The sequence below is a fragment of the Streptomyces sp. NPDC016845 genome (genome assembly GCF_044332585.1).
Taxonomy (GTDB): Bacteria; Actinomycetota; Actinomycetes; order Streptomycetales; family Streptomycetaceae; genus Streptomyces.
On the sequence record NZ_JBIRPI010000018.1, the window covers coordinates 55,762 to 165,445 of the forward strand.

Sequence of the window (109,684 nt, forward strand, 5' to 3'; positions counted from 1 at the left end):
GACGCCGAGGACGGCGACCTTCTCCGCGTCGAGCGGCCAGGTCCTGGGCACGTCCGGGTGGCCGTCGTACCAGGACACGAAGTCCGCGGCGCCGTACGAACCGTCGAGGTCGAGGCCCGGGATGTCCAGGTGGCGGTCGGCGGTGGCGCCGGTCGAGAAGACGACCGCGTCGTAGAAGCTGCGCAGGTCGTCGAGGTCGATGTCGCGCGGGTAGTCCACGTTGCCGAAGAGGCGGATCTGCGGCTTGTCGAGGACCTGGTGCAGGGCGGTGACGATGCCCTTGATGCGCGGGTGGTCGGGCGCCACGCCGTAACGGATCAGGCCGAAGGGGGCGGGCATGCGCTCGAACAGGTCGATGGACACGCCGGGCTCGGTGGCCACTGCGGACTTCAGCAGAGCGTCGGCGGCGTAGATGCCGGCGGGGCCCGCTCCGACAATGGCGACCCGCAGAGGGCGAGGCATGTTCAGGTTCCCTTCGAAGGACAGAGTCGTACTCCCCCTGATCTTAAAGTAAGGCAAGCCTTAGTTGGCAGGCGGGTCCGGTCTATGGGCTCATAAGCAAGGTTTATGACATGTCATAGGTCGGCTTCAGGTCGTTTCCCAGGGGCCCGCAACCCGCTTGTGAGGGACCTGTCCGGCGCTTAGCGTGCCCCCGTGGATCCCTTCACGCAGTCATGGGCCGCCCTGCGCGCGGCCGTCGCCGGCCTCGCCGACGAGGACTACGAGCAGCCGTCGGGCTGTACCGGGTGGCTCGTCCGGGACCTGGTGTGCCACCTGGTCATCGACGCCCAGGACGTGCTCATCACGCTGGTCACTCCGGCCGGCGGGGAGCCGACTGCCGACGCCGCGGGGTACTGGGAACTCCGCGCCGGGCCCCCGTCCGGTGACGATCCGCTGGACGCGCTGGTCCCGCGCCTCGCCGCGGCCTACGGCGCACCGCACCTGCTCGCGTTCCACCTCGACGACGTCGGCTCCGCCGCCGGACGCGCCGCCCGGCTCGCGGACCCCGTCGCCCGGGTCGCCACCCAGGGCAAGGCGCTGACGGCCGGCGACTACCTGTCGGCGTACGTCCTGGAGTGGACCCTGCACCATCTGGACCTGGTCGCCCACCTGCCCTCGGCCCCGCGGCCGCCCGCCGGGACGCTCGCGGTGGCGCGCACCGGGCTGGAGGAGATCGCCGGGGCCGCGTTCCCGGCCTCGTACACGGACGCGGACGCGCTGCTCATCGGAACGGGGCGCCGGACGCCGACCGCCGCCGAGGCGGCCGCGCTGGGCGACTTCGCCGCGCGCCTTCCCCTGATTCTCGGCTGACCCGTACGTTGACGCCATGACACATGCAACAACCCCTGGTACAGCCTTGATCACCGGTTCGTCGCGCGGCCTCGGAGCCGTCATCGCCCAACGCCTCGCGGACGACGGGCATCCGGTCGCCGTCGTCTACCGGTCCGGTGCGCAGGCGGCGGAGGCGGTGGTGGCAGGCATCCGCGCGAAGGGCGGGACCGCCGAGGCGTTCGCCGCCGACGTGACGGACGAGGCCGCGGTGACGGCGCTCGTGGCCGAGGTCGCCGACCGGCTCGGCCCCGTCACCACGCTCGTCGTCAACGCCACCGGGCCGCAGCCCGAGGTCGATCCGACCGAGGTGACCTGGCAGGACCACCTCGACCAGCTCACCTTCTTCGTCAAGAGCCCCACCCTGCTCATGCAGGCCGCGCTGCCCGCGATGCGGGAGCGCGGCGGCGGCCGCATCGTCCAGATCGGCTCCGACGTCATCGAGCGCGTGCTGCCCGACATGTCCGCGTACACGGCCGCGAAGGCCGCCCAGCACAGCCTCACCGAGATCTGGGCCCGCGCGCTCGGCCCGGACGGGATCACCGTGAACACCGTGGCCCCGGGCTGGATCCCGGTCGAGCGGCACGCCGACGTGCCCGCCGACGCGATGACGGCCTACGCCGCCGACGTACCGCTGCGCCGCATGGGCGTCCCCGACGACGTGGCCGCCGCCGTCTCCTATCTGGTCTCCCCGCAGGCGGCCTTCGTCACGGGGGAGCGCATACGGGTCAACGGCGGCCACGCACTCGGCTAGGCGCCCACCGGTACCGGCGCCCGGTGCGCGACGATCCCGCGCTCGCGCAGCGACTTCCAGAAGGCGTACGGGACCTCCTCGGCGAGCGCGGCCAGGTCCTCGGCGATGCGGGCGGGCCGCGTAGCGCCGGGGATGACGGCCGCGACCGCCGGGTGGGCGAGGACGAACTGGAGCGCGGCGGACTTGATGCCGATGCCGTGCTCCTGCGCGAGGGACTTGATCCGGCCCACCTTCTCGACGATGTGGGCCGGGGCCTCGCCGTACTCGAAGTGGCTGCCGCCCGCCAGGATGCCGGAGCTGTAGGGCCCGCCGACGACGATGTCGACGTCCCGCTCGGCCGCCGCGGGCAGCAGGCGCTGCAGGGCGCGCTCGTGGTCGAGGAGGGTGTAGCGACCGGCGAGCAGGAAGGCGTCGGGGCTCGGCTCGTCCAGGTCGAGGGTCATCTCCAGCGGCTCGACCTTGTTGACGCCGATGCCCCACGCCTTGATGACGCCCTCGTCGCGCAGGCGGGTCAGCGCGCGGAACGCGCCGGTGCGGGCCGACTCGTACATCGCGACCCAGTCGTCGCCGTAGAAGTCCTGGGCGATGTCGTGCACCCAGACGATGTCGAGGCGGTCCGTGCGCAGGCGCTTCAGGCTGTCCTCGACGGAGCGGAGTGTCGCGTCGGCGCTGTAGTCGTTGACGATCTTGTTGGGGCGGCCGTGCTCGAACAGGGCGCCTTTCTCGCCGAGTTCACGGCCGGCGGGGTTCTCGGCCTCGTCGAGGACGACCCGGCCGACCTTGGTCGACAGGACGTACTCCTCGCGCGGCTGCCGGGCCAGGACCTCGCCGAGGCGCAGCTCCGCGAGGCCCGCGCCGTACAGGGGCGCGGTGTCGAAGTAGCGGATGCCCTGGTCCCAGGCCGCCTGCACGGTGGCGGCGGCCTCCTCGTCGGGGATGGCGCGGAACATGTTGCCGAGCGGTGCGGTGCCGAAGCCGATGCGGCCCGGCAGCAGGGTGCGGATGCTCATGAAGGTGCCTCAATCGGTGCTGCGTGGGGGGTGTGCGAGGTCAGTTCAGGGTGTCGGGGTCCGGGCCCGTGCGCAGGCCGCGGTCGGCGGCGGCGAGCGCGTCCAGCTCGTCGGCGGACAGCTCGAAGCCGAACACGTCGAGGTTCTCGCGGATCCGGGTCTCGGTGACCGACTTCGGGATCACCACGTTGCCGGTCTGCAGGTGCCAGCGCAGGACGACCTGGGCCGGGCTCTTGCCGTGGCGCGCGGCGATCGTGGTGACGGCCTCGTCCTCGAGGACGGCGCCCTGGGCGAGCGGGCTCCAGGCCTCGGTGACGATGCCGTGCTCGGCGTGGAAGTCACGCAGCTCGCGCTGCTGGAGGCCCGGGTGCAGCTCGATCTGGTTGACGGCCGGGACGACCGAGCCCTCGGCGAGGAGGCGCTCCAGGTGGGCCGGCTGGAAGTTGGAGACGCCGATGGCGCGCGTGCGGCCGTCGGCGTACAGCTTCTCCAGGGCGCGCCAGGTCTCGGCGTACAGGTCGCGGGCCGGGGCCGGCCAGTGGATCAGGTACAGGTCGACGTGGTCGAGGCCGAGCTTGTCGAGGGAGGCGTCGAAGGCGGCGAGGGTGGCGTCGTACCCCTGGTCGGCGTTCCACAGCTTGGTGGTGACGAACAGCTCGTCGCGGGCGATGCCGGAGTCGGCGAGCGCCCGGCCGACGCCGCGCTCGTTGCCGTAGATCGCCGCGGTGTCGACGGAGCGGTAGCCGGCGTCGAGGGCGGTGGCCACGGCGGCGGTGGTCTCCTCGTCGGGCACCTGGAAGACGCCGAAGCCGAGGCGCGGCATGGTGACGCCGTTGTTGAGGGTGACGGTGGGGATGGTGGACATGTGCGCGTCCCTTGCCTTACGTGCCGTGCGGTCGCGCCGCGCGGGGATGATGCGCGAGCGCCTTACGAGCGGAAACAATAGTTGCATACGCGGGTTAAATGCAAGCGCGGGTAGTGGCATGCGGGTGTGGTCCGTGTGGGTGGTGGCCGAGACGCGCCCACCGGAGCAAATGCCGTGAAATGCGCGTTGCGGAGTCCCCGCATCACCGCAAGGCTGGGCGCGTCGCTCAGGGGCAGTCGGAACCGGTCGGTACCGGTCGGGGCCGGTCGGTACCAAATGAGAATGGACGCCGCGAGGAGGACGCTGCCGATGCTAGTTGTCGCTCTTTTGCTCTTGCCGGCCATGGGGCTCCTGATGATCGCCATGGACCGCATCGAGGACCTGCTGAACGAGGAGACGCGCCCGCCGGCCGGCCGGCGCGTACGCCATCTGCGCCTCGTCCCCGCCGGGCGGCGCGCGGGCCGCCACCGGACGCCGCCGTCCGAACATCACGTCACGGCGGCCTGACCACCCGTTGCTCCTGACGGGTACTCTCGCGGACTGAGCACGGCGAGCCGGGGAAGACGTGCGGGCATGACCGTACTGAGGAAAGCCGCACGTCCGATGCTCGCGTCGGTCTTCGTGACCGGCGGGGTGAGCACGCTGCGCGACCCGGCACGGGTCGCGCCCGCCGCCGAACCGGTGGCGATGCCCGTCGCGGAGCGCGTCCCGCGGCTGCCGGAGGATTCCGAGCAGCTCGTCCGGATCAACGCCGCGGTGCAGGTCGGAGCGGGGCTCCTGCTCGCGACCGGGAGGCTGCCGCGCGTCGCGTCGCTCGCGCTCGCCGGTTCGCTCGTGCCGACGACGCTCGCGGGACACGCCTGGTGGAAGGAGAAGGACCCCGAGCGGCGCGCCCAGCAGCGGACGCAGTTCATGAAGAACCTCTCCCTGCTCGGCGGGCTGCTCATCGCCGCGGCCGACACGCACGGGAAGCCGTCCGTCGCCTACCGCACGCGCGGCGCCGTGGCGAGCGGCCGCAAGAGCGCGCGCCGCGCGGGGCGGGACGCCGCGGGCACCCTGCGAGGAGCCTCCGACGCCGTGCGCGTGCTGCCGTCCAACGCCAGGAAGGCCGTCACCGAGCACATGTGAGGCGAGCCGCCGAGATGAGGGAGGACCTCTCGTGACCACATTTGTCATCACCATCCCGGGGACGTTCCTGCGGGACGCGGACGCCCGCGCGCGGGCCGACATCGCCGAACGGCTGCGGCCCGTCGACCCGAACCAGACGGAGCTGGGCCGCGAGGAGGACCTCGACCTGCTCACCGTCAACGACGACAACACCTTCAGCATGCGCCTGGAGGTGACCGCGGGCGCCGGCGAGGAGGCCCAGCACAAGGCCGAGCGGACCGCGGCGGAGGCGCTGCGCGCCGCGGGCTTCTCCCCGGAGGACGCCCCGCTCGGCCCACCGGCCGTCACGGGGATCGACAACCCCGCCTGATGGCGCCGCACAAGCGAGGCGCCCGCCCCCCGAGGGGGCGGGCGCCTTCGCCGTGAGCGGTCGGCCCCGGGGTCGGGCTCTCAGGCCCGCCCGCGCTCGCGGGCGGCCGTCTCGGCGAGTTTCTGGAACTCGCCGAGGTCGTAGTTGGCCAGCGTCGAGTCGAGGTTGGTGAGGGCGCCCAGGCGCTCGACGAAACCCTTCGGGTCGTACTCGATCTGCAGGGTCACCCGGCTCGTGGTGTCGCTCAGCCGGTGGAAGGTCACCACTCCGGCATGGTCCACACCCTCGACGGTGTGCCAGGCGATCCGGTCCTCGGGGATCACCTCGGTGAGTTCGGCGACGAAGTTCTTCTCCGCCCCGGGCAGCTCCAGCTGCCACGCGAAACGCCGCTCGTCCATCGGTTCGACGAGGCGTACGTGGCTGAGGAAGGCGGGCCACCGGGACACGTCGCTCCACAGCTCCCAGGCGACGGAGACGGGGGCGTCGAGGTCGACGGACTCGAGCAAGGACGCGGACATGGGCACCTCTTTCTGGTCGTTCGCCGGGTCAGGTCGTTCGCCGGGTCAGGCCTTCTGCTCCGACGCGGCCAGTTCCTTCAGGTCGACGGTCTCCCCGGCGTCGGGCGCCTGCGGGCGGACCGGCTTGTCGTAATCGCTGAACGTGGCCGTATTGGGCGCCTTGCCGCCGCTCGTCGTCGTACGCAGGATGTACGGCTTTCCCTCGGTGGCCACGTACAGGGTGAGGGTCTCGCCGCCCGACGCCTTCTTCGTCAGCTTGATCGCCTCGGCGCCGTCGACGGTGGTCGTGCCGCCCTTCTCCATCCCCTGGCGCTCCGACTTGTTCTCGTCCATGGAGGCGACGAGCCCCTGCTTGTCGCACAGACCCTGCGTCATCGAGTCGTCGGCGGGCGCCTTCACCCACTTGTCGGCGACCTTCGGCACGACCTTGTCGCCGCCCGGCTGGCTCTTGAGCGCGTTCTGCCAGTACTTCTCGTCGCCGCGCAGGTACAGCGTCGCGTCCGTGTGGCGCACGTCCGCGTTCGCGCCGCCGCTGCGGATGGTGCCCTCGCAGTTCTTCTCCTGGTCCACCGACAGGTCGACGGTGACCGCGGCGCCCGACGAGGACCCGGCCTGACGCACGGTGCCCTTCATGTGCAGCGAGTCGGCCTGCTTGGTGGCCTCGACCGCGTCCGCCGCGATGTCGTCGGCGCTCTTGCCCGCGAAGGGCTTGTCGTCGCCGCTGTCGCTCCCGCACCCGGCCAGCGCGGCCAGGGCCGCCCCGGCGACCGCCGCCGTCATCGCTCTGCCGGCCTTCGTGCCGATCCTCATGAGGTGCGCTCCCTTCGCAAGGACATCCGAGGACGCCCACGGCCCCCGTCCGCTCCACGGCCGTCGGGGCCGCGGAACGCCCCCATTACCCCAAGTGCCCGGAGGATCACCGGAACGTCGCTTTCCACTTCTGGTGCACCGTGCCCGCGCGCATCGCCCGCCGGGCGTTTACGGTGAACGAGCGGCAGACCGGAGACAGCGATGACGTCAGCCAGGAAGTCACGGAAGCCGGGGAAGACCCCCATCGGTCTGGAACAGCGGATGTCCCTGACCGGCACAGGAACCTTCGACTGGGACCTGGACAGCGGCGCGGTGAGCCTCGACGCGAGCTCCCACGACCTGCTCGACCTGACCCCGGACGAATTCGGCGGCACCGTGGCCTCCCTGCGGGAGCGGGTGTCCTCGGAGGAGATCGTCCGGATGACGTTCGCGGTCACCGAGGCGATCGCCTCGGGCGCCGACTGCTACGGGGTCTACTTCCGCGCCCACCGCCGGGGCGGGGCGCTGCACCTCGTCCACGCGCGCGGGCGCATCCTGCGCGACGAGGACGGCCGCCCCGTGCGCGTCGTCGGCGTGATCCGTCCGGCCGCCGGGGACGGGACGGAGCTCGCGGCCGTCGACCCCAGGGAGGAGCACCGCCAGGGCATCGCCCTCATGGTGCAGGGCACCACCGACGCCCTCTCCCGGGCCGTCACCGTGGACGACGTGGTGGCCGTCCTGTCCGGCGCGAGCGGCCTGGACCGGTTCGCCGCCGACGGCCTCGTCCTCGGCCTCGTCGAGGGCGACCACCTGAAGCTGATCGCTCTTGTGGGCCAGACGATGCAGGCCCTCGACGAACTCAAGCTCCACAAGGTCGACGAGTCGCTGCCGCTCGCCCAGGCCGTCACCACCCGCCGGCCCCGCTTCATGGGCTCCCTGTCGAGCCCCGCCCGCGAGTACACCCGCCTCGGGCCCTACATCGAGGAGATGCGGCTCGACTCGGCGGCGTTCCTGCCGCTCGTCGCGCAGGACCGCGCGATCGGCGGACTCGCCCTGTTCTACCGGGGCCGCAAGGAGTTCACCGACGCGGACCGCAACCTGTGCATCGGCCTGTCCGGCATCGTCGCCCAGTCGCTGCAGCGCGCCATGCTCTTCGACGAGGAACGCGACATCGCCAAGAGCCTCCAGGCCACCATGCTGCCGCGCGGCGTCCCCGAGGTCGCGGACACCGAGGTCGCCGTGCGCTACCACGCCGCCTGGGGCGGCCGGGACGTCGGCGGCGACTTCTACGACGTCATCGCCCTGCCCCGGGGCCGCATCGGCGTGGTCGTCGGCGACGTCCAGGGCCACGACACCCACGCGGCGGCCATCATGGGCCAGCTGCGCATCGCCCTGCGCGCCTTCGCCGGAGAGGGCCACTCGCCCGCGACCGTCCTCTCCCGCACCTCACGGTTCCTGGCCGAGCTGGACACCGACCGCTTCGCGACCTGCACCTACGCCCAGTTCGACCCCGCCACCGGCATCGTGCGCGCCGTCCGGGCCGGACATCTGCCGCCGCTGGTCCGGCACGTCGACGGCCAGGTCGGCGTACCCCGCGTGCGGGGCGGACTGCCGCTCGGCCTCGCCAGCGAGTTCGGCATGGAGGACTACCCCGAGGTACGGCTCGACCTCGTGCCCGGCGAGACGCTGGTGCTCTGCACGGACGGGCTCGTGGAGGACTCGGGGCTCGACCTCGACACCGGCATCGAGAACCTCGCGGAGGTGCTGCGCACCGGCCCCGAACCCGCCGAGGAACTCGCGGACCACCTCTCGCGCGCGCTGTGGGAGCGCTGGGGCAGCAGCGACGACGTGGCGCTCCTCGTGCTGCGCCGCCTCCCCGACCCCGGCACCCTCCAGGAGCCGCGCATCCACCGCTACGTCCACCAGGCCGACCCCGAGGGGCTCGCGGACACCCGGGCGGCGCTGCGCGACCACCTCGCCTCGTGGGGCCTGCGCTCGGTCGCCGACGACGTCGAACTGGCGGCGGGCGAACTTCTCGTCAACGCGCTGGTCCACACCGAGGGCGGCGCCATCCTCACCCTGGAGGTGCTGACCGGGCCGCCCCGCCGCGTCCGCCTCTGGGTGAAGGACCGCTCCAGCTCCCGCCCCCGCCGCAGATCTCCCGGCGAGACCGCCACCAGCGGGCGCGGCCTGCTCCTGGTGGAGGCGGTCGCGTCGTCCTGGGGCGTCGAGCCGCGCGGTGAGGGCAAGGCGGTGTGGTGCGACTTCAGCGCGGGGGAGGACTGACCGCCGCTGCGGCTCAGCCGGCCGGGGCCAGATCCGTGATCTTCCGGGTCCGCAGATCCGACCGGACCTTGATCTTCGTGACGTCCGGGTTCTTCCCGTCGTTCCACGTGAGCGTCACCAGCGCCGTGGAATGCCCGGCCCCGGACCCGGTGTACGACACCGCCCACTTCACCGGAACGTTCTGCGCGAAAAGAATTCCGTCCGCGTGTTCCTTCTCCTCATAAGCGGCCACCTTCTTCTGCAGAGCCGGGGAGAGATAGAAAGCGCGCAGCGCCTTCGCGTCGGCGGCGGACCCCGGGTCCTCGTTGTCCCAGATGGCGTCGATGTAGGCGCCGTAGAAATTGGCCACGCGCGCGGTGGTGTTGCGGGGGTCGCCCTGCGAGGCGGGGGCCGCGGCGGTGGTGCGGGTCCCGCTGCCGGAGTCCGGGCCCGCCAGGGCGGGTGTGACGGCGGCCAGCGTCAGAACGGCGGCGACGCCGCCCGCGGCGATGAAGCGGGTGCGAATGGTCTTGCGCATCGGTGGTGCCTTCCCCGTGTACGTGCTCTGGTTCGAGCTAGGTCACAAGAGAAGATGTCGAATTCCTGGCGGCAGTTCCAGGAGCTCGAAGAATTCCCGCCGGAATCGCTGCCGAGTGGCGCAGTAAAATGGTTGTACGCCGAAAAGAAAAGAACCGGTAAAGACGCGTCCGGGGGCCGGGCGAAGAAAAGGAGGGGCGGCACGCGCGGTGCCGCCCCTCCTCGTGTGCTCCAGCGCGCCCTCAGGACTGGGGGCGGCTGCCGTGGTTGGCGCCGTTCCTGCGGCGGGCCTTCTTCTTACGGCGTCGCTTCGAGGACATCGCTACCTCCCAGGGTCGGTGTTTCTTGTGGATCTCCCTGGAACTGTCCAGGCGAGCACGTGCCCGCCTACCCGGTCACACCCGCCTCATGGTGTGACCCCCGTCACTATTCGCTCGCGTCGTCACCCTCGTCGCCCTCGAAGAAGTCCCCGACCTCGTCGACGACCTCGGCGGCGACCATGCCCCCGACGACGCCGACGGCGAGCCCCGCCGCGCCCACGGCGACCGCGGTGCCGACGCCGGGACCGGAGCGGTGGCCGTCCTCGTGAAAGCCGCCGTGGTCGTGGAAGCCGCTGCGCCGCTGCCCGTACCCGGCGTGGCTGCCGTACGCGGACCGGTGCTCGATCACCTGCCGCACCCAGCCGTCGACGAGCGTGTTCCAGTCCTGGTGGTGGACGTCGTCGTGGCCGACCGTGAACCGGGTGACGGCGTCGTGGCCGGACGAGAAGAGCCCGCCGCGCTTGTCCGCCTCCAGGACGACCTCCATGGCGCCGGGCGTGGCGAGGAAGGTCACCTCGATCTCGTCGACCTCGTGCGCGTACCGCGGCGCCGGGGTCAGCTCGATCTCCTGGTGGAACGGCAGGCTCTGCCCGGTGCCGCCGATGCGCCCGTACTCGAGGTCCGCGGAGCGGAAGCCGAAGCCGAGCTGCCCGAACGCCTCCAGGATCGCCTCCTGCGCGGGGAGCGGCCCGACGGCGAGCTGGTCCAGGTCGCCCCGGTCCTTGGCGCCGGCGACGGACAGCTCCGTGCGCACCCCGAGGACGATGCCGAGCCGCTGCCCGTACAACTCGGTGACCGGCGTCTCCCACGGCAGGGCCACGCTGAACGGCACGCTGTGCTCGGCGCCTTCGGTGAGCCGGAACCCGCCGCCCACCACGAACCGGTCGAAGACGACCACGCCTTCGCTCTCGCCCTGCTCGTGCTCGGCCTCGACGCGTGCGACGAGCTCGAGCGTGATCTGCTCGACGGTGAAGTCGCCGCCGCCGCCCTTGAGATGGACCCGGCCGGAGAGGCTGCCGCCGGGGACCGAGGCCCCCGGGGCGAGGACGGTGTCGACAGTGGGGCCGCCCACGCCGAGCGAGCCGAGCAGTCGTTTGAACACCATCGAAGCGTTCACTTCCTTGTCTGCGGGGTGGTGCGAGGGGGATCGGGAACACGGGTGGCGTTCCCTTCGTTCTGCAAGTCCTGCAACTATTTCTACAGGCACGTAGAAGTTACAGCGCGTGGACATTGCAGCGCGTGAAAGTTACCCCACATCCCCCGAACGAGAAGGAGTCACAGCCCGCGATGGGTTCGCCTCTCCTTGGCCAATTCCTGTTCCTGGCGCTCGCCTTGGCCCTCACACTCGCCTGCGCCCTCTTCGTGGCGGCCGAGTTCTCCCTGACGACCGTCGAACGCGCCGACCTGGAGCGCGCGGCGCAGGCGGGGGAACGGGGAGCGAGCGGCGCTCTGAAGGCAGTGCGCCGCCTGACGTTCCAGCTCTCCGGCGCGCAACTGGGCATCACCGTCACCTCCTTGGTGATCGGCATGCTCGCCGAGCCCTCCCTCGCCGCGCTGCTGCGCGGCCCGCTCGAGGCGGCCGGACTGGGCGGCGCCGCCTCCACGGTCGCCTCCGTGCTCGGCGTCGCCCTGTCCACCGTGCTCCTCATGGTCGTCGGTGAACTGGTGCCGAAGAACTGGGCGATCTCGCGCCCGGTCGCCGTCGCCAAGGTCGTCGCCGGGCCGCAGCGCGGCTTCACGGCGGCGTTCGGCCCGTTCATCCGGCACCTGAACAACACGGCCAACGGGTTCGTGCGCCGCTTCGGTCTCGAGCCCGCCGAGGAGCTGGCCTCGGCCCGCACCCCGCAGGAACTGGTCGCGCTCGCCCGGCACTCCGCCGCGGCAGGCGCCCTGGAGGCGGACTCGGCCGAACTCTTCGTGCGCACCCTGCACCTGGGCGAGCTGAGCGCGGAGAACGTGATGACGCCGCGCGTCGACGTGCAGGCCCTGGAGGCGCACGCCACCGCGGCCGACGCCGCGAACCTCGCGCACGCCACAGGGCTTTCCCGCTTCCCGGTCTACCGCGACAGCCTCGACGACGTCATCGGCACCGTCCACATCCGCGACGCCCTCGCCCTGGAACCGGAGAAGCGGCAGCTCACCCCCGTCACCCAGCTCGCCACGCCGCCGCTGCTCGTCCCCGACAGCCTCCCCGCCGACCGGCTGCTCCAGCGGCTGCGGGAGAGCCGCACCATGGCCGTCGTCATCGACGAGTACGGGGGCACGGCCGGGGTCGCCACGGTCGAGGACATCGTCGAGGAGGTCGTCGGCGAGGTGCGCGACGAGCACGACCCGGCGGAGGCGCCCGGGCTGCGGCCCGCCGCACGCACGGACGGCCGCGCCGTCTGGGAGGCCGACGGCGGCGTCCGCATCGACGAACTCGCCGCGATCGGCTTCGCCGCGCCCGAAGGACCGTACGAGACCGTGGCCGGCCTCGTCGCGACGCGGCTCGCCCGTATCCCCGTCGAGGGCGACACGGTCACCGTCGACGCCTGGGAGCTGACCGTGCTCGACGTCGACCACCACCGGGCCGACCGCATCCGGATCACCGGGCCCGGCCCGGCCACCGCCGACGACACGGCCGCCCAGCTGACGGGAGAGGCCCGATGAGCACGATGTCCGTTCTCCAGCTCGCCATCGGCGCGCTCACCCTGCTCACCAACGCGTTCTTCGTCGGCGCCGAGTTCTCGCTCATCTCCGTACGGCGCGACCAGATCGAACCCCGCGCCCAGGAGGGCGACAAGCGGGCCCGCTCCACGCTGTGGGCACTGGAGCACATCTCCGCGATGCTGGCGACGGCCCAGCTCGGCATCACCGTCTCGTCGCTGGTCCTCGGCGCGGTCGCCGAGCCCGCCATCGCCCACCTTCTCGAACCCGCCTTCGAGGCCGTGCACGTACCGCACGCCGCCGTGCACCCGATCTCGTTCGTCATCGCCCTGACCGTGGCGACGTACGCGCACATGCTCTTCGGCGAGATGGTCCCCAAGAACATCGCGCTCGCCGCGCCCGTGCGCACCGCGCTGCTCCTGGCACCGGCCCTGGTCGCCGTCACCCGCCTGGTCAAGCCGGTCGTGTTCGGCATCAACTCCTTCGCCAACAGCCTCCTGCGGCTGTTGAGGGTCGAGCCGAAGGACGAGGTCGACGCCGTCTTCACCGACGACCAGCTGGCGCGGATGGTGCTCGACTCCAGCGAGGCCGGGCTGCTGTCCTCGGCCGACGGCGAGCGGCTGCGCGATGCCCTGGAGCTGGGGACGCGGCCGGTCGGCGAGATCGTCGTACCCGCGCAGCGCATGCGGACCGTGCCCGCGGACATCACGCCCGCCGGGCTCGAACGGGTCGCGGCGGGCGCCGGCTTCTCCCGCTTCCCGGTCACCGGCCAGGACGGCACGGCGCTCCTCGGCTACCTGCACATCAAGGACACCCTCGGCCGCGCCGACCGTGACCTGCCCTTCCCGCGCGCGGCCCTGCACCCGCTGACCCGGGTCCGCATCGACACACCGCTCGACGACACGCTCACCGCGCTGCGCGGCCAGGGCGGCCACCTCGCCGCCGTCACCGGCGACAAGGGGACGGTCATCGGCTTCGTGACGATGGAGGACGTCCTGTCGGAACTGGTGGGCCCCGCGTCACCGGCCGGCGCCTGAAGGTATGCTTCAGCTATTGCGCAAGTAAGTAAGTAACCAGGCAAGTGAAGCATTGGAGGCAGTTTCCGTGGGTCTTTCCCTGGCCAAGGGTGGCAACGTTTCCCTCAGCAAGCAGGCGCCCGGCCTGACCGCGGTCCTCGTCGGCCTCGGCTGGGACGTGCGCACCACGACCGGATCCGACTACGACCTCGACGCCTCGGCGCTGCTGTGCGGCGCGGACGGCCGGGTCCTGTCCGACAGCGACTTCGTCTTCTACAACAACCTCAAGAGCCCCGACGGCTCGGTCGAGCACACCGGTGACAACCTCACCGGTGAGGGCGAGGGTGACGACGAGTCGGTCAAGGTGAACCTGGCGGCCGTGCCCGCCCAGGTCGACAAGATCGTCTTCCCCGTCTCGATCCACGACGCGGAGTCCCGCGGCCAGAGCTTCGGCCAGGTGCGCAACGCCTTCATCCGCGTCGTGAACCAGGCCGACAACCAGGAGATCGCCCGCTACGACCTCTCCGAGGACGCCTCGACCGAGACCGCCATGGTCTTCGGTGAGCTGTACCGGCACGGCGCCGAGTGGAAGTTCCGCGCCGTCGGCCAGGGCTACGCGTCCGGGCTGCGCGGCATCGCCCTCGACTACGGCGTCAACGTCTAGGGCGGATGCCGGGGGCGGCACAAATCATGGGCGGTCCGGGCGGCACCGCGTTACCGTGGTCGGCATGAACGTCAAGGGCCTGTGCATCACCGCGGCAACCGCGCGAGCGACCAGCTCGCCGGTTGCCGCCGCCTGACGTTCACCTCGACCATCGGCGACCGGAGACGGCCCGCCGATGGTTCTCCGGTCTCAGGACCGGTTCCCGCTCGATCGTGCGGACTCGTGTCCGGTGCCTCCCGCTCACCCGAGAAGGAGCCACCCCATGAACACCCGGAGCATCCAGGGCGACCGGCCCACCCTCACCACCGACGGCGTCGTCCGGACATTCGTCGAGTACTACGAGGACCGCGGCCACCAGCGCATCACCGGCTCCACCCTGCTCCCGCCGCCCGGCGACCCCGTGCTCTTCACCACCTCGGGCATGCACCCCCTCACCCCGTACCTGGAGGGGCGGCCCCATCCGCGGGGGCGGCGCCTGGTCGACGTACAGCGGTGCCTGCGCATCACCGACGTGGACGAGATCGGCGACCCCACCCACCTCACGGTCTTCGAGATGCTCGGCACCTGGTCGCTCGGCGACTACGCGGGCCCGCAGAGCCTCGCCTGGGGATACGACCTGCTCACCGAAGGGCTCGGCGTCGATCCGGGCCTGCTGCATGCCACCGTCTTCGGCGGTGACGAACAGGTGGGACAGGACACCGACTCCCTGCGGGTCTGGCAGGAGCGCGGGGTCCCGGTGGAGTTCACCGTCGAGGACAACTGGTGGTCCAACGGGCCGACAGGACCCTGCGGACCCGACTCGGAGATCTTCCTGTGGACCGGTGACACCCCGCCGCGCTCGACGCCCGGCCGGGACGAGCGCTGGGTCGAGGTGTGGAACCACGTGATGATGCGCCACCGCCGCCTGCCCGACGGCTCCCTCGTCCCGCTGCCGCAGCGCAACGTCGACACCGGCCTCGGCCTGGAACGCCTCGTCTCCCTCCTCCAGGGCAAGGACTCGGTCTACGAGTGCGACGTGTTCGACCCCTGGCGCCGTGAACTGCCCCGCGTGTGGCAGCTGGACGAACCCTCCTGGCGCCTGGTCAGCGACCACCTGCGCTCGGCCGTCGTGGTCATCGGGGACGGCGTGCGGCCGAGCAGCACCGGGCGCGGCTACGTGCTCCGCCGCCTGCTGCGCCGCGCCCTCACCGTGCTGTGGCGCGACGACTCCACGCGCCAACTCGGCGCTCTCCCGCAGGAGTTGGTGCACCACACCCTGGACCACTTCCGGCAGACGACGGACCCGGACGAGGTGCGGCGGGTGCTCCTCGACGAGGAGCGCCGCTTCGGGCGGCTCCTGACCCGCGGCCGCCAGGTGCTCGCTCGGCCACGCTTCCAGGGTCCGCTCGACGAGGAGGACCTGCACTATCTGCACGACACGCACGGTCTGCCACGCGACCTCGTGCTGAGCCTGCGGCCGAAGGAGATCCAGGGCGGCGGAGATCTAGAGGCGGTCGGCCCGTACGTCGCCGTTGACGGTCGCCAGCGTCATCGTGCGTGAAGAACCGCCCGCGGCGTCGGGGAGGGTGATCGCGGGACGCCCGTTGTCCGTCGTGGCGTCCACCCGGTAGCCGGGGGCGTCGTGCGGCACGGCGACGTCCACCGAGCCGTTCACGGTCCGCGCCGACACCCGGCGCGGGGCCGTGGCGCAGTCGAGCGTGACATCGCCGTTGACCGTCCGCACGCCGAGCGCCGAGGCGCGTACGGACGTGGTGTGCACCGAGCCGTTGCGGGTCACGAGGCGCAGTGACGCGTCGTCCGCGCCGGAATCGGCCACCGTGACATCACCGTTGACGGTGGTCAGGTCGAGAGGGCCGCTCAGGCCCGCGGCGTCGATACCGGCGTTGCGGGCGGTGACGGTCACGGCGATGCCCGCGGGAACGTCGATCTCCGGCATGCGCGGACACGGCCGGCCGGACCCCTCCTGGTCGCGGCAGTTCAGGTCGAGGACGCGGGCGCCGTCGTGGCGCGACCAGTGGTGGGCGACGGCCTGGTCGACGCCGACCTCGTCGCCGTCGGTGGGCCGCAGCCGCACCCCGTTGTCCGTGGTGATCGTCAGCCGGAGGCCGGACGCGGCCGACGCGGCACCGGGTGCCGTCCCCCGACCGTCCCCGTCGTCTCCACCGCACCCCATGAGGGCGGGAACCATCGCAAGGCCGATCGCCGCGGCCGCCAGGCGCCGGACGGAGGGATTCGTCGCTGCTCTCATTCCGGCCGCTTGCCCCGCACCGGGCACGGCAAGCGCCTGTCCCGGAGCTTCCGGTGCGCCGCATGATGGGGGGCGTGCGGTGTGCGGGCCGGGGTAGGCGCCCCGCACACGAGCCGCCGCCGATGCGCGGCCCGAGGACCGAGGGACCGAGATGGAGCGAGCGCGGGTGACCTTCCCGGCGCGGTGGGCCGCCGGTGACGTCCTGGTCGTCGACGTCGCCGGGGCGTTCGACGTCGCCGGGGCGTTCGACGACGCCGGGACGTTCGACGACGCGGTGGCGGCCGGGCTGTGCGGTCTGCTCGCGCGCATGGCACGCACCGGGCAGCGGCTCTTCGCGGTGGACTTCCTGGGCGTCGAGCGCTGCACGGCCGGCGCGGTGCGGCAGTTCGTCAAGACGGGCCTGGAGGCGGAGAGGGCGCCGGACGGCGGCTCCGTCGCGCTCGTGGCGACCGCCGCCGCGCGCTCCGCGCTGCGCGCCGCCGGAGCGGACCGGCTCACGGGCGGCGTCCACGCCACCGTCACCAACGCCGTCGAGGCTCTCCACCCGGCGGCCCCGGAGGAGCTGGGAGAACCGGCGCCCTGAGCCGGAGAGCTCAGGACATACCGTCGCGCAGCGCCTCCCGCACGGCCGCCTCCGCGTGCAGCCGCGCCGTCGGGAAGACGGGGACCGGGCTGTCCTCCGCGCCGATCAGCAGCTCGATCTCCGTACAGCCCAGGACGACACCCTCCGCGCCCGCGGCCACGAGCCCGGCGATGACCTCCTGGTACGCGGCGCGAGAGGCGTCACGGACGACGCCGAGGCACAGCTCCTCGTAGATCACGCGGTGCACGAGCGCCCGGCCCGCCTCGTCCGGGACGAGCACGTCGAGGCCGTGGCCCGCGAGGCGGCCGCGGTAGAAGTCCTGCTCCATCGTGAACGCGGTGCCGAGCAGCCCGATCCGCTTCGCGCCCGCCGCGCGCACCGCGTCCGCCGTCGCGTCGGCGAGGTGCAGCAGCGGAACGGAGGTGACCGCCTGCACCTCGTCGGCGACCTTGTGCATCGTGTTGGTGCAGATGAGCAGCAGGTCGGCGCCGGCCGCCTCCAGGCTCCGGGCCGCCGCGCCCAGGACGCGGCCGGCCTCCGCCCAGTCGCCCGCGACCTGCAACCGCTCGATCTCCGCGAAGTCCACGGAGTACAGCACGATCCGCGCCGAGTGCAGTCCGCCGAGCCGCTCCCGCGTCAGCTCGTTGAGCAGCCGGTAGTACTCGGCCGTGGACTCCCAGCTCATGCCGCCGATCAGGCCGATGGTCCTCATGGGCGACAGGGTATTGTGCGCTCCGGTACTGCCCGACACGGGGTGCCCCGCGCCATGACGGGGCTGAGATCACACCCGTAGAACCTGAACCAGTTAGCACTGGCGGAGGGATGTCAGCGATGTCGATGCCGCATGTTTCCAAGGATGCGCACGCTCCCACGGACGCGCACGCTTCCGCACCGCCGCACGCGTCCGCCTTCGACGGGCGGATGCCCGCCGCGCCCGGGGACTGGCGGCCCGAGTCGCGGGGCATCGCCCCCGTCCCCGAGAGCCACCGGTACGGCGGCGCCGGACGGCTGTTCACCGTGTGGTTCGCGCCCAACCTGACGATGAGCGGCGTCTTCACCGGCACCGTGGGCATCGCGCTCGGCCTCGACTTCGCCACCGCGCTCGCCGCCGTCGTCCTCGGCACCGTGCTCGGCGCCGTGCCGACCGCGTACCTGGGTACGTGGGGGAGCGCCACCGGCGCCGGTCAACTGCCGCTCGCCAGGCTCGCGTTCGGCCGGAGCGTCGTCGTCCCCGGCGCCCTGCAGTGGCTGTCCTCCATCGCCTGGGACGCGCTCATCGGACTGTTCGGCGGCGACGCGCTCGCCCGGCTCTGCGGCTGGCCGTTCTGGCTCGGGGCGCTCGTGATGATGGCCGCGCAGGGCGCGTTCGGCGCGCTCGGCTACGAGGCGATCCACCGCCTGCAACAGTGGATGACGGCCGTTCTCGCGGTCGCCTTCTGCGCCCTGGCGCTGCGTCTCGCGGACGCCGGCGTCACCCCGGCGGGCCACGGCAGCGCGCACGGGGCCGACCGCGCGGGCGCGTTCGCGCTGACCACCACCATCGCGCTGAGCCTCGCCATCTCCTGGGCGCCGTACGCCGGCGACTTCAGCCGCTACCTGCCGCGCACCACCTCTCCGGTCCGTATGTTCTGGTCCACGCTCGCCGGCGTCGTCGTCTCCTTCACGGCCGTGCAGGCGCTCGGGCTCTGGGGCGCCTCCGTCTTCACCGACCAGACCGCGCAGGGCGTCGACACCCTGCTCGGCGGCGGAGTGCCGGGCTCGGTCGGGCTCCTGGCCGTGGCGCTCGCCGCGCTGTGCAGCAACGCCATGAACGACTACAGCGGCTCGCTCGCCCTCCAGACCATCGGCGCCCGCCTGCCCCGCCCGCTCGCCGCCGCCCTCGCCGCGCTGCTCGGCTTCCCCCTGGTGCTGTGGATGCACGCCGCCGACACCGCCGCCCGCTTCCAGAACGTCCTCCTGTTCGTGGGCTACTGGATCCCCGGCTTCGTCGCGGTCGTCCTCGTCGACTGGCGCGCCCGCGCCCGCGCGCGTGGCGGCGCCCCGGTCGATCTCGCGGAGGAGGAGTCGAGGCGGCAGCCGTTCCTTCCCGCTCTGGTCGCCTTCCTCGCCGCGTTCGCCGCCACGGTCCCGTTCATGAACACGTCGCTGTACGTCGGCCCGGCCGCCGAGGCGCTGCACGGGGCGGACCTCGGCTACTACGTGGCGTTCGGCACGGCGCTGCTCGTGTACGCCCCGTTCCGGCTGCGCCGAGCCTGACCGGACGCCTGTTCGTCTCCCTCGCCTACGATCTGCGGGGTGTGCGCAAACGTCATGGTCGCCGAAGACGACGAGAAACAGGCCGAACTGGTCCGCCGCTACCTGGAGCGTGAGGGCCACGCCGTCACCGTCGTACGGGACGGGCGGCAGGCCATCGAGGAGGTCCGGCTCAGGGAGCCCGACCTCCTCGTCCTCGATGTGATGATGCCGCGGACCGACGGCCTCGACGTCGTACGGGTGCTGCGCGCCGAGGCGCGGGAGATACCCGTCCTGATGCTGACCGCGCGCAGCACCGAGGACGATCTGCTGCTCGGCCTCGACCTCGGGGCCGACGACTACATGACCAAGCCGTACAGCCCGCGCGAGCTGATGGCACGGGTGCGGACGTTGTTGCGCCGCACGCGCCGGGGCGGCCCGGCGGGCCCGGCGTCCGCGCGGCTGACCGTCGGCTCGCTCGTCGTCGACCCCGACCGGCACGAGGTGGCCGTCGACGGAGCGGCCGTCGAGTGCACGCCGGGCGAGTTCCGGCTGCTCGCGGCGATGGCGGCCGAACCCGACCGGGTCTTCGGCAGGGAGCGGCTCCTCGCCGAACTGCACGGATTCGACCGGTACATCAGCAACCGCACGGTCGACGTGCACGTCATGAACCTCCGCAAGAAGATCGAGCCACAGCCGCGCCGTCCCGTCCGGCTGCTCACCGTCTTCGGCGTCGGCTACAAGCTGACGGACCCGGCGAAGGGCGCCCGCGATGCGTCGGCGTAGGACCGCCGAAGGGCCACGGACGGGCCGGCCCCCGCTGCGCAAGAGCCTGCGCGGGCGGCTCCTCGGCGTCTCCGTCCTGGTCGCCACCTGCTCCGTGGCGGCGACGGCCTGGCTCGCCGTGCAGACCACGTCCGGCGCCATCAAGCAGGAACAGGGCCAGAACCTCGCCGACGACACCAGGATCTACGACACCCTCCTCGGCTACGCCGCCACGCACCCCCGCTGGGACGGCGTCGACACCGTCGTACGCGACCTGGCCGACTCCACCGGCCGCCACATCACCCTGACCACGCAGGCCCGCGAACCCCTCGCCGACTCGGCCGGGCGCACGCCCGTCGCGACCCTGCCCGCCCAGGCGTCCGCGACCGTCGACCCGCTCTCCGTGGACACGGCGCTCGCCTCGGCCCGTACGGGCACGCAGGACGCGGCGGCGGACCGCATCGACGCGCGCGCGGTCGGCCCGTTCAAGCTGCCGTCGGCGGAACGGACGACGCTGCACAGCATCGCCGAGCGGAACAAGGCGTGCCTGCGCTCGCTCGGCATCTCCGCCGATCTCGTCGTGGGCCCCAGCGGACGCCCCACGGTCGAGCCGGTCGGGTCGGGCTCCGACGAACCCGGCTACGACAAGTGCGTGACAGGCGCGCTCGCGGAGCCGACCAGAACCGAGAACAAGGCGCTCACCGCGTTGACCCGGCTCACCAACTCCTGCCTGAAGCGGCAGGACCACGACCGCGTCGAACTCGCCCTCGACCTCACCTGGCAGCAAGGACCGCGCGCGGTGGCGGCCAAGCAGCTGGCCGCCGAGGAGGCGGCCCGCACCGCGGCCCCGCGCCCGGTCCCGTCCCCGGCCCCGGCCGAGACGGCGCAGGACGACCGCACGGTCGCCACCTGCGTGGGCACGGCCCGGCGCGAACAGCTCACCTCGTACGTCGCCGCGCCCGTGCTCCTGTTCATCGGCGACCAGGGCGGCGCCACCGTCCCCGGCTTCGACCTGTCGCCCCGGAACACCGCGAAGATCGCGGGCGTCGCCGCCCTCGTCCTCGCCCTGACCGTCGGCGCCTCCGTCCTCGCGGGCACCCGTCTCGTCCGCCCGCTGTACGCGCTGACCGGCGCGGCCCAGCGGCTCAAGGACGGCCAGGAGACACAGCCGGTACCGGTGACGACGGACAACGAGATCGGCAGGCTCGCGGCGGCGTTCAACGACATGTCGGCCCACCGCACCCGCCTGGAGGAGCAGCGCAAGGCGATGGTCAGCGATGTCGCCCACGAGCTGCGCACACCGCTGAGCACCATCCGGGGCTGGCTGGAGGCGGCACAGGACGGCGTCGCCGACCCCGACCCGGCGTTCATCGACTCGCTCCTCGAAGAGGCCGTGCAGCTCCAGCACCTCATCGACGACCTCCAGGACCTGGCGGCGGCCGACGCGGACACCCTGCGGCTGCACCCGCGACCGGTGCGGGTGGAGGAGCTGCTCGGCCAGGTGGCCACGGCGCACCAAGTGCGCGCGGAGACAGCCGCCGTGACGCTGGGCGTGGACCGGCCGCCCGCGCCGCTGCCGGAGTTGCGGGCGGACCCCGTACGGCTGCGCCAGGCGGTCGCCAACCTCGTGTCCAACGCGATCCGCCACACGGGCCCCGGCGGCACGGTCACCCTGCGGGCCCGCACGGACGACGACGGGGCGGAAGTGGTGGTGGAGGTCGCCGACACCGGCAGCGGCATCTCAGCCGCGGACCTTCCGTACGTCTTCGACCGGTTCTGGCGCGCGGACAAGTCCCGCAACCGGCGCACCGGCGGCAGCGGACTCGGCCTGTCGATCGTGCGCAAACTGGCGCAGGCGCACGGCGGTTCGGCGACCGCGGCCAGCACGGAGGGCGAGGGCTCGGTGTTCACGCTGCGGCTGCCGGTCGCGGGCCCGTCACGCACACCGTCCGCCGCTCCCTGATGCGATGACCACAGCGGTCTGACAGCTTCTTCACAACTCCACGCGAGCCTGGGCCTGCCGATCAGGAGCGGACGCCGCCCGGCGGTCGGCACGGCGCCGCCGACCGGCCGCGCCCGTCCAGGAATTGGAGTTCCCACCATGTCCCACCGAGGTTCCCACCGTCGGCCCCGCCGCTCCGCCGTGCGTACCGCCGCCGTCGCGGCGGCCGTGACCGCCGGGGTGCTCGCCCCGGCCGGCGCCGCGCTCGCCTCCGACACGACGCCGAAGCCGGTGGCGAGCGAGGCCGCCGCCGCGGCGAAGTCCGACAAGGCGTCCCCCGCGCCGACGACGCGCGAGGACGAGGCCGCGCGCAAGCAGGCGGCCGCGCAGAAGGCGGAGCGGGCCGACAAGGCGAGCCCCGCCCCGGCGGCGCCGGGCAGCGACGAGGCGCGCAAGCGCGCGGCCGCCGCGGCGGCCCCGCGCGGCGCGGTGGCCGCGGGCGAACGCCCCGTCTCCGACGGCGGCACCGACTCCACCGGGCTCGTCACGTCGCTCTCCGCGGCGGCGCTGCTCGCGGGCGCGGGCACGGTGGCCCTGCGCCGCCGCGCCTCGCACCAGCGCTGACGCCCGTCCCCTCCGCGTGGCGCCGCCGCCGGCCGTACGGAGACGGCGGCGCCACTTTGTTCCCCGCTCCCCAGGAAGCCGCCGCCGGTCTGTTCGGAGGTGCGGCGCCATCTTGTTCCCCGCTCCCGAGGGAGCCGCCGCCGGTCTGTTCGAAGGTGCGGCGCCATCTTGCTTCCGCTTTTCCGGGAGCCGCCGCCGGTCTCTTCGCAGACGGGCGGCGCCACCCCGCTTCCCGTTCCCCAGGAGTCACTTGTGCACCAGCCGACGCGGCGCGCGGCCGTCGCCCTGCCCCTGCTCGCCCTGCTCGCCCTGCTCATCCCACTCACGGCGTGCGGGTCCGGTACCGGCGCCCGGATCAGCGGCGACGCCCGTACCGTCGAGTCACCGTCCGAGCAGTCACCCGCCGGGCAACCCCCGGCGTCCGAGGACCCGGCCCCCACCCGGGTGACCATTCCCTCCCTCGGCGTCGACAGCGCCCTTCTCCCGCTCGGCCTGAACGAGGACGGCACCGTCGAGGTCCCGCCCGCGGAGCAGGGCATGACCGCCGGCTGGTACACGGGCGGCCCGGCGCCGGGCGAGCGCGGGCCCGCGGTGATCATCGGGCACAACGACACGAGGTTCGGCAAGGCCGTCTTCCACGACCTGCGCAAGCTCCGCGAGGGAGCGGACATCACGGTCCGCAACTCCGCCGACAAGGCGGCCCACTTCACCGTCACGGCCACCGAGACCGTCGGCAAGAAGGCGTTCCCGACGCGGAAGGTCTACGGCGCCACCAACACCCGCGCCCTGCGCCTGATCACCTGCGACGGGGCCTTCGACGCGCAGGGCCACCCGGTGGACAACCTGATCGTGTACGCCGAGCTGGACCCGGCGGCGTAGCTCACCGGAACGGCTGGAAGAACGCCCGGAGTTCCTCAGCCGCGCTCCGGGCCGCGCGCCCCCGGTGACCTCGAACGCGACGTAGCGCGCCGGGCCCGTCGTGGTGCGAGGGTCAGCGGGCTGTCCGACCCGTCACCAGGCGGTAGATCACCAGCACGATCACCGATCCGACGATCGCCGCGATCCATGTGGAGAGGTGGAAGAAGCCGTTGATGGAGTGGACCCCGAAGATGACCTTGCCCAGCCAGCCGCCGAGGAGGCCACCCACGATGCCGATCAGCATGGTGATGAGGCAGCCGCCGGGGTCCTTGCCCGGCATGAGTGCCTTGGCGATCGCTCCCGCGATGAGCCCGATCAGGATCCAGGCGATGATGCCCACGAGTCGGTCCTTCCGTGTTTCGTCCAAGTCGTCAATGCAAAAGCCGTCGAGCGAGATTCCTCCGCACTGCCGATCGGCTCCAGCATCCGTTCTTATGTCCCCGTCCGCTCGTCGTACACACGATGAAAGTCCCGCCCGGTTGCCGGTCGATAACGGGGGACATAATTTTGCGCCGAGACGACTTTCAGGGCTGACGGCCAAAAGCGGCACCCACTACAGGGAGAGAAAGCCTGATGGTGAAAGGCTCTCCGCACGAAACACGCAGGTCCAGCGCAGCGACGGACCGCATGGTGCGCACCCTTTTGCGGCGCCGTAAAAAAGCGCTCAGCGCCGAGGACGTGACCGTGTCGGACCGTCCAGCGGTGCGGCGCGCCGTGACGGCGGCCGCGCTCGGCAACACCATGGAGTGGTTCGATTTCGGTGTCTACGCCTATTTGGCGGGCACCATCGGCAAAGTCTTCTTCCCCTCCAGTTCGCCGGGCGCCCAGGTGGTCTCCACGTTCGCCACGTTCGCCGCGGCATTTCTCGTCCGGCCGCTCGGCGGCCTCGTCTTCGGACCGCTCGGCGACCGCATCGGACGCCAGCGCGTGCTCGCCGCCACCATGATCATGATGGCGATCAGCACCTTCGCGGTCGGCTGTCTGCCGACGTACGCCTCGGTCGGCTTCGCCGCCCCGCTGCTGCTTCTCCTGTGCCGCCTCGTCCAGGGCTTCTCCACCGGCGGCGAGTACGCGGGCGCCACGACCTACATCGCCGAGTACGCGCCCGACCAGCGCCGCGGCTTCCTCGGCAGCTGGCTCGACTTCGGCACCTTCGTGGGCTACTCCCTCGGCTCGGGCCTGGTCACCATCCTGACCCTGACCCTGGGCTCCGACGGCCTGGAGAGCTGGGGCTGGCGCATCCCCTTCTTCGTCGCCGGGCCGCTGGGCCTCATCGGCCTCTACATGCGCATGAAGCTGGAGGAGACCCCCGCGTTCAAGCAGGAGGTGGCGAACGCGGCGGCCGCCGAGGAGGACGGCGACGGCGAGACCGACCCCGTCGAGGCGGCCCGGCAGTCCGGAAAGGGCCGGCTCAAGGAGATCTTCACCCAGCACTGGCAGGCCGTGCTCATCTGCATGGGCCTCGTGCTGCTCTACAACGTCACGAACTACATGGTGACCTCCTATCTGCCGACCTACATGACCGTGACGCTGGGCGAGAGCGACACCACCGCGCAACTGCTCGTCCTCGGCACCATGCTGCTCGTGGTGCTCACCATCACCATCGTCGGCCGCAGCTCGGACCGGTGGGGCAGACGCCCCATGTTCATGGGCGGCTCCATCGCGATGATCGTCCTCGCGGTCCCCGCGTTCATCCTGATCAGAGAGGGCGGCATCCTCTCGCCCGCCTTCGGCTGCGTGCTCCTCGGCCTGCTCCTGGTCGTCTTCGCCGGGACCTCGGCGTCCACTCTCCCGGCACTGTTCCCGACCCGGTTGCGCTACGGCGCCCTGTCCATCGCCTTCAACATCTCGGTCTCCGTGTTCGGCGGCACGACCCCGCTGTTCGCCTCGTTCCTGGTGGACACGACCGGTGACACACTGGTGCCCGCGTACTACCTGATGGTGGCCGGAGCGGTCGGGCTCGTCTCCACGTTCTTCCTGCACGAGACGGCGGGCCGGCCGCTCAGCGGTTCCGGACCGATGGTCGAGACGGCCGACGAGGCCCGCGCGCTCGTGGCCCGCAGCCGTACCGAGGCCGGGCGGCACGCCCGCGACGTCTGGCTGCGTGTACGGCACCCGCTCGGCGGCCGGAACCACGCGAAGAAGTCCGACCGAAAGGGCTGAGACGGCGCTGCTGTCGGGCACGGGACCGTCTCATCCGGCTTTTAGGGGGCACACGGTGGGGGCCCTCGAAAAGACCTAGAAGCCATGGAGCCATGACGATGGACGATTCCTCCCTGCGCGCGGTGGGGTGGGCCCGCTCCCTGCCACTGAGCAGCGGCGTGAAGGCGGCCCGGGACTGGACCCGTGACCACCTGCGCGCGCTCGGCTGGCTGGACGACGCGCCGGACACGGTGGACGCGGTCCTGCTCACCGTCTCCGAGCTCGTCACCAACGCGCACGTGCACGCCAAGAGCACCGCTCTGCTCGTCCTGACCTGGGACGGCGACTGCCTGCACGTCACCGTGCACGACTCCTCGCCGAGCCCGCCCAAGCCGCGGGCGCCGGACGAGGACGCCCTCGGCGGCCGGGGCATGCTCCTGATCGACGCGCTCGCGGAGACCTGGGAGGCCTATCCGTGCCCGCGCGGCAAGGACGTGACGGCCTGTTTCCGGCCGGACTTCGTGGCCTGACCGGGGCTTACCGGTTACGCCTCGTCGCCGGTCAGGATGCGGTCCGGGGTCAGCGGCAGTTCCCGGAACCGGACCCCGGTGGCGTGGTGGACGGCGTTGCCGATGGCCGCCGCCGTGCCCACGATGCCGATCTCGCCGATCCCCTTGCTGCCCATCGGGTTGACGTGCGGGTCGTCCTCGTCCACCCAGTACGCCTCGATGGCGGGTACGTCCGCGTGCGCGGGCATGTGGTACGAGGCCAGGTCGCACTCGGTGAAGTCGCCGAACGCCGGGTCCATGGTGCTGTGTTCGGTCAGGGCCATGCCCAGGCCCATGGTCATGGCGCCGATGAACTGGGAGCGCGCGGTGCGCGGGTTGAGGATGCGCCCGGCCGCGTACACGCCGAGCAGACGGCGTACCCGCACCTCGCCGGAGACGGTGTCGACGGAGACCTCGGCGAAGTGCGCGCCGAAGGAGTGCCGGGCGTAGTCGCTGTCCGCGTCCGCCGTGCCCGCGGTGTCGGCCGTGACGCCGACGCCCTCCGGCGGCAGCGGCTCGCCCTGCCGCCGGGCCAGGGCCTCGGCCAGCCGCCTGCCGGCCTCGTGGACGGCCCAGCCCCAGGACGCCGTCCCGGAGGAGCCGCCCGCAAGCGGCGCGTCCGGCAGGTCGCTGTCGCCGATCTCGATGCGGACCCGCTCCAGGGGCACCGCCAGGGCGTCGGCGGCGACCTGCGCGAGCACCGTACGGGCGCCGGTGCCGATGTCGGTGGCGTTGATCCTGATGTCGTAGCTGCCGTCCGGGTGGGCGTGGGCGCTCGCGTGGCTCGGCGACGCCATCGCCGGGTACGTCGCGGCGGCCGTCCCCGTACCGATCAGCAGGGACCCCTCGCGCCGTGCGCGGGGTCGCGGGTCGCGCTCGGACCAGTGGAAACGCCGTGCGCCTTCGCGTAGACACTCGGCGAGGTGGCGGCTGCTGAAGGGCTTCGCGCTGTCCGGCTCGGTGTCCGTGTCGTTGCGCAGGCGCAGCTCGACCGGGTCCATGCCGAGGGCCGAGGCGAGTTCGTCCATCGCGGACTCGAGCGCGTACATGCCCGGTGCCTCGCCCGGGGCCCGCATCCAGGACGGGGAGGGCACGTCCAGGGGGACCACGCGCTGGGTGGTCCTGGCGTGCGGCGAGGGGTAGACGACCCGGGTCGGTGCGGTGGCCGTCTCGGCGAACTCCTTGATGCGGGAGGTGTGCGAGGTCACCTCGTGCACCACGGTGGTCAGGGTGCCGTCGGCCTCGGCGGCGAGCCGCAGCCGGTGCAGGGTGGGGGAGCGGTGGCCCACCACGGCGGCCAACTGCCGCCTGTGCAGGGCGAGTTTGACGGGCCGTCCGGTCACCTTCGCCGCCATCGCGGCGAGCACCGGCTGCGGCCGGGGCGTCCCCTTGGAGCCGAAGCCGCCCCCGACGTGGTCGGAGATCACCGTGATCCGGTCCTTGTCCAGGTCGAACAGGTCGGCGAGGGTGTCCCGCACCTTGGTGGCGCCCTGACTGGAGTCGTGCATGGTCAGCCGCCCGTCCTGCCAGACGGCGGTGGCGGCGTGCGGCTCCATGGGGTGGTTGTGCAGCGGCGGCACCCGGTACTCGACGTCGACCCGGAACGGCGCGGCTGCGAACGCGTTGTCGGCCTCGCCGCGCAGATGCTCGCCCGACGTGCCGTCCGTGTCCTGCGGTACGTACGCGTCGGGGTGATCGGCGCGCAGCTCCACGTCGTACGGCTCCTCGGCGTAGGAGACCCGTACGGCGGCGGCCGCCTCCCGCGCCCCTTCCAGGGTGTCGGCGACGACGAGCGCGACGAACCAGCCCCGGTGCGGGACCCGCGCGTCCTGGAGCACGCCGAGCGTCGCGTCCTCCGGCTCGGTCAGGCGCGGCGCGTTCTCGTGGGTGAGGACGGCGACGACCCCGGGGAGCGCGAGCGCCGCCGAGGCGTCGATCCCCGTGACCGTGCCGCGCGCCACCGTGGCGGGGACGGGCCAGGCGTAGGCGCAGCCCGGAGGCGTGTGTTCCGCGGCGTAGCGGGCGGTCCCCGTCACCTTGGCGGGGCCCTCCCTGCGCACGGCGGGCGAACCGAGTGCGCTGACCGTGTCCGGCATGATGTCTCTCTCCGTTCAGTCCCGTGCGGTCTTACGCGGTCCCGCTGAGGCGGCGCAGTACGTCGCAGGCGAGGTTGCGGGCGAGCGGCACCTTGAAGGCGTTGTCGCGCAGCGGCTCGGCGGCGTCGAGTTCGAGGTCGACGGCGCGGTGGAACGCCTCCTGCGTCGCGGGCCCGCCGCGCAGCGCCTCCTCGGCGCGCAGCGCACGCCAGGGCCGGTGCGCGAGCCCGCCGAACGCGAGCCGGACCTCGCGCACCACCGCGTCCCGCACGTCGAGCGCCACGGCCACGGAGGCGAGCGCGAAGGCGTACGAGGCCCGGTCGCGGGCCTTGCGGTACGTGGAGGGCAGTCCGGCGGCCTCGGCCGGCAGAAGCACACCGGTGACGAGTTCACCCGGCTCGATCTCCGTGTCGCGGTCGGGCCGGTCGCCGGGCAGCCGGTGGAACTCCGTCATCGGCACGGAGCGCGGCCCCTCGCCGCCGCGCAGCTCCACCCGGGCGTCGAGCGCGGCGAGCGCCACCGCCATGTCGGAGGGGTGCGTCGCGATGCACTGGGGCGAGTGGCCCAGCACGGCGTGGTCACGGTGGACGCCGTCACGGGCCCCGCAACCCGAGCCCGGCTTCCGCTTGTTGCACGGCTTCGCCGTGTCCTGGAAGTACGGGCAGCGGGTGCGCTGGAGCAGATTGCCGCCGGTCGTCGCCATGTTCCTCAGCTGGCCCGACGCGCCCGCGAGCAGGGCCTGCGACAGCAGCGGATAGCGGTCACGGACCAGCGGATGCGCGGCCAGATCGCTGTTGGGCACGGTCGCGCCGATGCGCAGCGAACCGTCGGACAGCTCCTCGACGAAGTCGAGCGGCAGGTCGGCGACGGAGACCAGGTTCCCCGGCTGCTCCACGCCGAGCTTCATCAGGTCGACGAGGTTGGTGCCGCCGCCCAGATACCTGGTGTCGGCCCGGCCCGCGTGGGCGGCGGTCGCTTCCTCGACCGTGCGGGCGCGTACGTACGCGAAGGGTTTCACCGGATCACGTCCTCGACGGCTTCGACGATGTGCGGGTAGGCGCCGCACCGGCACAGGTTGCCGCTGAGCCGCTCACGGATCTCGTCCCTGGTCAGGTCGACGGGGGCGCCGGTGGCGGCGCCGGGCGGGGTGACGTGGGAGGGGTGGCCCGCCGCGGCCTCGGCGAGGAGGCCGACGGCGGAGCAGAGCTGGCCCGGCGTGCAGTAGCCGCACTGGAACGCGTCCCGCTCCAGGAACGCCTCCTGCAAGGGGTGGCGTTCGTCGTCGGCGCCGCGCAGCCCCTCCACGGTCGTGACCTCGGCGCCGTCGTGGGCGACGGCCAGCAACAGGCAGCTGTTCGCGCGCCGCCCGTCGACCAGGACCGTGCACGCGCCGCACTGGCCGTGGTCGCAGCCCTTCTTGGCGCCGACGAGCCCGAGGTGCTCGCGCAGGGCGTCGAGCACGGTCGTGCGGTGGTCGAGCGAGAGGCAGTACGGGCTGCCGTTGACCGTCAGAGACACTTCCGAACGGAAGGCGTCGGTGGGCATGGTGGCCTGCTCCTCGGGGTGACGCGTCGGCTGGGACCTCGGCTGGGGCGGACGTGCCGCGTACCCAGCCTGTGCCAGACGAGGCCGACCGGCATGTCGAAGGAGCGCCTCCGACGGGCTCCGCTCGGGTACCCGGTGACGCGCTCCGCTGTTGGGGCGCGTCCCGCCCGTCCGTCCGCGCCCCGGCGGATCCTTCGTGCCGGTCGGCCTCGCGTCGCCGTTCCGGGCCGAGGCCGGTTCGCGGGTGGAGGCTCCGCTGTTCGGGCGAGCGGGTGCACACGGGCCGGAGGCTGTGCAGTCCGGTGGGCCGACAGGCGGGCCGTGCCGTCGGAGGCGGCATGGTCGTGCGAACGGCCTGTCGTGCTGATGGGATGGGCGCGAGGGACACGCCCCGGCCCGGCCACCGCGGCCCCGACCAGTCAGCGACACCCGTCACCCGGAGCCCCCATGCCCGACACCTTCCCCGCCGCCTGCGCCCACACCCACCTCTTCGCCGGCGCCCGCTGCCGGATCGAGGGGTTGACCGACCCGGTCGGCTTCGCCGCGTCCCCCGCACCGATCGGGATCGACCTGCGCTTCTCCGACGGAACCACCGTCGCGGCCGAACTCCTCCTCTCCGAGCGGAGCGACCTGGCCCTGGCCGTCGCGGCCCACACCACGGCGGCCGGTACGCGGATGGGGGAGCGGCTGTGGGGCGTGCGGGAGGTCCGCGGCTGCGAGAGCGCGGCGGAGCTCGTGATCGGCCGCCGCCAGTGAGCCGGCCGCCCGGCACGTGCATGCGCGAAGTTGCTTCAATCCTCCATTGACGCGTCAACTTCGAGCAAATAGCGTCTGGGTGATCCGGCCCGGCCCGGACCGGCATGAAGACATGAAGGGCTGAGCACGCGTGACCGACACCTCCTCCCTCCCCACCGCACCGTCCGGCACCAGCACGCACACCCGCGACCTCCGCCTCGGCGTCATCGGCCTCGGCCAGCGCGCCGACCTCGCGCTTGAGGCCCACCACCCCGGCGAGGGCTCCGCCGTGGTCGCCGTCGCCGACACCGCGCCGGCCATGTTCGACCGGGGCCGCTCCTGGTTCGGCGACGACGTCCACACCTACGCGGGCCACCAGGCGATGCTCGCCGCCGAGGACCTGGACGCCGTCTTCGTCATCACCCCCGACCACACCCACGAGGCGCTCGCCGTCGACCTGCTGCGGGCCGGTGTCGCCGTCTTCCTGGAGAAGCCGCTCGCCATCACCACCGAGGGCTGCGACCGCGTGCTCGAAGCCGCGCGCGAAGGCGGCGCCCGCCTCTACGTCGGCCACAACATGCGCCACATGCCGGTGGTCCGCGTCATGCGCGACCTCATCAGGCGCGGCGAGATCGGCGAGGTCAAGGCCGTCTGGTGCCGCCACTTCGTCGGCCACGGCGGCGACTTCTACTTCAAGGACTGGCACGCCGACCGCCGCAACACCACGAGCCTGCTCCTGCAGAAGGGCGCCCACGACCTCGACGTCATCCACTGGCTGGCCGGTGCCTACACCGAGCGGGTCAGCGCCCTCGGCGGCCTCACCGTCTACGGGGACATCGCCGACCGCTCCGGACAGGCGCCCGGCGCCGTCATGCCGGACTGGTACGACCCCGAGAACAACTGGCCGCCGCTCTCCCTGACCGGGCTCAACCCCGTCGTCGACGTCGAGGACCTGTCGATGATGGTGATGCGGCTCGAAGGCGGCGTGTACGCCAGCTACCAGCAGTGCCACTACACGCCCGACTACTGGCGCAATTACACCGTCATCGGCACCGAGGGCCGCCTGGAGAACTTCGGCGACCACGACGAGGCCGCGGAGGTACGGGTCTGGAAGCGGCGCAGCGGCTACCGGGCCGACGCCGACCTCGTCGTCCCCATGCCGTCGCCCGGCGACGGCGGGCACGGCGGCTCCGACCCGATGCTCGTCGCCGAGTTCCTGCGCTTCGTGCGCAGCGGCGGCGCGACCGACACCAGCCCGGTCGCGGCCCGCGAAGCAGTCGCGGCAGGCGTCGCGGCGACCGAGTCCCTGCGCGCCGACGGCCGCCCGGTCACTGTCGGCCGAGTCGCCCCGGACCTCGCGCGGTGGTTCGAGAACGGCCAACAGTGACCCTCGCCCGTTTAGCGACGGGACCTCCGGATAGTCGGGTGGAGTCGCCGGACAGGACGCGCGGTGCGACCCCGCACCGCCTGCCCGGCAGCGACACAAGGACGGAGGGAAGCACTATGACCGAGAACATCTGGAACTACCCGGCCAGTGCTGGTCACACTCCGAACGCCGACCTGACGGGTTACAAGGTCGAGGCCACCGACGGCCACATCGGCAAGGTGGACAAGCACTCCAACGACGTCGGCTCGCAGTACATCGTCGTCGACACCGGCGTGTGGATCTTCGGCAAGGAGGTCCTGCTGCCCGCAGGCACCATCACGGGCATCGACGCCGAGGCGAAGACGATCCAGGTGGCGCGCACCAAGGACGAGATCAAGCACGCGCCCGAGTTCGACAAGGAGAAGCACCTGGGCGACGCCGGGTACCACGAGTCGCTCGGCTCGTACTACGGCTCGTCCGGCATCTCCCGCACCCCCGGAACCCCGGGCACACCCGGTGTCTCCGGCACACCCGGCACCCCCCGTACCCCGGGCGCGGGTACGTCGGCGACCGGCCGTCCGGTGATCTGACGGCCGGACACGTGTGAGGACAGGACACCAGGCCGGGCCGCGTATGCGCGGCCCGGCCTTCACACGTATATAGGGGTAGGTGGGAAAACGGATACTCCGGGGAACACGTCCGTGCATGCCCAAGGACCACACGAAAGCCCCTTTCCTGGAAGCCGTCGACGCCTACCGCGAGGCGGAGATGCTGGCGTTCACCCCGCCCGGCCACAAGCAGGCGCGCGGCGCCGACCCGGAGACCCGCAGGATCCTGGGTGACGCCGTCTTCCTCGGCGACATGCTCGCCTCCGGCGGTCTGGACGACCGGCGCCGGCGAGGGCAGTACCTCCAGGACGCCGAGGAGCTGATGGCGGACGCGGTGCACGCGACGCACACCTTCTTCACCACCTGCGGCAGTTCGCTGTCGGTCAAGGCCGCGATGCTGGCGGTGGCGGGCCCGCACGAGAAGCTGCTGATCGGCCGGGACGCCCACAAGTCCGTGGTGTCCGCGCTGATCCTGTCCGGCATCGTCCCCGTATGGGTCGAGCCCCGCTGGGACGCCGAGCGCCACCTGGCCCACCCGCCGTCCCCGGCGGACTTCGAGGCCGCCCTGGAGGCGAACCCCGAGGCCAGGGGAGCGCTGGTCACCAGCCCGACCCCGTACGGCGCGACGGCGGATCTGCGGGCCATCGCCGACGTCCTGCACCGCAGGGGCAAGCCGCTCGTCGTCGACGAGGCGTGGGGCGCGCACCTGCCGTTCCACCCCGGCCTGCCGACCTGGGCGATGGACGCCGGCGCGGACGTCTGCGTCACCAGCATCCACAAGATGGGCAGCGGCCTCGAACAGGGGTCGGTCTTCCATCTGCAGGGCGACCTCGTGGCGCCCGACATCCTGAAGAACCGGGCCGACCTGTGGGGGACCACCAGCCCCTCGGTCCTCATCTTCGCGGGCCTCGACGGCTGGCGCCGCCAGATGGCGCTGCACGGACGCGAACTGCTGACCCACGCGCTCGACCTCGCCGCCGGGGTGCGTGCGGAGATCGAGACGATCGACGGCATGCACGTCAACGACCGCGACGACTTCTGCGGCCCGGGGCTCGCCGACGACTTCGACCCGCTGCCCGTCGTCATCGACCTCTCGAACCCCGCGCTCTCCGGCTACCGCGCGGCGGACTGGCTGCGCGAGCACAAGAACATCAACGTCCACCTCGCCGACCACCGCCGCGTCAACGTGCAGCTCACCTACGCCGACAGCCACGAGACGACCCGGCCGCTCGTCGCCGCGCTGCGCGACCTCGCCGACGCCGCACGCGACTGGGACCCGGCGCCGCGGGTGGCGGTCCCCGACCCCGGCGAACTGCGGATGGAGCAGGCGTGTCTGCCGCGGGACGCGTTCTTCGCCCGTACCGAGGACGTGCCCGTGGAGACGGCCGCGGGCCGGATCGCCGCCGAGATGGTGACGCCGTACCCGCCCGGCATCCCCGCGGTCCTGCCGGGCGAGCGGCTGACCGGACCCGTGCTCGCGTACCTGTCCTCGGGCGTCGAGGCGGGGATGAACCTGCCGGACGCGGCCGACCCGGAATTCCGCACCGTGCGGGTGACCGCGGGTGAGGAGCCGGGCCGGGCCGGCTGACGGAACCGGCGCCTACAGGGCGTCGCGGGGGAGCGTCTCGTTCCAGGTCCGCGAGAAGACGCGGCGGTCGGACTCGTACGCGTCGAGGGTCGCGTCGACCTGGAACGAGGTGGCGTCGCAGCGCAGCGTCGTGCTGGTGACCACGCGCACGTCCCAGTCGTCGCCGCGGCGGAACCGCATCGTCCAGGTCGTCTCGCCCGCGGGTGAGGTGAAGTCGTCGGCGGTGGAGGTGTACTTCTCCACCGCGCGAAGACCCACGTCCAGGTCGATCGCGTCGAAGTGGACGATGCCCCGGTCCTTCACGATCTCCAGGGTCGAGCCGTAGTCCACGAGATCACGCGTTACCTCCCAGCGCTCCTCCGGCTGGGTGACGGCGCGGGTGGTGATCGGACGCGCCCCCTCCGGAGCCTCGAACGGGGCCGGCGTCGTCGCCGGATCGTCGTCGCTCTCGGCGGGCCGAACCGGCAGCACCAGACGGCACGGCTCCTCGTCCACCGTCAGGGACGTGGGACACGGCGGCGGCCACGCGAGCGGCCAGTACGACGTGGACAGCGAGAGCCGGATGCGGTGGCCGGGCGGGAACGCCTGCGCCACACCGTTGAGTTCGACCACGGCCCGGTACGGCCGGCCCGGCTCCACCGGCACCGGCTCGTCCGTGCCGTCGCGCCGCGTCAGGTTGAGGATCCCGTACGTGACCCGGGTGGCGCGGCCGTCGGGCGCCACGTCGGAGATCCGGGCCGCGACCATCGCGACCGGCCGGTCCGCGCTCACCTCCAGCTCCACGCGCGGCGAGCCGAGGACCTCCACCCGCTCGGTGAGCGGCTCCGTCTCGTAGACGAGGGAGCCGCCGTCCTCCTCGCGCTGGTCGTACGGGAGGTCCGGCGGCGCGTTGTACGAGGCCCACTTCCCCGCGAACTGCCCGACGGACAACGGAGACTGAATACTGGTCCGCTTCGTGACCGGCGCCTTCTCGGCCGGGGACGCGAGCCGCCCCGAGCCCAGCTGGTACGCCGTCTCCTCGATGCGCGCCGACGGCAGGGACTCGCCGACCCAGCGGCCGGGACGCTCCTCGTACGCCGTGGACGGCGGCACGCTCTCCTGCATCCAGGCCCGCAGCATGGGTCCGTCCATCGCGCCGTTGTCCGCGCCCTTGAGCCAGTGGTCGAACCAGCGCACGACCTCCTGGAGGTAGCCGATCGCGGGCCCCGGCTCGCCCAGGTGCGGGTACTTGTGCGACCAGGGACCGACCAGACCCTTGCGGGGCACGTCGAGGCGGCTGAGCAGGCGCGTCACCGCGTTCGAGTAGCCGTCGGCCCAGCCGCTGGAGGCGAGTACCGGGGCGCGGACGGCCGTGTAGTCCTCGCAGACCGAGGCGTGCCGCCAGTAGGCGTCGCGGCGCTGGTGGCGCAGCCAGTTGAGCACCCACGGCTCGACGGCCTCCAGACGCTCGCGCCACATGTCCCGCCAGGCGTCGCCGACCGTCGCCGGGTCGGGCGGACAGGTGGAGTAGGCGAACATCGTGCCCGCCTCACCGAGGTTGTCGGAGAGCAGTGCTCCGCCCATGTAGTGCATGTCGTCGGAGTAGCGGTCGTCGGTGAACGAGGAGATGACGATCGCCTTCAGGCTCGGCGGGCGGCGCGCGGCCACCTGGAGCGCGGCGAACGCGCCCCACGAGATGCCCATCATCCCCGTGCTGCCGTCGCACCAGTCCTGCTCGGCCAGCCACGCGAGGATGTCCTCGGCGTCGGCCTGCTCGCGCTCCAGGTACTCGTCGGTGAGGACGCCCTCGGAGTCGCCGGTGCCGCGCAGGTCGACGCGGACGCACGCGTAACCGTGCCCGGCGATGTACGGATGGTGGATCGAGTCGCGGACCGAGCTCAGGTCCCGCTTGCGGTACGGGATGTACTCCAGGACGGCGGGGACCGGGGCGGTGTCGGAGGAGACCGGGCGCCAGACGCGGGCCGACAGATGGATGCCGTCCGACATCGGGATCCTGACCTCCTCCTCTTCCTTCGTGGCGTGCGGGAGGTTCTCGACGTATCGCATGGCTCTCTCAGGAGGAGTGGTCGGACGGGTCGGACGGGGTGTCGAACGTCAGGCGCAGCGCCGCCACGCACTGGTCGTACTTCTCACGCAGCTCCTCCTCACTGTCGCCCCCGGTGAATATGTGTGCCACTTCGTAGCTGTAGCTGTCCTGCTGCCCGATCTCGGAAAGCCGCTGCGCCTCCTCGGGGACGACATCGATCCGGACGCCGGGGACGGCCTCCTCGATCTTCTTGATCTCGTCGTCCGACGGGGTCCTGCGGACCACACCGTCGGTGAACCAGCGGTAGTACCACTTGGCGGCCAGCGCGTACGGGCCCTCGCGGTGCGGCAGCGCCGGGTCCTCGCTGAGGGCGAGCGCCAGCATGGCGTGGTGGTTGGGGACGCCGTCGACGTACTCGAACAGCTCGGCGTGCGACTGCGAGTGGCGCGGGTTGATCTCCAGGATCGCCACCGAGTCGGTGCGCGGGTCGTAGAAGAACTCGATGCTGAACGTCGCCCCGTCCATGCCGATCCGCCGCATGACGCGCTCGGAGACGTCCCGCACCCGCTGCTGCACGGGGGCCGGCAGGGCGGAGGGGTACTGGTGGCGCAGGAAGCTGGTGGAGTCCGGGTAGTTGATCGAGTCGAGGACGCCGTAGACGGTGACCTCGCCGCCGTGGACGTACCCCTCCACGGCGACCTGGAGCCCTTCGAGCGCCTCCTCCGCAAGGCACACCTGGCCGCCGACACCCGCCATCTCCGGGGGCAGTTCGAGCTGGTCGAGGATGTACTCGAAGGGGCGGCCGACGCGGGCGATGCCGTCGCGGATGTGGCCGACCGCCTCGCGGAACTCGTCCAGGTCCCTGACGCCGTAGGCGAGTTCGGAGGAGTACGACAGGGCGGGCTTGAGCCACATCGGGAAGGAGACGCCTTCCGGCGGGCGCGGGTCATCGGCGGTGAGATCGACGCGGCCGAAGTTCGGGTGCTCGGAGACGACCTCCGCCTGCACGAGGCGGCTCCAGTACTTGTGCTCGCACTTGACGATGGATTCCAGGCTCGTGGCCCGTGTGCCGTACCGCTCGCCGAGGATCGGTACCAAGGTGCTGACCGGGAAGTCCCAGTAGCCGACGATCGCGTCGATCGGCCCGTCGAAGGCGTCGAGCACCTTGCGGGCGCGGTCGATGAGATCGGGGACGCTGACCTCGCCCTCCTGCAGCTCCTCGATGGTCAGGAGCGGGTGGAAGTCCAGCGTGTCGGCGCGCGGTACGGCTCGCAGGGTGGGCAGATTGGCGTCGTCGAGACCGAGTACGAACACGTTCTGGCGGCGCTGAGTCACGAGCGGCTCCTTACGTTGGGTGACCCGGGCCTGGGTACCCGGCGACGGCGCCCGCACACGTCACGCGTCACTCGCGTCGGCTGCCGCCACCTGGGCAAAGGTGACGGCAGCCGATGAGCTCACTTGTCGTGCTTGCCGCCCGGCAGCATCTCCTGCACCTTCGCCTTGAACCCCTGCTTCACCACGTCCACCGTGTCGGGGTCGCCCTTGAGGATCGCCGTCGCCGCCGCCTCGATCTGGTCGAGGGAGGCGTGCGGCGGGATCGGCGGCACCGCCGGATCGGTGCGGAAGTCGAGCACGAACGGCCGGTCGGAGGCGAGCGCCTGCCGCCACGCGCCCTCGACCTCGCCCGGCTTCTCCACCCGTACGCCGTCGAGGCCGATGGAGCGCGCGAAGTCCGCGTACGCGACGTCGGGCAGCGCCTGCGACGGCAGGAACTGCGGCGCCCCCGACATGGCGCGCATCTCCCAGGTGACCTGGTTGAGGTCCTGGTTGTTCAGCACGGCCACGATGAGCTGCGGGTTCGACCATTCCTTCCAGTACTTCGCGGCCGTGATCAGCTCGGCCATGCCGTTCATCTGCATCGCCCCGTCGCCGACGATCGCGATGGCGGGCCGCCCCGGGTGGGCGAACTTCGCCCCGATCACGTACGGGACACCCGGCCCCATCGTGGCGAGCGTGCCGGACAGGGAGCCGCGCATCGACCCGCGAAGGCGCAGGTGGCGCGCGTACCAGTTGGCGGCGGAACCGGAGTCCGCGGCGAGGATCACGTCGTCCGGCAGCAGGTCGTCGAGGGCGTGCACGACGTACTCGGGGTTGATCGGATCGGCCTCGACGGCGGCGCGCCGCTCCATCACCTCCCACCAGCGCGCGACATCCTTCTCGATCTTCTTGCGCCACTTGCCGTGGGACTTCTTGCGCAGATGCGGAAGCAGCCGGCTCAAGGTCTTCTGCGCGTCGCCGACGAGGTTCAGCTCGAAGGGGTACCGCAACCCGATCATGTGCGGATCGATGTCGATCTGCACCGCCCGCGCCTGCCCGAACTCCGGCAGGAACTGCGTGTAGGGGAAGCTGGAACCGATGACCAGGAAGGTGTCGCACTCCTGCATCAGCTCGTAGGAGGGCCGGGTGCCGAGCAGTCCGATGGAACCGGTGACGTAGGGCAGGGTGTCGGGGAGCGCGTCCTTGCCGAGCAGCGCCTTGGCGACACCGGCGCCGAGAAGGTCCGCGACCTGCTCGACCTCCGCGCGGGCGCCGCGCGCGCCCTGGCCGACGAGGATGGCGACCTTCTCGCCCGCGTTCAGGATCTCGGCCGCCTTGAGGAGGTCCTCGTCCGCCGGGACAGGCGCGTAGGACGACATGCCGAGGCTGGACGGGACCATCTTGAAGGCGTGCGTCGGCGGCGAGTAGTCGAGCTCCTGCACGTCGCCGGGGACGATGATCGCGGTGACGGTGCGGCGCGCGTAGGCGGTGCGGAAGGCGCGGTCGATGACGCCGGGGAGCTGCTCGGGGACGGTCACCATCTCGCAGAAGTCGGAGGCCACGTCCTTGTAGAGGCTCACCAGGTCGACCTCCTGCTGGTAGGAGCCGCCCATGGCGCTGCGGTTGGTCTGCCCGACGATGGCGACGACCGGCACGTGGTCGAGCTTGGCGTCGTACAGGCCGTTCAGGAGGTGGATCGCGCCGGGCCCCGAGGTCGCGGCGCAGACGCCGACCTTGCCGGAGAACTTCGCGTAGCCGACCGCCTCGAACGCGGCCATCTCCTCATGGCGGGCCTGGACGAACTCGGGCTTGTTGTCGGCGCGGCCCCACGCGGCGAGCAGGCCGTTGATGCCGTCGCCCGCGTAGGCGAAGACATGCTCGACCTCCCAGTCGCGCAGGCGCTCGAGGATGTGGTCGGAGACCTTCTTCGACACGATGGGTCCTTTCCTGTTTCCAGATGTCTTGTTTCCCCGTGCGAGATGTCGGATTCCGGGTGTCCGTCCTGCGGGCACACATGCGTGGCGTCGCGGCGTCCGGCCTACAGCCGCGGCAGGATCTCGGCCCGGTAGAAGTCGAAGAAGCCCTGCTGGTCGGGGCCTATCTGGTTGACGTAGACCTCGTCGAACCCAGCGTCGGCGAACTCCTTCACCGCGCCGAGGTGCGCGTCCCTGTCGTCGCCGCAGACCACGGCGTCGGCGATCATCTCCTCGGTGACCAGCTCGGACGCCTGCTCGAAGTGGGCCGGGGTGGGCAGGACCTGCGGCAGCTCGCCGGGGAGCTGCTCGTTGGGCCACAGCCGGTGCACGGTCTTCACGGCCTGCGCCCGGTCAGGGCTCCAGCACACCTTCAGCCCGCCGATCACGGGGTTCTGCCCGCCGCCCGCCCGGCGGAACTGGCCCACCAGATCCGCGTCCGGCGTCATCGTCACGAAGCCGTCGCCGATCCGCCCGGCCAGGGCGGCGGCCTGCGGGCCGAACCCGGAGACGTAGAGCGGCGGCGGGTTGTCGGGCCGGGTGTAGAGCCGGGCGTTCTGCACCGTGTAGTGCGCCCCGCGATGAGTGACCTGCTCACCCGTGAAGAGGCGGCGCATGACGTGCACGGCCTCCTCCAGCATCTCCATGCGCTGCGGCGCCTCCGGCCAGGCGTCGCCGAGGATGTGCTCGTTCAGCGCCTCACCGGTGCCGATGCCGAACCGGAACCCGCCCTCGGTCAGGACGGCCGCCGTGGCCGCGGCCTGCGCGTTGACCGCCGGGTGCATCCGGACGGTCGGGCAGGTGACCAGCGTCGTCACCGGCAGCGACGTCACCTGGGACAGCGCCCCGATCATCGACCAGACGAAGGAGGCCTGCCCCTGCTCGTCGTTCCACGGATGGAAATGGTCGGAGATCGCCAGCGCCTGGAAGCCGGCCTGCTCGGCGGCGCGGGCCTGCGCGAGCAGCTCGGCGGGGGTGAACTCCTCGGAGGACAGAAAGTATCCGTACGTAGTCATGCGGGGCCTTCCGGAGCTGTTCGTGGGGTGTCGGACCACGCCGGCCGGCGAGTACCCATGAGGCATGGCCCCGAACGGGCGCGCGCCACCACGCCGGCCGGCTCACGCCGAGCGCCGCGCCCGCTTGGCGGGCGCCGCCTTCTTCGCGGGCTGCTTGGCCGTCTTCTTCGCCGTGGTGGTCTTCTTGGCCGGTGCCGCCTTCTTCGCGGTCTTCTTGGCGGACGCCTTCTTCTTCGGCATCTCGTGCACCGTCGCGTGCGTGTCGTCGCCTGAGTCGCGCGAGCTTCTCGCCTGCCGCACCGACTGCTCCAGGGCGGCCATGAGGTCCAGGACGCGACCCGAGGCGGGTTCCTCGGGCTCGGCGGCGGGCGGCTGCCTGCCGTCGGCCTTGGCGTGGATGACCTCCTCCAGGGCCGCCGTGTAGCGGTCGGTGGCCCACTCGGCCTCCTCCAGGGGCTCCTCGCGGGTCATGGAGTCGATGAGCAGCAGCGCCTCCTCGACCTCGTCGCCGGTGATGTCGACCTGTTCCGGTGCCAGCTCCGCGGGGGAGCGGATCTCGTCGGGCCACTTCAGGGCGTGCAGGGCGATCACGGACTCCTTGACGCGGAGCAGCCCGAGCCGCTCCCGGCCGTGCCAGGCGAACTTGGCGACGGCGGCCTTCGCGTTGCGCTCGAGGGCCTTGCGCAGCAGTACGTACGGTTTCGTGGCGGCCTGCCCGCCGGCCTCCAGGTAGTACCCCTCGCCGATCTGGATCGGGTCGATGGACTCGTACGGCACGAAGGCGACGATCTCGATGGCCTTCGCGGTGGGCAGCGGCATCTCGCGCAGCTCCTCGTCGGAGACGGCGACGACCTGCCCGGAAGCGATCTCGTACCCCTTGCCGATCTCGTCCTGGGTGACCTCGCGGTCCTCCAGCTCGCACACCTTGCGGCTGCGGACCCGCCCCATGTCGTCCAGGTGGTACTGGTGGAACCGGATGCTGTGGTCCTCGGTGGCGGTCATCACCCTGATGGGGATCGTGACGAGCCCGAACGAGATGGCGCCGGTCCACACGGGGCGGGGCATGACGAACCTCCCTGGTCGGCCCCGAGAACGCCAGTCTAGGACGGGACCGGGGATCCGGCCGGGCCGAAGAAGCGCCCGGAGCTCTCCGCATGCGGCCCGCACCCACCGCGCGTAGCGTGATCAGTGGTCCGCTGTTTGTCCCGGGGGACGACGGGCAGGCGGTGTGAGTGCTTGAGACCACAGGCGCGTCCGCGGGGAGCGGTACACCCGGATGCAGTCTGGTCTCTGCTTCTCGCGTTCTTTCTTTTCAAGCGTTGAGGAGTGAGTTCTCCATGGCCACTCGGCATGTGCACGACGATGCGCCCGACACCGACCACACCTTCGCCCTGATGGCCGGGAGCCCGGCGGGGCGCGAACACGACGTGCTGTTCGAGGAACTGGTCGAGGCCTGGCTGCCGATGGCGAACCGCCTGGCCAGGAGGTTCCGCAACAAGGGCGAGAACATACAGGACCTGCAGCAGGTCGCCGCCATGGGTCTCGTCAAGGCCGTCGAACGCTACGACCCCGGACGCGGCGCCTTCGAGGCGTACGCGGTCCCCACCATCACCGGCGAACTGCGCCGCCACTTCCGCGACCACACCTGGGACGTGCGGGTGCCCCGCCGGGTGCAGGACCTGCGCAACAAGGTCCGTGTCGCGCGCCGCGAACTCATGGACACCCCCGGCCGCGAGGGCGAGCCGAGCGTCGAGGCGATCGCCGGGCACACGAGCCTCACCTGCGACGACGTACGGGACGGACTCGAGGCGCTGGAGAGCTACAGCGCGCTGTCCCTGGACGCCGAGACGGGCGCGGCGGACGACGGGTTCAGCCTGGCCGACACCCTCGGCGAGTCCGACGCGGGCTACGACCTCATCGCCGACCGCGAAGCCGCCAAGGAGGGCCTGCGGTACCTGCCCGAACGCGAACGCACCATCCTGTACCTCCGCTTCTTCGAGGACATGACACAGGCCCGGATCGCCGAGGTCGTCGGCATCTCGCAGATGCACGTTTCCCGCCTCATCAACCGCAGCTGCGCCACGGTCCGCGAACACGCGGCACGGCCCGCCCGGCACGAGCAGGCCGCCTGAACGAAAGAGAGGAGCCTCCGTGAGCGACAAGGACGGACTGCGGACCTATCGCGGCAAGCGGCACTTCGACCGGACGAGCGAGCCGAGCGGCGAGCACGACGCCCGGGCCGCACCGTCCGGACCGGACGGGGACTCCGGCTCCGAGGAGCCGGTCTTCGTGGTGCAGATCCACGACGCCAGCACGATGCACTTCGACTTCCGCCTGGAGGTCGACGGCGTCCTCAAGTCCTGGTCGGTCCCCAAGGGCCCCTCGACCGACCCGCACGACAAACGGCTCGCCATCCCCACCGAGGACCACCCCATGTCGTACCGCGACTTCGAGGGGACGATCCCGGCGGGCGAGTACGGCGGCGGCACGGTGATCGTGTGGGACCAGGGCACGTACCGCCCGATGAGCCACGACAAGCGCCACCACCCGGTGGACTTCGGCGAGTCCCTGGAGAACGGGCACGCCACCTTCGAGCTGCACGGCGAGAAGCTGCGCGGACAGTACGCGCTCACCCGCTTCCACGGCCGTGCGGAGCAGGACGGCGGCGGGGCGAAGAAGCCGACCTGGCTGCTCGTGCGCAAGGGCTCCACCACAGCCGGACACGGCCCGGGCACCGGCACCCCCGACCCCCGCAGGGCCCGCTCGGCCCGCACCGGGCGCACGCTGCGCCAGGTGGCCGACGCTCCTGACGCCCCGGCCCGGGAGCCCGACCACGAAGGCGCCCACCACGGAGATCACGCATGACCGGCCTGCTCGACACCCTGCCGCCCGGCCTCGACAGCCGTACGCGCCCGGCCGCGCCCGGCGTCGAACTCGCCGCGAGCCCCATGCTCGCGACGCTCAGCGACCGCCGGGACTTCCCCGCCGGCTGGGTCTTCGAGCGGAAGCTGGACGGCATCCGGGTGCTCGCCGTACGGGAGCGGGGCGAAGTGACGATCCGGTCCCGCACGGGGCGCAGGATCGACGCCACCTACCCCGAGATCGTCGAGGCGCTCGCCGCCCAGGACGGCGCCGACTTCACCCTCGACGGAGAGATCGTCGCCTACGCGCACGGGCGCACCGACTTCTCCCGGCTCCAGCAGCGCATGGGCCTCACCCGCCGCGCCGACGTCGAGCGGAGCACCGTCGCCGTCACGTACTACGTCTTCGACCTGCTGCGCCTCGACGGCGTCGACGTGCGGCGCCTTCCGCTGCGCGCCCGCAAGTCGCTGCTGCGGCGCGCGCTGACGTTCCGGGCGCCGCTGCGCTACACCACCCACCGCAACGAGGGCGGCCCCGCACTCCTCGCCGACGCCTGCGAGCGCGGCTGGGAGGGGCTCATCGCCAAACGGGCCGACAGCACCTACCAGCCCCGCCGCTCCGACGACTGGCTGAAGCTGAAGTGCAGCTTCGGCCAGGAGTTCGTGATCGGCGGCTTCACCGACCCCACGGGCAGCCGCGAGGGCCTCGGCGCCCTCCTCATCGGCTACCACGACGGAGGCACCCTGCGGTACGCGGGCAAGGTCGGCACCGGGTTCGACCGGCGCACCCTGCTCGACCTGCGGCGGCGCCTCGACGCCATCGAGGAGGACACGTCACCGTTCGCGGGCCGGATCGCGCAGCGCGGCGCGCACTGGGTGCGGCCGCGGCTCGTCGCGCAGATCGACTTCTCCGAGTGGACCCGCGACGGCCTGCTGCGCCACCCCCGCTACCAGGGTCTGCGGGACGACAAGGACCCGGCCGACATCGTCAGGGAGCACCCGGAGAAACCATGAGCGAGCAGAAGACCGACAGGAAGAACGAGAAGACCGATCAGAAGAAGCTGATGCGGGAGCTGCTGCGCGGGCACGGGCAGACCTACGCCGCCGAGGCGGGCATCACCCTCAAGAACACCCCACAGCCGCTGTACCGGACGCTCGTCCTGGCGAGCCTGCTCAGCGCCCGCATCCGGGCCTCCGTCGCCGTGGCGACCGCACGGGCGCTGTACGACGACGGGCTGCGCGACCCGCGCAGCATGCTCGACGCCACCTGGCAGCAGCGCGTCGACGCGCTGGGCAAGGGCCACTACCGGCGCTACGACGAGCGCACCGCCACCCAGCTCGGCGACGGCGCCCGCCTCGCCCTCGACGAGTGGGGCGGCGACCTGCGCAAGGTCCGCGAGCGGGCCGACGGCGACGAAGACGCCCTGCGCGCCGAGCTGCGCAGGACCCCCGGCCTCGGACCGACCGGCGTCGACATCTTCCTGCGCGAGGTCCAGGACGTCTGGCCCGAGTACGCGCCCTTCCTGGACACGAAGACGCTGCAAGGCGCCGAACGCCTCGGACTGCCGAAGGACCCTGGCGCGCTGCTCCGCCTGGCGGGTGACGACACCCCGCGCGCGGAGATCGCCGCCGCGCTCGTCCGGGCCGCGCTGGACAAGAGCGTGGTGGAGGACTGCCGCTCACGCGCGCGGGACGCCTGAAACCGGGCGTCCCCTCCAGGTGACACAGCTCACGCACACGTACCGGTCGATCTTGGAATGTGCACGTCCCCCCGCACTGCTGCAATGCTGGTGGGCTTGTCCCGCTCGGAGCGTGTCTCCGTGCGGCGGCGCCGGGCAATGGGGCTCGGGACCCCTGTCCGTGGACCGCTGTACTTCGAAAGGTCTCCTGCACCATGCCGCTGGCCCTGCTGGCCCTGGCTGTTGTCGCGTTCGGCATCGGCACGACCGAGTTCGCCACCATGGGGCTGCTGCCCCAGATCGCCGACGGGGTGGACGTCTCCGTGCCGCACGCCGGCAACCTCGTATCGGCCTACGCCCTCGGTGTCGTCGTCGGCGCACCCGTCCTGACCGGCATCGGCGCGCGCATCCCGCACAAGCGGCTGCTGCTGCTCCTGTCGGGCCTCTTCGTCGTCGGCAACGTCGCCTCCGCGCTCGCGCCCGGCTTCGGGTCGCTGTTCGCCGCCCGCTTCCTGGCCGGTCTGCCGCACGGCGCCCTGTTCGGCGTCGGCGCCGTGGTCGCCTCCCGGCTCGTCGCGCCCGAGCGGGCCGCGCGCGCCGTCTCGAAGATGTTCCTCGGGCTCACCGTCGCCAACATCGTGGGCGTACCCGCGGGCACGGCGCTCGGCCAGCACCTGGGCTGGCGCGCCGCCTACTGGGCGGTCGCCGTCATCGGCGTGTTCGCCCTGATCGCGCTCGCCCTGTTCGTCCCGCACCAGCCGCGCGGCCGGCAGTCCGGCATCCGGCACGAGCTGCGCGCGATGGGCAACAAGCAGGTCGTGATCGGCCTCGCGACCGCCGTCGTCGGCTTCGGCGGATTCTTCGCCGTCTACAGCTACCTCGTACCGATGCTCACGCACGTGACCGGCGTCTCCGACACCTCGACCACGCTGGTCCTCGCGCTCTACGGCGTCGGCATGACGCTCGGCACGCTCCTTGCGGGCCCGCTCACCGACCGTGCCCTGCGCCCGACGCTCTACGGCGGCCTCGCGCTGCTCGCGGTGGCCCTGGTGACGTTCTACTTCACCGTCCACAGCACGATCCCCGCGCTCGTCACGATCACCGTCATCGGCGCGATGGGCTCCCTCATCACCACGCCCGTGCAGATGCTGCTCATGGCCAAGGCGGAGAAGGCCCCGACCATGGCGGCGGCCTCCAACCACTCCGCCTTCAACCTGGCCAACGCGGGCGGCGCCTGGCTCGGCGGCCTCGCCATCTCGGCGGGCTGGGGCTGGGCCTCGCCCAACCTCGTCGGCGCCGTCCTCGCCGTGGCGGGCCTCGGCCTCGCCTTCACCGGCGGCGTCATGGACCGGGGCACCCGCCGCTCCGAGGTGATCAGCTCGTCCCTCGCGAAGACCCCGGCCGAGGAGACCACCCCCGCGCCCTGAGGCGCCGCAGGACACGGACAGGGGCCGTACACCCGCCGGCATTCCGGCAGGTGTACGGCCCCGCTTCACTTCTCGGCGACGTACGAGAACGAGACGTACGCCCCCAGGGCGACCGCCGTGCCGACACCGCCCAGGCACCAGCCCAGACAGCGCGCCTTCAGCCTCCCGTAGCGCTCCTCGTACTCGCCGCGCAGCTCACCCGCGCGGGCCGCGATCTGCGCGAGCGCCGCCTTGTGGAACGCGAGGCGCTCCTCGGTGAAGACGCGCTCCACCTCCTCGCGCTGCCCGGTGGTGAGCCAGGGCAGCCGCCGGGTGAAGTCCTCGGCCTGCGCCCGCGTCTCGGTCACCTTCGACGTCCACAGCAGGTACCCCTCCATCTGCTGGAGGCCGGACTCCACGTCGCGGTCGGCGCTCATTCGGAGTGGGTCTCGTTGCGGTGCCGGTTCTGGTTGGAGTCCAGGGACGCGACGCCCGGATGGTGCAGGTCGAAGGCGGGGGACTCCGACCGGACCCGCGGCAAGGTGCAGAAGTTGTGCCGCGGCGGCGGGCAGGACGTCGCCCATTCGAGGGAGCGGCCGTAGCCCCACGGGTCGTCCACCATGATCTTCTTGCCGTACCTGGCGGTCTTCCAGACGTTGTAGAGGAACGGCAGCATCGAGCAACCGAGCAGGAAGGACGAGATCGAGGAGACGGTGTTCAGCGTGGTGAGGCCGTCGGCCGCGAGGTAGTCCGCGTAGCGGCGCGGCATGCCCTCGACACCGAGCCAGTGCTGGACGAGGAACGTGCCGTGGAAACCGACGAACAGCGTCCAGAAAGTGATCTTGCCGAGCCGCTCGTCGAGCATCTTGCCGGTGAACTTCGGCCACCAGAAGTGGAACCCGGCGAACATCGCGAAGACGACGGTGCCGAACACCACGTAGTGGAAGTGCGCCACCACGAAGTACGAGTCCGAGACCTCGAAGTCCAGCGGCGGCGCCGCGAGGATCACGCCGGTCAGGCCGCCGAAGAGGAAGGTCACCAGGAAGCCGACCGACCACAGCATCGGGGTCTCGAACGACAGCGAGCCCTTCCACATCGTGCCGATCCAGTTGAAGAACTTCACCCCGGTCGGCACCGCGATCAGGAACGTCATGAAGGAGAAGAACGGCAGCAGCACTCCGCCCGTGACATACATGTGGTGCGCCCACACGGTCGCCGACAGGCCGGCGATGGCGATGGTCGCGCCGACCAGACCGGAGTAGCCGAAGATCGGCTTGCGGGAGAAGACCGGGATGACCTCGGAGACGATGCCGAAGAACGGCAGCGCGATGATGTACACCTCCGGATGGCCGAAGAACCAGAAGAGGTGCTGCCAGAGCAGGGGGCCTCCGTTCGCCGCGTCGAAGACGTGCGCCCCGAACTTGCGGTCCGCCTCCAGGGCGAGGAGCGCGGCGGCGAGCACCGGGAAGGCGAGCAGGACCAGGACGGCCGTGAGCAGCACATTCCAGGTGAAGATCGGCATCCGGAACATGGTCATGCCCGGCGCGCGCATGCAGACGATGGTGGTGATGAAGTTGACCGAGCCGAGGATCGTGCCGAAGCCCTGGAACGCGAGACCCATGATCCACATGTCGCCGCCGACGCCCGGCGAGTGCACCGCGTCGGTCAGCGGGCTGTAGGCGAACCAGCCGAAGTCCGCCGCCCCCTGAGGCGTGAGGAAACTGCCGATCGCGATCAGCGAGCCGAACAGGTACATCCAGTAGGCGAACATGTTGAGCCGCGGGAAGGCGACATCGGGCGCGCCGATCTGCAGCGGCATGATCCAGTTGGTGAAGCCGATGAAGAGCGGCGTGGCGAACATCAGCAGCATGACGGTGCCGTGCATGGTGAACGCCTGGTTGAACTGTTCGTTCGAGATCAACTGCGTTCCGGGGCGTGCCAGTTCCGCCCGCATGAAGAGCGCCATGACTCCGCCGACCAGGAAGAACGCGAACGACGTCGACAGATACATCGTCCCGATCGTCTTGTGGTCGGTGGTGGTGAGCCACTTCACCACGACCGCGCCGGGGCGCCGCGCGGGGGCACTCTCCGAGTTGGGTGCGTCGGGCGCGGCCTCCGCGCTCTCCAAGGACGTCATCAGGTGTGGCTCTCTTCGTCGGTGCCGGCGAGGGATACGCGCAGCGGGGGATACGACCACGACTAGCCCAGGCTCGCCGCCGGATCCGGGACGCGCCCTCTCGCGCGCGCGTGGTTCGCCCGAATGCACCAGTTCGGGGGTTGACGGGGCGTCCGCGCCGCGGCGAGCGGGCGCTTCCCGGCGAACCGGCGGAACATGGGGTGGAACAGGCCAGAACGACGACTGAGGACAGACGGGAGTGCCACAGGTGGGTGGTGGTGGGCGCGAGCACGGACGTTCGGCGGAGTACGCCGCCGAGGTGCGCCAGGTGGAGGCGTTGAACCGGCTGGAGGGCCCGGCCGCCGACGGATCCGGCGATCCGGCCGAGCGCGTCCGGCACCACGCCGCCGACCTGCTCGTCACCGGGCACGCACTGGCGCGCACGGAGTCGCTCGGCGACGCCCTCGCCCTGATCTCCCGCCTGCACGGCCCCGTCCTGCCCCTGCGCGGCCAGGCGGTCTTCCGGGCGGACCGCGAAGTCCTGCACTGCGTCGGCCACTTCGACTTCCCCGGCTGCGAGGACCCCGCCCTCCGGGTGGCGCTGGACAGCGACTACCCCGGGGCGCAGGTCGCCAGGACCGGCCGCCCCGTCTTCCTCGCCTCCCCCAAGGAGTACCGCGACCGTTCGCCCGGCACCTTCGCCCTCTTTGACCGGGAGGGGCACAAGGCGTGGGCGTTCCTGCCACTGACCACGTACGGGCAGGTCACCGGCGTCTGGATGACCGCGTTCGACGCCCCGGTGCAGATGACCGACGGCGTGCGCGCCCTGCTCGTCGCCCTCGCACGGCTGCTCAGCCAGAGCGTCGAGCACACCTACACCGGCGAGGCCGACCGCGCGCTCTCCCAGAGCCTGCGCTCCAGCATGACCGGGACCGCCGCCGACGTCGAAGGACTCACCACGGCCGCCCGGTACCTGCCCACCGGCGGCGGGCTCATGGTGGGCGGCGACTGGTTCGACTGCATCTCCCTGACCGGCGGCCGTCTCGGCCTCGTCATCGGCGACGTCCAGGGCCACGACATGCACGCCGCCGGGCTGATGTCACAGCTGCGCACCGCCATCCACGCCTACGCGATCGAGGGCCACGGCCCCGACGCCGTCCTGACCCGCGCCTCCCACTTCCTCGCCGCGCTGGACGAGGACCGCTTCGCGACCTGCATCTACATGGAGGCCGACCCCGCCACCGGCACCGTGCGCATCGCCCGCGCCGGGCACCCGCACCCCGTCCTGCGCCTCCCGGACGGCACCTGCCTGCTCAAGCACATGAGCGGCGGGCTGCCCCTGGGCCTGAACCTCCTGGAGGACAACTACCCGGTCAACGTCCTCACCCTGCGCGAGAACGAGATCCTCATGCTGTGCACCGACGGCCTGATCGAGGCAGGCGGCCACGACATGTACTCCGGCTGGCTCCGGGTCCGCAGCGCCCTCTCGCCCGGCACCCCCGACGACCTCGACGCCATGGCGGACCGGCTCCTCGGCGCGGTCGTCGCCCCGGGGGACCCGCGCTCGCCGGACCAGCCCGCCTCCATCACCGAGGACGACATCGCCCTGCTCCTGCTGCGCCGCGACCCGTCGGTGCCGCACTCGGGCCCGCCCGTGCGCCGCCTGCGCCTCACCCTCGAACAGGACCAGGCGGAGGCGCTCAGCGAGGCGCGGATCGAGTTGCAGGGGCTGCTCCACGACTGGGCACGGCCCGAGCAGATCGACACCGCCGTCCTGCTCGCCTCGGAGCTGCTCGGCAACGTCCTGGTCCACACCGAGCACGCCGCGGTCCTGAGCGCCGACATCACCGGCGCCCCGGGGCAACGGCGGCTGCGCGTGGAGGTCACCGACCGCAGCGACGACGTCCCGCACCGCCGCGCCCCCGGCGAGCTCTCCTCCTCCGGGCGCGGCCTCGTCCTGCTCGACCTCCTCGCCCACCAGTGGAACGTGCGCCCCGAACCGGAGGGCAAGACCGTCTGGTTCGTCCTCGACGAGGACGGCCCCGAGGAGCCCTGAGCCACCGGTCTTCGCACCCCGTACGCGCCGGGCGGAGGCGCGTACGCGTACGGGGGCGGGCGCGGCTCAGCCGCGGCCGTGCAGGGCCATGCGGACCTGGTTCGAGGCGGTCGGGAACAGCTGCGGGTCGGGGCTCATGCCGAGGGAGGCGGTGATGACGGCCTCGGTGCGGGGCGCGGTGGCGGGACCGGCGTTGCGGGCCGTGGACACCGTCTCCTTGTGCTGCTTGCCGTCGCAGGTCGGCGTGGTGGAGGCGGCGTAGATACCGCCCCTCGAGGCGTCGGCGAGCGCGACATGGAGTGTGTCGGTACCCATCAGCGCGTCGCACCGGTAGCGGACGGTCACCGCGACCCGGTCGCCCTTCGCGGTCGCCGAGACGATGTCGATCCGGTCGGCGGCCGTGGCGGCCGTGGTGGTGAGCCCGGCGGCGGCCGTGGTCAGGGCAAGGACGGTCGCGGCGTGGATGAGGCCTCTGCGGGTGCGGGACATGGATCCTCCGGCAGCTGGGGACGGGTCTGCGGGCCGTTCGGCCCGGCCGGTTCGAGTCTGTGTCGCCCGTCGGGAGCGCGCAGCCGGGGCCGCGCAAAGGGATGCCGCCCGGACCCGGCCCGCGGACCGGACGCCGCCGTACGGGGGAATCGCGCCGAGCGCGCGAAAACCACGAAATCGCATATTCGAGCAGGTCAGATGGGTCGTACGGGGAGCGGAACCACCCCCTTCCCGCGCACGCACAGTGATGGTCGCGGATGCGGAGCGTGCACGGAGGCGGCAACGTCGGACGCGGCGGAAATATGGCCCGTTCCGCCGGTCCCCGGCGTTGTCGCCAGGGGCTTGCCATGGGCCGGCGAAACTCTGAAAGGACCGCATCAGATGCGCAAGATTGCCAAGTACGTCGCTGTCGGCGCCCTCGTCACCCCCCTCGTCATCGGCAGCGCCGGCCTGGCGTCGGCCCACGACGGTCCGGGCCACGACGGCGGCCCGGGTTACGGGAAGGCGTCCAACTCCGCGGGCGTCAACGGCGGCCGTACCTCCGCCACGTTCAGCGGCTTCGGCCCGGACGGCAAGGCCTACTTCGTCACCACCAACAAGCAGGCCGGCCCCACGGGTGCCTCCGGCAACACGGTGGGCTCGCACTCCTGACGCGGTCCCCAGCGCGGCTCGGCCGCTGAGCCGGGCCGCGTCGTGTGCCCCGAAGTCAGCCGACTTCGGGGCACACGGCTGTGCGGTGCGTCAAAGGGCCGGGGCGGGGCCGGCGCAGGGGTCAGGAGTGTGTGCGGATCGTGGACCAGGTGGGGCCGCCGGGGCCGCCGACCGTCACGACCGACTTCTCGAAGTACGCGGTGCCCGCGTCGTCGAAACCGGACGCGGTGGTGGTGTAGACGATGCGGCCGCCGCTGAAGTCCACCGTCTCCTGGCCGAACGCCGGGCCGCCCGGGCTGAACGGCGCCTCGGCCGTGGGCATGTGCGCACCGCTCGCGGGGGGCGGCTCAGCCGCGGCGGCGACGCCCGGCGCGGCCAGGCAGAACCCGGCGGCCAGGGCGAGGGTCAGAACGGTCGGACGCGGCGCGAGGCGGCGTCCCGAAGGCAGGATCGACATGGTCCGACCGTGCCTGCCGGGCACCGGCCGGGACGGCGACGCACCGGCCCGGGCCGGTCGCCGCCACCCGTAGGTGTCATTGTCTGACTGCGGTCGGGCTAGTGGCCGGAGGCCGTGACGGCGGGCAGCGGGAGCGGGCGCGTGGCGGCGCCCGCCGTCGGCGCCTTCGAGGCGGCCTGGGCGGTCGTCTTGGAGTCGGTCTGCGCGGGCGTCGCGGACGGGGTGGCGGACGGCGCGGCGGAAGCGGCCGGGGCCGCGGGCGCCGACGCCGGGATGCTGGTGGTGGCCTTCCCCGGCGCGAACAGGGCGTTGCCCCCGAACGTGACGGCCGCCACGGTCATCTGGTGCGGCGTGACATGGAACGTGCAGGTGAACCGGCCCTCGCGGGTCGTGGTGGTGTTGCACTTCTGCGGTGCGGTCCGGGCGTCGCCGCTGACCTCCACGGACACCGCGAGCCGCGCCAGGGGGAAGAGCATGGTGTCGCCCTCGACGAGCCGCCCCTTGACCCGCAGCGTCGCGGCGGAGCCGACGACGGTCTCCCGGGCGTTCAGTTCGGTGACGACCGTGGCCGTGCGGGTGGTGTCGGCGGCCTGGTGGTGCGTGGCCGCGGGCGGCCGGGGGACGGCGCCCGCGGCCGGCGCGGCCACGCCGATGGCCAGTGGCGTGACCGCGGCGAACAGCAGTTGTCTGCGGATATGCGTCACACTGCACTCCCGTAGCAAGAGGAAGGACGAATGATCTTCTTGCGGGGTGTATGCCACTCGGGGGTCGACGGATAACGGGAGCGCGGGCGAGCCTCAGTGATCGGAGTAGCTGAAGTCTCCGACCGTCCAGGCGTTGACGTCCGAGAGGGCCACCCGGTACATCCCGCCCGTCTCGGGGATGCCCATGGTGCCCTGGAGGATGCGCGCGACGTGGAAGTGCAGGTGAGTGGGTGTCCCGGCCGGCGCGGTCGCCCCGTCCGCGTCCAGGGCGGTGAAGGCGGTCGCGAACGGGCCGAGGTGGTCCGAGTCCTTGAGGACCTCCGAGACCCGCCGGCGCCAGACCGCTTCCGGCGCGAGGCGGCCGGTGATGACGGTGCCGCCGGTGACCACTGTCAGGGACATCTGAGTGCTCTGTTCCGACTCCACGGTGGCCGCGAGCACGGTGAGCAGTTCGTCAGGCTTCGACATGGCCGCAGATTCTATGTGACCCGGCCCCCCGTGACCGGGTCACCCCCGCATCCTCAGTAGATGTTGACCTCGACATCGGGGCCGTCGCCCCGGGCCGCGTTGATCTGCGCGCGGAGCGAGATCTCGTCGTAGACGCGGAACTCCTTGACGATGCGGCCCTCCTGGACCAGGAACTGGGACACACCGAGCATCGTGACCGGCTGCCCGGTCAGCGGGCCGAAGTCCGGGGTGCCCCGGTAGCTGCCGTGCATGGTCCACAGGACGGCGACGCGCAGGCCCGCGTAGCGCGGGTCGTGGTGGGTCTGGACGTCGCGGACGGCGAACCGGGCGTCGGGGAAGGCGCCGACCAGCGACAGGAGGTCGCTCTGGTAGCGCTCCGGGCGGATGACGGTGCGGTCGCCGACGGTGTGCAGGAACAGGTCGCGGACCATGTAGTCCCTGATCTTGTTCAGGCGGCGCTGTGACCACACCTCCTCGATGAACTCGAGGACCATCTCGCACTCGGGACGGAAGTCGTCCGGGCGCGGTCCGCTGACGCCGCGGGCGAGGACGTCGGCCGGGGGCTCCTCGGTCATCGAGCCGGTGTAACCCTGGAAACGCAGGGCGCGGGCGGCCTCGGCGGGGTCGATGCCGAGCTGCAGACAGTCCGCCAGCTCGTCGCGGACCACCCACTCCTCGACCATGCGGCCGCGCCGGTAGAGGCAGTTGGCCACCGTGCGCTTGCGGACGCGGACGTTGCGGCCGTCGACGAGGTGCTCGTCGGCGGAGAAGACAAGGTGCGAGCTGAGGAACGCGTCGTCGCCGCGGGCCTCCCACACCACGTCCTCGGCCTGGCCGATGTGGCCCGGCGTGCTGCCGATCCGCATCGTGGTGCCCTCGATGACGCCGTCACGGCCGACGACGGTCCCCAGACTGGTGTGGACGATCGAGTCGGGCTCGTAGTTCTCGACGATGTGCGCGATGTCGCGGTCGACCCAGATGCGGTCGGTGACCTCGCGGATGAAGTCGTCCGGGTCCTTGTAGGGGAGGTAGGCGGCGGGGTCGAGAGGCATGGGGCGGCTCCGTTCTCAGCGGGTGTGTTCAGCGGGTGTGTGCAAGTGATGTATGCGTATGCAGATGTGGGCGGCTGGCTCAGGACTTCGCGAACTTGTCCGCGCCGAGCTGGCTCCGGTAGGTCTCCGTCATGAAGCGGCCCACCGTGACCAGGGCGAGGACCGCGGCCACCGCCAAGTAGACCCACACGGCGTAGATCGTGTCGAAGGTGCTGACGAGCAGCGTGGCCACGAACGGCGTGATCCCCATGAAGATGGAGAACGAGCTGTTGTACGCGATGGCGCTGGCGCTGAACCGGGTGCGGGTGGCGAACAGCTCCGCGGCGCAGACCGTGATGATGCCGGTGAGGAAGAACTCCGGTACCAGGTAGATGAGCTGGCTGGCGACCGCGGCGCCGAAGGTGCCGGCCTCACCGACCCAGAAGGCGACCGGTACGAGGACGATGCAGGCCACGGCGCCCATCAACAGCATCGGCCTGCGCCCGATCCGGTCCGACAACATGCCGGCCAGCGGCAGCATCGGGATGAGGACCGCGATGGAGATGGCGTTCGAGGCGAGCCCCATCCAGCGCGGCAGCCCGAGCGTGTCCGTCAGGTACTGCGGATAGAACGTGACCCAGGTGTACGAGAGGATCGCGCACATGATCGCGATGCCGCAGTAGACCAGGATGGGCCGCAGCTGGGTGCGGAGCGCCTCGCGCACCGGCGACTTGAGGACCTGCGTCCCGTCGGCCGTGGCGCGGACGAACTCGGGCGTCTCCTCGATGTGCCGGCGCAGCCAGATCCCGACCAGGGAGAGCGGGATCGCGAGCAGGAACGGGATGCGCCACCCGTAGGAGTCGAGCGCGGCCCCGTCGAAGACCCAGCTGGTCAGCGCGGCCGTACCGGCGCCCGCGAGGGTGCCGAGGAAGCAGCTGTTGGAGGCGTACGAGGTGTAGTACGCGCGCCGGTCGGGCTCGGCCCACTCGACGATGAAGGCCACCGCGCCGACGTACTCGCCGCCGGAGACCGTGCCCTGCACGACGCGGAGGACGAGCAGCAGGATCGGCGCGACGATGCCGACCTGGTGGTACGTGGGCAGGGCGCCGATCAGCGCGGTCGCCACGCCCATGAACACGATGGTCCACAGCAGGGTCTTCTTCCGCCCGGCCCGGTCGCCCCAGCGGCCCACCAGGGTGCCGCCGAGCGGCCGGAACAGACATGCCACGGCGATGATCGCGTAGGTGCCGAGGACCGCCACGGTCCGGTCGCTCTCCGGGAAGAAGGCGGGGGCCATGATCGGGGCCATGTAGCCGTAGAGCCCGTAGTCGAACTGCTCTACGAAGTTTCCGATGCTGCCCGCGCCGATGGCCCGGCGGATCGCACGGCGCCGGACCGGATCGGACGGCGGCGCGTCGGGGACGGTGGTGGGAGGCGCTGCGGCGGACATGGCTTCTCCGATCGCGCAGAGGGAGAGGGGTGCGGGAGGTGCGAAAAGCACGGGGGAGGTGGGGGATCCGGCTCATGCATACGTATGAACTCGGAGTGAACGCTAAAGGGCCGGTCAGGGGGCGTCAAGAGGTGGCCGGGGGAGAAGTGGTGCCTGTGGCCGCCGGCTCCGCGAGGGCGCGGAACGTGTCCATCAGGACGTGCGCCATGTTGAAGAGGATCAGCTGCGAGCCGGCCTCCTCGGCGGCCCTGGCACGCTCGCGACCGGGCACGATGGTCATGACCGCGCGGCCGGCGGCGCGGGCGGCGCCATGGGCACGGGTGAGGAGCGTGTCGACGGTCTCCTGGCCCGGGAAACCGAGGTCCGCCGCGAGGTCGGCCGGGCCGACCAGGACGGCGTCCACGCCCGGCGTGGCGGCGATCTCGGCGGCGGCGGCACAGGCCCGCTCCGTCTCGATCATCGCGACGACGAGGGTGTCCTCGGCGGCGGCCACATGCTCGGCGGCGGTGACCGTGCCGAACCGGCCCGCTCTGCTGTACGTGGCGAACCCGCGCTCGCCGAGCGGCGGATAGTGACTCGCGGCCACCGCGCGGCGGGCGTCCTCGGCGCTGTCCACGTGCGGGTGGATCAGTCCGACGGCGCCCAGGTCCAGGCAGCGCAGGGCGAGCGACGGCTCGGCCGTGCCCACGCGGACCAGGACGTCGATGCCCTGGGCCGCGGCGGCGGTGAGGTGGTGCTGGAGCAGCGCGGTGTCGGCGGGCCCGTGCTCGCAGTCGATGACCACGTAGTCCAGGCCCGCGACGCCCGCCATCTCCACGAGCGTCTCCGACGGCAGCCGCAGCAGCGCGCCCCGCAGGCGTTCACCTGCCGCGAGCCGCTGTTTGAGGCTGCGGCGCGGCTCTCCCGCGCGGGGCGCCGTCACCGTGCCACCATCCCGGCCGACAGGTCGATGTCGGCGCCGCACAGGCCGCGCATGCGCAGCATCGCGGTCACGGCGTCGCCCACCTCGTCCTCGGTGACCATGCGCCCGAGGGCGGAGCGCGACACGAACGCCTGCTCCGCCTCGGCGTGACTGCTGCCCGTGCGCTCGGCCTCCAGGCGGAAGTTGCGCTCCATGCGCGGGCCCGAGACGGGCCCGGGGGACAGCGAGTTGACCGTGACGCCCTGCGGCCCGACCTCGCCCGCAAGGGTCGTCGTCAGGCCGATGACCGCCATCTTCGAGGCGCAGTAAGGCGTACGCCGCAGGAGCGGCCGCTTCCCGGACACCGAGGCGATGTTGATCACGTCACCGGCGCCGCGCTCCGTCATGGCGGGGAGGAAGGCGCGGCACATGAGGAACACGCCGCGCACGTTCACGTCGAAGACCTCGTCCCACTCGCCGGGGTCGATCTCGGTCAGCGGCGCGACGGGCCCGGCGATGCCGGCGTTGTTGACCAGGATCGATATCTCCTCGCCCGCGAGGCCCGCGGCGAGTTCGCGGACCTCGTCCGGCCGCGACACGTCGCACACGCGGTGCTCCGCGCGCGGGCCGAGCGCGGAGACCGTCTCCTTCAGCGCGGTCTCGTTGCGCCCTGTGATCACCACGCGGGCGCCGTCGGCGACCAGGGAGTGCGCGATGGCGGCGCCGAGCCCGCTGCCTCCTCCGGTGACGAGCGCGGTCCGGCCGGCCAGCGGTGCGGCGGCGCTCACGCGCGGGCCTCTTCGTTCCACGGCAGGGTGCCCTTGCCGTACTTGGCGGCCCGTACGTCGCCGGAGCGGGCGTGGCCCTCGAACAGCTCGACCCGTGCGGCCCGCCCGCACACCTCGCCGAGCAGGGCGGAGGAGGAGGTATCGGTAACCTCCTGATACGTCACCGTCTTGAGGTACTTGCCGACCCACAGACCGCCCGTGTAGCGGGCCGCGCCCCTGGTGGGCAGCACATGGTTGGTGCCGATGACCTTGTCCCCGTAGGACACACATGTGCCCTCGCCGAGGAAGAGGGCACCGTAGTCGTGCATCTTCTCCAGGGCTTGGCGCGGGTTCTCGGTGAGGACCTCGACGTGTTCGCTGGCGTAGGAGTCTGCGATCTCGAAGGCCTCGTCGAGGGTGTCGGCGACGACGATCTCGCCGTGGTCGCGCCAGGCGGGCCCGGCGAAGTCCTTGGTCGGCATACCCGGCAGCAGCCGCTCGACGTGCCGGGCCACCTCGCGGCCCAGCTCCTCGGACGTGGTGACGAGGACGGCGGGGGAGTCCGGGCCGTGCTCGGCCTGGGAGAGCAGGTCGACGGCGACGACGAACGGGTCCGCGTGCTCGTCGGCGATGACCAGGATCTCGGTCGGCCCCGCGAACAGGTCGATGCCGACCTCGCCGAAGAGCTGCCGCTTGGCCTCGGCGACGTACGCGTTGCCCGGACCGGCGATCATCGGGACACGGCCGATCGTCTCGGTGCCGAGGGCCAGCGCGGCGACGGCCTGGACGCCGCCCAGGAGGTAGATCTCGTCGGCGCCCGCGAGGTGCATCGCGGCGACCGTGGCGGCGGGGATCTCGCCCCGGATCGGCGGGGTGCAGGCGGCGACCCGTGGCACGCCCGCGACCTTGGCGGTCACGATCGTCATGTGCGCGGAGGCGGTCAGCGGATAGCGCCCGCCCGGCACGTACGCACCGGCCCCTGACACCGGCACATGGTGGTGGCCGAGGCGGACCCCGGGCAGCGTCTCGATCTCCACGTCGCGCATCGAGTCGCGCTGCGCCCGGGCGAACGTCCGCACCTGCTCCTGCACGAAGCGGATGTCGTCGAGGACGGTCTCCGGGACGTCGGAGACGATGCGCGCGATGTCGTCGGGCGTCAGCCGGAACGACTCGGGGCTCCAGCCGTCGAACTTCTCCGAGTACTGGCGGACCGCGTCGTCACCGCGCTCACGGATGTCGCCGAGGATGGCGTGGACGCGTTCGGCGACATCGGCACGGCCGGCGCTGACCTGCGCGGCGGGTACGGGTGATTTCAGGAAGCGGGGCATGACGGCTCTTCTCTTACGGGGGTCTTGGGGGGAGGGGTGGGCGGAGTGCGGTCGAATCAGGGCACGGCGGCAGACGGTGCGCCGCGCTCGGCGGCCTCGACGACCGCGCGCACCGCCCCGGTCACGGCGTCAGGCCGCTGCCAGGGCAGCAGGTGACCGGCGTCGGGCAGCTCCCGCAGCCGGGCGCCGGGCACGGTGCCGGCGATGGTCCGGTGGAACGCGGGCGGGCACAGGGCGTCCCGCGTGCCGCTCAGTACGAGGGCCGGGCAGCGCGCGGAGCGCAGCGCGTCGGCCGCGTCGGTGCGGGTGGCCTGCGCGGCGAGCTGGGCGCGGGCCGCGTCCGGGCCGACGCGGTGCGCCATGTCCCGGTAGCGCTGAGCCGGTCGGGGCGTGAAGCGGCGGCCGGGGAACATGTCGGGCAGCGTCTGCTCGACGACGTCCGCGAAGCGCCCGGCGTCGATCGACTCGCTCAGAGTGCGCCAGGCCGCGTACTGCTCGGGGCGCGGCGCCCGCGCGTTGGCCGACATGACGCACAGTCCGGCGATCCGCTCCGGGGCCCGGCGCAGCGCCTCGAACCCGACGATGGCGCCCAGGCTCAGGCCGACCAGGACGAACGGGCCCGGTACCGACGCCAGTACGTCGTCCGCGAGCGCCCCGATGTCCGGCTTCTCCAGCGCGACGTGCCGGATTTCGCGGTCGCCGGGGAAGTCCACGTCCGCCCACAGGCCGGGGTCGCAGAGCATCCCGGGGACCACGACCACCGGCAGCGGGCGGTCCCGGCCGCCGCCCCGGCGCACGGCGGCGGTCACCAGCGCCGTGCGGAGCGCGGCAGCAGCGCGTACGGGGCGACGTAGCCGTTGTGGTCGATGCCGAGGCCCGCGTCGGCGGCGGCCTTGGAGACCTCCTCGTCCCACTCGAGGCGGACCCGGCCGTCGCCGGAGTTGACCACGAGGAGGTCGCCCTCGGTGTCGCCGGCGTTGCGCAGGGTCCGCCAGGCGTCCCGCGGGACGGAGAGCATGTCGCGCGGGCCGATCCGCACGGTGACAGGGTCGGTGCGGTTGAGAGTGATCTCCCACTCGCCGCTCTGCACGATCAGCGTCTGCGTCTCGTGCTGGCGGTGGTAGGAGACGCCCTGGCCCGGCTCGGCGCGCAGCCAGGCGGCGTTGTGCCCGTGCGGGTTGAAGATGCGCGGCTCCTGGTGCGGGTCCTCGGTCATGCCGTAGCCGATGACGCAGCTCAGCCGGGCGCCGCCGCCGGGCAGCGAGCTGTCGAGGAACGGATGCTCCGACCAGACCAGTTCGTCGGAGGCGGCGACGCGGCGCTTCATCTCGTCGGCGCTGTAGTGGCGCAGCCGGTCGATGTGCTCCTGCGCCATGGGCGTGACGCGCTCGCTCTGCGGCGGCAGGGCGTCACCGGCGACGGTGTCGACGAGCTGGTTGTCGGCGCTGAGGTAGAGGCCGTGGCCCTCCGCCTCGCGCAGGACCGAGGGGCCCCAGATGATGCCGCCGGTGTGGTCCATGCCGAGGACGGTGAACATCCAGCCGTTGTCCGGACCGGTGTTGGTGAAGCCGCGGAAGATCCAGGTGGGGACGGAGGCGATGTCACCGGCCTTGAGGGTGAGCTCGCCCTCGGTGCCGTCGGCGCCCCAGCGCAGCAGGTACTCGCCCTCGGTGCAGATGAACACCTCGGCGGTGTAGTGCAGGTGCAGGTTGTTGGTGATGCCGTTCGGCATGGCCGCGGCGCCGATGTTGTAGCCGTGCGGCAGGCGGAGGTTGACGAACTGGCCGGCGGCCTGCGAGACGCCAGGCCCGATCATCGCGTAGTTCTCCTTCCGGTCCGAGCCGGGCGTACGGCAGTCGATGAAGGCCTGGTTGCAGGAGACGAAGTCGCTGCGGCGCACGGTGCGCTCCGCGAGTTCGCTCGGGGTGACGACGACGTCGGGCATGACGGACCGCTCCTTGCTGCAGGGACATCCGGACCGGGATGTCGATGTGGAATACGTATGCATTCCCATGACAGGCGTTGGGGTGAGTCTGTGTCAAGGGGTTGGGCCGGATCGGGCATACGTATACTGACCTCGATGCCCGCCGGGGTGGCGGCGCGGTGGCGGCGACGAGGGGCGAGCGATGGGGATCACCAGTCACGACGTGGCCAGGCTGGCCGGTGTCTCGCAGCCGACGGTCTCGCGGGCGCTGCGCGACGACCCCCGGGTGTCGCAGGCGACCAGGGAGAAGGTGAAGCGGGCCGCACAGGCGCTGAACTACGTGCCGAGCGAGGCGGGGCGCACCCTGTCCACGCGCTCGACCCGGCGCGTCGGCGTCATCGTCACCGACCTGACGAACCCGTTCTACCCGCATGTGATCGCCCCGCTCCACGACGAGCTGCGCGGTCTCGGCTACCGCATGATGCTGATCACCGAGCGGTCCGACGAGGCCGTCGCCGAGGAGAAGCTCCTGGACCAGTCCCTGGACGGGGTCGTCCTCGCGACGGCGACCACGGACTCGCGCCTCCCGGCCCAACTGGAGCGGCGCGGCATGCCGTTCGTCTTCCTCAACCGCGACACCGGCCGCCCGGACGACTACGCCTCGGTCGTCGACAACGAGGGCGGTGGCCGTCTGGTCGCCCGCGAACTCGTCGCCCTGGGTCACCGGTGCATCGCGGGCGTCTTCGGCTCGGCCAACACCACCACGGGACGCGACCGCGAACTCGGGTTCCGGCTCGCCCTGGCCGAGGCGGGCATCGGGCTCGCCGAGGACCGGGTGGTGCGCGGCGCCTTCGAGTTCGACACCGGCTATCGCGCGCTGCCCGAACTGCTCGGCGCCGCCGAGCCGCCGACCGCCGTGTTCTGCGGCAACGACGTGGTCGCCATCGGCGTCCTGAACGCCGCCCTCGCGGCGGGCGTCCGCGTGCCCGAGGACCTCACCGTGGTCGGCTTCGACGACCTCCCGATGGCGGCCTGGGAGGTGTTCCGGCTCACCACCGTCCGGCACGACCTCGGCGAACTGTCGCGGCAGGCGGCCCGGCTCCTCGTCCGGCGCATCGGCGGCGAGGTCGACGCGGCCGGTGAACGCCTGGTGCTGCCGACCGAGTTCGTGCCGAGGGCGACGCACGCGCGCGTGTCCTGACCGTCCCGGCAGCTCACAGCCGGGCGAGGGCCGGACCGGCCGCGTCCGCGCCGCTGCCGGCGTCTCCCCGTAGCCTTCGCTGGCGCACGACCCCCACGGCGACGAGGACCGCGGCGAGGCCCAGCGAGAGCCAGAGTTCGAGCCGGTGTCCGGGCAGGACGGCCATGAGGACGAGCACCCCGGCGATGAAGGCGATCGTGGCGAGCGTGAGGTAGGGGAACGCCCACATCCGCACCTCGGCCGGGCGGCCGCCCTTGCGCCGGTTCGCGTACTGGGTGAGCGCGATGACCAGGTACATCATGAGCGCGATCGCGCCGCTGGAGGCGATTAGATACGTGAAGACGCCCGGCAGCAGGTAGTTGGCGATGACCGCGGCGACGCCGATGACGGTGGAGGCCACGACCGCGTTGCGCGGCACGCCCCGGCGTGAGGTGCGGCCGAGGGCGGCCGGCGCGTCGCCGCGCTTGGCCAGCGAGAACACCATGCGCGACGCCGTGTAGACGGCGGAGTTGAGGCAGCTGCTGACGGCGACGACCAGGACGACGTCCATGATGCGGCCCGCGCCAGGGATGTTCATCAGCTCGAGAACTGCCTGGTACGAGCCGGCCTCCGCGAGGCCGGCGGAGTTCCACGGCACGAGACAGACGACGACGAGGATCGAGCCGATGTAGAAGAGGCCGAGGCGCCAGACGACCGCGCGGACGGCCTTCCTGATGTTCTTCTTCGGCTCCTCGGACTCGGCGGCGGCGATGGTGACGATCTCGCTGCCCTGGAAGCTGAACATCGCGGTGAGCAGTCCGGCGAGGATCGCGACACCGCCCTTGGGGGCGAAGCCGCCGTCGCTCCACAGATGAGAGACGCCGTGCGTGTCGGAGCCGGGCAGCAGCCCGAGGATCGCGAGCACGCCGAGGACCAGGAAGGCGACGATCGCGACGACCTTCAGGAGCGCGAACCAGTACTCGAACTCCCCGTAGTTGCGCACCGAGAGCAGGTTGCTGCCCGCAAGGAACACGATCATCGCGAGCGCGGGGATCCAGCTCGGCAGCGAGGTGAGGGAGGCGATGACCTCGCCCGCCGCGATCGCCTCGATGGGGATGACGAGGATGTAGAACCACCAGTACAGCCACCCGATCGAGAACCCCGCCCAGCGGCCGAGCGCGCGGTCCGCGTACGTGGAGAAGGACCCGGTGTCGGGCTGGGCGACGGCCATCTCGCCGAGCATCTGCATGACGAGCACGACCAGGGCGGCGGCCAGCAGGAACGAGATCAGGACGGCGGGACCCGCGGCGGCCACCGCGGTGGACGAGCCGACGAAGAGACCGGCGCCGATCACCCCGCCGATGGAGATCATGGTGATCTGGCGGCCCTTGAGGCCCTGGGTGAGAGCGGCGTTCGCTGAGGTGGCCGGTGGTGGCCCGGGCGGGTGGTGCGGCATGCGGAAACCTCGGGTGGGCGTGGGGACGCGGGCAGACCTGACGGGGGAGAAGGGGGGCGAGGACGGCCCCGCGTCCGCGCCGCCGCACGGGTGGAACGGCGGCGCGGACACGGGAGACGGGGGTGACGGGTCAGAGCTGCTCGCGCAGCGCCGTCGGCACGGCGTCGAACATCTTGTCCGTGCGGCCGACCTTGTCGAGGCGCAGGGTGGCCGTCGCACCGTGGGCGGCGAGGCCCTCGAACGCGGAGATCCGCTCGACGGCGGGAGCGAGCGCCGCCGTGCCCTCCTTCACGGCACGCTGGTACGTCAGCGGCTTCAGGAAGCGCGAGACGGAGAGCCCGGCGTTGTAGCGGGCGGTCTTGCCGGTCGGCAGGACGTGGTTGGTGCCCGCGATGCCCTTGTCGGAGTAGGCGACCGTGGACCACGGGCCGATGAAGAGGGAGCCGTAGCAGGTCAGGCTGTTCAGGTAGTAGTCGTCGTCCTCGGTCTGGATCTCCAGGTGCTCCGGGCCCAGGACGTCGGCGATGGCGACCGCGTCGGCCTTGTCGCCGACCACGATGACCGAGCCGAAGTCGCGCCAGGCCGGACCGGCGATGTCGCGCGTGGTCAGCGTCGCGAGCTGGCGCTCGATCTCCGCGATGACGGCGCGCCCGGTCCGCTCGGACGTGGTGATGAGCGCGGCGGGCGAGTTCGGGCCGTGCTCGGCCTGGCCGAGGAGGTCCGCCGCGACCCACACCGGGTCGGCGCTGTCGTCGGCGATGACCGCGACCTCGGAGGGGCCGGCGAGCAGGTCGATGCCGACCTGGCCGAACAGCTGCCGCTTGGCCTCGGTGACGAACGCGTTCCCGGCGCCGACGAGCATGTCGACCGGGGCCTCGCCGAGCAGGCCGAACGCCATGGCGCCGAGCGCCTGGACGCCGCCGAGGGCGAAGACGCGGTCGGCGCGGGAGAGGTGGGCGCCGTAGAGGACGGCGGGGTGCGCGCCGTGCTCGCCCGACGGGGGAGTGCAGGCGAGGACGGTGGGTACGCCCGCCGTCTTGGCCACGTTGACGGTCATGAAGGCGCTGGCGAGGAGCGGGAAGCGGCCGGCCGGGAGGTAGGCGCCGACGCGCGAGACCGGGACGTAGCGCTGGCCGCCCGCGACGCCCGGGGCGAGCTCGATCTCGAAGTCGGTCAGGTGCTCGCGCTGGGCGGCGGCGAACCGGTGGGTGCGCTCGTACCCCATCTCCAGGGCGGTGCGGACGTCCGGGGGCAGCGCGTCCCCGGACTTCTTGAGTTCGGCGGCGCCGATCTCCAGGTCGCCGGACCAGCCGTCCAGTTCCTTGGCGTAGGCGCGGACCGCGTCCATGCCCTTGCGCTCGATCTCCGACAGCATCTGCGACACCCGCTCGACGACCTTCGGGTCGCGCTGGGCGGGGGGACCGTCGACGGACGGCTTCTTGAGCCAGTTCAGAGGGGGCAGGGCCTGGGCTTCGTCGTGCGTGATCTGCATGGCGAGGACGCTAGGCGCTCCGTCGGCACAGGACCAGAGGGGCGGTTCCTGTCAGACCCACAGGGTTTGCCTGTGCCTTCCTCATGTGTACCTCAGCTCGGCGCCGATCTCGCGGAGCGTGTCCTCGGCGATCCGGGCCAGCTCCCTGGTGGCCCGGGACAGCGGATGCCCCCGGCGCCGGACGAGGGCGATGGTGTCGTACAGCGGCTCGTCGAAGGACGCGGTGTGCAGTCCGGCGGGGAAGGCCGGGCCCGCCACCACCGCCCGGCTGGCGATCGTGTCGCCCACCCCGGCGGCCACCAGCTTCAGCGCGGCCTCGACGTGTTCCAGCTCGATCAGCGGGTCGACGCCCACCCCGGCGAGCTGGGCCCGCTCCGCGATCTGCCGCCGCGTCGGGTCCTGCCAGCCGTAATGCGCGTCGTACAGGACGAGCGGCGCGCGCGAGAACGCCTCGATCGTCACGGGTGTACGGGTGCGCTCCTCATCCGCGCTGACGTAGTACACCTCGTCGCGCAGGAGCGGGGTCACCGAGAGCCCCTCGTCGTCGATGGGCAGGACGACAAGGCCCGCCTCGATGCGTCCGGCGGCGACGGCCGCGGCGGTCTCCGCCGAGTTCTGCCCGACGAGCCGGACGCGGACCGACGGATAGCGGGCGTGGAAGAGCTGGACCAGGTTGGAGAGCAGGTAGTAGTCGGCGTTGCGCAGCACCCCGAAGGTGGCCGTGCCGCCGCCGAGGGAGCCGAGGGAGCGCACCGCCCGCGTCCCGTGGTCGGCGGCCTCGACGGACTGCTGGGCGTAGGGCAGCAGCTCCTGCCCGGCCGACGTCAGGGTCAGGGTGCGGCTGCCGCGGACGAACAGCTCCGCGTCGAGTTCGCTCTCCAGGCGGCGGACGAGTTCGGAGGCCGACGCCTGCGCCATGTCCAGGGCCTGCGCCGCGGCGGTGAACGACCCGAGCCGCTCCGCCTCGACGAAGGCCCTCAGCTGATTGAGGGTCATGGCCGCCATGGAAGCACAGGTTCGCCCTGTGGTTCGCACAGGGTTCGGTGGCCTTGTCCCGGGAGGAGGTGAATGGTTGGCTCGGCCGCGCCGCCCACCGGAAAGTGATGCCCATGTCCCAGCCCCTGTCGATCGGCCTCGTCCAGGCCGCGGCCCGCCACCACAGCGCCCGCGACCTGGACTCCTTCGCGGCGGAGGTGCGTCGGTACACCAAGACGTACCCCGGTGTGCGGCTGCTCGCCCACCCGGAGCTGCACCTGTGCGGGCACACGCCGGACGAGGACCCCGAGGAGGTCATGGCCGCGGCGGCGGAGCCGCTCGACGGGCCGCGCGACAAGACGCTCGCCGCCCTCGCTGGCGACCTCGGCATCTGGCTCGTACCCGGCAGCGTCTACGAGCGCGGCGAGGACGGGCGGATCTACAACACGGCCGCCGTGTACTCGCCGCAGGGCAGGCGCGTGGCGGCGTACCGCAAGATCTTCCCGTGGCGCCCGCACGAGACCACGGCATCGGGCACGCAGTTCGTGGTCTTCGACATGGACGGGTACGGGCGCGTCGGCCTGTCCATCTGTTACGACGCCTGGTTCCCCGAGGTCACCCGGCATCTGGCCTGGCAGGGCGCGGACCTCGTCCTGAACCTCGTGCGGACGCCGACCGTGGACCGGGCGCAGGAGCTGGTGCTCGCCCGCGCCAACGCGATCGTCAACCAGACCTTCATGGCCAGCGTCAACGCGGCACCGCCGGACGGCATCGGCCGCAGCGTCCTCGTCGACCCGGAGGGCCGGGTGCGCGCCGAGGCCGGGCCCGAGCCCGAGTTGGTCCTGACGGACGTCGTCGACCTGGCCGAGGCCCGCAGGGTCCGCGCGTACGGCACCGCCGGGCTCACCCGCGTATGGGACCCCTTCGCGCAGGGACAGCCGCCGCTCGAACTCCCGCTGTACGAGGGCTGGTTGGACCCGGCGCGCTGGCGTGAGGGGTTGGGGGGCTGACGCCCCGAGCTCTTCCCGGACCTCGGCCGGGCAGTAGCTCTTCGGCTCCGGCAGCAGGTTCGAGCGGCACTTGAGGCACGACTCCGGATGCGGCGATGAGGACGTCGGGGACGTCGGGGACGTCGGGGACGTCGGGGTGCACCTCCTGACGTGCCAGGGGAGACCAGCCCCGGGGACCGCGCTGAAGAGCGGCGGCCGGCGCCCCGCCCATGCGGTGCGCGGAACCCGCGCCGGCCAGGAGCGGATACTCCTCGCTCTCGTCCCGCCCGTCGCCCCGCGGCGCCTCGCCCAGGTGCCACCGCAGCAGCTCCAGCTCGGCGGAGTCGGGCAGGTCCAGGGCCAGGTGCGGCTCGTGGATGTCACTCACGCCGCAACGCTGTCCCCGCTCGCCGACGACTGGTTCTCAGGCCGTCCCGCGTCCGATCAGGCGGTGCGGCACGATCAGTTCCTGCGGCGGGACGTCGTTGCCGGGGCTGTATATGCGGTCCGCCAGGCACTGCAGGGACCGTTCGGCGATCTGCCGCTTGTCCGGGGCGATGGTGGTCAGGGGCGGGTGGCTGTAGCGGCCGTCCTCGATGTCGTCGAAGCCGACGATCGCGAGGTCCTCGGGGACGCGCAGGCCGCGCTCGTGCGCCACGTGGAGGGCGCCGAGGGCGAGTTCGTCGCTGAAGGCGAAGACGGCGTCGGGCGCCGTGGGGCCGTCGAGGAGTTCGGCCATGGCGCGGGCGCCGTCCGCCCGGTGCAGCGCGGCCACCGGGCGCTGCGCGCCCGGGAGTTGAGGCAGCCCGGCGCGTTCGAGCGCGCGGGCGTAGCCCTCGGCGCGCAGCAGGGCGGTGCCGTTGTGCAGGTGGGGCTGGAGTCCGATCGCGGCGACGCGCCGCCGGCCGAGGCGGAGAAGGTGGCTGGTCGCCTCGTCGGCGGCGGTGACGTTGTCGACGGCCACGCGGTCCCCGGCCCCGTGCGGGCTGCGCTCGCCGAGCAGTACGAGGGGCACCGCCGGTGCGGTGGCGGCGAGTTCGGCCGGGTCCAGGGCCCAGGGGCTGATGATGAGGCCGTCGACGACGCGGCCGCCGCCCTGGGTGAGCAGGCGGCGTTCGGCGTCGGCGTCGCCCCGCGTCTGGTCGATGATCACGGTCCAGGAGCGGCGCTGCGCCTCGTCGACGAGGAGCCCCGCGAGTTCGCCGAAGTACGGGGAGTGCAGTTCGGGGATGGCCAGGCCGATGATCCCGGTGCGTCCCGCGCGCAGGCTGCGGGCGGCCAGATTGGGCTGGTAGCCGAGCGCGTCGATCGCCTCCTGGACGCGCTGCCGGGTCTCGGGCGCCACGGCGGCGCTGCCGCTGACGACGTTGGACACGGTGCGCACGGAGACTCCGGCCCGTGCGGCTACATCTTTCAGGCGACTGCTCACCGCGTCATCTTGCCATGCCCGGTCCGCCCGGAGCGGACCGTGTCCGCCTTCACGAAATCCCTGCACCGGAAGGTATTGCAACGTTGCATGCATCGATGCAATCTAGTGCGGAAGCGAAAGCTCTGCTTGCAAGGAGGCAAGGATGACCGACGTGGACGTGGCCCAGGACGTGGCGAACCTGTACGAGGACGGCATCACCGCGCGCAAGGGCGCCTTCACCAAGGAGTGGGCCGACCGGCTGCGCGAGGACATCGAAGCCGCCTACGAGGAGGCGCGCGCCCGGCCCGGCGGCGCCGTGGGCCGCGGCCCGAACCGCTACTACGTGGAGATCCACCCGGAGCAGCTGCGCGGCTTCGTCGACCTCGTCGACCACCCGTGGGTCCGCTCCGTAGCCACCGCCGTGCTCGGCCCCGACTACCGCATCGTCGAACTCGGCTTCGACGTCCCTCTCGAGGGCGCGGCCAACCAGCCGTGGCACCGCGACTTCCCGATCCCCGACGAGACGCGCGCCGAACGCCGCCTGACCTCCCTGGCGTTCAACGTCACCGCGGTCGACACCGCCGAGGACATGGGGCCCTTCGAGATCGCGCCCGGCACCCAGTGGGACGACGAACCCGACTTCGAGCACGGCATGTTCCCGCCCCGCGAGCGCTACGGCCGCTACGCGGAGCGCGCCGTGCGCAAGTACCCGCAGCGCGGCGACGTCTCCGCCCGCACCGCGCTCACCATCCACCGCGGCACGAAGAACGAGTCCGCGAAGGCGCGGCCCGTCCTCGTCCTCGGCCTCGACGGGCCCGAGGCGCACAACGCCGACCGCCACGACACCGCCGTCACGCGCGCGTACTGGGAGGCGCTGCCCGAGCGGGTCCGCCACCACCTCGACTGCCCGGTCGTCGAGGAGCTGACGCCCATCACGCAGAAGCACACCATCGAGGGTCTGGTCATGGGCGATGCCTGAGGCGGCGACGCTCGCCGCCCGAGCCCCGGCCCGTCCGCCCGGTCCCGGGCGGACGCCGCTCCTGGTCTACGCGGTCGCCGCCGTCTCGGCGCTCGGCGGCCTGCTCTTCGGCTACGACACCGGCATCATCTCCGGCGCCCTGCTCCACCTCCGCGACGACCTCGACCTCTCCTCGCGCGAGCAGGAGACCGTCGTCAGCGTCATCCTGCTCGGCGCCATGGTCGGCGCGCTCATCTCCGGGCGCACGGCCGTACGGCACGGGCGGCGCAAGGTCGTGGCGACCGTCGCGGTGATCTTCGGGATCGGCGCGGTGGCCGCCGCGCTCGCCCCCGACGTGACCACCCTGATCGCCGCGCGCTTCGTGCTCGGCCTCGCGGTCGGCGGCGCCTCCAACATGGTGCCCGTCTACATCGCGGAGCTGGCGCCCGCCGCCGTACGCGGCCGGCTCATGGTGCTCTTCCAGCTCATGGTCGCCATCGGACAGCTCATCGCCTACCTGTGCGGCTGGGCGCTCTCCGGCAGCGGCGGCTGGCGCGTCATGTTCGCCCTCGCCGTCATCCCCGCCGTGGCCCTCGCCGTCGGTATGGCGTTCCTGCCGGAGAGCCCGCGCTGGCTCATCGAGCAGCACCGCCACGACGACGCCGAGCGGACGCTGCGCAGGCTGCGGCCCGCCGGGGCGGACATCACGGCGGAGATCACCGAGATCACCACCGTCACGGCCGGCACGGCGACCGGCAACGGTGGTTGGCGTCAGCTCCGGCAGCGCTGGCTGCGCCCGGCGCTCCTGATCGCCGTGGGCATCGCGGCGTTCTCGCAGCTCACCGGTATCAACGCGATCGTCTACTACGCACCCACGATCCTGGACGACGCGGGCTTCGGAAACTCCGTCGCACTGCTCACCGGTATCGGGATCGGCGCCATGCTGGTCGTCGCCGGTGTCGTGGGAGCCATCGCGGTCGACAAGGCGGGGCGGCGCCGCACGATGCTGTGGTTCCTGCCCGGCTCGGCGCTCGCCATGGCGGTGCTCGCGCTCGCCTTCACCGCCGATTCGGGGTCGACCGCCCAGCGCTGGACGGTGATCATCTCGCTGTTCGCGTACATCCTGTTCAACGGCGTCGGCATGCAGGCCGTGCTGTGGCTGATCGGCCCGGAGATCCTGCCGCTGAGCGTGCGCGGACCGGCCACCAGCCTCGCCACGCTGTCGGTGTGGGGCTTCGACCTCCTCATCGCCATGACGGCCCTGACGGCGATCAACACCGTCGGCCGCTCGGGCACCTTCCTCTTCTACGCGCTGATGAACGTCGCCTGCATCGTCTTCGTCGTCGCCAAGGTGCCGGAGACGAAGGGCCGGAGCCTGGAGAGCATCGAGCGCGCCCTGCGCGGCCCGGGACCTTTCCGCAAGGCGCTGGACGAGGAGTGAGGCTCCCTGTCGGCCCGCCGCCTCAGACGCCCGGGTCGGGCTCAGCGGGGCCCGGCCGCAGGGCGCGGGCCGCTTCGAGCTGGGCCGCGAACGACAGGCCCAGAAAGAGCGCGACGGAGGTGAGATAGGCCCACAGAAGCAGCGACATGAACGCGCTGAGCGGCCCGTAGACGGTGTCGAAGGACCCGCTGACCGAGAGGTACAGACTCAACGCCCACGTCAGCAGCGACCACAGCACCAGATACACGGCGGCGCCCAACGCCAGCCAGGTGTAACCCGGTTGGCGGCGACGCGGCGAGCGCCGGAAGATCACGCTCGCCGAGAGCAGCGCGAGGAGCAGACCGAGGGGCCAGCGCAGGGCGTCCCAGGTGGCGCGGGCGCCGTCGCCGAGGCCGTACACCGACACGGCCGCCGCCCCCAGGTCACCGCCCGCCACCATCATGACGAAGCCGAGGCCCAGCGGGAGCCCGGCGCTGAGCGCCATGACGAGGCCGCGCGCGTACTTCTGGAGGAAGGGCCGGTCGCGCTCGTTGCCGTAGATGCGGTTCGCACCGCGCTCGACCTGGCACATGGCCGTCGTGATGTTGGCCAGCGAGAACGCGAGGGCGAACCAGAGGGCCACCTGCGTGCCCCCGCCCGCCGTGCGGCGGCTGCGGGCGAGCGCGTCGTCGACGACCTCCGCGCTCGGCCCGGCCGCGATGCGATGGATGGTCTGCTCCGCGAACCGCCCGACGCTCTCGGTGTGCAGCGTCGTCGACAGACCGACGAAGACGATGGCGAGCGGAATCAGCGAGAGCACCGTCTGCAGCGCCAGCGCGCGGGCGTGGCTGAACCCGTCCGCGTAACGGAAACGGACGAACGCGTCCCACAGCAACTGGCGGCCGCCGTAGCGGCGCAGCGCCTCGTACGCCTCGTCGCCGGAGAGCTCGTCGCCCCGCATGTCGCGGGTCTCGGGGACCTTGGTCGCCGTACCCATCGCTCCCCCTCGTCGCTCACGCGCCCGCCGCTGTTCCGCGCACTTCTGTGCCCCCGATCAGGACGCGCAATCGAGAGCGGCGCCCCGGGACCGAGGGGTACCCGGTCCCGGGGCGCCGTCGTCACAGCGCTGCGCGTGCCCGCGGCTCAGCGGTAGCCGTCCTCCCGGCCGTCCTCGGGGAGCAGCGGCTGCGTGTCGTCCTCGCGTCGCCTGTCGCGCTCCCGGTCCCGACGGTCGCGGTCCGGCTCCTGGCGGCCCCGCTCGTCCTGCGGGTCGTACGGGTCGTACGTCGGGTCCTCGATGTTGCTGCGGTCGGCCATGACGGCTCCTTCATCTGCGCGATCTGCGCAAGTGGATGTGTGCGGGTGGATCTGTGCGGGTGGATCTGTGTGGGTGGAACACGACCCACGGTGGGCCGGTCGTCCGCCCCGCGCATGTCGGGGCGGCGGTGACCACTCGACTGGGCGCATGTGTCGTGGGCCCGGCCCCGGGCATCCGGGGGCATGGAGATGTGGACGGACGGGTCGGTACCCGTGGTGTCGGCGGCGGGTGCGCGCGCCCCCGACTTCGTACCCCTGTGGGTGCAGACGCTGATCGTGGTGGTGGCCTTCGGCCTCGTCGGCCCGGCCCGGCACCGCCGGAACCGGCGGAGCAGACGCTGACGGACCCGGCCCCGCGCGCCGCGACAGCTCCCCTGCGCGGTGCGAGGCTGGGTACTCGCCCCCCGCACCACGGGCGGACCCGTGGCCGCGGCCGACATGCCGAGCGTCCAGGAAGGCGGACCGTCCCATGCCCAGCGCCACCTCCGTGCCCGCCCCCGCCGTGGACGTCCCGACGCTGGAGGCGGCGCTCCGCGACGAGGTGGACGGCGAGGTCCGGTTCGACGCGGGCAGCCGCGGCGCCTACGTCACCGACGGCTCGAACTACCGGCAGGTACCGATCGGCGTCGTCGTGCCCCGCACGGTGGAGGCGGGCGCGCGGGCCGTCCAGGTGTGCGCCCGCTTCGGCGCCCCGGTCCTGTCGCGCGGCGGCGGCACCAGCCTCGCGGGCCAGTGCACGAACACGGCCGTCGTCATCGACTGGACCAAGTACTGCGAGGCGCTCGTCTCCGTGGACCCCGAGGCGCGGACCTGTGTCGTCGAGCCGGGCATCGTCCTCGACGTCCTCAACGAGCGGCTGTCCGGCCACCAGCTGCAGTTCGGGCCGAAACCGTCCACGCACAGCCACTGCGCCATCGGCGGCATGATCGGCAACAACTCCTGCGGCGCCTCCGCCCAGGCCTACGGCAAGACCGTCGACAACGTACGCCGCCTGGAAGTCCTCCTCTACGACGGCACCCGCATGTGGGTCGGACCGACCGACGACGCCGAACGGGCCCGCATCACGGCCGAGGGCGGGCGCCGCGCCGAGATCTACGCGGGGCTCGACCGCCTCGTCACCGAGTACCTGGCCGACATCCGCCGCGGATACCCGAAGATCCCGCGCCGCGTCTCCGGCTACAACCTCGACTCGCTCCTGCCGGAGAGCGGCTTCGACGTGGCCAAGGCGCTCGTGGGCAGCGAAGGCACCCTGGTCACGGTCCTGCGCGCCGAACTCGACCTCGTACCCGTCAAGTCCAACCAGTCGCTCCTCGTCCTCGGCTACGACGACATCTGCGCCGCCGCCGACGACGTGCCCCGCCTCCTGGAGCACTGCTCGCCCACCCAGCTGGAGGCCCTCGACGGGCGCATGGCCCAGCTGATGCGCGAGGAAGGCGCCTACCTCGACTCCCTCGACATCCTCCCCGCCGGCGACAGCTGGCTGATGGTGCAGTACACGGGCGACAGCCAGCAGGACGTCGACGAGCAGGCGCGCGGCCTGCTGCGGGCCATCGGCCGCGGCGAGGACGACGCCGACGTCGCCTTCTCCGACCGGCCCGAGCGCGAACAGAAGATGCTCATGGCCCGCGAGGCCGGTCTCGGCGTCACCGCGCGCCCGCCCGACGACCGGGAGACCTGGGAGGGCTGGGAGGACTCCGCGGTCCCGCCCGAGCGGCTCGGCGACTACCTGCGCGACCTCAAGGAACTCTTCGAGGAGTTCGACTACGACCACCCGTCCGTCTACGGGCACTTCGGGCAGGGCTGCGTCCACACCCGTATCCCCTTCGGCCTCAGGACCGCCGACGGCGTCGCCGGCTTCCGGCGCTTCCTGGAGCGCGCCGCCGACCTCGTCGCCTCCTACGGCGGTTCGCTGTCCGGCGAGCACGGTGACGGGCAGGCCCGCGGCGAGCTGCTGAACCGCATGTACGGCGAGCGGCTCGTCACCGCCTTCGGCGAGTTCAAGGCGCTGTTCGATCCCGGGGACCGGATGAACCCGGGCAAGGTCGCCCACCCGAACCCGGTCGACGGACAGTTGCGCCTCGGCGCCGACTGGCGGCCCGACACCCCCGCGACGCACTTCCAGTTCCCCGACGACGACCACTCGTTCGACCGCGCCGTCATGCGCTGCGTCGGTATCGGCAACTGCCGCAGCCACTCCGGCGGCGTCATGTGCCCCTCCTACCGGGCCACCAAGGAGGAGGAGCACTCCACGCGCGGCCGGGCCCGGCTCCTCTTCGAGATGCTCGACGGCCACGCCGACTCGGCGGTCAAGGACGGCTGGCGGTCGCCCGAGGTCCACGACGCGCTCGACCTCTGTCTCGCCTGCAAGGGCTGCAAGTCGGACTGCCCGACAGGCGTGGACATGGCCACGCTGAAAGCGGAGTTCCTCTCCCACCACTACGAGGGCCGGCTGCGCCCGGCGGCGCACTACGCGATGGGCTGGCTGCCGCTGTGGGCGCGGCTGTCCCGGCTCGCGCCCTCCCTCGTCAACGCGGCGCTGCACGCGCCCGCGCTCGCGCGCGTGGGCAAGCGGCTCGCAGGAGTCGCGGGGGCCCGCCCGGCGCCCGTCTTCGCCGAGCAGTCCTTCCAGGAGTGGTGGCGGGCGCGCGGGGGCGAGCAGCCCGATCCGGCCGACCCGCGCACCGTGGTCCTGTGGCCGGACACCTTCAGCGCCTCCTTCCACCCCTCGATCGCGATCTCGGCGGTCCGGGTCCTGGAGGACGCGGGATTCCGGGTCGCCGTCCCGACCGAACCGGTCTGCTGCGGCCTGACCTGGATCTCGACCGGCCAGCTGCCGACGGCGAAGAAGGTGCTGCGCCGCACGCTGGACATCCTCCGCCGCTACCTGGAGGCGGGCACCCCCGTCATCGGCCTCGAACCGTCCTGCACCGCCGTCTTCCGCTCCGACGCGCCGGAGCTGCTCCCGGAGGACCAGGACGTACAGCGCCTCGCGGCGCAGTTCCGCACCTTCGCCGAGCAACTGGTCCACCACGCCCCCGACGACTGGCGACCGCCGCGCCTCGCCCGGCAGGCTACGGTCCAGACCCACTGCCACCAGCACGCCGTCATGAAGTTCGACGCCGACCGCGAACTCATGCGCCGCGCCCACCTCGACGCCGACGTCCTCGACGAGGGCTGCTGCGGCCTGGCGGGCAACTTCGGCTTCGAACGCGACCACTACGACGTCTCCATGACCGTCGCCGAACAAGGCGTCCTGCCCGCCGTGCGCGCCGCCACCCCCGGAGCCCTGGTCCTCGCCGACGGGTTCAGCTGCCGCACCCAGATCGAGGACGGCGGCACCGGCCGCCGCGCCCTGCACCTCGCCGAAGCGCTGGCGCTCGCTCTGGACCACCCCGGCTTGCCGAGCGAGGCCCCCGAACGGCTGGCCGAGCGCCCCGCGCCCCCGTCCCGCACCGCCCGCTGGGCTCTGACGGCGAGCGCCGCCGCGCTGACGGCGACGGCGGTGGCGGCGACGTGCCGAGCGACGCGCCGCGCCTCGCACCGCCGATGACACCCGTCCCGAGCCGCCGGCGTCGCGGCCCTCACCCACCCCGGAGCGGCCGGCCCGGTGACCCGCCGCGCCCTCGGCCGACCGGACCGGTCGCTCCTGTCGCTGCGTCAGCCGGCCCGAGCGACGACCCCGCAGAGAACACCCCCGCATACCGGGGCCCGCCCCACCCCGCAGGAGGCCGTACCCGTGAGCACCACCCCGTCCACCCCGTTCCCGCCCCACGCGCTGCACGACTACGCGCTGCTCGCCGACGGTGAGCGGGGCGCGCTGGTCGGGCCGGACGGGGCGCTGAACTGGTTGTGCGCGCCCGCCTGGCACGACGACGCCGTCTTCGCCTCGCTGATCGGCGGCGCGGGCGTCTACGCCGTGACCCCGCACGGGCGCTGGGTGCCCGGCGGGTACTACGAGGCGGGCACGCTGATCTGGCGGAACCGGTGGATCACCACGGGCGGGGTCGTCGAGTGCCGCGACACCCTCGCCTTCCCCGGTGACGAGCGGCGCCTGGTCCTGCTCCGGCAGCTCCACGCCGTCGAGGGCGCCGCCCACCTGCGTATCGTCCTGGACCCGCGCGCCGACTACGGCCGCGCCCCGCTCGCCGACACCCACCGCGACGACCAGGACGTCTGGCACCTGCGGACCGGCCGGCACCGGCTGCGCTGGCAGGGCGCCCCCACCGCGAGCGCCGGGGCCGAGGGCCTCATCGCCGACCTCGTGCTGCGGCCCGGCGAGCGGCGCGACCTCGTACTGGAGTGCTCCGACCTGCCGCTGCCCGACGAACTGCCCCGCGCCGGACGGGAATGGGACCGGACCGAGCGGGCCTGGCGCGACGCGCAGCCCGAGCTGACCCACACCATCGCGGGCGCCGACGCGCAACGCGCCCACACCCTCCTGCGCGGCCTGACCACGCGCGGCGGCGGCATGGTCGCCGCGGCCACCACCAGCCTGCCCGAACGCGCGGAGGCCGGCCGCAACTACGACTACCGCTACGTCTGGATCCGCGACCAGAGCTACGCGGGACAGGCCGCCGCCGCCGCAGGCGCCCACGACCTGCTCGACGCGGCGGTGCGCTTCACCGGTCAGCGGCTGCTCGCCGACGGTTCGCGGCTGACGCCCGCCTACACGATCCACGGCGACCCCATCCCGGGCCAGGAGGAGCTCGACCTGCCCGGCTACCCCGGCGGGCACAGCCGCATCGGCAACCAGGTACGCGAGCAGTTCCAGCTGGACTGCTTCGGTGAGGCGCTGCTCCTCCTCGCCGCCGCCCAGCGCCTGGACCGGCTCGACTCCGACGGGTGGAAGGCCGCCGACGCCGCGGTACGGGCCATCGGCGAGCGGTGGCGCGAGCCCGACGCGGGCATCTGGGAGCTGGACACCCGGATGTGGACGCACAGCCGCCTCGTCTGCGTGGCGGGCCTGCGCGCACTCGCGCTGGCCGCCCCCCGCCACCCGCTCGCCGCCACCTGCACCGCCCTCGCCGACACCGTCCTCGCCGCCACGGCGCGCACCTCCGTGCACCCCGACGGGCACTGGCAGCGCGCCTCCGACGACCCCGCCGTCGACGCCGCCCTGCTGCTGCCCGCCGTCCGCGGCGCCCGGCCCGCCGACGACCCCCGTACGCGCGCCACGCTCGCCGTCTGCCGCGAACAGCTCGCGGACGACCACTTCATGTACCGGTTCCGCCACGACGACCGGCCCCTCGGCGACGCCGAGGGCGCCTTCCTGCTGTGCGGGTTCGTCATGGCGCTCGCCGAGCACCAGCAGGGCAACGCGGTCGACGCGCACCGCTGGTTCGAACGCAACCGCGGCGCGTGCGGCGCCTCAGGCCTGTACGCGGAGGAGTTCGACATCGCCCAGCGCCAACTGCGCGGCAACCTGCCGCAGGCCTTCGTGCACGCCCTCCTCCTGGAGACCACCGTCCGACTCGCGAAGGCCCCCGAGACACACCGCGCGGACCGTCGGGCCGCGGACCACTGAGCAAGGAGCTGACCCGAGCCATGCCCCAGACCGTCGTCATCACCGGTGCGAGCGCCGGGATCGGCCGTGCCACCGCCCGCGAGTTCGCGAAGCGCGGGGCCAACGTCGTCCTCGTCGCCCGCGGCCGGGCCGGACTCGAATCGGCCGCCGAGGACGTCGAGTCGCTCGGCGGCCGGCCCCTCGTCCAGGTCGCCGACGTCTCCGACGCGGCGCAGGTCGAGGCCGCCGCCGACGCCGCCGAGCAGAGGTTCGGGCCCATCGACGTATGGGTCAACTGCGCGTTCAGCACCGTCTTCGCGCCGTTCGACGAGATCACCGCCGAGGAGTTCGACCGGGCGACCCGGGTGACGTACCTGGGCTTCGTCAACGGCACCCGCGCCGCGCTCGAGCGGATGCTGCCCCGAGACCGCGGCACGATCGTGCAGGTCGGCTCCGCGCTCGGGGAACGGTCCGTGCCGCTGCAGTCCGCGTACTGCGGCGCCAAGCACGCCATCAACGGCTTCACGTCGTCGCTCCGCATCGAACTGCTGCACCGCAAGAGCAAGGTGCACGTCACCATCGCGCAGATGCCCGCCCTCAACACCCCGCAGTTCTCGTGGGTGTCCTCGAAGCTTCCCCAGCACCCGCAGCCGGTCGCCCCCATCTACCAGCCCGAGGTCGCGGCCCGCGCCGTCCTGCACGCGGCGGACCGTCCGCGCCGCAAGCAGTACTACATCGGCGCCAGCACGGTGGCGACCCTGTGGGGCAACCGCCTGGTCCCGGCGGTGCTCGACCGCTACCTGGCGCGTACCGGCATCGACTCCCAGCAGACCGACCAGCGCCCGCCGACCGGCAGGAGCAACCTCTTCGAACCGGTCGACCGGACCGAGGACGGCCTGCACGGCGCCCACGGCGTCTTCGACGACCGGTCCCACGGCCGCTCCTGGCAGGCCGCCGTCTCCCGTCACCCCGTCGCGGGCCTGTCGGCGCTGGCGTCCGTCGCCGCCGCCACGGCCTGGCTCGGCCGGCGCGCCCGACGCTGACCAGGACATGTGCCGAAACCATTCCCCGAAGTCGTCGCCGGCGCCAGAATGGTGGCACAGCCACGCGGTTCACGCAGGAACCGCGCTCGGCCGCGCCTCGCGGGGGACGACATCATGGAGCAGCCGGAGCGGGACGAGCGCCTGGCCCGCGCCGTGCTGGAACTGACGGCCACCGCGACGGACGACTTCCACCTCGCCGACCTCCTGCGCGTGCTGACCGAGCACGTGGTGGAACTGCTCGGCGTACCGGCGTCCGGGGTCGTCCTGGTCGACGACCGGGGGCGGCTCGTGGCGGTCACGGCCACCACGGGCGCGGTGCGTCGACTGGGCGTTCGAGAGGCTGAGTTCGACGAAGGCCCGGGCCGCGACTGCTGCGCCGAGCACACCGCTGTCGGCCCGGTGGACCTGGGCACGAGCGCCGCTGCCGAGCGCTGGCCGCGCTTCACCGGGGCCGCCCGCGCCGCCGGATTCGGTGCGGTGGCGGCCCTGCCGATGCGGCTGCGCAAGGAGGCTGTCGGCGCGGTCAACGTGTTCGACACCGCGCCCGACCGGCTGGGCTCTGCCGACCTGCACGTGGCGCAGGTGCTCGCCGACGCGACCACCATCGGGATCGTGCACCGGCGTTTCCGCCGGGAGCTGGCCGACCGCGCCGACCGCCTGCGGACGGACCTGGACCGCCGTATCGCCGTCGAGCAGGCCAAGGGCGCGGTCGCGGCCCGCCTCGGCATCAGCCCGGACGCCGCCCTGCTTCACCTGAGCGCACACGCCCGTGCCCGGCGCATGACGCTGCCGCAGCTGTGCGCGCGGATCGTGACGGAGAGGGGGGACGTCGACCTGCCGGCCCTGCCCGGCGAACCGTACGGAGACTGACCGGCAAGGCGAACCCTACGGAGACTGGCCGGGAGCGCGAACCGGACGGAGACTGGCCGTGAAGTCGGCCGGCTCCGCCGACACGGGGATACGGGGCGGCGGAGCCGGCGGCCGCCCGAGAGCGACCTCCGTATGGTGCCCCGTTGGACCCCCGCGCCACCAGGGCGCTTCGGCGGACCCGGGGGGCGCGCGGCGCCGCCCACGCACTCTAGGCCCGCCGGTGTTTGGCCCCGTAGAAGGCGGACCGGGCCGCTCGGACGCGGGCGCTCTGCCGGTCGGTGTCCCGGGCCCGCGCGAGGGCCGCGCGGAGCGCGTCGGGGTCGGCCAGATGCCCGCTGCCGTCCGGGGCGGTGCGCCACAGGAGGGCGTGGCGCTGCACTCCGGTGAGGGCGTCGGCGTTCGGGGACGGGACGGCGATGCTCTCACCGGTCGTCAGGACGGACGAGGAGCGCGGCTGCGGCGGCCAGGTGTCGGAGTCGTCGGCGTGGGCGAGGATGTAGAAGACGGGGCGCGGCTCGATGTGCTGCTCCAGGACCGGCACCTTCTCGGCGAGGCCCCCGAGCTCCCACAGCACGGTGAGGCCGAGCGGCTGGGTCAGCCGCAGCGCGTCGAAGCGGCGTCCGGTGGGGATCCTCGCCACGTACGGGGGCTGGTCCCACTGCCGCTGAACTTCCACAGGGTCAGGGTGGCAGGACGCCAACCACGTCTCGCCGTCCATGCGTTGACCGTACGCCGCAATGCCGTGCGCGTCAGCCGGACCGGATTACCGGCAGGTTCCGGCCGCGGGCCCTAGACGCGTCCGGTGGGCGACCAGCCCAGCCACCAGATCACCAAGCCGCCCAGGACGAGGAGCAGGAAGATCGCTGCGTTGGTCCTGCGGTAGGTGAGCAGCAGCGCGACGAACTCGCGGATCATGGCGCTCGGCCAGAAGTACGAGGCGGTGCGGGCGCCGATGACATGGCCGCGGACGCCGGTGCGACGGGCGGTCACCGCGGCGCGGAACACGTGGTAGTTGTTCGTGACGATCACGCACCGGTAGTCGGGCTTGGCCTGCTGCATCAGCGCCTTGCTGAACCGCAGGTTCTCCTCGGTGGTGGTCGAGCGGTCCTCGCGCTCGACGAGGTCCTCCGGGAAGCCCCGTGCCACCAAGTAGTCGGCCATCGCGTGGGACTCGGGCAGCTTCTCGTCCGGGCCCTGCCCGCCGGAGGTCAGGAGGATGGGCCGCCTTCCTCTCCGCGAGAGCCTGGCGTGCTCCTCGCGGGCCCGGTCCAGGCGGCTCGCCAGCAGGGGCGGCACGGTGTCGCCACCGATCAGGCCGGAGCCGAGGACGACCACGTAGTCCGCCTTGCGCCGGATGCGCACCCGTTCGTACAGCTGGGCGTAGAGGAGGAAGCAGGCGAAGAGGAAGACGACAAGTCCCGTCAGCACGACGGCGGTCGCCGCCGCCACCAGGAGCGTACGGGTGTGCAGGACCAGCGCGGTGACCAGGAGGCCGAGCAGCGCGATCAGGGCGAGGCCCGCGCCGAGGGACAGCAGGTTGGCCGGGCTCCTGCCCTCCTTGCGCACCATGGTGACGCCGTTGGCGAGCAGGAACCACGCCAGGGCGATGACGCCGAGCGCCGCGAGGACCAGCAGGGCCACCGCCACGTCGCTGCCCAACTGCGGCTTCCTGGCGGCCAGTCGCAGGAACAGCGCGGTCGCCGCGAACACGATCGCGAGGCCGAGGAAGACGGCGTTGCTGACCCGGCGCCGTTCACGCAGCACTCCGAAGCAGAACATGAGGAAACACACGAGCGCCGGAACGTAGGCCAACATGTGGCCATGCTACTGACGTGCGGGAAGCCCCCGGCGCCAGCCCTTGTCGCCGCTCACCGCCGACCGCCGTCGCGGCGCGTCTCCCGCCGCCGCGGACGCCACGCCGGTCACCCCGGCGAGCGTCCGCGTGGCCGACGACTCGCGCCACCAGGCCACCAGTCGCGCCACCACGACTCCGGCGGGGCGGGGGTCCGCGTCCCCGGCCGTCGCGGACGACGGCTCACGGTCGACACGGGGGAGGTGACGGTCATGCGCGCGGCTTCTCGGCCGGCCCAGGGACGGACTCCGCGCGGGGTATGAACATCTCCCCGGACGTCCGGGCGCCGCGCCGGACGCGTCCTTCGTCCGGCCCCGGCCCTGTCTCCTGTGCCGGGCGAGCGCTCGGTTACGTTGATCGTCCCGCACCGGCCGGAAGGAACACGCCCGTTGAGCACCGACAGCACCGACAGCACCGACAGCTACTACGAGCCGATCGACGCCCACCGCTACAAGCCCACCTCGCACGCGAGCGGTGCCTGGGACCCGGACGAGCAGCATTTCAGCCCCCTCGGCGGACTCGTCGTGCACGCCATCGACCGCCACCTGGCCGCGCGCCCCGAGCCCAGCGGCCTGGTCCTGGCGCGGATCGGCTTCGACATCCTCGGGCGCCTCGGTCTGGAGGAGTGCGAGATACAGGTGGAGACGGTGCGGCCCGGCCGCACCATCGAACTGCTCGAAGCCGTCGTCGTCATCGCGGGCCGGGCCGTGGTGCGCGCCCGCGCCTGGCTGCTCGCCCCGGGCGACACCGCCCGGATCGCGGGCGGCGGCCCGGAGCCGCTCACGCCGCCCGAGGACCTCGCGTCCTGGGCGCTGGACGCGGAGTGGCCGGGCGGGTACATCGCCTCGGTCGACGTCCGCCCGGCCTCGCCGCCGCGGCCCGGCCGCACGGCCGCCTGGGTCTCCACGCCGCTGGAACTGGTCGCCGGGCAGCCGAGCAGCGCGCTCGCGTCCTATATCACCCTGGTCGACACCGCGAACGGCATCGCCGTACGGGAGTCGCCCGCCGAGTGGATGTTCCCGAACGTCGATCTCACGGTGCATCTGCACCGGCAGCCGGAGGGCCGCTGGACGGGTCTGGACACCACGGTGACGTTCGGCCCGGCCGGACACGGGGTGACCAGCACCGTCCTGCACGACGTACGCGGCCCGGTCGGCTACGCGGAGCAGATCCTCACCGTCCGCCCGCGGCAGGCGTGACGCCGCGCGCTACTTGCGGATGAGCAGGACGAGCGCCGCGATCACGAGGGCGAGGAGCACGGCGGCGACGCCGTGACGCAGCCGGTGTGCGCGCAGGCCGGGCAGGAAGCGGTCCACGGCGATCCGGCCCGGCCCGGTGAGGGCGAGCCCGGCGGCCCCGGCGGCGAGGAGCAGCTCGTACTCGACGCCGGCGGGCGCGAAGAAGCCGCCGCCCCATTTGACGGCCAGCGCGTTGATCATGGTGCCGAGGACGGCCGCGCCGGCGAGCGGCGTCAGGATGCCGAGGACGAGCCCGAGCCCGCCGAGGGTCTCGCTGAGCCCGGCGACGACCGCCATCATCTTCCCCGACGGGTAGCCGCTCTGCGCGAAGAACTGGCCGGTGCCCTCGATGCCGCCGCCCCCGAACCAGCCGAAGAGCTTCTGCGTGCCGTGCGCGGCGACGGTCAGCCCGAGCGCGACGCGCAGGACGAGCAGGCCGATGTCGTAGGCGTGGGGGGACGCGCTTCGAGGAGTGGTGTCCGCGGCGGACGGGCGGGTCAGGACGGAGGTCATGTGGGGGATCCTTCCGGCGGGTCGGCTGCTGCTTCGCGAGTACAACTTGAACTTTCAAGATCGTGGGCGAGCCTAACCGATGCGTGAAACTTAAACAACGCGGCGGGGGCGGCGCGGACACGACTGACTCGCGCGGTCCAGGGCACATGGACGACATGAAGCTACTGATCATCGTCATCGTCGTCGTCCTGGCCGTGGCCTGGTTCATGAAGTCGCGGAAGGGGCGGTGACCGGCGACCCTGGAGCCATGACGAGTGCCCCGATCATCGTGCACCCGCCGTCGCGCACGGGCGGCCGGCGGGTGACGGCGCGCGGCCAGATCCTCGGCCTCGCGCACTCGGACGACGACGTCGTGGAGTTCCTCCGGCGCGCCGGGCTCGCCGACGCGGAGTCGCTCCTCGACGACCCGGCGTGGGTGAAATGGCGCGGCGGACGCGCCCACCACTACGAAGCGGCGTGAGGAGCCACGACCCGCACGAACCGCGCCGTCATACGGTCACCGGCGGCTGTCCGAAGAGCCAGTTGCCCGGCGCCTGCGGGTCGTCGCTGGTGAAGTACTCCACCACGGCCTGAGGGCCTGGACCGAATCGACGAAGACGCGGTGACGCGGCGGGCGCCCGTGTCGACCCTCGTGTCAGCCGGGCCTGACGAACGAACGGCCTAGCCGGGACTGCGGTATTCGCTCTCCTCGGCAAGCCTTGACGTGTGGAGTTTCCTGTCGCTGTCGCGCTCGCCGAGTCCGTGCCCACGCTGCCCACCGGAGCCGACTGGTGGTACGAGCCCAAGTTCGACGGCCAGCGGCTCGTCATGCACCGCACCGAGGAGGGGGTGAAGTGCCACGCGCGGTCCGGGCGCACCGTCACCACCGCGTGGATGGAGCTCGTCGCCGCCGGGCAGGGCGCGCTGCGCCCCGGGACCGTCCTCGACGGCGAGGCCGTCGTCTGGATCGACGGCCGCCTCGACCTCGCCGCCGCGGAGGCGCGCGGGAACGCGACGCCCCGCCGGGCGTCCGCGCTCGCGGCGGAGTACCCCGCGTACTACGCCGTGTGGGACTGCCTCGCCGTGGACGGCGTGGATCTGCGCGAGCGCCCCTACCGGGAGCGGCGCGCGGCGCTGCTCGACGTCCTCGCCGACGCGCAGCCGCCGATCCGGCCCGTGCCCGCGACGGACGACGCGGAGGTGGCGCGGGTGTGGTTCGAGCAGCTCCAGGCGCAGGGCGTCGAGGGTGTCGTCGCGAAGCGCGCGGAGTCGCCCTACCGGCCGGACCTGGTCTGGCAGACGGCCAGGCACAGCGAGACGGTGGACGCGGAGGTCGTCGGCTATGTGGGGCCGGCCGTCCAGCCGCTGCGGGTTGTCGTGCGGCTGCCGGACGGCCGGCACCTGCTGTCGCAGACGGTGATCGCCCAGGTCGCCGCCGACATGGCCCGCCACATCACGGACTCGGGCCCCGGCCGGCGGGCCCGGACGGACGACGGGGAGACGTACACGACGACGGGCCGCGGCCTGGTGGTGGAGGTCGTCGCGGGAACGACACGGCATGCGACGGTGACCCGAGTGCGGTGACGTCTCTGGGACGCCGGGGCGTAGTCAGCGCGCGGGGCACCCGGGCACGGTGACGTCTCCGAGTGACCCATGGCGGCCCGCGGTGAGGCTCGGCGGGTTCGCGGTCAGCCCGCAGGCTGTGCAGGCCCGCACGGTGAGGCCCGGCGGGTTCGCGGTCAGCCCGCAGGCTGTGCAGGCGCGCGCGGTGAGGCTCGGCGGCGCAGGCTGTGCAGGCCCGCACGGTGAGGCCCGTGGGCCCGACAGACCCGTGGGCCCGACAGACCCGTAGGCCCGCGGTCCCGCAAGCCCGCGGTCCCGCAAGCCCGCGGACCTGCAAGCCCGCAGGGCCTGCGCCTACGAACCCTTGGGCCCGCAAACCCGTGGCCCCGTGAACCCTTAACTCGCAGGCCCTGCAGGTTGCAGGCACCGCAGCTTGCAGGCCGTGCAGGTCGCAGGTTGTCAGGCCAGCGAGCTGTCAGGCCCCGGGCGCTCAGGTTCCCGCGCCGTCCGCAGCCATGCCGTCGTCCACGCCGGGAGCAGGCCGTCCCGCACCGGGCCGGAGGCCAGCAGCACCTCGCCCGCCGGGAGCGGCACCGGGGCGTCGGACAGGTTGCTGACGGTGTGCCAGCCGCCCGCGCGGGCGAAGTGCAGCAGCCCGCGCTCCGTCTGCCGGTCCGTGCTCAGCCACGTCAGACCCTCGTCTCGTACGAGCGCGCGGCGCAACCGCAGGGCCGCGCGGTACAGCTCCAGGACCGAGCCCTCGTCGCCCCGCTGGACCTCGGCCGCGTACCGGCCCCAGTCCGCGGGCTGCGGCAGCCAGGAGCCGCCGGTGCCGAAGCCGAAGCTCGGGCCCCCGGCGGTCCAGGGCAGCGGCACCCGGCACCCGTCGCGGCCCTTGACGAGCCCGCCGCTCCGTACCCACATAGGGTCACGCAGGTCCTCCCGGGCCAGATCCGCGACCTCGGGAAGCCCCAGCTCCTCGCCCTGGTACACGTATGCGGAGCCGGGCAGCGCCAGCATCAGGAGGGCGGCGGCGCGGGCCTTGCGCAGCCCCGACTCCAGGTCGGGCGCGGGCTGTCGCCCGTCGGTGAGCAGCCATGCCTCGATGTCCGGCTTGGCGGATCCGTCGGGCAGGGCGTAGCGGGACGGGTGGCGCACCACGTCGTGGTTGGAGAGCACCCAGGTGCTGGTGGTGCCCGCGCCGCGGGCGTCGGCAAGCCCGGAGCCGATGGTGGCCCGCAGCTCGGCGGCGTTCAGGCGCGCGTAGAGGAAGTCGAAGTTGAACGCCTGGCCGAGCCCGTCCGGCGAGGCGTACGCGGAGCGCCGTGAGGCCCGGACCCAGGCCTCGGCGACGGCGAAGCGCGGCGGGTCGTACGCGTCGAAGACCTTCCGCCAGCCCCGGTAGATCTCGTGCACGGCGTCCCGGTCCCACAGGGGGTGGCTGCCGTCGTCGGGCAGGGTGCCCGGCTGGTAGTCGGCACCGTCGCCGAGGTCGCGCAGCGGTTCGCCGAGGTCTTTGGCGAGGCCGTGGGCGACGTCGATGCGGAAGCCCGCGACACCCCGGTCCGACCAGAAGCGCAGGGTCTCGTGGAAGTCCTCGCGCACCTCGGGGTTGCCCCAGTCGAAGTCGGGCTGCTGCGGTGCGTAGAGGTGGAGGTACCACTGTCCGTCGGGGACCCGGGTCCAGGCGGGCCCGCCGAAGCTGGACGGCCAGTCGGTGGGCGGGAGTTCGCCGTGCGCGCCCTTGCCGTCACGGAACACGTAGCGCTCGCGCGCGGCGGAACCGGGTCCGGCGGCGAGCGCCTCCTGGAACCAGCGGTGCCGGTCGGAGGAGTGGTTCGGCACGATGTCGACCATGATCTTCAGGCCGAGCCGGTCGGCCTCGGCGACCATCGCGTCGAAGTCGGCAAGGGTGCCGAGCCGCGGGTCGACGTCCCGGTAGTCGGCGACGTCGTAGCCGCCGTCCGCCAGCTCGGAGGGGTAGAACGGGCTGAGCCAGACGGCGTCCACGCCGAGGTCCGCGAGGTGGGGGAGGCGGGAGGTGACGCCGGCGATGTCGCCGATGCCGTCGCCGTCGGAGTCGGCGAAGCTGCGCGGATAGACCTGGTAGACGACGGCCTGCCGCCACCAGTCCGCGTCGGTCGACGGTCCGGCGGAGGCGTGGTGCTGGGTCATGCGGGGCCTTTCGGAGGCGTGCGAGCTTTCACAGCGTGCGAGAAGAAGCAGGGGGGCGGGCGTCAGCCCTTCACCGCTCCCGTGGTCATGCCGGACACGATCGACCGGCGGAAGATCAGCACCAGGACCGCGATGGGCACGGTGGCGACCATCGCCCCGGCGAAGATCACCCCGTACGGCACCTGGTACTGGCTGGTGAACAGGGCGATGCCGACGGGGACCGTGCGCCGGTCGTCGGCGCCGTTGAAGGTGAGGGCGAGCAGGAACTCGGACCAGGTGGCGGTGAAGGAGAAGACCCCGGCGGTGAACAGGCCAGGACGGGCCAGCGGCAGGATGACGGCCAGCGCGGTGCGCAGCGGCCCCGCGCCGTCGACGGTCGCGGCCTCCTCCAGCTCGCGCGGGATGCCGCTGAGGTAGTTGCGGAGAATCCAGATCGCGAAGGGCAGGTTCAGCGCCACGTACGGGATGACGAGGCCGGGGTAGCTGTTGAGCAGCCCCGCCTGACGCTCCATCAGGAACAGCGGGACGAGCATGGCGATCGGCGGGAACACCGACAGCATGAGCAGCACCGTCATGATGGTGCCGCGACCGCGCAGGGGCAGCCGGGCGAGCGCGTACCCGGCGAGGAAGGCCAGGGACAGGATCAGGACGGTCGACGCGGAGGCCACGACGACACTGTTCAGGAAGTAGCGGCCGATCCCGTTGCGGTCGAAGGCGATGTCGTAGTTGCCGAGCGTGGGGTCGTCGGGTACGAGCGTGGGCGGCGTCGCGCTGATCTCGCCCGGTCCCTTGAGCGACGCGGAGACCATCCAGAGCAGCGGCAGCGTCGTGCAGACGACGATGAGGAGCCCGCCGAGGTTGACGAGGTTGACGTACCTGCGGACACCGGTGCGTGGCGTGCGGCGGCTCATGCCTGGCCTCCTTCGTCGACCTGGGTGCGGAAGACGCGCAGCGACAGCAGGCAGCAGCCCATGACGATGGCGGCGGTGAGGACGGCGACCGCGGCGCCGCCGCCGAAGTCGAGGTTCTGGAAGAGGATCCGGTAGCCGAGGATCGCCACCGACTGGGTTGCCGTGCCGGGCCCGCCCTGGGTGAGGACGAACGGCAGGTCGAAGATGCCGAACGCCTGGAGGATGCGGAAGAGGACCGCGATGGCGACGATGGGCCGCAGCTGCGGCAGCGTCACCTTCCAGAAGGTCGTCCAGGTGCTCGCGCCGTCGATCTCGGCGGCCTCGTAGACGTCGCCCGGAATCAGCATGAGGCCCGCCAGGACGACGATCGCGACGAACGGCGTCGTCTTCCACACGTCGACGGCCACCATCGCCGCCATCGCGGGCACCGGCTCGCCGAGAATGTCCGGCTGACCGCCGAAGAGCTGCCCGCAGAGCCAGCTGACCGCGCCGTACGTGCTGTTGAAGAGGTACGACCACAGCTGCGCGGCCACGACGTTGATCAGCGCCCAGGGCAGCAGGAGCAGCGCGAGGATCCAGCCGCGGGCGGCGCCGAGCCGCTCGAGGACGAGGGCGACGACCGTGCCGAGGACGAGTTCGAGGAAGACCGAGACGACCGTGAAGCCCAGGGTGAAGGCCAGCGCCTGGTACCACTCGGGGCTGGTCAGCAGCGCCTCGTAGTGCGCGAGCGTCGGCGACCCCAGGCGCAGGCCGCCGTAGTCGAGCTTGACCTCGCAGAAGGAGAGGATCAGCGAGAAGAGGACGGGGAAGACCGTCACGGCCCCCACGACCAGGAGCGCGGGCGAGGCGAACAGCCAGCCGGCCCGGCGGCGCGGCGAAGCGCTTGCCCTCTTCACGCGCGGCGGCGGATCGGCTCTCGGTGACGGATCGGGGGCGGGCGGGGTCCTCACCCGCGATGCGGAGTTCACTGAGCCTTCCCTTCCAGCGCCTTGCGCAGCCCCTCGCGCGCGGCACGTACTCCGGCGGCGGGGGAGAGGTCGCCCCCGACCACGCCGTTGACGGGTGTGTAGAGCGCCTTGCTGACCTGCGGGTAGTACGGGGTCTGCACCGGCCGGTCGACGAGGTGGAGGTCGGCGGCGCGCAGCACGGTCGGGTCGTCCGCCGCGCGCGCCTCCTTGCTCCGCAGCGCCGAGGCCAGCGCGGGGACGACGCCCGCCTCCCGGGCGAGGAGGCGCTGCACCTCGTCCCCGGCGCAGAACCGGGCGAACTCCAGCGCGGCGCCCAGCTCCTGCGAACTGGGGTTCACGAAGTTGCTCCAGCCGCCCGCGCAGGAGATCCCGGAGCGGCCGGTGCCCTCGAAGCCGGGGCGCGGCGCGACCCCGACCTTGCCCGCGACACCCGAGACCTTCGGGGTGTTCGCGTTGACCCACGCGTAGGACCAGTTGCGCAGGAACAGTCCGCGGCCGCCGACGAACGCGTCCTGCGCGTCGGACTCCTCGTACGTCGTCACACTGCGCGGCGTCACCCCGCTGGACGTGAACTTCGCCATCAGGGAGAACGCCCGCTCGGCCGCGTCGCCGCCGAGCGCCGCCCTGCCGTGGCCGTCCAGGATCGGCGCGCCCGCGTCGGCGAGGAACTCGGCGACGTTGGCGGTCAGCGCCTCGGTCACCGCGGCCTGCCACAGGAAACCGGCGGAGACGTCCCCGGCGCGCTGCACCGTGCGGGAGGTGTGCAGCAGCTCCTCCCAGCTCCTGGGCACCCGCAGACCGTGCTTGACCAGCAGATCCTTACGGTAGAAGAGGTAGGTGCTGTCCGTGAAGAACGGCACCGCGTACACCTTGCCCTGGTACGTGGAACTGCGCCGCAGCGCCGCCGGATAGGCGTCCCAGAAGCCCTCGGGGAGCAGCGTCTCGACCGGCAGCGCGAGCGAGGAGTGGCCGAACTGTGCGGGCCAGGTCGTGTCGCCGAGGTACACGTCGGGCTGTGGTGAGCCGCCCGCGAGCTGGGTGGCGATGGCGCTGCGGTTGCCGTCGCTGGTGGACAGTGCGTTGATCTTCGTGACGCGGATGCCGGGGTGGCGGCGCTCGAACGCCCGGATGATCAGGTCGGCCACGACGGCGCCGCGCCGCGAGGGGATCTCGGAGACCCACCACGTCAGCCGCGCCCCCGGCCTCGGGGTGGCGGCCGCCTGTGAGAGCAGGTCGTCGAGGTTCTTGCCCCCGCATCCGGACAGCAGACCCGCGGCGACGGCGCTCACGCCGCCCGCCAGCAGGGCTCTGCGTTTCAGGGTCATGGCACGCTCCTCACCTTTGAGTGCCGCCCAATGACAGCGCTAGCACCGTACGAACCTCGTTTTCGCGCTGTCAATGGGGGAGTTACGGTTAGTTCAGGTCGACGGCGTCGATCCGTTGCAAGATTTCATGACAGCGCTGTCACTCGATGATCATTCGCGGCGCGTCCCTGTGTTAGCGTCCCGGGCATGGCCGGTGAGAATGGCGCCACGCTCGCGGATGTCGCTGAGCGGGCCGGAGTGTCCCCCTCGACCGTCTCGCGCACGATGCGCGGCCTGTCGACGGTGTCGCCCGCGACCCGCGCACGGGTCGAACAGGCGGCGCGCGAGCTGTCGTTCTCGATCTCGCGCAGCGCCTCCAGCCTGGTCACGGGGCGCACCGGCCGGGTCGCCGTCCTCGTACCGAACCTGGAGTCCTGGTTCCTCGGCGCCGCGCTGGCCGGCATGGCCCCCGCCCTCGCCGAGGCGGGCATGGACATGCTGGTCTACAGCGTCACCACGCCCGAGGAGCGCACCCACTTCTTCGACCGCCTGCCCGCGCGCCGCAACGCCGACGCGCTGCTCGTCGTCAGCTTCGCGCTCTCCCCGGCGGAGCGGGGGCGCCTCGACGACCTCGGCCTGCCGCTGGTCTTCGTCAGCCAGCACGAGGAGCACCGGGCCAGTGTGTACGTGGACGACGCCGAGGCCGCCCTGCGCGGCACCCGGCACCTGCTCCACCTCGGCCACCGGCGCATCGCCTACCTGGAGCCCGCCGACGCCTCCGGCTTCGCCTGGAGCAGCAGGGCGCGCCTCGACGGCTACCGCACCGCGCTGGCGGAGGCGGGCGTCGAGCACGACGAGGAGCTCGTGCGGCAGGTCGCCGACTGGCAGGGGCCGGTCCTCGACGCCGCGGTGGGGCGGCTGCTGAGCCTTCCGCGACCGCCCACGGCGATCTTCGCCGAGACGGACGACATAGCCTTCCGCCTGCTCACGGTGTTGCGCGGGGCCAACGTCCCGGTGCCCGCCCGGATCTCGGTCCTGGGCTTCGACGACCACGCGATGGCCGGCGCCTGGGACCTGTCCACGATGGCGCAGCCCGTACGCCGACTCGGCCGTGCCGCGGCCGAGTTGGCGCACACGGTCATCCAGGACCCGGACGGCAATCTGGAGCGCCATGTGGTGCTGCCGGTCGAACTCATCCCGCGCGGCAGCACCGGCCCGGCGCCGGAGAGCACCTAGCTCGGGCGCTCGCGCTGACGGTGCGGGTGCGCCGGGTAGACGCCGAGGACGCGCACCTCGGACGAGAAGAAGCGCAGCTCTTGCAGGGCGAGGGCGACGCGCGGCTCGTCCGGGTGGCCCTCGACCTCGACGTAGAAGCAGCTCGGGTTGAGCCCGGCGCCCATCTGATAGCTCTCGATCTTCGTGAGGTTCACCGCGTTGCTGGCGAAGCCGCCCAGCGCCTTGTACAGGGCGCTGGGGATGTTCCGCACGGCGAAGAAGAGGCTCGTCATCGTCGGCCCCGCGTCGAGCGGCGCGAAGGCGGCGTCCCGGGAGAGGACCACGAACCGCGTCGTGTTGTCCGGGTCGTCCTCTACCCCGGCGCGCAGCACGTCGAGCCCGTAGTGCGCGGCCGCGGCGGGTGGGGCGAGCGCCGCGTGGCGCGGGTCGCCCAGCTCGGCCACCTCGCGGGCGGCCCCGGCCGTGTCGTCGCTGACGAGGGTGCGCCAGCCGCCCTCGCGCAGGATCTTGCGGCACTGGCCGAGCGCGTGCACGTGGCTGCGCACGCACTCCACCTGGTCGAGAGCGGTCCCGGGGGCGCCCACCAGGTCGAAGTGGATCGCGAGGAAGTACTCGCCGATGACGAACAGGCCCGACTCCGGCAGGAGGTGGTGCACGTCGGCGACGCGGCCCGCCGCGGAGTTGTCCACCGGGATGACCGCCAGGTCGGCGGCGCCGAGCGTCACGGCGTCAAGCGCCTGCTCGAAGTTCGAGCAGGGCAGCTCGGCGCTGCCGGGGAACAGCGCTTGGGTGGCGGCCGCCGAGTTGGAGCCGAATTCGCCCTGGTAAGCGACGGTCGTCACTGTCAGACACCTCTCAGCCGGGGACCGGCCTCATCGGGTAGTGCTCTGGTGCTACGTGTGTGGTGAAAGGGCCACCGTAGCCCGCGGACGAGGTGGAGCCGTGCCGCTGTCCACCACGAGAGACCGCGGAGGCCGCCGGCCGACCGCGAGATCGGGTGCGGACCGGGGGTGCGATGGTGCGGGATCACCGTCATGCCGACAGCGCTGCACGAGCCGGGGACCGGTCGGCTGGGCGAGATCATGGGCGTGCCGCCGGTTTCCGTGCACTCCCCGAGACGAGGGACCGGTCCGGTACCGGGGCGCGGCGGAGGTCGCGGAGGTCGCGGAGGTCATGGACGGATGTACGGCCGGGTCATGATCTCCATGTTGTGCCCGTCCGGGTCCTCGAAGTACGCGCCGCGACCGCCGAACAAGGTGTTGACCCTGCCGGGTTCGGTGTGCCCGGGGTCGGCGTAGTAGGTGGCCCCGAGCGTCTCCAGGCGGTCGATCATGGGGTCGAAGCGCGCCTCGGCCACGAGGAACGCGTAGTGCTGCGACTGGATCGGCTCGTCCCGCTTCTCGTAGTAGTCGAGCGTCACGCCGTTGCCGAGGTCGACGGGCAGGAACGGGCCGAACGGGGTACCGACCTCGAGCCCGAGGACGGCGGCGATGAACTCCGCCGACAGGTGCCGGTCGCTCGCGTAGACGGCGGTGTGGTTCAACTCGACGGTGAGCGCCGCCCGCTCGGGCGCGTGCGGGTACTGCGGGGTGTGTGACATACGTGTGTGGCTCCGGGTCTCTGGATGTGTCAGGGCGCGGTGCCGCGGGCGGGCACCGGAGAAGGACACGGAGACGACGGCGGGCCTCTCGCCCGCCCCGCGCTCACGCCGGGGCCGGGACCCTCACTCGTGCGTGGCCCAAGGCCGACCCGGCAGTCACGGGGCCGACCCTAGCCGCCCCGCACCCGGCGGAGCAACGTCTCACACCTTCGGTGCGAACTGCCCCGAGCCGCGATAGGGCGAGGCGATCAAGGGGCAGCAGACGCCCATGACCCAGAAACACGATGAGCCCGCCCTCGCACACCAGCGGCCCGAAGGTGTCAGTGACGCGACCGTGGAGGCCCTCGGGTCGGTGTCCAAGGCCCTGGAGACGGTGGAGCAGGCCCGCGGCCACCTCTATGCCTTCCACCAGCTGACCGGCACCGCCGACCTCGAACTGGGGCGCGCCGTCGGCCTCTTGCGCTCCGCGGGACACGAGAAGTGGGCCGAGCGGATCGACCGCGAGCTGGTCGGGCGCAACGTCCTTGAGGGCCGGTGGACCTTCCAGGTCGTCGAGGAGTACGACACCTGCTTCTACACGCCGTACAAGGACACCGAGCGCCAGGTGCGCGACGACCTCGCCCAGGGGCGTACGCACCTGTACGAGTCGGAGATGAAGGAGGCCCGCCGCACGAAGGGACACCCGGACCACACCGCGCGCCCCGACAGCGCGACCTGAGACACCGGGACACCTCCCTCCGGCACCGCGGAGTGGGACAACCTGGGAGTCAGACCCCACGCAAGGACGTGACCTCGTACGTCATCGCCGAACTCGGCGACTTCCCCTGGCAGGTGAGCCGGTGGGGCGGTGTGCGGCGCGAGCGCACCTCGACGTCGTAGACCGCCGCGACAGGCGGCCGGCCGGCCAGGCGGATCCGCCAGAAGTCGTGGTCGCGGACCGTCGATACGACGGCGTACGCGTGCCGGCCCGCCGGACCGGCCCGTCCGAGGACAGCCGCCACCGCCGCCTGCTGGGGCGGGAAGAGATCCGTGTAGCCGCGCAGGTGGGTGGCGTGGACCCGGTCCGCCAGATGCTCCTCGACCGTGGTGACGGCCGAGCCGGCGGTGAGGCCGCCGTAGTAGACGCCGTCCGGCACGACCACGACGTTGGCGGCGAACCGGTCCCCGCCCACATGAGTGCACTCCCAGACCAGATGCGGCCACCGCTCGCTGAGCGCGCGTCCGACCGGGCGCCCGCGCACGGCGCAGCAGACGTCGTGCAGTCCGTGCGCGCAGACGAGGACGACCGGAGGGTGCCCCGGCTCCCCGGGTGCGTCGAGGGCGTCGACGATTGCGGCGAGGTCCTGGTCGCGGCTCCACGCGCCCCACACCTGGCGGTCGGCGCCGTCGGTGCCGTGGCGCAGCACGGCCCAGCGCCGGGGACCGCCGCCGGGCAGGAGACGGCCGTGCCGCCTGATCAGGAGAATGCGGGCGCGCACCTTCCGCGCCGCGCCGAACACGAGCATCTTGATCTCCGGTGCCAGGCCGAGCCCGTCGAAGCCGTTGTGCGGCCAGCCGCCCCGGTACTCGATGAGGACCCACACCGAGCCGTACGGGGCGGTGCCCGCGAGCGTGTCGCCGCGCTCCAGGGCGGCGTCGGCACAGAAGAAGCGCGCGGCAGCGGTCACCGCGGCCCCGTCACCGCTCCGCGGGCATCAGGACGCCCGCGCGCAGGAGTCTTTCGACGAGGGCGAGCCCCAGCCGGCCGGCGGTGTGGACGCCGCCGTCGAGGAGGCGGGCGACGGACGGCAGGTCGGCCTCCGTGAGGTCGAGCCAGCCGACGCGGGTGGACAGGCGTTCACCGTCGAGGCGGGCGTCGAGCGCCGCGCGGAGCCGCACCGGCGAGTCGGGCGCGAGGGCGTCGACGGCCGCGAGCTGGGCCAGCGGCCCCAGCGGCGCGGGCCGCGCCCGACCGCGCCGGGCCCGGTGGAACAACGGCGCGGGATCGGCCCGCGCGAGCGCGGCGGCGAGGCGTTCGCGCACGAACTCCAGCTCATCGTCCGGCCCTGCGGTGCCGAGCGGCAGGGAGGCGCGCATGTGCGGGTCGTCGCGCAGGAGCGCGAGCGCGGCCTCGGCGAGGTGTTCGGCCAGCGCGTGCCGCGTCCAGGTGTGTACCCCGAGCGTCAGATGGACCGAGACGGCGCCCCGCGCCTGGGCGGCGTGCAGCCAGCCCCGCGGCAGGTAGAGGACGTCGCCCGGTTCGAGGACGGTGTCGAGGAACGGCTCGCCCCCCGCGGCCTCGGCCACCGCCGTACGGTGCTCGGTCCAGGGCTGGTCGCGCAGCGGGTCCGGGTGGACCGGCTCGTGGATCGTCCACCGCTTGGACCCGGCGATCTGGACGACGAACACGTCATGGACGTCGTAGTGCGCGTCGAAGCCGCGGTTCTGCGGGGGCGTGACATAGGCGTTGGCCTGCACCGGATGGCCCAGTTCGGTGCCGAGCCGGGAGCTGAGGTCCGCGACCGGCTGCCAGGTGCGGTGCAGCGCCTGGAGGACGAGGGTCGCCCCGTCGGCGAAGTGGCGCCACAGCGCCGTGTCGTCGAGCTGGTCCCCGACCGTCGCGCCGGCACCGCCCGGAGAGGTGAACGACGCCTCGGGCAGCGTGGCGCCGTCCTTGGCGACGCGCAGGAACGGCGTACGCAGTCCGCGCCGTGAGATCAGCTCGTCGACGGCGGACGCGGAGAACAGGTCGGAGAAGTCGCCTGCGGCGCGGTGGAGCAGGGGCACGCGTCCCCACACGTCGCGGGCGAACTCCTCCCGGTCCAGACCGGTCAGACGCGTTTCGAGGATGCCGGCGCCCGTGGTGGCGCCGGCATCCCGGAGTGCGATGGGGGGCGTGCTCAAATGGAGCCGCCCTACTTGTCGGCGCTGCCGTCGGCGCCACCGTCGTGGACGCCCGGGGTGCCCGACGCGCCGCCGTCCGCGGGGCCCTCGGCTCCACCGTCGGCTCCGCCGTCGTGGACGCCGGGCGTACCGGCCGCGCCGCCGTCCGCGGGGCCTTCCGCTCCGCCGTCGGCGCCGCCGTCGTGGACGCCGGGGGTGCCCGACGCGCCGCCGTCCGCGGGGCCCTCGGCTCCGCCGTCGGCGCCGCCGTCGTGGACGCCGGGCGTACCGGCCGCGCCGCCGTCCGCGGGGCCCTCGTTCGGGTTCGGGTCCTGCTCGGGGTTGCTCATGGTTCCTCCTGGAGAACGAACGGCTGGGAGCGAGCGGGCGGCACCTGTTCCGCACCCCCTCGGTGCTTAACAAACTCGCTCACCCGGTCCGCACCGGCAACCGGAGACGATCGGGCATGGCATGCTGCCGAACGAGCGGGAACGAGAAGGAGGGGCGCATGGCGGACCAGGGGACGACGGCGGTCCTGGCCCTGGTGCCGGACGCCCGGCCACTCCTGGAGCTGGCCGCGGAGGTGGATCCGCGAGCGGTACGGCCGGGGATCCCCGCCCACGCCGCGCTGCTCTACCCGTGGCTGCCCGCCGACCGCGTCGGCGCACCGGAGCTCGACCGGCTGCGGGCCGTGCTCCCGCCCGGCCCGGTCCCGGCCCGCCTGACCACGGTCGAGCGGACCGGCGGCTTCGTCGGCGTCCCGGTGCCCGGGCTACGAGGTGCGGCGAGGGCCGTGCGGACCGCGTTCCCGGCGCAGCTCCCGTACGGGGGCCGGTTCGGCGCCGACCCGCCCGTGCACGTCACCGTGGCCCTGGACACGGAGCCGGACACCGCCGCGGAGATCGCCCGCCGGGCCGGTGCCCGGCTGCCCCTCACCATCGAGATCCCCGCCCTGCACGTCGTCGCGCTCACGCCCGACGGCTGGCGGACGGTGGCGGAACTTCCGCTGACGCCCTGACGCGTGCACTGCGCTCACGTTCTGAAACCCGGTGGCGCCCGGCGCGAAGATCGGGGAGGCTCCCGGCCATGGCAGCCATACGGATCGGGGCCCTGGCACCGCTCAGCCACCCCGGCTGGACCGAGGCGGGCGCGCACTTGCTGGCAGGTCTCGAACTGGGCGTGCGCGAGGTCAACGACGGCGGCGGAATCGACGGCCGCCCGCTCGAACTGGTCGTCAGGGACACCGCCGCCGACCCCGGGAAGGCCGTGGCGGCGATCGACGAACTGGCCGCCTCGGGCGTGGCCGCCGTCGCGGGGGAGTACCACAGCGTCGTCGCCCGCTCCGCTGCCACCAGGGCCGACGAGCTCGGACTGCCGTTCCTGTGCTCGTCGGCGGTGCTCGACACGCTCACCGGCCGGCCGACGCCGTGGGTCGCGCGGCTGTGCCCGCCGCAGTCCCGCGGCTGGCGGCTCTACGCCGACTTCCTGCGCGGCGCGGGCCACACCCGTATCGCCGTCGCGGCGCAGCCGAGCGTCTACTGGGCCGCGGGGACCGCCATCCTGCGCGACCGGCTCGCGCCGCACGGCGCCACCGTCATCGACCTCGACATGCGCACGCTCGCTCCGGCGGCGGTCGGCGACGCGCTCGTCGCCCACGGCGCGACCGCCCTGCTCCTGCTCGTCGGCCACCCCGGACCGGCGGTCGATCGTCCGGTCCGTCCGCCGCGACCCGCGCCTGGCCGGCCTCATGATCGGAGCCCCCGCCGGGCAGCCGGAGTTCGCCGGGTGGGCGACCGCGCTGGGCGAGGACGGCGCCGCGATCCCGTTCCTGCGCTATCTGCCCGAGCACCTCAGCCCCCTGGGCACACGCGTCGCCGCGACACTCCGCCGCCACCGCACGGACCTGCCGTCCTTCGTCACCTTCGAGGGCTACGACGCGGCCACGGTCCTGGCCGAGGTGATGCGCTCGCACGGTACGGAGCGGGCGCGGATCGCCGAGGCCTGGCCGCGTGTGTCGGTCGAGGGCACCCGGGGGCGGATCGCGTTCGCCCGTACGCAGGGCGGCGATGTGTGGCAATGGAACGGGGCGCCGATCCAGATCGTGGACCGCGATCCGGCGGAGCCGGGCCGTTTCCGGGTACTGCGAGCCGCCTGATCCGGCGCGTCGGATGTGGCGGGGCGGGCGGTCCCCCGACCACCGAACAGGGAGCGCCCGCCCGGGCCACGGGCAGACCCGCGGACGGGGGGCGTGACACGAGCCTGCGCAGCGGCCGAGTGCCCCGGGCCCGCACACACAAACGCCCCCGACGCCCCGCCGGTCACACCCGCACACGTGTGAGGGGGCGGCTTCCTTGCGTGGAAGCCGCCCCCTCACCCGGTCGGGGTCGTGCCGTCAGGCCCTCGGGCCGTCAGCGCTTGCCGATGTCCTTGGTCTTCTCCTTGGCCTGGCGGGCGTCGCCCTTCATCTGCTGGGCGCGGCCTTCGGCGGTGAGGCGCTCGTTGCCCACGGCCCGCCCCGCGGCGGCCTTCGCGGCGCCCGTGGCCTGCTCGGTCTTCGCCTTGGCCTTCTCGTTGGCGGTCATGTCCGCTCACGCTCCCTTGGCATCGACATCATGTGCTGGACATCCGCCTGGCCGGTAAACGGGCCGATAAACATGTGTGCCGCGAGCCATGTCATCCGCATGTCGTCGTCCCCACGTCCCCACGTCGTTCCGATGTCGTCCTCACGTCGTCCAGGAGCAGATCGAAACGCCGTCGCGTGCCCTGCAACTCGTGAAAGAAACGCTGGTTTTGTGTGTTTGTAGGGGAGGGCTAAGAGCAAACGATGGCCAGGAGGTAATAACAATGGTTCCCCTGCTTCTGGTTCTTCTTCTGGCTCTGATCCTCTTCGGCGCGGGCTTCGCCCTGAAGGCGCTGTGGTGGATCGCGATCATCGTGCTCGTGGTGTGGCTGCTCGGCTTCGTGGTCCGGCCGGCGGCGAGCGGCGGCCGCAAGGGCCGCTGGTACCGGTGGTGACCCGCGGCTGAACGCCCGGACGTTCCGTGGACCGGCGCGACGCCACGGGCGGTGGTGAGTGCGCGCCGAGGGGTGGGCCCGGCCCGGGACGGCCGGGCCCACCCGCTTTTGTTCGCGGGGCCGAGTGTGTGCGAGGGTGCTCCACATGACGTCCGGCAGCGGGAAAGTACGCTTTGACCAGCAAGAACGTGTGGCAGTTGTCACCGTCAGCGGAGAGATGGACCTGCATGACCTGACCGAGGTCGTCGACGGTTTCGCGCAGGCACTCTCCGACGCCGCGACGGACGCGACCCTGATCGACCTCTCGCGCGTGACCTTCGCCGACAGCGTCTTCCTCAACCAGCTCCTGGTCACCTACACCGGCCACGGTGTGAAGGGGCGCCCGCTGACCCTGTGCGGACCGCTGCACCCCTCTCTCGTGCGGCTGCTCGAACTCACCGGCACGGACACGGTCCTCCCGCTCGCGACGGACCGCCAGGACGCCCTGCTGCGCCTGCGCATGACCGACCCGTCCTGAGACGGGCCGGAACGGGACCGGTCCGCTCCGGGCTACGCCACCGAGGTCCAGTCCGCAGGGCGGGCCGTGTCGGCGTCGCGGTCGCGTCGCAGGTGCCGCTTCTCGTTGACCCGGGCCAGGGCCCACAGGGCGGCGGACGCCGGGAGCGCGGCCCAGAGGACGTAGAGGGCGGTGCGGTACCGGTCGGCGTCGAGCCAAGCGACGGTCGCCGCGCCGGCCATGGCGAGCGCGAGATGCGCGCACAGCAGGCGGCCGAGATTTCGGGCGAGAGCGGTGGCGGTGTGCGTGGTCACCGGGTGAACTCCTGGCGGGTGCCGACCCCACGGGGGGCCGGTGCGGGTGGTGCGGGGCAGGAGTGGGGGGAGATGGTGCGGCCGAGCTCGGGGGGCGCCGTGGGCGCGTGGTGAGAGTGCCCACGCGGCGGCCGATGATGTCCGCGATTTGTGGTCGTTCACCGAAAGTGTCGTTAGAGGGCAAATTGCCACTAAAGATCGTTCAGGTCGTGACATACCGACCTGCGCGACCGGTCCGGATCTGGCGTGAAACGTGACCCCGCCGATCAAAGTCTGTCCGGGTGGCCGGAGTCCGTTCACTCGTTTGGCCTAATGCCGTCGCTCCGGCCGACCGGTGCCGATCCCGGGCTCCGCCGTTCGGCGGCGCCGACCACCCCGTATCGCCACGGCAATTCAGGTTGCCGCATGGACATTTCGGGTGTTTTGGTGAGGTGGTTGGGGCACTGCCACAGTGCTGATGTCGACGCAGAGGAGCAGCGATGATGCTCACTCTTCAGTCCACGAGCCTCGTGCTCGACAAAGAAGTCGTCGAAGGGTTGATGGTTCCATCGGAAGCGCCGGTGAGTGACGCTCCCGTTCCCGGACCGGAGGACGGTGGCACGGGGGCTCTCCTGCTCGGCCTCCTGCTCTCCCCCAAGGAGCCGAAGGAGCCGAAAGGCCGGTGATCAGCGAACGCTCACGCATCGCCCACAACGGGTCGGCTGAGCGATTGGCTCGTCGTGTGCTCGACGCCCTGGAGGACGTCGGGCACACGACGCCTGCCGCGGCCCACCTCGAGTCCGCCGTGTCACTCCCGCCGCACGAGCAGAGCGTGGCCGTGGCCGCGGTGCGCATGCTGGGCGCCGACGTCCTGGCTCCGCACGCCCTGACCGGCAGCGCCCCGCCGCCGGAGGAGGGCGCGGCCGTCGCGCTGGCTCTCGACGCCCTGCCCCCGGCGCGGCCCGCCCCTGCCGCACCGCCCGACGGGGACGGACAGCCGTGGACGATGGCGTGGATCGACTGGTCCGTCGTCACCGTTCTGGCCCGTCTCGACCCCGCGACGGCCACCCCGGCCGCGCCCGTTCCGCAAGTGCCCCCGCAGTGCGACCCCGGCCCCGAGCGACGGCGCCCGCCGACCGCCACCGCGGGCGGACCGGCATACGAAGGCTGGGTGCCCTGGTCGGTACGGATGAGCCAGCTGTCCTCCCTCGCCCTGCCCGGCCTGGACGGGCCGGTGCACGAAGCCGCGCGGTCCGGGCTGACGGGGCTGGCGCGCGGTGCCACCCGCGCCGTCCTGCGCCGCGACTTCCCCACGGCGGCGCGTATCACCCGCTGGCTGGCCTGGGCGCACGCCGAACGCCTCCCCCTGCCGCTCGACCCGGCGCCGCTGACCGAGCACATCGCCCTGCTCGGCGGGGGCGGACGCCTCGCTCTGGAAATCGCCATCGCCCGACGACTGCTCGGCCTGGGGCCCGCATGAGCCACCCGTCCACCGAACTCGCCCACGACGTCGGCTCGCGGGCGCTGCGCTGGTTGCACGCCAACCGCGAGTACGGCACCCTGTCCGACATCCCGGACGCCGATCTGAGCGCCGACCGCGGCGCCTACAAGGCGCTCGGCGAGACCGCCCTCGCGGCCTCCCTCGTCCTGCGCAGCGGCGCCGCGGGAACGACCGAACTCGCCCTCGCGCGCGAACTGCTGACGCACTGCTGGGAGCAGACGGTCAACGGATCGCTCCTGTACGAGCGGCTGCTGCGCAACCCGTTGAAGACCGACCCGCTGGAGACGTACGCCCACTTCACCCGCGGCGGCTTCCGCCACGCGGAACTGGACGAACTCCTCGCTCACACCGTCACACTCGCCTCCACACACGCCGCGGAACATGTGCCGAACCGGCGGCTCGGTGTCGCCAACGCCGTCCGCGTCACCGGCCTGGACCACGGCTCCGGCACACCCCGCTGGGACGCGCTCACCCGCGCCACCTGGCTCGGCAGCACACCTGAGCCCTGGCACATCGACTGGCTGACCGCCTACGCCGTCACGCACACCGTCTACCACCTCACGGACTGGGGACGGCTGCCCACCGGGCTGCCCGCCGACCTCTCCGGCTATCTGCGCGACTGGCTCCCGGCGTGGACCGACGTCTGGGCGGAGGCCGGGCACTGGGACCTCATGGCCGAGCTGATGATCGTCGAGATGTGCCGGACCGACCCCCAGGTGGACCCCGAGGACTGGCGGCGCCTCGCCGAGGTCCAGCACGAGGACGGCATGGTGCCACGCGACAACCAGCCCGTCGGCGACGACCCGGCCCAACGCTTCGAGGACCACCAGCACCCCACCATCGTCGCCGTCATCGCAGGCAACCTGGCCCTGGCCCGCGCCCTGGAGAACCCCGGGCCCGCGTGAGGGAGCCCCCCCGACCGATGAACAGCCAGCAGCCGACACCCCGCACCCCGGACACGGCGCTGTGGCCCGGCGCCGCGCGGTACCTCCCCGCGCTCCTGTCCGCGGCCCCGGCGGCCAGCGCGGTCGCGGTGGGGCTGCATCACGACGGTCGCCGCACCGCCATCGCCCAGGGAACCACGGCGCACCACGACGGCCGGCAGGCGGACGCGTCGACCCGGTTCGAGATCGGCTCCGTCACCAAGACGTTCACCGCCCTGCTCCTGGCCGAACAGGCCGCGCGCGGCGAACTCCACCTCCACGACCCCCTCCTCGGCCACCTGCCGCCCGGCACCCGCCCTCCGCCCGGCGGGTCCGGGATCCGCCTGCTCCACCTCGCCACCCACACCTCCGGCCTGCCCCGCCTGCCCCCGGGCCTGCTGCGTACGGCGCTTCCGCACCTCCTCACCAACCCCTACGACGGGTGCACCGCTGCCGACATCCTGGACGCCCTCTCCCGCACGCGGCTGCGGTCCCGCCCCGGCACCCGTACGCACTACTCGAACTTCGGCGTCGGCCTCCTGGGCCACGCCCTGTCCGGGGCGGCAGGTTTGGCAGTTGGGACAGATGGGTCAGGTGAGTCAGGTGCACAGGACTACGCGTCCCTCCTGGCCACGCGCGTCCTGGGCCCGCTGGGCCTGCACGACACCGACTGCGTGGCCGCGCCGCCGGACGACGGTGACGACGTCACCGGCTACTGGCACGGGCGTCCGAGGCCGCCGTTCCGCATCCCCGGTATGCCGGCGGCCGGAGCCGTCCGCTCCAGCGCGCGCGACCTGCTGACCTTCACCGAAGCGCTGCTCGATCCCGACCGTTTCGCACGGGCGACGGTACGGGCGACGGTCCTGCCGCACTCCCTGCGTACAGCCCTGCACGACACGACCCGGCCCCGGATCGCCCTCCGGCGCGGCGCCCAGCAGATCGCGCTGGTCTGGAACATCCGCCCGCGCGGCGACGGCTCCCGCGTCCACCACCATTCGGGCGGCACCCGGGGCTGCACCGCCTTCGCGGGCTTCGACACGCGACGACGCGCCGCCGTGGTCGCGCTGGCCAACTGCGCCCCCGGCAGCGGCAACCACCTCATCCAGCAGGCCTACGACACGCTGCTCGAGCTCGGCGACGGCTGAGCGCGCGTCACCGCGGCCGGGCGACCTCCCAGGCCGCCTCGATCATGCGGAAGACCTCGTCCACCGCCGCTTCCGGCTCGTCCGCCCCGCGGCCCAGCGCATACGCGTCGAGCACGAACCGCGCGATCGTCCGGCAGGCCGTCGTCGGCTCCGGCAGGGAGAGTCCGGCGGCGATGGCCGTCGCCAGCGCGTCCGCGTGGCGCAGCCGCATGGACTCCTCGTACGTGCGCAGGGCGGGCGACGCGTCGATCATGCGCCAGATCGGGGCGGCGCCCTCCGCCGAGCAGTGGCGGACCATCGCGTGGATCTCGCGGCGCAGTGCGGGCAGGAACGGTTCCCGCGGCCCCCGGTCGGTGACCGCGCGCGTGAGGCGTTCCTTGAAGTCGTCGTCCCGCTCGAAGACCAGCGCCTCTTTCGAGGCGAAGTGGGAGAAGAGCGTGGTCACGGCCACGTCGGCCTCGGCGGCCACGTCACGGATGCCCACAGCGTCGTATCCGCGTTCGAGAAAGAGCCGCAGGGCCGCGTCGGCGATCTTCTGGCGGGTCGCGGCCTTCTTGCGCTCGCGACGTCCGGTCGGCACGGTCATGCGCCCACGCTATCAGCGCCACCGACTACAAAAACGTAACGACTCCAAAACCCTAACGGTTAGTGCTACGGTCGGCGGCATGAAGAAAGTGAGCTTCGCCGAGTTCGGCGGTCCGGACGTCCTTCGCCTCATCGACGCCGAGGAGCCCCGCCCGGGACCCGGCCAGATACGTATCGCCGTAAGGGCGGCAGGTGTGAACCCCGTCGACTGGAGGATCCGCGAAGGGCAGGTCCTGGGAGCGCATCCGACCGAGCTGCCCGCGGGGGTGGGCATCGACGCCGCCGGGGTGGTGGACGAGGTGGGTGAAGGTGTCGAGGGTGTCGAGATCGGTGACCACGTGTTCGGCGAAGGGGCGGACACGTATGCCGAGTTCGCCGTCCTCGGCGCCTGGGCCCGGATGCCCGAGGGCCTGACGTTCGAGGAGGCGGCCGGGTATCCGTCCGTGGTGGAGACGGCGTTGCGGATCATCCGCGAGGTCGGCGTGGAGCCGGGGGAGACGCTGCTGGTCAGCGGCGCGGCCGGGGGCGTCGGCTCGGCGGTGCTGCAGATCGCCCGCGACCGCTCCATCAAGGTGATCGGCACCGCCGGCGCCGCGAACCAGGACTACCTCCGCGGCCTCGGCGCCCTCGCCACGACCTACGGCGACGGCTGGGCCGACCGCGTGCGCCGACTCGGCGCCGTCGACGCCGCCCTGGACCTGTCCGGCTCGGGCGTCATCGCCGAACTTGTCGAACTCACCGGAGACCCGCGCAAGGTCGTCACCATCGCGGATCTCGGCGCGCCCGAGTTCGGCGTCCGCTTCTCCGGCGTGGCCGGGAGCGTGCCGGACGCGCTCGCCGAGGCCGCGGCCCTCATCGCACGCGGGCGACTGCACATCCCGGTCGAGAGGGCGTACACACTCGGCGAGGCCGCGGCGGCACACGTGGACAGCAAGGCCGGTCACACGCGCGGGCGACGCGTCATCGTCGTCTGAGTCCGACGCAGCCCGCATCGGCAGCCGTTTGACCTTGACACAGTGACAAGGTCTTCACTGCGGCCGAGGAGGTGGTCTCGATGACGATCACAGGTCAAGGGCAGAGCCGGCCGCAGGAGCGGGAGCGGGAGCGGGAGCAGGAGCAAGGGCGAGAGCAGGGGCAGGGGCAGGAGCCGGGATCGGGTGAGGGGCAGTCGCAGCTGTTGCGGGGGCTGGAGGACGACCGTTCCTCGGTGCGGCTGCGGGCCGCCATGGCGGTCGGCACGGAGCCGCACCCGCGCTTCGTCGCCCCGCTCGTCGAGCGGAGCGCCGTCGAGCCGGAGTTCTTCGTCCGCGACATGCTGACCTGGGCGCTCACCCGCCACCCGGTCTCCTCGACCCTCCCCGAACTGGTCCGCGAGGTCCGCTCGGAGCGTGCGCAGGCGCGCAGCCAGGCGCTGCACACCCTCTCCAAGATCGGCGACCGGCGGGCCTGGCCCGTGATCACGAAGGCGCTGCTGACCGACCCCGAGGCCGAGGTGGCCCGCAGCGCCTGGCGGACCGCGGTCGTGCTCGTACCGGAGGGGGAGGAGGCCGCGCTGGCCACGGTGCTCGCGACGCAGCTCGGGCGCGGGGAGCAGGAGACGCAGCTGAGTCTCAGCCGGGCGCTCGTCGCGCTCGGCGACGCCGCCGAGCCCGCGCTGCGCGCCGCGACAACGGGCACGGACGAGCGCGTGCACGCGCACGCGCTCGCCACTCAACGGCTGCTGCGCGACCCGGACATCGGATTCGGCTTCGCGATCGAGGAGGCGAAGCGCGTCGTCGCCCTCGGCGGGCCGACCGCGGCGCAGGAGGGACGATAGGGGCGTGTTGATCGGTGAGGTGGCGCGACGGTCCGGGGTGAGCGCCCGCATGCTGCGGCACTACGAGTCGCTCGGCCTGGTGGGACCGTCGGGGCGGACCGGCTCCGGCTACCGGGAGTACTCCGGGGACGACGTCCGGCGGATCTTCCACATCGAGAGCCTGCGCTCGCTCGGCCTGTCGCTGCGCGAGATCGGACGCGCCCTCGACGACCCCGGCTTCACCCCCTCGGCGCTCGTCGGCGACCTCGTCCGGCAGGCCCGTGCACGCATCGCCGCCGAGACGGAGTTGCTGGCGCGGCTGCGACGCATCGAGGCGGCGGACCCCGCGGGCTGGGAGGACGTCCTCCAGGTCGTCCCGCTGCTCCAGGCGCTGGGGTCGAAGAGCGCGGACACGCGCCAGCGGGCCGCGCTCTCCTCGGGCGACGAGGTGCCGGTACCGGTGGAAGCGCTGGTCGAGGCGGCGCTCGGCGAGGCGGACCCGGTCGTGGCCGGCGCCCTGCGGTGGGCGCTGGCGCGCGCGGGCGACGAGGGACCCGCCCTCCTCGCGGAGGGCCTCGGTTCGCCGGTGGCCGCCGTGCGGGAACGGGCCGCCCAGTCCCTCGCCAAGCTGCCGGGCGACGTGGCGGCCGAGGAGCTGCGGCGGGCGCTCGGCCACCCGGACGGTGTGGTCCGCGGGCACGCGGCGCTCGCGCTCGGCGCCCGCGGTGCGACCGGGGCGGTCCCCACGCTCGTCGACATGATCGTGGAGGGGCGGAACGACACCGACGCGGCCGACGTGTTGAGCGTGCTGGCGGGCGATGCCGCGACGGCGGACCGGATCGCGGCCGGGCTCGTCGGCCGCCTCGCGGATCCCGGTACGGACGCACCCGCGCGCGGACGCCTCACGCAGGCGCTCGCCGGAATCCCGGGCCCGACGACCTCGCACGCGCTCGTGGAGCTGTCGCGCGACGAGGACCGTGCCGTCGCGGTGACGGCCACGTATCTGCTGCGGCTACGCGGCGAGGGCGGTCAAGGCGGCGAGGGCGGCCAAGGCGGCGAGGGGCGTTGAGCCGTTCGGCCGCCGCCGAATGCCCCGCCCGTTCCTCCGCTCTCCGTTCCTCCGCACGTGCGCGCTGCGCGTATCGGCCGACGGGAGCACACGGACGAGTGGCATCGGCCCGTGCCCGTGTGAGCCGTGGACGGACCGGTTAAAGCTTCGATGGATCTTCTCCACCCTCGAAGCAAAGGACTGCCACATGCGCTTGCGTACAGCTGTCACCGCCACGGTTCTGGCCGCCATCGCCGTCCTCGGCGGCTCGGGCCTCGCCGCCGCCGACGGATTCGGCGACGGCCCCGGCGACGGGTTCAACGACAACGGCCAGAGCATCAGCAACAGCACCCCGGCCGTTATCCAGTTCGGTGACCTCGTCTCGGACTGACCAGCACAGCAGGCTCCGAACCCCCTGGCGCCGCGCCTCCGCCCCCGGGCGCTGTCGTGGGCGCCGGGGGGTCCGCGGTGTCGTCTGTAGTGTCGGGGGAAACCCGAAGTGAGGAACACGTATGTCGAAGCCGCCCCTGCCGCCCGAGGCCGTGGAGATGCTGCGCCGCCCCAACCCCGCCGTCATGGCCACCCTGCGCTCCGACGGCACACCCGTCTCCACCCCCACCTGGTACCTGTGGGAGGACGGTCGCGTCGTCATCAGCCTTGACGAGGGCCGGGTCCGCCTGAAGCACATCCAGCGGGACCCGCGCGTCACCCTCACCGTCCTCGACGGTGACGACTGGTACACCCACGTCACACTCATCGGCCGGGTCGTCGAGACCCGCGACGACGAGGGCCTGGCCGACATCGACCGCATCTCCACCCACTACACCGGCAACGCCTACCCCGACCAGGTCCGCCGCCGCGTCACCGCCGTCATCGAGATCGACCGCTGGCACGGCTGGGGCGCCCACCGGGACAGCGACCAGGCCAGCACCTGACCGCGGGCCCCGCGCGGGCCTCGGCTCAGATCACGCGGAAGAGGTCGGCCGTCGCGTGGACGTCCGTGAGATCCTCGACGGAGCGCAGGTTGTCGCACAGGGCGTCCAGGACCGAGTCGGTCGCGGCGACGCGCGGGGCGCCCACGGCGACGCCGAACACCCGGAAGCCGAGCCGGTGCTTGGACTCCTTCCAGCCGCGCATCCACTCCTCGGTGACGCCGCAGTCGTCGTCGGTGATCATCGGAACCGCAGCGCGGCCAGGTCGATGGTGGTCCGGGCGGACGCCGACGGGCGGCCGACGGCGGAGCGGACGACCGCGGATCGGCTCGCCGCCGCTCTCGGGGTGGTAGATCCGCTCGTTGAGATAGCCGAGGGTCTCGTTCAGCGCCGCCGTGGAGCACTTGAATATCTCGTCGATGAACGCGATGTGCGCGGTCGTGGCGCGGCCGTCGTAGATCTGCCGGTACTCGCCCCGCGCCGGCGCGGCGACGTCGACCGGCCCGAACATCCGCGTCGGCGCGGTGAACCTGGACAGCAGGATCTCCCAGTACGACGCCCCCTCGACGCGGCTCGTGAGCTCCCGGGCGGCCCGAGCACCAAGGCGTGCTGCCCGGCGAGCAACGCCACCACCAGCGTCCGCACCACATCGTCCCGCTCGTAGAACCGCCCCGCCAACCCCCGCACACGTTGCGATGTTCTCAGGAACCCGGCGGTCGCCTCCCCGCGTCTTGTCGTCCGGGACGGGAGACCACATGACACAGGGAATGACACAGGGACCGGGGAACAGTACCGACCGCACGTCGAAGAACCTGGACGAGGCGCTGGCCACGCTCATGAGCGAGCTGAACCGGGCGGACGCCAAAGCCAACACCGTGCTGGCGCTGACCAGCCTCGGTCTGGCCTTCCTGGCCACACGCGGCGGTTACGCGGACCAGCCCGCCGCGGTCCTGGCCGTAGGCGCTTCAGGGGCCGCCTGTCTGGTCGTCGCGACCGTGCTGCTGCTGATCACCGTGCGCCCCGCGCAGGTCGACAAAGGTGATCTGGAGGACTGGACGCGGTGGGCCACACTGGAACCCGCCGCGCTCGTCGAACACATGCGGTTGGATGTGCGGGCGAAGAGGATCGCGGCTCTGGCCCGTCTGCTGAAGGCGAAGTTCCGGCGGCTCCAGCACGGGGTGAGCTTCATCCTGGCCGGCCTCGTCCTGCTGATCGCGGCCGCGGTCCTCTCGCTGTGCCTGTGAACGACCGGAGCACCAGAGCCCAGAGCACCGGAGCACGACAGAAAGGGACCCCGCGTGGCCCAGACCGAGGATGACGCCGCCTACTTCACCCTCGACGGGGGCGTGTTCGTGCCCGGGGAGCAGGCGCGGGGGTGGTGGGCGCCCGGGACCGTGCACGGGCGGTTGCTGGCAGGGCTTGCCGCGCGGGTGCTCGAGCGGGAGCACGGGGCCGAGGGGATGCACTTCGCCCGGCTCACCGTCGACCTGTTCCGCAGCGCACCCCTGGCCCCCGTCCGCGTACGGACCGTACGGGTGCGGGACGGGCGGCGCATACGGGTCGCCGACGCCGTCGTGCTCGGCGTCGACGGGCAGGGGGACGGTGAGCCGCTGGCCCGGGTCGGCGCGGTCCTGCTGCGCACGAGCGCGCCGCCGCCGGGGCACGTCCCCGCTACCGCGCCGTGGGACGCCCCGCCGCCCGACGCGCTGCCCGCCACCCACACCGCGCGCACGTTCTGGCGGTTCGACGAGGACCTGCAGCCGGTCCGCGAGTGGCGCGGCGACCAGCGGCGCCGGGCCTGGCTGCGCGAGGCGCGGCCGCTCGTGGCCGGGGAGTCCGTCTCCCCGCTCGTACGTGTCACGCTCGCCGCCGACGCGGCCAGCCCGATGGCCCACGCGAGCGACGAGGGGCTGCGCTACATCAACGCCGACTACACCCTGACCCTCAGCCGCCTCCCGCTCAGCGACGAGATCGGCCTGGAGGCGACCGCCCACACGGCCGAGGACGGTATCGCCGTCGGCCACTGCACCCTGTACGACGTGGCGGGCCCGGTCGGCTACTGCGTCACCACCGCGGTCGCCAACGACGCCCGGTGAGGGGCGGTCGCAGCGGTACAGTGCGGGGCACCACGCGAGGACGGGGGAGTGAGGTGGCCGACCCAGGGGCGGGACGGGCGGATCGTCCGGTGTTCGGTTCAGGTGGCGCACGCGCGGCCGAGCTGCGGATCCAGCCCCTCACGGACCGCGCCGGGCTGAAGGTCGCCGGGGAGATCTGCCTGCCCACGCACGACGTGTGGGAGCGGGCGCTGATCCGCCTGGCGCGGCACTGCGACGACGGCCCGGTCCACCTCGAACTCTCGGACGTCACCTTCGTCGACATGGCGGGCGCC

Annotated in this window: 111 protein-coding genes, 4 pseudogenes and 1 riboswitch (2 of these 116 running past the window's edge); of the genes and pseudogenes, 60 read left to right on the forward strand and 55 right to left on the reverse strand. The window is 72.5% G+C overall.

The window, feature by feature from the left end; genetic code table 11:
* Positions 1–462, reverse strand: partial view of an FAD-dependent oxidoreductase gene (locus tag ACH4RC_RS31145; protein ID WP_398206818.1) — the 5' end (the start) only. The gene continues 903 nt to the left of window position 1, outside the view; the window shows 462 of its 1,365 coding nt (coding positions 1–462); it begins with the start codon at positions 460–462; the stop codon falls past the left edge of the window.
* Between the two features lie 192 nt (positions 463–654).
* Between ACH4RC_RS31145 and ACH4RC_RS31150 the strand changes: the two genes are divergently transcribed.
* Both ACH4RC_RS31150 and ACH4RC_RS31155 read left to right on the forward strand, forming a co-directional pair.
* Complete coding sequence (locus tag ACH4RC_RS31150; RefSeq protein ID WP_398206820.1) at positions 655–1,311, forward strand: maleylpyruvate isomerase N-terminal domain-containing protein; 657 nt, start codon at positions 655–657, stop codon at positions 1,309–1,311.
* Between the two features lie 16 nt (positions 1,312–1,327).
* On the forward strand, positions 1,328–2,083 hold the full coding sequence (locus tag ACH4RC_RS31155) for an SDR family NAD(P)-dependent oxidoreductase (RefSeq protein WP_398206822.1): 756 nt from the start codon (positions 1,328–1,330) through the stop codon (positions 2,081–2,083).
* On the opposite strand, the gene ACH4RC_RS31160 is transcribed toward ACH4RC_RS31155, so the two are convergent.
* Positions 2,080–3,093, reverse strand: a complete 1,014-nt coding sequence (locus ACH4RC_RS31160; protein WP_398206824.1) for an aldo/keto reductase — start codon at positions 3,091–3,093, stop codon at positions 2,080–2,082. The genes ACH4RC_RS31155 and ACH4RC_RS31160 overlap by 4 nt on opposite strands.
* 40 nt (positions 3,094–3,133) lie before the next feature.
* The gene (locus ACH4RC_RS31165) at positions 3,134–3,958 is read right to left on the reverse strand and encodes an aldo/keto reductase (RefSeq protein WP_398206826.1); all 825 of its coding nucleotides are present in this window, start codon (positions 3,956–3,958) and stop codon (positions 3,134–3,136) included.
* A gap of 342 nt (positions 3,959–4,300) precedes the next feature.
* On the opposite strand from ACH4RC_RS31165, the gene ACH4RC_RS31170 reads away from it, so the two are divergent.
* The 3 genes from ACH4RC_RS31170 to ACH4RC_RS31180 all read left to right on the forward strand — a co-directional run bounded on the left by ACH4RC_RS31170 (position 4,301) and on the right by ACH4RC_RS31180 (position 5,435).
* Complete coding sequence (locus tag ACH4RC_RS31170) at positions 4,301–4,465, forward strand: hypothetical protein (protein WP_398206828.1); 165 nt, start codon at positions 4,301–4,303, stop codon at positions 4,463–4,465.
* Between the two features lie 66 nt (positions 4,466–4,531).
* Positions 4,532–5,086: a DoxX family protein gene (locus tag ACH4RC_RS31175; protein ID WP_398206830.1), complete on the forward strand. Its 555-nt coding sequence runs from the start codon at positions 4,532–4,534 to the stop codon at positions 5,084–5,086.
* Between the two features lie 31 nt (positions 5,087–5,117).
* The gene (locus ACH4RC_RS31180) at positions 5,118–5,435 is read left to right on the forward strand and encodes a hypothetical protein (protein ID WP_398206832.1); all 318 of its coding nucleotides are present in this window, start codon (positions 5,118–5,120) and stop codon (positions 5,433–5,435) included.
* Positions 5,436–5,515: 80 nt separating this feature from the next.
* On the opposite strand, the gene ACH4RC_RS31185 is transcribed toward ACH4RC_RS31180, so the two are convergent.
* Together ACH4RC_RS31185 and ACH4RC_RS31190 are read right to left on the reverse strand one after the other, a co-directional pair.
* The gene (locus ACH4RC_RS31185) at positions 5,516–5,953 is read right to left on the reverse strand and encodes an SRPBCC family protein (protein ID WP_398206834.1); all 438 of its coding nucleotides are present in this window, start codon (positions 5,951–5,953) and stop codon (positions 5,516–5,518) included.
* A 45-nt stretch (positions 5,954–5,998) separates the two neighbouring features.
* Entirely contained in the window at positions 5,999–6,763 is a 765-nt protein-coding gene (locus tag ACH4RC_RS31190; RefSeq protein ID WP_398206836.1) for a hypothetical protein, read from the reverse strand.
* A gap of 201 nt (positions 6,764–6,964) precedes the next feature.
* Here ACH4RC_RS31190 and ACH4RC_RS31195 point away from each other — a divergent pair, with 201 nt between their 5' ends.
* Entirely contained in the window at positions 6,965–9,028 is a 2,064-nt protein-coding gene (locus ACH4RC_RS31195; RefSeq protein ID WP_398206838.1) for a SpoIIE family protein phosphatase, read from the forward strand.
* A gap of 13 nt (positions 9,029–9,041) precedes the next feature.
* Here ACH4RC_RS31195 and ACH4RC_RS31200 read toward each other — a convergent pair whose 3' ends face one another.
* Positions 9,042–9,545, reverse strand: coding sequence for a hypothetical protein (locus tag ACH4RC_RS31200; RefSeq protein ID WP_398206840.1), 504 nt, complete (start codon positions 9,543–9,545; stop codon positions 9,042–9,044).
* A gap of 425 nt (positions 9,546–9,970) precedes the next feature.
* Positions 9,971–10,969 carry a sporulation protein gene (locus tag ACH4RC_RS31205; protein ID WP_398206842.1) on the reverse strand — a complete coding sequence of 333 codons (999 nt, stop codon included), beginning with the start codon at positions 10,967–10,969 and terminating at the stop codon, positions 9,971–9,973.
* A 182-nt stretch (positions 10,970–11,151) separates the two neighbouring features.
* Here ACH4RC_RS31205 and ACH4RC_RS31210 point away from each other — a divergent pair, with 182 nt between their 5' ends.
* The 4 genes from ACH4RC_RS31210 (at position 11,152) to ACH4RC_RS31225 (ending at position 15,730) form a co-directional block, all read left to right on the forward strand.
* Entirely contained in the window at positions 11,152–12,513 is a 1,362-nt protein-coding gene (locus tag ACH4RC_RS31210; RefSeq protein WP_398206844.1) for a hemolysin family protein, read from the forward strand.
* Positions 12,514–12,518: 5 nt separating this feature from the next.
* Positions 12,519–13,547 (forward strand): hemolysin family protein, encoded by a 1,029-nt coding sequence (locus tag ACH4RC_RS31215; RefSeq protein ID WP_398207029.1) that lies wholly within the window; start codon positions 12,519–12,521, stop codon positions 13,545–13,547.
* A 67-nt stretch (positions 13,548–13,614) separates the two neighbouring features.
* Complete coding sequence (locus tag ACH4RC_RS31220; protein WP_398206846.1) at positions 13,615–14,190, forward strand: TerD family protein; 576 nt, start codon at positions 13,615–13,617, stop codon at positions 14,188–14,190.
* Positions 14,191–14,452: 262 nt separating this feature from the next.
* Complete coding sequence (locus tag ACH4RC_RS31225; protein ID WP_398206848.1) at positions 14,453–15,730, forward strand: alanine--tRNA ligase-related protein; 1,278 nt, start codon at positions 14,453–14,455, stop codon at positions 15,728–15,730.
* Here ACH4RC_RS31225 and ACH4RC_RS31230 read toward each other — a convergent pair.
* The gene (locus ACH4RC_RS31230) at positions 15,674–16,438 is read right to left on the reverse strand and encodes a DUF4097 family beta strand repeat-containing protein (RefSeq protein WP_398206850.1); all 765 of its coding nucleotides are present in this window, start codon (positions 16,436–16,438) and stop codon (positions 15,674–15,676) included. The two genes, ACH4RC_RS31225 and ACH4RC_RS31230, sit on opposite strands and share 57 nt — an antisense overlap.
* Positions 16,439–16,604: 166 nt before the next feature.
* Between ACH4RC_RS31230 and ACH4RC_RS31235 the strand changes: the two genes are divergently transcribed.
* Entirely contained in the window at positions 16,605–17,021 is a 417-nt protein-coding gene (locus tag ACH4RC_RS31235) for a hypothetical protein (RefSeq protein WP_398206852.1), read from the forward strand.
* 10 nt (positions 17,022–17,031) lie between these two features.
* Here ACH4RC_RS31235 and ACH4RC_RS31240 read toward each other — a convergent pair whose 3' ends face one another.
* Positions 17,032–17,733, reverse strand: a complete 702-nt coding sequence (locus tag ACH4RC_RS31240) for an aspartate/glutamate racemase family protein (protein ID WP_398206854.1) — start codon at positions 17,731–17,733, stop codon at positions 17,032–17,034.
* 28 nt (positions 17,734–17,761) lie between these two features.
* Positions 17,762–17,861: riboswitch (TPP riboswitch) on the forward strand.
* On the opposite strand from ACH4RC_RS31240, the gene ACH4RC_RS31245 reads away from it, so the two are divergent.
* From ACH4RC_RS31245 to ACH4RC_RS31265, 5 genes are all read left to right on the forward strand, one after another.
* A complete protein-coding gene (locus tag ACH4RC_RS31245; RefSeq protein ID WP_398207031.1) occupies positions 17,859–19,277 on the forward strand; it encodes a purine-cytosine permease family protein in 1,419 nt (472 codons plus the stop codon). (Overlaps the previous riboswitch by 3 nt.)
* Positions 19,278–19,331: 54 nt before the next feature.
* The gene (locus ACH4RC_RS31250) at positions 19,332–20,039 is read left to right on the forward strand and encodes a response regulator transcription factor (RefSeq protein ID WP_398207033.1); all 708 of its coding nucleotides are present in this window, start codon (positions 19,332–19,334) and stop codon (positions 20,037–20,039) included.
* The gene (locus tag ACH4RC_RS31255; protein WP_398206856.1) at positions 20,026–21,981 is read left to right on the forward strand and encodes a sensor histidine kinase; all 1,956 of its coding nucleotides are present in this window, start codon (positions 20,026–20,028) and stop codon (positions 21,979–21,981) included. The genes ACH4RC_RS31250 and ACH4RC_RS31255 overlap by 14 nt, the downstream gene beginning before the upstream one ends.
* 138 nt (positions 21,982–22,119) lie before the next feature.
* Positions 22,120–22,584, forward strand: a complete 465-nt coding sequence (locus ACH4RC_RS31260; protein WP_398206858.1) for a hypothetical protein — start codon at positions 22,120–22,122, stop codon at positions 22,582–22,584.
* A 252-nt stretch (positions 22,585–22,836) separates the two neighbouring features.
* Entirely contained in the window at positions 22,837–23,463 is a 627-nt protein-coding gene (locus ACH4RC_RS31265; protein WP_398206860.1) for a class F sortase, read from the forward strand.
* A gap of 112 nt (positions 23,464–23,575) precedes the next feature.
* Here the strand turns inward: ACH4RC_RS31265 and ACH4RC_RS31270 are convergent, their stop codons facing one another.
* Positions 23,576–23,842 carry a GlsB/YeaQ/YmgE family stress response membrane protein gene (locus tag ACH4RC_RS31270; RefSeq protein WP_398206862.1) on the reverse strand — a complete coding sequence of 89 codons (267 nt, stop codon included), beginning with the start codon at positions 23,840–23,842 and terminating at the stop codon, positions 23,576–23,578.
* A gap of 287 nt (positions 23,843–24,129) precedes the next feature.
* Here ACH4RC_RS31270 and proP point away from each other — a divergent pair, with 287 nt between their 5' ends.
* Both proP and ACH4RC_RS31280 read left to right on the forward strand, forming a co-directional pair.
* A complete protein-coding gene (gene proP, locus ACH4RC_RS31275) occupies positions 24,130–25,665 on the forward strand; it encodes a glycine betaine/L-proline transporter ProP (RefSeq protein ID WP_398206864.1) in 1,536 nt (511 codons plus the stop codon).
* Between the two features lie 98 nt (positions 25,666–25,763).
* Positions 25,764–26,174, forward strand: a complete 411-nt coding sequence (locus tag ACH4RC_RS31280) for an ATP-binding protein (RefSeq protein WP_398206866.1) — start codon at positions 25,764–25,766, stop codon at positions 26,172–26,174.
* A 14-nt stretch (positions 26,175–26,188) separates the two neighbouring features.
* Here the strand turns inward: ACH4RC_RS31280 and ACH4RC_RS31285 are convergent, their stop codons facing one another.
* Genes ACH4RC_RS31285 through ACH4RC_RS31295 form a run of 3 tightly spaced genes read right to left on the reverse strand, consistent with a single transcriptional unit; the run spans position 26,189 to position 29,833 of the window.
* A complete protein-coding gene (locus ACH4RC_RS31285; protein WP_398206868.1) occupies positions 26,189–28,288 on the reverse strand; it encodes a xanthine dehydrogenase family protein molybdopterin-binding subunit in 2,100 nt (699 codons plus the stop codon).
* 31 nt (positions 28,289–28,319) lie between these two features.
* A complete protein-coding gene (locus ACH4RC_RS31290) occupies positions 28,320–29,306 on the reverse strand; it encodes an FAD binding domain-containing protein (RefSeq protein ID WP_398206870.1) in 987 nt (328 codons plus the stop codon).
* A complete protein-coding gene (locus ACH4RC_RS31295; RefSeq protein WP_398206872.1) occupies positions 29,303–29,833 on the reverse strand; it encodes a 2Fe-2S iron-sulfur cluster-binding protein in 531 nt (176 codons plus the stop codon). Before ACH4RC_RS31295 ends, ACH4RC_RS31290 begins: the two co-directional genes overlap by 4 nt.
* A 447-nt stretch (positions 29,834–30,280) precedes the next feature.
* Here ACH4RC_RS31295 and ACH4RC_RS31300 point away from each other — a divergent pair, with 447 nt between their 5' ends.
* From ACH4RC_RS31300 to ACH4RC_RS31315, 4 genes and pseudogenes are all read left to right on the forward strand, one after another.
* Positions 30,281–30,589, forward strand: coding sequence for a hypothetical protein (locus ACH4RC_RS31300; RefSeq protein WP_398206874.1), 309 nt, complete (start codon positions 30,281–30,283; stop codon positions 30,587–30,589).
* 130 nt (positions 30,590–30,719) lie between these two features.
* On the forward strand, positions 30,720–31,955 hold the full coding sequence (locus tag ACH4RC_RS31305; protein ID WP_398206876.1) for a Gfo/Idh/MocA family protein: 1,236 nt from the start codon (positions 30,720–30,722) through the stop codon (positions 31,953–31,955).
* 116 nt (positions 31,956–32,071) lie between these two features.
* Positions 32,072–32,410: pseudogene (locus ACH4RC_RS31310) on the forward strand (PRC-barrel domain-containing protein); the annotation flags it as partial.
* Between the two features lie 229 nt (positions 32,411–32,639).
* Entirely contained in the window at positions 32,640–34,130 is a 1,491-nt protein-coding gene (locus ACH4RC_RS31315) for an aminotransferase class I/II-fold pyridoxal phosphate-dependent enzyme (RefSeq protein WP_398206878.1), read from the forward strand.
* 12 nt (positions 34,131–34,142) lie between these two features.
* Here ACH4RC_RS31315 and ACH4RC_RS31320 read toward each other — a convergent pair whose 3' ends face one another.
* From ACH4RC_RS31320 to ACH4RC_RS31340, 5 genes are all read right to left on the reverse strand, one after another.
* Positions 34,143–36,176: a CocE/NonD family hydrolase gene (locus tag ACH4RC_RS31320; RefSeq protein ID WP_398206880.1), complete on the reverse strand. Its 2,034-nt coding sequence runs from the start codon at positions 36,174–36,176 to the stop codon at positions 34,143–34,145.
* Positions 36,177–36,183: 7 nt separating this feature from the next.
* Positions 36,184–37,491, reverse strand: coding sequence for an acetyl-CoA carboxylase biotin carboxylase subunit family protein (locus ACH4RC_RS31325; protein WP_398206882.1), 1,308 nt, complete (start codon positions 37,489–37,491; stop codon positions 36,184–36,186).
* Between the two features lie 119 nt (positions 37,492–37,610).
* Complete coding sequence (locus ACH4RC_RS31330) at positions 37,611–39,407, reverse strand: thiamine pyrophosphate-requiring protein (protein WP_398206884.1); 1,797 nt, start codon at positions 39,405–39,407, stop codon at positions 37,611–37,613.
* 104 nt (positions 39,408–39,511) lie between these two features.
* The gene (locus ACH4RC_RS31335; protein ID WP_398206886.1) at positions 39,512–40,462 is read right to left on the reverse strand and encodes a TIGR03557 family F420-dependent LLM class oxidoreductase; all 951 of its coding nucleotides are present in this window, start codon (positions 40,460–40,462) and stop codon (positions 39,512–39,514) included.
* Positions 40,463–40,564: 102 nt separating this feature from the next.
* Positions 40,565–41,527 (reverse strand): Ku protein, encoded by a 963-nt coding sequence (locus ACH4RC_RS31340; RefSeq protein WP_398206888.1) that lies wholly within the window; start codon positions 41,525–41,527, stop codon positions 40,565–40,567.
* Between the two features lie 272 nt (positions 41,528–41,799).
* Here ACH4RC_RS31340 and ACH4RC_RS31345 point away from each other — a divergent pair, with 272 nt between their 5' ends.
* The 5 genes from ACH4RC_RS31345 (at position 41,800) to ACH4RC_RS31365 (ending at position 46,429) form a co-directional block, all read left to right on the forward strand.
* Positions 41,800–42,594, forward strand: a complete 795-nt coding sequence (locus tag ACH4RC_RS31345; RefSeq protein ID WP_398206890.1) for a SigB/SigF/SigG family RNA polymerase sigma factor — start codon at positions 41,800–41,802, stop codon at positions 42,592–42,594.
* Positions 42,595–42,613: 19 nt separating this feature from the next.
* Positions 42,614–43,327 carry a DNA polymerase ligase N-terminal domain-containing protein gene (locus tag ACH4RC_RS31350; RefSeq protein WP_398206892.1) on the forward strand — a complete coding sequence of 238 codons (714 nt, stop codon included), beginning with the start codon at positions 42,614–42,616 and terminating at the stop codon, positions 43,325–43,327.
* A complete protein-coding gene (gene ligD / locus ACH4RC_RS31355) occupies positions 43,324–44,337 on the forward strand; it encodes a non-homologous end-joining DNA ligase (protein ID WP_398206894.1) in 1,014 nt (337 codons plus the stop codon). Before ACH4RC_RS31350 ends, ligD begins: the two co-directional genes overlap by 4 nt.
* A 50-nt stretch (positions 44,338–44,387) precedes the next feature.
* Positions 44,388–45,023 (forward strand): endonuclease, encoded by a 636-nt coding sequence (locus tag ACH4RC_RS31360; RefSeq protein ID WP_398207035.1) that lies wholly within the window; start codon positions 44,388–44,390, stop codon positions 45,021–45,023.
* 194 nt (positions 45,024–45,217) lie between these two features.
* Positions 45,218–46,429, forward strand: coding sequence for an MFS transporter (locus ACH4RC_RS31365; protein WP_398206896.1), 1,212 nt, complete (start codon positions 45,218–45,220; stop codon positions 46,427–46,429).
* A gap of 65 nt (positions 46,430–46,494) precedes the next feature.
* Here the strand turns inward: ACH4RC_RS31365 and ACH4RC_RS31370 are convergent, their stop codons facing one another.
* Together ACH4RC_RS31370 and ctaD are read right to left on the reverse strand one after the other, a co-directional pair.
* On the reverse strand, positions 46,495–46,845 hold the full coding sequence (locus ACH4RC_RS31370; protein ID WP_398206898.1) for a hypothetical protein: 351 nt from the start codon (positions 46,843–46,845) through the stop codon (positions 46,495–46,497).
* On the reverse strand, positions 46,842–48,545 hold the full coding sequence (gene ctaD / locus ACH4RC_RS31375) for a cytochrome c oxidase subunit I (RefSeq protein WP_398206900.1): 1,704 nt from the start codon (positions 48,543–48,545) through the stop codon (positions 46,842–46,844). Before ctaD ends, ACH4RC_RS31370 begins: the two co-directional genes overlap by 4 nt.
* 238 nt (positions 48,546–48,783) lie before the next feature.
* On the opposite strand from ctaD, the gene ACH4RC_RS31380 reads away from it, so the two are divergent.
* Positions 48,784–50,580: a SpoIIE family protein phosphatase gene (locus ACH4RC_RS31380; protein ID WP_398206902.1), complete on the forward strand. Its 1,797-nt coding sequence runs from the start codon at positions 48,784–48,786 to the stop codon at positions 50,578–50,580.
* 66 nt (positions 50,581–50,646) lie between these two features.
* On the opposite strand, the gene ACH4RC_RS31385 is transcribed toward ACH4RC_RS31380, so the two are convergent.
* Positions 50,647–51,069, reverse strand: a complete 423-nt coding sequence (locus tag ACH4RC_RS31385; RefSeq protein WP_398206904.1) for a hypothetical protein — start codon at positions 51,067–51,069, stop codon at positions 50,647–50,649.
* Between the two features lie 381 nt (positions 51,070–51,450).
* On the opposite strand from ACH4RC_RS31385, the gene ACH4RC_RS31390 reads away from it, so the two are divergent.
* Entirely contained in the window at positions 51,451–51,720 is a 270-nt protein-coding gene (locus tag ACH4RC_RS31390; RefSeq protein WP_398206906.1) for a hypothetical protein, read from the forward strand.
* Positions 51,721–51,841: 121 nt separating this feature from the next.
* Here ACH4RC_RS31390 and ACH4RC_RS31395 read toward each other — a convergent pair whose 3' ends face one another.
* The 10 genes from ACH4RC_RS31395 to ACH4RC_RS31440 all read right to left on the reverse strand — a co-directional run bounded on the left by ACH4RC_RS31395 (position 51,842) and on the right by ACH4RC_RS31440 (position 60,771).
* Entirely contained in the window at positions 51,842–52,177 is a 336-nt protein-coding gene (locus ACH4RC_RS31395) for a hypothetical protein (protein ID WP_398206908.1), read from the reverse strand.
* A gap of 98 nt (positions 52,178–52,275) precedes the next feature.
* Entirely contained in the window at positions 52,276–52,881 is a 606-nt protein-coding gene (locus ACH4RC_RS31400; protein WP_398206910.1) for a hypothetical protein, read from the reverse strand.
* A 93-nt stretch (positions 52,882–52,974) separates the two neighbouring features.
* The gene (locus ACH4RC_RS31405; RefSeq protein ID WP_398206912.1) at positions 52,975–53,349 is read right to left on the reverse strand and encodes a hypothetical protein; all 375 of its coding nucleotides are present in this window, start codon (positions 53,347–53,349) and stop codon (positions 52,975–52,977) included.
* 53 nt (positions 53,350–53,402) lie between these two features.
* Positions 53,403–54,401: an ester cyclase gene (locus ACH4RC_RS31410; RefSeq protein ID WP_398206913.1), complete on the reverse strand. Its 999-nt coding sequence runs from the start codon at positions 54,399–54,401 to the stop codon at positions 53,403–53,405.
* A 79-nt stretch (positions 54,402–54,480) separates the two neighbouring features.
* Entirely contained in the window at positions 54,481–55,830 is a 1,350-nt protein-coding gene (locus ACH4RC_RS31415) for an MFS transporter (protein ID WP_398206915.1), read from the reverse strand.
* Between the two features lie 124 nt (positions 55,831–55,954).
* Entirely contained in the window at positions 55,955–56,752 is a 798-nt protein-coding gene (locus tag ACH4RC_RS31420; RefSeq protein WP_398206916.1) for an HpcH/HpaI aldolase/citrate lyase family protein, read from the reverse strand.
* Complete coding sequence (locus tag ACH4RC_RS31425) at positions 56,749–57,519, reverse strand: SDR family NAD(P)-dependent oxidoreductase (protein ID WP_398206918.1); 771 nt, start codon at positions 57,517–57,519, stop codon at positions 56,749–56,751. The genes ACH4RC_RS31420 and ACH4RC_RS31425 overlap by 4 nt, the downstream gene beginning before the upstream one ends.
* Positions 57,516–58,826 (reverse strand): histidinol dehydrogenase, encoded by a 1,311-nt coding sequence (hisD, locus tag ACH4RC_RS31430; RefSeq protein WP_398206919.1) that lies wholly within the window; start codon positions 58,824–58,826, stop codon positions 57,516–57,518. The genes ACH4RC_RS31425 and hisD (ACH4RC_RS31430) overlap by 4 nt, the downstream gene beginning before the upstream one ends.
* 56 nt (positions 58,827–58,882) lie before the next feature.
* Positions 58,883–59,635 carry an alpha/beta fold hydrolase gene (locus ACH4RC_RS31435; protein ID WP_398206921.1) on the reverse strand — a complete coding sequence of 251 codons (753 nt, stop codon included), beginning with the start codon at positions 59,633–59,635 and terminating at the stop codon, positions 58,883–58,885.
* Positions 59,632–60,771 (reverse strand): cupin domain-containing protein, encoded by a 1,140-nt coding sequence (locus ACH4RC_RS31440; RefSeq protein WP_398206923.1) that lies wholly within the window; start codon positions 60,769–60,771, stop codon positions 59,632–59,634. The genes ACH4RC_RS31435 and ACH4RC_RS31440 overlap by 4 nt, the downstream gene beginning before the upstream one ends.
* A gap of 181 nt (positions 60,772–60,952) precedes the next feature.
* On the opposite strand from ACH4RC_RS31440, the gene ACH4RC_RS31445 reads away from it, so the two are divergent.
* On the forward strand, positions 60,953–61,951 hold the full coding sequence (locus ACH4RC_RS31445; RefSeq protein WP_398206924.1) for a LacI family DNA-binding transcriptional regulator: 999 nt from the start codon (positions 60,953–60,955) through the stop codon (positions 61,949–61,951).
* Between the two features lie 13 nt (positions 61,952–61,964).
* Here the strand turns inward: ACH4RC_RS31445 and ACH4RC_RS31450 are convergent, their stop codons facing one another.
* From ACH4RC_RS31450 to ACH4RC_RS31460, 3 genes are all read right to left on the reverse strand, one after another.
* The gene (locus tag ACH4RC_RS31450) at positions 61,965–63,386 is read right to left on the reverse strand and encodes an amino acid permease (RefSeq protein ID WP_398206926.1); all 1,422 of its coding nucleotides are present in this window, start codon (positions 63,384–63,386) and stop codon (positions 61,965–61,967) included.
* 130 nt (positions 63,387–63,516) lie between these two features.
* Entirely contained in the window at positions 63,517–64,878 is a 1,362-nt protein-coding gene (gene hisD, locus ACH4RC_RS31455; protein ID WP_398206927.1) for a histidinol dehydrogenase, read from the reverse strand.
* 81 nt (positions 64,879–64,959) lie between these two features.
* A complete protein-coding gene (locus ACH4RC_RS31460) occupies positions 64,960–65,874 on the reverse strand; it encodes a LysR family transcriptional regulator (protein ID WP_398206929.1) in 915 nt (304 codons plus the stop codon).
* A 113-nt stretch (positions 65,875–65,987) separates the two neighbouring features.
* On the opposite strand from ACH4RC_RS31460, the gene ACH4RC_RS31465 reads away from it, so the two are divergent.
* Entirely contained in the window at positions 65,988–66,863 is an 876-nt protein-coding gene (locus tag ACH4RC_RS31465; RefSeq protein ID WP_398206930.1) for a carbon-nitrogen hydrolase family protein, read from the forward strand.
* A 403-nt stretch (positions 66,864–67,266) separates the two neighbouring features.
* Here ACH4RC_RS31465 and ACH4RC_RS31470 read toward each other — a convergent pair whose 3' ends face one another.
* Positions 67,267–68,271: a LacI family DNA-binding transcriptional regulator gene (locus ACH4RC_RS31470; protein ID WP_398206932.1), complete on the reverse strand. Its 1,005-nt coding sequence runs from the start codon at positions 68,269–68,271 to the stop codon at positions 67,267–67,269.
* A 142-nt stretch (positions 68,272–68,413) separates the two neighbouring features.
* Between ACH4RC_RS31470 and ACH4RC_RS31475 the strand changes: the two genes are divergently transcribed.
* Positions 68,414–69,229, forward strand: coding sequence for a phytanoyl-CoA dioxygenase family protein (locus ACH4RC_RS31475; protein ID WP_398206934.1), 816 nt, complete (start codon positions 68,414–68,416; stop codon positions 69,227–69,229).
* Entirely contained in the window at positions 69,222–70,649 is a 1,428-nt protein-coding gene (locus tag ACH4RC_RS31480; RefSeq protein WP_398206936.1) for a sugar porter family MFS transporter, read from the forward strand. Before ACH4RC_RS31475 ends, ACH4RC_RS31480 begins: the two co-directional genes overlap by 8 nt.
* Positions 70,650–70,671: 22 nt before the next feature.
* Here ACH4RC_RS31480 and ACH4RC_RS31485 read toward each other — a convergent pair whose 3' ends face one another.
* On the reverse strand, positions 70,672–71,625 hold the full coding sequence (locus ACH4RC_RS31485; protein ID WP_398206937.1) for a YihY/virulence factor BrkB family protein: 954 nt from the start codon (positions 71,623–71,625) through the stop codon (positions 70,672–70,674).
* Positions 71,626–71,771: 146 nt separating this feature from the next.
* Entirely contained in the window at positions 71,772–71,945 is a 174-nt protein-coding gene (locus ACH4RC_RS31490; RefSeq protein ID WP_398206939.1) for a hypothetical protein, read from the reverse strand.
* A 183-nt stretch (positions 71,946–72,128) separates the two neighbouring features.
* On the opposite strand from ACH4RC_RS31490, the gene ACH4RC_RS31495 reads away from it, so the two are divergent.
* From ACH4RC_RS31495 to ACH4RC_RS31515, 5 genes are all read left to right on the forward strand, one after another.
* Positions 72,129–72,287 (forward strand): hypothetical protein, encoded by a 159-nt coding sequence (locus tag ACH4RC_RS31495; RefSeq protein WP_398206940.1) that lies wholly within the window; start codon positions 72,129–72,131, stop codon positions 72,285–72,287.
* A gap of 127 nt (positions 72,288–72,414) precedes the next feature.
* Positions 72,415–75,495: an FAD-binding and (Fe-S)-binding domain-containing protein gene (locus ACH4RC_RS31500; protein WP_398206942.1), complete on the forward strand. Its 3,081-nt coding sequence runs from the start codon at positions 72,415–72,417 to the stop codon at positions 75,493–75,495.
* A 186-nt stretch (positions 75,496–75,681) separates the two neighbouring features.
* On the forward strand, positions 75,682–77,469 hold the full coding sequence (locus ACH4RC_RS31505; protein ID WP_398206944.1) for a glycoside hydrolase family 15 protein: 1,788 nt from the start codon (positions 75,682–75,684) through the stop codon (positions 77,467–77,469).
* 20 nt (positions 77,470–77,489) lie between these two features.
* Entirely contained in the window at positions 77,490–78,491 is a 1,002-nt protein-coding gene (locus ACH4RC_RS31510; RefSeq protein WP_398206946.1) for an SDR family oxidoreductase, read from the forward strand.
* Positions 78,492–78,605: 114 nt separating this feature from the next.
* The gene (locus tag ACH4RC_RS31515) at positions 78,606–79,361 is read left to right on the forward strand and encodes an ANTAR domain-containing protein (protein ID WP_398206947.1); all 756 of its coding nucleotides are present in this window, start codon (positions 78,606–78,608) and stop codon (positions 79,359–79,361) included.
* Positions 79,362–79,569: 208 nt separating this feature from the next.
* Here the strand turns inward: ACH4RC_RS31515 and ACH4RC_RS31520 are convergent, their stop codons facing one another.
* The 3 genes from ACH4RC_RS31520 to ACH4RC_RS31530 all read right to left on the reverse strand — a co-directional run bounded on the left by ACH4RC_RS31520 (position 79,570) and on the right by ACH4RC_RS31530 (position 81,344).
* Complete coding sequence (locus ACH4RC_RS31520) at positions 79,570–80,037, reverse strand: hypothetical protein (RefSeq protein WP_398206949.1); 468 nt, start codon at positions 80,035–80,037, stop codon at positions 79,570–79,572.
* 113 nt (positions 80,038–80,150) lie between these two features.
* Positions 80,151–81,176, reverse strand: a complete 1,026-nt coding sequence (locus ACH4RC_RS31525; RefSeq protein ID WP_398206951.1) for a YdcF family protein — start codon at positions 81,174–81,176, stop codon at positions 80,151–80,153.
* 9 nt (positions 81,177–81,185) lie between these two features.
* Positions 81,186–81,344 carry a hypothetical protein gene (locus tag ACH4RC_RS31530; RefSeq protein ID WP_398206953.1) on the reverse strand — a complete coding sequence of 53 codons (159 nt, stop codon included), beginning with the start codon at positions 81,342–81,344 and terminating at the stop codon, positions 81,186–81,188.
* 258 nt (positions 81,345–81,602) lie between these two features.
* Between ACH4RC_RS31530 and ACH4RC_RS31535 the strand changes: the two genes are divergently transcribed.
* Positions 81,603–82,412, forward strand: a complete 810-nt coding sequence (locus ACH4RC_RS31535) for a thioesterase family protein (protein ID WP_398206955.1) — start codon at positions 81,603–81,605, stop codon at positions 82,410–82,412.
* Between the two features lie 9 nt (positions 82,413–82,421).
* Here ACH4RC_RS31535 and ACH4RC_RS31540 read toward each other — a convergent pair whose 3' ends face one another.
* Positions 82,422–82,964 (reverse strand): DoxX family protein, encoded by a 543-nt coding sequence (locus ACH4RC_RS31540; RefSeq protein WP_398206956.1) that lies wholly within the window; start codon positions 82,962–82,964, stop codon positions 82,422–82,424.
* A gap of 83 nt (positions 82,965–83,047) precedes the next feature.
* Here ACH4RC_RS31540 and ACH4RC_RS31545 point away from each other — a divergent pair, with 83 nt between their 5' ends.
* The 3 genes from ACH4RC_RS31545 to ACH4RC_RS31555 all read left to right on the forward strand — a co-directional run bounded on the left by ACH4RC_RS31545 (position 83,048) and on the right by ACH4RC_RS31555 (position 84,527).
* On the forward strand, positions 83,048–83,194 hold the full coding sequence (locus ACH4RC_RS31545; RefSeq protein WP_398206958.1) for a hypothetical protein: 147 nt from the start codon (positions 83,048–83,050) through the stop codon (positions 83,192–83,194).
* A gap of 17 nt (positions 83,195–83,211) precedes the next feature.
* Positions 83,212–83,424, forward strand: a complete 213-nt coding sequence (locus tag ACH4RC_RS31550) for a hypothetical protein (RefSeq protein ID WP_398206960.1) — start codon at positions 83,212–83,214, stop codon at positions 83,422–83,424.
* 245 nt (positions 83,425–83,669) lie between these two features.
* Complete coding sequence (locus ACH4RC_RS31555) at positions 83,670–84,527, forward strand: DNA ligase (RefSeq protein ID WP_398206962.1); 858 nt, start codon at positions 83,670–83,672, stop codon at positions 84,525–84,527.
* A 438-nt stretch (positions 84,528–84,965) separates the two neighbouring features.
* Here the strand turns inward: ACH4RC_RS31555 and ACH4RC_RS31560 are convergent, their stop codons facing one another.
* The 4 genes from ACH4RC_RS31560 to ACH4RC_RS31575 all read right to left on the reverse strand — a co-directional run bounded on the left by ACH4RC_RS31560 (position 84,966) and on the right by ACH4RC_RS31575 (position 89,885).
* Entirely contained in the window at positions 84,966–86,681 is a 1,716-nt protein-coding gene (locus ACH4RC_RS31560) for a glycoside hydrolase family 13 protein (protein ID WP_398206964.1), read from the reverse strand.
* A 62-nt stretch (positions 86,682–86,743) separates the two neighbouring features.
* Positions 86,744–87,592, reverse strand: a complete 849-nt coding sequence (locus ACH4RC_RS31565; protein ID WP_398206966.1) for a carbohydrate ABC transporter permease — start codon at positions 87,590–87,592, stop codon at positions 86,744–86,746.
* Complete coding sequence (locus ACH4RC_RS31570; RefSeq protein WP_398206968.1) at positions 87,589–88,488, reverse strand: carbohydrate ABC transporter permease; 900 nt, start codon at positions 88,486–88,488, stop codon at positions 87,589–87,591. The genes ACH4RC_RS31565 and ACH4RC_RS31570 overlap by 4 nt, the downstream gene beginning before the upstream one ends.
* Positions 88,489–88,556: 68 nt before the next feature.
* A complete protein-coding gene (locus ACH4RC_RS31575) occupies positions 88,557–89,885 on the reverse strand; it encodes an extracellular solute-binding protein (protein WP_398206969.1) in 1,329 nt (442 codons plus the stop codon).
* A 186-nt stretch (positions 89,886–90,071) separates the two neighbouring features.
* On the opposite strand from ACH4RC_RS31575, the gene ACH4RC_RS31580 reads away from it, so the two are divergent.
* The gene (locus tag ACH4RC_RS31580; protein ID WP_398206971.1) at positions 90,072–91,100 is read left to right on the forward strand and encodes a LacI family DNA-binding transcriptional regulator; all 1,029 of its coding nucleotides are present in this window, start codon (positions 90,072–90,074) and stop codon (positions 91,098–91,100) included.
* Here the strand turns inward: ACH4RC_RS31580 and ACH4RC_RS31585 are convergent.
* The gene (locus ACH4RC_RS31585) at positions 91,097–91,942 is read right to left on the reverse strand and encodes a prephenate dehydratase (RefSeq protein ID WP_398206973.1); all 846 of its coding nucleotides are present in this window, start codon (positions 91,940–91,942) and stop codon (positions 91,097–91,099) included. The two genes, ACH4RC_RS31580 and ACH4RC_RS31585, sit on opposite strands and share 4 nt — an antisense overlap.
* 329 nt (positions 91,943–92,271) lie before the next feature.
* The gene (locus ACH4RC_RS31590; protein ID WP_398206975.1) at positions 92,272–92,700 is read right to left on the reverse strand and encodes a VOC family protein; all 429 of its coding nucleotides are present in this window, start codon (positions 92,698–92,700) and stop codon (positions 92,272–92,274) included.
* 268 nt (positions 92,701–92,968) lie between these two features.
* Between ACH4RC_RS31590 and ACH4RC_RS31595 the strand changes: the two genes are divergently transcribed.
* Positions 92,969–93,418, forward strand: a complete 450-nt coding sequence (locus tag ACH4RC_RS31595) for a hypothetical protein (RefSeq protein ID WP_398206977.1) — start codon at positions 92,969–92,971, stop codon at positions 93,416–93,418.
* 49 nt (positions 93,419–93,467) lie between these two features.
* Here ACH4RC_RS31595 and ACH4RC_RS31600 read toward each other — a convergent pair whose 3' ends face one another.
* From ACH4RC_RS31600 to ACH4RC_RS31610, 3 genes are read right to left on the reverse strand one after another with little or no spacing between them, the layout of a single operon-like run.
* Positions 93,468–94,367, reverse strand: coding sequence for a sucrase ferredoxin (locus ACH4RC_RS31600; protein ID WP_398206978.1), 900 nt, complete (start codon positions 94,365–94,367; stop codon positions 93,468–93,470).
* Between the two features lie 10 nt (positions 94,368–94,377).
* Positions 94,378–95,583 carry a cupin domain-containing protein gene (locus ACH4RC_RS31605; RefSeq protein WP_398206980.1) on the reverse strand — a complete coding sequence of 402 codons (1,206 nt, stop codon included), beginning with the start codon at positions 95,581–95,583 and terminating at the stop codon, positions 94,378–94,380.
* Positions 95,584–95,594: 11 nt separating this feature from the next.
* A complete protein-coding gene (locus ACH4RC_RS31610) occupies positions 95,595–95,912 on the reverse strand; it encodes a hypothetical protein (protein WP_398206982.1) in 318 nt (105 codons plus the stop codon).
* 158 nt (positions 95,913–96,070) lie between these two features.
* Here ACH4RC_RS31610 and ACH4RC_RS31615 point away from each other — a divergent pair, with 158 nt between their 5' ends.
* Both ACH4RC_RS31615 and ACH4RC_RS31620 read left to right on the forward strand, forming a co-directional pair.
* Positions 96,071–96,580 carry a 2'-5' RNA ligase family protein gene (locus tag ACH4RC_RS31615; RefSeq protein ID WP_398206984.1) on the forward strand — a complete coding sequence of 170 codons (510 nt, stop codon included), beginning with the start codon at positions 96,071–96,073 and terminating at the stop codon, positions 96,578–96,580.
* Between the two features lie 68 nt (positions 96,581–96,648).
* A pseudogene (locus ACH4RC_RS31620) lies at positions 96,649–97,717 on the forward strand (ABC transporter substrate-binding protein).
* A gap of 253 nt (positions 97,718–97,970) precedes the next feature.
* On the opposite strand, the gene ACH4RC_RS31625 reads toward ACH4RC_RS31620, so the two are convergent.
* Positions 97,971–98,144: a CsbD family protein gene (locus tag ACH4RC_RS31625; RefSeq protein WP_398206985.1), complete on the reverse strand. Its 174-nt coding sequence runs from the start codon at positions 98,142–98,144 to the stop codon at positions 97,971–97,973.
* 262 nt (positions 98,145–98,406) lie between these two features.
* Here ACH4RC_RS31625 and ACH4RC_RS31630 point away from each other — a divergent pair, with 262 nt between their 5' ends.
* Together ACH4RC_RS31630 and ACH4RC_RS31635 are read left to right on the forward strand one after the other, a co-directional pair.
* Positions 98,407–98,577, forward strand: coding sequence for a hydrophobic protein (locus ACH4RC_RS31630; RefSeq protein ID WP_398205674.1), 171 nt, complete (start codon positions 98,407–98,409; stop codon positions 98,575–98,577).
* A 145-nt stretch (positions 98,578–98,722) separates the two neighbouring features.
* Positions 98,723–99,094 carry an STAS domain-containing protein gene (locus ACH4RC_RS31635; RefSeq protein ID WP_398206986.1) on the forward strand — a complete coding sequence of 124 codons (372 nt, stop codon included), beginning with the start codon at positions 98,723–98,725 and terminating at the stop codon, positions 99,092–99,094.
* A 32-nt stretch (positions 99,095–99,126) separates the two neighbouring features.
* Here the strand turns inward: ACH4RC_RS31635 and ACH4RC_RS31640 are convergent, their stop codons facing one another.
* A complete protein-coding gene (locus tag ACH4RC_RS31640; protein WP_398206988.1) occupies positions 99,127–99,387 on the reverse strand; it encodes a hypothetical protein in 261 nt (86 codons plus the stop codon).
* A 479-nt stretch (positions 99,388–99,866) separates the two neighbouring features.
* Between ACH4RC_RS31640 and ACH4RC_RS31645 the strand changes: the two genes are divergently transcribed.
* Genes ACH4RC_RS31645 through ACH4RC_RS31660 form a run of 4 tightly spaced genes read left to right on the forward strand, consistent with a single transcriptional unit; the run spans position 99,867 to position 102,935 of the window.
* Positions 99,867–100,052: a hypothetical protein gene (locus ACH4RC_RS31645; protein ID WP_398206990.1), complete on the forward strand. Its 186-nt coding sequence runs from the start codon at positions 99,867–99,869 to the stop codon at positions 100,050–100,052.
* Positions 100,049–100,846 (forward strand): hypothetical protein, encoded by a 798-nt coding sequence (locus ACH4RC_RS31650; protein ID WP_398206991.1) that lies wholly within the window; start codon positions 100,049–100,051, stop codon positions 100,844–100,846. Before ACH4RC_RS31645 ends, ACH4RC_RS31650 begins: the two co-directional genes overlap by 4 nt.
* Positions 100,843–101,772, forward strand: coding sequence for a DUF6895 family protein (locus ACH4RC_RS31655; protein ID WP_398206993.1), 930 nt, complete (start codon positions 100,843–100,845; stop codon positions 101,770–101,772). The genes ACH4RC_RS31650 and ACH4RC_RS31655 overlap by 4 nt, the downstream gene beginning before the upstream one ends.
* Before the next feature lie 17 nt (positions 101,773–101,789).
* Positions 101,790–102,935, forward strand: coding sequence for a serine hydrolase domain-containing protein (locus tag ACH4RC_RS31660; RefSeq protein WP_398206994.1), 1,146 nt, complete (start codon positions 101,790–101,792; stop codon positions 102,933–102,935).
* 7 nt (positions 102,936–102,942) lie between these two features.
* Here the strand turns inward: ACH4RC_RS31660 and ACH4RC_RS31665 are convergent, their stop codons facing one another.
* Complete coding sequence (locus ACH4RC_RS31665; protein WP_398206996.1) at positions 102,943–103,521, reverse strand: TetR/AcrR family transcriptional regulator; 579 nt, start codon at positions 103,519–103,521, stop codon at positions 102,943–102,945.
* A 79-nt stretch (positions 103,522–103,600) separates the two neighbouring features.
* On the opposite strand from ACH4RC_RS31665, the gene ACH4RC_RS31670 reads away from it, so the two are divergent.
* From ACH4RC_RS31670 to ACH4RC_RS31690, 5 genes are all read left to right on the forward strand, one after another.
* The gene (locus ACH4RC_RS31670; RefSeq protein WP_398206998.1) at positions 103,601–104,494 is read left to right on the forward strand and encodes an NADP-dependent oxidoreductase; all 894 of its coding nucleotides are present in this window, start codon (positions 103,601–103,603) and stop codon (positions 104,492–104,494) included.
* An 80-nt stretch (positions 104,495–104,574) separates the two neighbouring features.
* Positions 104,575–105,336: a HEAT repeat domain-containing protein gene (locus ACH4RC_RS31675; protein WP_398206999.1), complete on the forward strand. Its 762-nt coding sequence runs from the start codon at positions 104,575–104,577 to the stop codon at positions 105,334–105,336.
* A gap of 4 nt (positions 105,337–105,340) precedes the next feature.
* Positions 105,341–106,384, forward strand: coding sequence for a MerR family transcriptional regulator (locus ACH4RC_RS31680; RefSeq protein WP_398207001.1), 1,044 nt, complete (start codon positions 105,341–105,343; stop codon positions 106,382–106,384).
* 187 nt (positions 106,385–106,571) lie between these two features.
* Positions 106,572–106,754, forward strand: coding sequence for a hypothetical protein (locus ACH4RC_RS31685; protein WP_398207002.1), 183 nt, complete (start codon positions 106,572–106,574; stop codon positions 106,752–106,754).
* Positions 106,755–106,875: 121 nt separating this feature from the next.
* On the forward strand, positions 106,876–107,298 hold the full coding sequence (locus ACH4RC_RS31690) for a PPOX class F420-dependent oxidoreductase (RefSeq protein WP_398207004.1): 423 nt from the start codon (positions 106,876–106,878) through the stop codon (positions 107,296–107,298).
* A gap of 25 nt (positions 107,299–107,323) precedes the next feature.
* Here the strand turns inward: ACH4RC_RS31690 and ACH4RC_RS31695 are convergent.
* Both ACH4RC_RS31695 and ACH4RC_RS31700 read right to left on the reverse strand, forming a co-directional pair.
* Positions 107,324–107,539: pseudogene (locus ACH4RC_RS31695) on the reverse strand (hypothetical protein); the annotation flags it as partial.
* Between the two features lie 5 nt (positions 107,540–107,544).
* Positions 107,545–107,973, reverse strand: a pseudogene (locus tag ACH4RC_RS31700) (AAA family ATPase); the annotation flags it as partial.
* 77 nt (positions 107,974–108,050) lie between these two features.
* Between ACH4RC_RS31700 and ACH4RC_RS31705 the strand changes: the two are divergent.
* From ACH4RC_RS31705 to ACH4RC_RS31715, 3 genes are all read left to right on the forward strand, one after another.
* Positions 108,051–108,539, forward strand: coding sequence for a Pycsar system effector family protein (locus tag ACH4RC_RS31705; RefSeq protein ID WP_398207006.1), 489 nt, complete (start codon positions 108,051–108,053; stop codon positions 108,537–108,539).
* 54 nt (positions 108,540–108,593) lie between these two features.
* Complete coding sequence (locus ACH4RC_RS31710; protein WP_398207008.1) at positions 108,594–109,391, forward strand: acyl-CoA thioesterase domain-containing protein; 798 nt, start codon at positions 108,594–108,596, stop codon at positions 109,389–109,391.
* A gap of 89 nt (positions 109,392–109,480) precedes the next feature.
* Positions 109,481–109,684: the 5' portion of an STAS domain-containing protein gene (locus ACH4RC_RS31715; protein WP_398207009.1), read on the forward strand. 135 nt of this gene lie beyond the right edge of the window; only the first 204 of its 339 coding nucleotides appear in the window; it begins with the start codon at positions 109,481–109,483; its stop codon lies beyond the right edge, outside the window.

Coding starts and splice junctions, on each gene's coding strand:
- ACH4RC_RS31155 (WP_398206822.1), top strand. CDS start 1,328: ATGACACATGCAACAACCCCTGGTACAGCCTTGATCACCGGTTCGTCG.
- ACH4RC_RS31160 (WP_398206824.1), bottom strand. CDS start 3,093: ATGAGCATCCGCACCCTGCTGCCGGGCCGCATCGGCTTCGGCACCGCA.
- ACH4RC_RS31165 (WP_398206826.1), bottom strand. CDS start 3,958: ATGTCCACCATCCCCACCGTCACCCTCAACAACGGCGTCACCATGCCG.
- ACH4RC_RS31170 (WP_398206828.1), top strand. CDS start 4,301: ATGGGGCTCCTGATGATCGCCATGGACCGCATCGAGGACCTGCTGAAC.
- ACH4RC_RS31175 (WP_398206830.1), top strand. CDS start 4,532: ATGACCGTACTGAGGAAAGCCGCACGTCCGATGCTCGCGTCGGTCTTC.
- ACH4RC_RS31185 (WP_398206834.1), bottom strand. CDS start 5,953: ATGTCCGCGTCCTTGCTCGAGTCCGTCGACCTCGACGCCCCCGTCTCC.
- ACH4RC_RS31190 (WP_398206836.1), bottom strand. CDS start 6,763: ATGAGGATCGGCACGAAGGCCGGCAGAGCGATGACGGCGGCGGTCGCC.
- ACH4RC_RS31195 (WP_398206838.1), top strand. CDS start 6,965: ATGACGTCAGCCAGGAAGTCACGGAAGCCGGGGAAGACCCCCATCGGT.
- ACH4RC_RS31200 (WP_398206840.1), bottom strand. CDS start 9,545: ATGCGCAAGACCATTCGCACCCGCTTCATCGCCGCGGGCGGCGTCGCC.
- ACH4RC_RS31205 (WP_398206842.1), bottom strand. CDS start 10,969: ATGGTGTTCAAACGACTGCTCGGCTCGCTCGGCGTGGGCGGCCCCACT.
- ACH4RC_RS31210 (WP_398206844.1), top strand. CDS start 11,152: ATGGGTTCGCCTCTCCTTGGCCAATTCCTGTTCCTGGCGCTCGCCTTG.
- ACH4RC_RS31215 (WP_398207029.1), top strand. CDS start 12,519: ATGTCCGTTCTCCAGCTCGCCATCGGCGCGCTCACCCTGCTCACCAAC.
- ACH4RC_RS31225 (WP_398206848.1), top strand. CDS start 14,453: ATGAACACCCGGAGCATCCAGGGCGACCGGCCCACCCTCACCACCGAC.
- ACH4RC_RS31230 (WP_398206850.1), bottom strand. CDS start 16,438: ATGAGAGCAGCGACGAATCCCTCCGTCCGGCGCCTGGCGGCCGCGGCG.
- ACH4RC_RS31240 (WP_398206854.1), bottom strand. CDS start 17,733: ATGAGGACCATCGGCCTGATCGGCGGCATGAGCTGGGAGTCCACGGCC.
- ACH4RC_RS31245 (WP_398207031.1), top strand. CDS start 17,859: ATGCCGCATGTTTCCAAGGATGCGCACGCTCCCACGGACGCGCACGCT.
- ACH4RC_RS31250 (WP_398207033.1), top strand. CDS start 19,332: ATGGTCGCCGAAGACGACGAGAAACAGGCCGAACTGGTCCGCCGCTAC.
- ACH4RC_RS31255 (WP_398206856.1), top strand. CDS start 20,026: ATGCGTCGGCGTAGGACCGCCGAAGGGCCACGGACGGGCCGGCCCCCG.
- ACH4RC_RS31260 (WP_398206858.1), top strand. CDS start 22,120: ATGTCCCACCGAGGTTCCCACCGTCGGCCCCGCCGCTCCGCCGTGCGT.
- proP (WP_398206864.1), top strand. CDS start 24,130: ATGGTGCGCACCCTTTTGCGGCGCCGTAAAAAAGCGCTCAGCGCCGAG.
- ACH4RC_RS31280 (WP_398206866.1), top strand. CDS start 25,764: ATGGACGATTCCTCCCTGCGCGCGGTGGGGTGGGCCCGCTCCCTGCCA.
- ACH4RC_RS31285 (WP_398206868.1), bottom strand. CDS start 28,288: ATGCCGGACACGGTCAGCGCACTCGGTTCGCCCGCCGTGCGCAGGGAG.
- ACH4RC_RS31295 (WP_398206872.1), bottom strand. CDS start 29,833: ATGCCCACCGACGCCTTCCGTTCGGAAGTGTCTCTGACGGTCAACGGC.
- ACH4RC_RS31300 (WP_398206874.1), top strand. CDS start 30,281: ATGCCCGACACCTTCCCCGCCGCCTGCGCCCACACCCACCTCTTCGCC.
- ACH4RC_RS31315 (WP_398206878.1), top strand. CDS start 32,640: ATGCCCAAGGACCACACGAAAGCCCCTTTCCTGGAAGCCGTCGACGCC.
- ACH4RC_RS31320 (WP_398206880.1), bottom strand. CDS start 36,176: ATGCGATACGTCGAGAACCTCCCGCACGCCACGAAGGAAGAGGAGGAG.
- ACH4RC_RS31335 (WP_398206886.1), bottom strand. CDS start 40,462: ATGACTACGTACGGATACTTTCTGTCCTCCGAGGAGTTCACCCCCGCC.
- ACH4RC_RS31340 (WP_398206888.1), bottom strand. CDS start 41,527: ATGCCCCGCCCCGTGTGGACCGGCGCCATCTCGTTCGGGCTCGTCACG.
- ACH4RC_RS31345 (WP_398206890.1), top strand. CDS start 41,800: ATGGCCACTCGGCATGTGCACGACGATGCGCCCGACACCGACCACACC.
- ligD (WP_398206894.1), top strand. CDS start 43,324: ATGACCGGCCTGCTCGACACCCTGCCGCCCGGCCTCGACAGCCGTACG.
- ACH4RC_RS31360 (WP_398207035.1), top strand. CDS start 44,388: ATGCGGGAGCTGCTGCGCGGGCACGGGCAGACCTACGCCGCCGAGGCG.
- ACH4RC_RS31365 (WP_398206896.1), top strand. CDS start 45,218: ATGCCGCTGGCCCTGCTGGCCCTGGCTGTTGTCGCGTTCGGCATCGGC.
- ACH4RC_RS31370 (WP_398206898.1), bottom strand. CDS start 46,845: ATGAGCGCCGACCGCGACGTGGAGTCCGGCCTCCAGCAGATGGAGGGG.
- ctaD (WP_398206900.1), bottom strand. CDS start 48,545: ATGACGTCCTTGGAGAGCGCGGAGGCCGCGCCCGACGCACCCAACTCG.
- ACH4RC_RS31385 (WP_398206904.1), bottom strand. CDS start 51,069: ATGTCCCGCACCCGCAGAGGCCTCATCCACGCCGCGACCGTCCTTGCC.
- ACH4RC_RS31390 (WP_398206906.1), top strand. CDS start 51,451: ATGCGCAAGATTGCCAAGTACGTCGCTGTCGGCGCCCTCGTCACCCCC.
- ACH4RC_RS31395 (WP_398206908.1), bottom strand. CDS start 52,177: ATGTCGATCCTGCCTTCGGGACGCCGCCTCGCGCCGCGTCCGACCGTT.
- ACH4RC_RS31405 (WP_398206912.1), bottom strand. CDS start 53,349: ATGTCGAAGCCTGACGAACTGCTCACCGTGCTCGCGGCCACCGTGGAG.
- ACH4RC_RS31410 (WP_398206913.1), bottom strand. CDS start 54,401: ATGCCTCTCGACCCCGCCGCCTACCTCCCCTACAAGGACCCGGACGAC.
- ACH4RC_RS31415 (WP_398206915.1), bottom strand. CDS start 55,830: ATGTCCGCCGCAGCGCCTCCCACCACCGTCCCCGACGCGCCGCCGTCC.
- hisD (WP_398206919.1), bottom strand. CDS start 58,826: ATGCCCCGCTTCCTGAAATCACCCGTACCCGCCGCGCAGGTCAGCGCC.
- ACH4RC_RS31440 (WP_398206923.1), bottom strand. CDS start 60,771: ATGCCCGACGTCGTCGTCACCCCGAGCGAACTCGCGGAGCGCACCGTG.
- ACH4RC_RS31445 (WP_398206924.1), top strand. CDS start 60,953: ATGGGGATCACCAGTCACGACGTGGCCAGGCTGGCCGGTGTCTCGCAG.
- ACH4RC_RS31450 (WP_398206926.1), bottom strand. CDS start 63,386: ATGCCGCACCACCCGCCCGGGCCACCACCGGCCACCTCAGCGAACGCC.
- hisD (WP_398206927.1), bottom strand. CDS start 64,878: ATGCAGATCACGCACGACGAAGCCCAGGCCCTGCCCCCTCTGAACTGG.
- ACH4RC_RS31460 (WP_398206929.1), bottom strand. CDS start 65,874: ATGACCCTCAATCAGCTGAGGGCCTTCGTCGAGGCGGAGCGGCTCGGG.
- ACH4RC_RS31465 (WP_398206930.1), top strand. CDS start 65,988: ATGTCCCAGCCCCTGTCGATCGGCCTCGTCCAGGCCGCGGCCCGCCAC.
- ACH4RC_RS31475 (WP_398206934.1), top strand. CDS start 68,414: ATGACCGACGTGGACGTGGCCCAGGACGTGGCGAACCTGTACGAGGAC.
- ACH4RC_RS31480 (WP_398206936.1), top strand. CDS start 69,222: ATGCCTGAGGCGGCGACGCTCGCCGCCCGAGCCCCGGCCCGTCCGCCC.
- ACH4RC_RS31485 (WP_398206937.1), bottom strand. CDS start 71,625: ATGGGTACGGCGACCAAGGTCCCCGAGACCCGCGACATGCGGGGCGAC.
- ACH4RC_RS31490 (WP_398206939.1), bottom strand. CDS start 71,945: ATGGCCGACCGCAGCAACATCGAGGACCCGACGTACGACCCGTACGAC.
- ACH4RC_RS31495 (WP_398206940.1), top strand. CDS start 72,129: ATGGAGATGTGGACGGACGGGTCGGTACCCGTGGTGTCGGCGGCGGGT.
- ACH4RC_RS31500 (WP_398206942.1), top strand. CDS start 72,415: ATGCCCAGCGCCACCTCCGTGCCCGCCCCCGCCGTGGACGTCCCGACG.
- ACH4RC_RS31510 (WP_398206946.1), top strand. CDS start 77,490: ATGCCCCAGACCGTCGTCATCACCGGTGCGAGCGCCGGGATCGGCCGT.
- ACH4RC_RS31515 (WP_398206947.1), top strand. CDS start 78,606: ATGGAGCAGCCGGAGCGGGACGAGCGCCTGGCCCGCGCCGTGCTGGAA.
- ACH4RC_RS31525 (WP_398206951.1), bottom strand. CDS start 81,176: ATGTTGGCCTACGTTCCGGCGCTCGTGTGTTTCCTCATGTTCTGCTTC.
- ACH4RC_RS31540 (WP_398206956.1), bottom strand. CDS start 82,964: ATGACCTCCGTCCTGACCCGCCCGTCCGCCGCGGACACCACTCCTCGA.
- ACH4RC_RS31550 (WP_398206960.1), top strand. CDS start 83,212: ATGACGAGTGCCCCGATCATCGTGCACCCGCCGTCGCGCACGGGCGGC.
- ACH4RC_RS31560 (WP_398206964.1), bottom strand. CDS start 86,681: ATGACCCAGCACCACGCCTCCGCCGGACCGTCGACCGACGCGGACTGG.
- ACH4RC_RS31565 (WP_398206966.1), bottom strand. CDS start 87,592: ATGAGCCGCCGCACGCCACGCACCGGTGTCCGCAGGTACGTCAACCTC.
- ACH4RC_RS31575 (WP_398206969.1), bottom strand. CDS start 89,885: ATGACCCTGAAACGCAGAGCCCTGCTGGCGGGCGGCGTGAGCGCCGTC.
- ACH4RC_RS31580 (WP_398206971.1), top strand. CDS start 90,072: ATGGCCGGTGAGAATGGCGCCACGCTCGCGGATGTCGCTGAGCGGGCC.
- ACH4RC_RS31590 (WP_398206975.1), bottom strand. CDS start 92,700: ATGTCACACACCCCGCAGTACCCGCACGCGCCCGAGCGGGCGGCGCTC.
- ACH4RC_RS31595 (WP_398206977.1), top strand. CDS start 92,969: ATGACCCAGAAACACGATGAGCCCGCCCTCGCACACCAGCGGCCCGAA.
- ACH4RC_RS31610 (WP_398206982.1), bottom strand. CDS start 95,912: ATGAGCAACCCCGAGCAGGACCCGAACCCGAACGAGGGCCCCGCGGAC.
- ACH4RC_RS31615 (WP_398206984.1), top strand. CDS start 96,071: ATGGCGGACCAGGGGACGACGGCGGTCCTGGCCCTGGTGCCGGACGCC.
- ACH4RC_RS31625 (WP_398206985.1), bottom strand. CDS start 98,144: ATGACCGCCAACGAGAAGGCCAAGGCGAAGACCGAGCAGGCCACGGGC.
- ACH4RC_RS31630 (WP_398205674.1), top strand. CDS start 98,407: ATGGTTCCCCTGCTTCTGGTTCTTCTTCTGGCTCTGATCCTCTTCGGC.
- ACH4RC_RS31635 (WP_398206986.1), top strand. CDS start 98,723: ATGACGTCCGGCAGCGGGAAAGTACGCTTTGACCAGCAAGAACGTGTG.
- ACH4RC_RS31645 (WP_398206990.1), top strand. CDS start 99,867: ATGATGCTCACTCTTCAGTCCACGAGCCTCGTGCTCGACAAAGAAGTC.
- ACH4RC_RS31655 (WP_398206993.1), top strand. CDS start 100,843: ATGAGCCACCCGTCCACCGAACTCGCCCACGACGTCGGCTCGCGGGCG.
- ACH4RC_RS31660 (WP_398206994.1), top strand. CDS start 101,790: ATGAACAGCCAGCAGCCGACACCCCGCACCCCGGACACGGCGCTGTGG.
- ACH4RC_RS31665 (WP_398206996.1), bottom strand. CDS start 103,521: ATGACCGTGCCGACCGGACGTCGCGAGCGCAAGAAGGCCGCGACCCGC.
- ACH4RC_RS31670 (WP_398206998.1), top strand. CDS start 103,601: ATGAAGAAAGTGAGCTTCGCCGAGTTCGGCGGTCCGGACGTCCTTCGC.
- ACH4RC_RS31675 (WP_398206999.1), top strand. CDS start 104,575: ATGACGATCACAGGTCAAGGGCAGAGCCGGCCGCAGGAGCGGGAGCGG.
- ACH4RC_RS31685 (WP_398207002.1), top strand. CDS start 106,572: ATGCGCTTGCGTACAGCTGTCACCGCCACGGTTCTGGCCGCCATCGCC.
- ACH4RC_RS31690 (WP_398207004.1), top strand. CDS start 106,876: ATGTCGAAGCCGCCCCTGCCGCCCGAGGCCGTGGAGATGCTGCGCCGC.
- ACH4RC_RS31705 (WP_398207006.1), top strand. CDS start 108,051: ATGACACAGGGAATGACACAGGGACCGGGGAACAGTACCGACCGCACG.